Here is a 115,343-nt window from a genome sequence, read left to right on the forward strand (position 1 = left end):
AAGGAGAGACTTGAACTCTCACGCCGTGAAGCACTGGAACCTAAATCCAGCGTGTCTACCAATTCCACCACTCCCGCACAGTCAGAACCTCAAGAGAAGTTGGATAAAAAGAAAAATTGGTGGCTATGGCGAGATTCGAACTTGCGACCCCATCATTATGAGTGATGTGCTCTAACCAACTGAGCTACATAGCCTCCGGCTTTTCTTTTCCCTCTCAGGAAGTGGCGCGTATTATGCGGATATGACTGGCGACCGTCAACCCCTTTTTTACTAACTTTTTCCAAGTGGCTAATATCTGTGCATTCAGGTCTAAAATCTAGTCAAAGTGCAGCGAATTTAATCAAATTTCGCCAATAAATCTTAACTTAATTCCACGGAGTTGATGAAGTTTTAGTCTGGTAGTAACAAACATCTATCGGTCTAGGACTATAAATTTTGTCATGAAAGAAAGAATTATCGAGTGTTCGGCCAGTTTTCATACGTTTTCGGTATTCGGGGTGGGAGGGAAGCTGAATATAATACTGTTTACCCGACGTATCCTTGTTGCCAAGGTAACTATTTTTTATTTGGCTCTTTTCTGAAGGCACTTCAATTACACCGCTATTTTCCATTGGGCCCCTTGGTAATTGCTGTAATACGTCCATTCCTTCAAGTACTCGCCCTATAACAGACATATTTCTATCTAAATGTCTGGGGGCTTGCCCAATCACAATATAAAACTCGGTGCTGGCAGTGTCCTTTTCACTATTGCGGGCAAACGCGACGGTACCAGGGCAGTGAAGCGCCCACATTTCATTACGCGCCTTGTCCATTCCCACAGGAAAGCCATTTAGAAAACCTGTAGCAGGGGCGAACATATCGTTTTCTTCAATTACTACAGCAGAAGCGGAAAGAGGAGCAATAAACTCAGCGTGAAGATTACTGGTTTCTGGCGAGGGCTCATGGCTTTCATTACTTCCGCCTTGTGCCACAAAGCCATCTACCACGCGATAGAAGTACTGCTGTTGATAAAAATCATGTTTTATTAGCTTACGAAAGCGTTTTACATGATGAGGTGCTAAAGCGGGATTAAGCGCGATGACTACATCACCATAGTGTGTTTCTAGAGTAACGATATGCTTAGAGGGCACCGTGTACCATTTATCAGCGAGATCAGCATCAATCGCAATATTGTTACTAGCATGGGTATTTGAATAGCTTTTAGCTTCAACGCTACTAGCTAAAGAAAGTGCTACACAAAGTGAAATTGCAAATGCTGAAGGTGCCAGTGCTGAGAGTGCTGAGAGTGAGTGAACTATGTTTTTCATCATATTATTATATGTCCTATTAAAAGCACTGGTATTGATGTCATCGTAAATGCGCTTAACTAAGCCCGTTTATAGATTTCAGCCATTATAGCTTTTTGCCATTATGTCTATATTGATGTATGCGCTTATAAAACACATTTATCGAACGACGTTGGTCAAAATGTCACGCGAACGACCGAGCACGCTTTTAAAATACCGAGTCATTGCCTGTTAAATCAACAACTAATTTTACAGGCAATAAAAAACCACCCATAAGGGTGGTTCTTTGTACGTTAAAATAAGCGCTAGCCTAGGCTATATTTCTTATTACACGTTAAATCTAAAGTGAATCACATCGCCATCTTTAACAATGTATTCTTTACCTTCTAAGCGCCACTTACCGGCATCTTTCGCGCCTTGTTCACCGTTGAATTCAACAAAGTGATCGTAGCTGACTATTTCGGCACGAATAAAGCCTTTCTCGAAGTCGGTGTGAATCTTACCGGCGGCTTGTGGTGCGGTAGAGCCTTCAGGGAAGGTCCATGCACGTACTTCTTTTACACCTGCCGTGAAGTAGGTTTGAAGCGTAAGCAAGTTGTAGCCAGCACGAATAACACGGTTAAGACCTGGCTCTTCAAGCCCCATGTCTTGCATGAATTCTTCACGCTCGTCGTCTTCAAGTTCAGCAATGTCAGACTCGATAGCCGCACATACGGCAACGACTACGGCATTTTCGCCTTCAGCGATAGCGCGTACTTTGTCTAGGTAAGGGTTATTTTCGAAACCGTCTTCGTCAACGTTTGCAATGTACATGGTTGGCTTAAGGGTAAGCATGTTCATGTAGCTGATTGCAGCGTGCTCTTCTTTAGTCAGTTCTAAAGAACGAAGCAATAAACCTTCATCTAAGTGAGGCTTAATTTTTTCTAATACTTTAAGTTCATACTTAGCATCAGAATCACCACCTTTAGCGCGTTTAGCAACACGGTGTAGGGCTTTCTCTGTAGTTTCTAAGTCTGAAAGCGCAAGCTCGGTATTGATAATATCAATATCGTCTTGTGGGTTAACTTTACCCGCAACGTGAACGATGTTTTCGTTGTCGAAACAGCGAACCACGTGGCCAATGGCATCGGTTTCACGGATGTTAGCTAGGAATTTGTTGCCTAAGCCTTCACCTTTTGAAGCGCCTTCAACCAAACCTGCAATATCAACGAATTCCATAGTTGTTGGAATAACACGTTGAGGGTTTACAATTTCAGCCAGTTTGTCCAAGCGAAGGTCCGGTACAGGTACAACGCCTGTATTGGGCTCTATGGTACAAAAAGGGAAGTTTGCCGCTTCAATACCTGCTTTTGTCAGTGCATTAAAGAGTGTTGATTTACCTACGTTTGGTAGTCCAACAATACCGCATTTAAAACCCATGATAGGGATCCTTGTCTGGAATTAGTGCTAGCTTAGGCTCACGCCTTAAAGGAGTGTAGCCGATTTTGCGCTTGCTTTAGGTCGTTTTTCAGGAGTATTTCAGTACAACGCACAGCTTCGTCAATGACACTTTCTATGGCCATTTTTTCGTCAGCGGGGGGCTTACCTAATACATGTCCGGTAACACGGCTTTTGTGACCCGGATGTCCAATACCAATACGCAAGCGTAAGAAGTCTTTATTGTTACCCAATTTTGCCACAATGTCTCTAATACCATTTTGACTAGAGCTACCGCCTATTTTGTATTTTGCTACACCGGGAGGTAAGTCGAGTTCATCAAAGGCCACTAAAATTTGTTCGGGTTCAATACGGTAGAAATTGGCTAATGCCGCTACTGCTTGACCGCTTTTATTCATAAAAGTGGTGGGGTAGAGCAAACGCACATCTTGACCTGCAATAGTAATGCGGGCAGTTTTACCGAAGAATTTGGATTCTGGTTTTAGCGGGGTATTGAAGGTGTCGGCAAGTTGGTTTAGAAACCATTCACCGGCATTGTGTCGGGTATTATCATATTCGGGGCCTGGATTACCCAGGCCCACGATAAGTCGGATATCAGCCAAGCTGATTATTCCTCAGAAGCTGCTTCTTCGTCGCCTTCTTCTGCTTCAGCTGCTTTAGGAGCAGGCTTAACAGTTACTACTGCAAGGTCGTGAGTCTCGTCGTCTTTTCCAAGCTCAACAGACGTGATACCAGCAGGTAGTGTAAGGTCAGACAAGTGAAGAGTAGAATCCATTTCAACGTTAGCAATATCTACTTCAATGAATTCTGGAAGATCTTTAGGCAGACACGTAATTTCGATTTCGTTTACGTGGTGCTCAGCGATACCGCCAGCTTTGATAGCTGCAGACTTGTCTTCGTTGATGAAGTGAAGAGGTACGTTAGTGTGTAACTCTTGACCTGCGATTACGCGCTGGAAGTCAACGTGAAGAATACGAGGCTTGAAAGCGTGACGTTGCATGTCTTTAACAAGTACTTCAACAGCTTTTCCGTCTACGTTCAAAGTAAGAACGTGAGAGTAGAACGCTTCAAAATCAGCGGCGTTGTTTACTTTGTTGTGCTCAAGAGTAATCGACACTGGTGCTTCTTCACCACCGTAGATGATACCAGGAAGCTTGTCTTCACGACGTAGGCGGCGGCTCGCACCTTTCCCTAGGTCTGTACGTACAGTAGCGTCCAGAGTAAAAATTGCTTTAGACATTATATGTCTCCAATAAAAAATTAAGAATGTAAGTTCTTGCGACCAGAACCTACTGTTATAGGGCGTTGTAGCTACAAATTGTAACTAACAATCACCGCCTCAAATTTTGAGGGCGGCGAATTCTAACACCGAGGCCTATAACATACAAATTTTACTTGGCGGTAGTGCACATATTAGCAAGACTTCATTTATATGAAGACTTTTATATAGCACTAGCCTAAAGCCTATTTTGTTAACACTATACGGTAGTGAGCTTTGCCATCACGAAGCCGTTGTACTGCTTCATTAACTTCATCGAACTTGAAGGTTTCGGTCACTGGTGCAATATCATGCAGCGCAGCAAAATCCAGCATGGTTTTAATAGTAGCAGGGCTACCTACTGGAGAGCCTGAAACAGAACGCTGTCCACCAATAAGGTTAAACGCACCTATGTCTAACGGCTCTAATGTCGCGCCAACAAAATGTAAGCGGCCTTTAGGCGCTAGGGTTGATAGGTACAAATTCCAATCAAGCTTTACGTTCACGGTAGAAATAATAAGGTCGAATTTACCTGAAGCGGCTTTAAGTTCGTCTTTATCACGGCTATTTAAGGTGTCGTGTGCACCAAGCTCTAAGGCTTCTTTCTTCTTCGATTCACTAGAAGTGAAAGCAACAACCTTACACCCCCAAGCACTTAAAAACTGCAATGCTAAGTGACCTAGGCCGCCAATACCTACCACGCCAACCACCGAAGTGGGTTTAATATCAAATTGTACTAGGGGGTTAAATACAGTAATGCCACCACAAAAAAGTGGCCCTGCGCTTTGTGGATCTATTCCATCAGGGATAGGGACTACCGCCGTAGCTTGGGCTCGAACTTTATCGGCAAATCCACCGTGGCGACCGCCAATAGTCATGGTGGCATTAGAACACAAGTTTTGATCGCCAGATTCACAGGTGCCACAGCTATTACAATAGCCAGCATGCCATCCTAGGCCCACTCGTTGACCAACTTTTAACGAGGTAACATGTTCGCCAACCGCATTTATTGTTCCTACCACTTCATGACCGGGTACGAAAGGGTATTCACTTATACCCCATTCATTGTCCAACATGCTTAAGTCACTATGACAAATGCCGCAGCTCTCCACATCTATCTCAACATCATGAGAGGCTAGCTCACCGGGATCATATTCAAACTTTTCCAGTTTTCCGCCTGGCTCTTTTGCTGCATATGCATTAATCATTTAACACTCCTAAATTTAACAATGGAGTTTGTACGGTGTAGTTGACCGTATTCGATCACAGTTTAACTTCACCTTGCGCTGCATTTAACCACAAAATAAGCAACGAAATTTAGTCGTTTAATTTAGTTGGCAAATTTAATACAAGAATGCGAGTTGGCAGCCTAATGCGAAGAACTATTACCAATAACTCTACTTGAGTCGAGTATTTCTATATCTTCAACTTGCATAACCGTGCCGTACTGAGTAGTGGTCATAAGGTCGGGCTTAGGCATTCCTGTTACTTTTACAATTAAGCCATTTCTATGAAATTTTTTGTCGAGCTTTTGTAACGTGTAACGGTCACCATTTTCAGCAATAAAAGCGTAAAAACCGCCTTCCATTTCTTTATGCACAATAGTGCCTGTTAGGGTAACTTTTTCCATGCCTTTAGAAGGGGAAATCTTTTCTTGTTGCGCTGTTTTAGGCTTCACACTGTGCTTAGGTTTATCGTCTGCTTTCTGACTCATAAGGGGCTCTTTTTTCATATCTACAGATTTGTCGTCTTTTTCAGAGCAAGCCGCTAGGGTGAATATTAATGCCGCAGCCGATAGCGTAGATAACGTTCGAATTAGTTTCATAGGTACCTCATTTATCGTTTTTAGTTTGTAAATAACCGTAAACTGAAAATTGTTATAAAGAAAGACCTGATTACCATCGGCTTAGTTCAATGTAGTGGAATAAGGGGCCATGAAATGATTGGGTTTAAAAAATACAAATGCGGGGGGAGGTTTATAGAAACTTATATAGATAAGGTTGGGTAAGCCACTTTATAAATTGAAATAACAAAAATAAAACGAAATAACAAAAAAGGGCCATCAGGCCCTTTTTTAAAAAATGAATCAGCTTGTAGAGTAACTAGTACTCAAACATGGCTGAAATAGACTCTTCATTGCTAATACGACGAATCGTTTCAGCGAGCATTTCAGACAAGGTAAGTTGTTTCACTTTTCCAATCTTCTGCATATCTGCACTAAGCGGAATAGAATCGGTAATGATAATTTCATCAATAACAGATTCTTTTAAGTTCTGTGCTGCGTTACCAGAGAAAATGGCATGGGTAGCGTAAGCATAAACATTACGTGCACCATGGCTCTTCAATGCTTCAGCCGCTTTCGCTAATGTACCGCCAGTATCAATCATGTCATCCACAATAATACAGTCGCGGTCGTTAACGTCACCAATGATATTCATTACCTGAGCAACGTTCGCTTTAGGGCGGCGCTTATCGATAATGGCAAGATCAGCATCGTTAAGTAGCTTAGCAGTAGCACGAGCTCGCACAACACCGCCAATATCTGGCGACACTACAACGGGGTCTGCAAAATCACGCTGAACCATGTCCGCCAATAAAATTGGCGTACCGAACGCGTTATCTACAGGAACGTCGAAGAAACCTTGAATCTGCTCGGCGTGCAAGTCGATAGTAAGTACTCTATCCACACCAACGTTAGACAGAAAGTCTGCGACAACCTTTGCAGTAATTGGCACCCGGGCTGAACGTACGCGACGGTCTTGACGCGCATAACCAAAGTATGGAATTACTGCAGTAATACGACCTGCTGATGCGCGGCGCAAAGCGTCGATCATCACGATCAATTCCATTAGGTTATCATTAGTGGGAGCACAGGTTGATTGGATAATAAAAACGTCCGAACCACGGACGTTTTCATGAATTTCTACGCTAATTTCACCATCACTGAAACGGCCTACTTTGGCGTTTCCGAGTTTGGTGTAAAGGCGATCGGCGACTTTCTGGGCAAGTTCTGGTACGGCATTACCTGCAAAGAGCTTCATATCTGGCACAAGTGGGTTCCTCAGTGCGTTGATAAAAGAGGTTTGGCTGGGGTAGCAGGACTCGAACCTACGAATGGCGGGATCAAAACCCGCTGCCTTACCAACTTGGCTATACCCCAATTTTTTATTTCTTGTCCGATGTGGCGTTCACGTGCTCTGATTTTTTTAATTTTTGTAATAGCGGTGAGCAATTTACACCTTTTGCAACAAAACTTTGCCAAGTATCTGGCAATTGAGCCTGAACTTGTGTGGCTGAAACTTCGTCAGAAAAAGTGGCAAATACGCTGGCACCTGTGCCCGTCATTCGCGACGGTGCGTAGTGTACCAACCACTGTAATAAATTTGCAACTTCGGGATAGCGATTAACGACTAATTGCTGACAATCATTGCGAGTTTTTTCAAATTGGTAGTCTTTCCACTGCATAATTGGGGTATTTCTGGGCAATTGTTCAGCTGTAAATACTTCTGCAGTACTAATATGCACATTGGGGTTTGCCACCAAATACCATTTTTCTTCTTGAGGGGCAGGGGTAATTTCTTCACCCACACCAGAAGCAAATGCGGTTAGCCCACGTACAAAAATAGGTACATCCGCGCCTAATTTAAGCCCTAACTCAGCAAGTTCGTCTTCTGATAGCTCAGTGCCCCACAAATAATTAAGCGCTACGAGTGTGGTGGCAGCGTTTGATGAACCGCCGCCAATACCGCCGCCCATAGGTAAGCATTTCTCTAAACTAATACTAACGCCTTTATTAATGTGGGCATGTTCAGCTAGTAGCTTGGCGGCACGCACAATGAGGTTATCTTCATCTTTTACCCCTTCAAGAGGGGTAACCATGGTAATTAAGCCCGACTCATTAATATCAAAAGCAAGCTTGTCACCGTAATCAAGCATTTGAAATAAGCTTTGTAATTGATGATAGCCATTCGGGTAGCGGCCATTAATATGTAGAAAAAGATTCAGTTTGGCAGGGGATGGCCACCAATCTGGGTTTATCTCTTGTGCGTTCGGTACTTCTGAATGTGTCATGTTTGTTTTTCTACTTCCGAGCTAGTCTCGTTTTAGTTTTATAACTAAAGCAGCGTCCATTGATATATTTTTATTTTTAACGTTGTTGAAGGTGGATTCGGTTGCACCAAATTAATTGAATGGGGTAGCCAAACGCTATCACCGTCAGGGGTAGTCACACTGCCATAGTTAGCATAACTCACTTGCCAGCCTTTACATGCACTACAATTGCTTTCAAGGGTATTAAGTAACCCTTTATCGGTAAGAGTGAATTTATCATCAGCAAGTGGTAGGCCTTTTATCCAAGACAACAGGGGCGCAACAGGAATATCCATACCCGTGGTGTAATAAATTAACGGTTCAGGATCGGCGTCTTCATACACCTCATTTCCCGCTTCTAATATGGCTTTATCGTCATTTACGTTTAAATCTACCATGGTAACGCCAAGTAAATTCGTTAATCGGAAATGAAAATCGGCATCATCGGTTTTCCATAATAAGTTAGCACTGGCCCCTTCTTTTTCCTGCCTAAAAGCTATTTTTCCGCGTAATTGCCACGTATCAACTTGTGCCACTTTTTCAAGCTGTGCACTAAGGTTAACGGCGTCTTCAGGGCCATCGGGTAGGGTGGTACAAGCAACCAAAAGTAGGTTAACGAGTACAAGTAATAAAACGAAGCGATTCATTGGGTATCGTCTTAGGAAAAGTTCATACTTTATGTGAACACAGTTCCACCAACACTTTCAATCATTTTGGGTTTTTCGTACAATGCGCGTCCGACGTTGCCAGCACAGATTTGAATGACTCTACTCGCCCTTGGTATTAATCACAAAACCGCCCCTGTCGCATTGCGTGAAAAAGTGGCTTTTACACCAGATTCTCTGGTGGAAGCACTCGCGTCATTAAAAAAGGTGGACGGGGTTGATGAGTCGGTGATTGTATCAACGTGCAACCGCACAGAGCTTTACGTGAACACCCAGCATGAAAGTGCTACTGCATTATTAGAGTGGTTATCAAACTTTCACCATGTTGAAGTTGATGAGATTGCCAACAACAGTTATGTGCTTGCTGCAGACGATGCGGTTAAACATATTATGCGGGTGGCAAGTGGATTAGATTCACTTATTCTTGGCGAGCCGCAAATATTAGGGCAAGTTAAGCAAGCCTTTGGTGATGCCAAACACTCAGGTATGATTAATACCGAGTTTGATAAGCTGTTTCAGCATACTTTCTCTGTTGCTAAACGTGTACGTAGCGAAACTGAAATTGGCGCAAATGCCGTCAGCGTGGCGTATGCAGCAGTTCAATTAGCCAAGCACATATTTGCTGAGCTACCTAAACGTTCGGTATTGCTGGTTGGGGCGGGTGAAACTATTGAGTTAGTGGCACAGCATTTAAAAGAACAAGGCGTAAGTTGTTTAGCTGTTGCGAACCGGACTATTTCTCGTGCAGAAGCGTTAGCCGAAACGCTGGATGCCAGCGTGTTTACGCTGTCTCAAGTACCGGAACATCTAAAAGATTTCGATATAGTTATCAGCTCTACCGCTAGTCAGCTACCCTTAATAGGCAAGGGCATGGTAGAGAAGGCGTTGAAACAACGCAGAAATATGCCCATGTTCTTGGTCGATTTAGCGGTTCCTCGTGATATTGAAGCCCAAGTGAACGAATTGGGTGATGCCTACTTATATACCGTAGATGATTTACAGCACATCGTTCAAAAGAATTTACAAAATCGTGAGCAAGCAGCCCTTGAAGCTGAAAAGCTAATTGAAAAGCAAGCTGGCGATTACATGAGCTGGAAGCAGTCTCAACAATCTATCGATTTAGTTAGGCAATATCGTCAAAAAGGCATGGAGCAGCGTGACGACGTAGTTGAAAAAGCATTGGCACAGTTAACCGAAGGCAAAGATGCCGAAACGGTTCTTAGTGAAATGGCCTACAAGCTAACCAATACATTGCTACACCCCACAACCCTGGCACTTAGAGAAGCTGCCATGCATGATGACCCGGCGCTGAGTCGGTGGTTGGGGCAAGCATTATCGTTATCTGACACTACGTCAGATATCAAAAAATAAGGTAAACATAAAAATATGAAAGACTCGGTTGTCAGAAAACTCGAAAACTTGGTGGAACGCTTCGAAGAAGTGCAGGCCTTATTAGGCGACCCACAAGTAATCGGCAATCAAGATAAGTTTCGTAATTTGTCAAAAGAGTTTAGCCAGCTAGAGAGCGTAGTTGCAGGCTTTAATGCATACCAACAAGCGCAAGAAAATCTTGATTCAGCGAATGAAATGTTGAAAGAAGATGACGCAGAAATGCGTGAAATGGCGCAAGAAGAATTAAAAATTGCGAAAGCGGATATTGAACGCCTAGAAACTGAGCTTCAGGTTTTATTGTTACCTAAAGATCCTAACGATGACAGCAACTGCTTCTTAGAAGTGCGTGCCGGAGCGGGTGGTGATGAAGCCGCTATATTTGCGGGCGATTTATTCCGCATGTATAGCCGCTACGCTGAAACCAAGGGTTGGCGCGTAGAGCTAGTGAACGCCAACGAAGGTGAGCACGGAGGTTACAAAGAAGTTGTTGCGAATATTAGTGGTGACGGCGTTTACGGTATTTTGAAATTTGAATCTGGCGGTCACCGTGTTCAGCGTGTACCGGATACAGAATCGCAAGGCCGTATTCACACCTCAGCGTGTACGGTTGCGGTATTACCTGAAATTCCAGAATCAGAAGCCATCGATATTAACCCTGCAGACCTTCGCATCGATACCTTTAGAGCATCTGGTGCCGGTGGTCAGCACGTTAACAAAACCGACTCTGCTATTCGAATTACTCACTTACCGTCAGGGTTAGTGGTTGAATGTCAAGATGAGCGTTCGCAACATAAAAACCGGGCCAAAGCCATGTCTGTATTGCAAGCTCGATTGAACAACATCGAAGAAGAAAAGCGTGCGGCAGAAGAAGCGTCTACTCGTAAAAGCTTAGTAGGAAGTGGGGATCGTTCAGAGCGTATCCGTACCTATAACTTCCCGCAAGGCCGTGTCACCGATCACCGCATCAACTTAACGATTTATCGTTTAGATGAAGTGATAGAAGGTGATTTGAAGCAGCTTCTCGACCCTATCATGCAAGAGCATCAAGCTGATCTGTTAGCCTCGTTATCAGACGAATAATACCATGCGTATAGACGCAGCATTAGCGTGGGCGATAGCCGAGTTACATGAAGGCGAATCGCCAGCTATTGATGCAAAAGTGTTGTTAAGCCATGTATTAGATAAACCTCAAGTTTACCTATTTACATGGCCAGACAAAACGTTAAGCGTTGACGCTATTTCTCAATATAAAGCACTGGTAGGCAAACGCGCCCAAGGTATGCCAGTCGCTTACCTAACGGGCACTCGTGATTTTTGGACGCTACGTTTAGCAACCTCGCCTCATACGCTAATTCCTCGCCCGGATACGGAAGTTCTAGTAGAGCAGACCCTCACTTGTATCGCGTCAATGCAGTTTGCCAATGCGCTTGTACACAATAAGCTAGCAAGGAGTGAGCTTGTAAACAGTGAACTAGCCATTTGTGATTTAGGCACAGGCACAGGTGCAATTGCACTGGCACTGGCTTCTGAATTGCCTAGTGCTAGTGTTACAGGTGTAGATTTACTGCCTGAAGCGGTGCAACTGGCCACTAGCAATGCAGCGCTTAATAACATTTCCAATGTACAGTTTAAGCAAAGTAGTTGGTTCGATAATTTAGCGGGCGAGAAATTTCACGTTATTGTTTCCAATCCACCATATATAGAAACATCCAGCCCTTTTCTTCAGCAAGGTGATGTGCGGTTTGAGCCTGCATCAGCGCTTACCTCGGGCGCCGATGGGCTTGATGATATCAAGCATATTATTGCACTGGCACCCACCCATTTATTTGAAGGCGGTTTACTGGCTTTTGAGCATGGTTTTGACCAAGGAAAAGCAGTGAGCGACCTGTTAAAGGCCCAAGGTTTTGTGGACGTTTGTACCGAAAAAGACTATGGCGGGAATGACCGAGTCACTTACGGTTACTTATCTACAACAGGTTAAGAATTTGTCACTTCTATTTTGTTACTCATATTGAGGCTTGCTAAAAATACGTATTGCATTAGTATTTTAAAAGCATTTGGGGAACAGGAAGTTATAGATGAACGACGATTTGCTTTTCATCGACGATGATGAAGAAGATGTTGTAGAAGAACTGGGCACATGGAAAATTCTTATTGTTGATGATGAGCCAGAGGTTCATGCCATCACAAAATTGGCCCTTAATGACTTTTTCTTAAATGGTAAAACCCTCGAGTTTATCAGTGCTTACAGCGGCGATGAAGCAAAGCGATGTTTCAGAGAACATGATGACATAGCAGTAGTATTACTCGATGTTGTTATGGAAAGTGACGACGCAGGTTTACTTGTTGCAGAGTATGTTCGCAATGAACTCGACAATCACTTTACCCGCATTATTCTGCGTACTGGCCAGCCAGGCCAAGCGCCTGAAAAAGATGTCATCATTAATTACGACATTAATGACTATAAATCTAAAACCGAATTAACCGCCCAAAAACTGTTCACCGTCATTATTGCCGCGCTACGTTCTTATCGCGATATTATTGTGATTGAAGAAAGCCGTGCTGGTTTAGAAAAAATTATTGATGCGTCGGTAGACTTATTTTCTTCCAGTTCGCTAGAAAAATTCATGCAAGGCATTATCCAGCAACTTGCTTCCATTTTAGGCTGCTCTAAAGATGCTGCCTATATCACTACGGCGGTTGCGGCTACGCCTGATGCTTCTGCAAACCCAGCAAAGGCACTCGATCTTAATGAACTGTATGTATTTGCCGGTAACGGTGAATATTCAGATAAAGAAGGCGTGCTATTAAAAGACGCGGTGACACCTGAAGAATATGAGCTTTGTAAGCGCGCTATGCGCGACCGTGAAATTGTATACGCAGAAGACCACGTAGTGGCGTATTGCAACAGTAAAACGCAAAATGGCGCTTTGTTGTATTTGTCTGGTTTACCTCGCCGTATTGGCGAAAACGACAAACACTTGGTAAGACGCTTCTCGAACAGTGTTCAACTTGCCTTTGATAATGTGCTTAAAACGATAGAAATAGAAGGCACCCAAAGAGAAATCATTGAGCGCTTAGGCAAAGCCATGGAATACGAAGGGCAGGGCAGCAACCATATCACGCGAATGAGTGCGATGGCCGAAGTGATGGGATGTGGCATTGGCATGAGTGAAAATGATGTTAGAGAATTAAAACTCGCTATTCCACTGCATGATGTAGGCAATTCTCGGGTTCCGGTTACCATACTTCGTAAAACTGAGCCACTAACGGAAGAGGACGTTTTTGCTATTCGTCAACACGCCGAATTTGGCTATCAGATTTTAAAAGACTCTTCTAGGCCCACTATTCAACTAGCTGCCACATTAGCAAGACAACATCACGAGCGCTGGGATGGCAAAGGTTATCCTGAAAGCCTTCAAGGGGAAACCATAATGCTGCAAAGCCGAATTGCTACCTTGTTAGATGTGTTTGATGCATTAGTTAATGCGCGCCCCTATAAAACCGCTTGGCCACTAGAAAAAGTTGAAAAAGTTATCTTGGAAGAGAAAGGACGGCATTTCGACCCTAATTTGGTTGATTACTTGTTAAGCCATATTGAAAAATTCATGGCCATTCAGCATCACTACCCTGATATTCCCGATTATGTTTAACTTAGTCGAACGCTTTTAAATGACGTACAATAACGAATAATCAATTATTTAGATAATCAACGCTCTAGCATGATAGGAATTATTGTATGTATATGATGGCGAAGCATCTTCATTTAACGGCAGTAGGGTTAAGTATATTACTGTTTGTTTTTCGCTTTATCTGGTCACAATTCGACGCCACAATTTTAGCTAAGAAATGGGTTAAAATTGTCCCTCATATTATTGACACTATTTTGCTCGCCAGTGCAATTTGGCTGTGCGTGATCTTGTCTCAATATCCCATAGTCAATGCGTGGCTAACGTTTAAATTAGCAGGTGTTATTGCCTATATCGTGCTTGGTTTATTTGCGCTCAAAAAAGCGAAAACCACCGTGGGCCGCTGGGCATTCTTTATAGCTGCGCTTGTTGTGCTTATGGCCACTGCAACAGTAGCCATTACCAAACAACCCTTATTCTAGAAATTAACGGATAACGAATTAATTATGTCTGAATCTCAACAGATCATTCGTGTTGGCGATGTAGAAGTTGCTAATCACTTACCTTTCGTGCTTTTTGGCGGAATGAATGTATTAGAGTCTCGGGATCTTGCCATGCGCATTGCCGAGCATTATGTTGAAGTTACCCAAAAATTGGGTATTCCTTATGTTTTTAAAGCCTCATTTGATAAAGCGAACCGCTCATCGGTGACGTCTTACCGTGGTCCAGGTATGGAAGAGGGGTTGCGCATATTCGAAGAGATTAAATCTACTTTCAATGTGCCATTAATTACCGATGTTCATGAACCGCATCAAGCTGCTCCTGTTGCTGAAGTGGTAGATGTTATTCAGCTTCCTGCATTTTTAGCCCGCCAAACTGATTTGGTCGTCGCGATGGCTAAAACCGGTAGCGTGATTAACGTGAAGAAACCGCAATTTCTCGCGCCACATGAAATGCGTCATATCATCACCAAATTAGGTGAAGCGGGTAACGATAAAGTTATTTTATGTGAACGTGGTAGTAGCTTTGGTTATAACAACCTTGTGGTTGATATGCTGGGCATGGATGCAATGAAATCTTACGCACCAGTAATCTTTGATGCGACTCACGCGTTGCAAATGCCAGGAGGCAGAGCAACATCAGCGGATGGTCGTCGTGCACAAGCAGCACAGTTAGCCAGAAGTGGCATGGCGTTAGGGCTTGCTGGGTTATTTATTGAAGCACACCCGAATCCGGATGAAGCAAAATGTGATGGTCCATGTGCGTTACCATTGGCAAAACTTGAGCCATATTTGGCGCAGATGAAAGCGTTGGATGAGTTAGTGAAAGGGTTTGAGCCGTTAGATACCAGTAATACCTAGGCTAGTCTGATGGCGAATGCCGGTGCGTTGCACCGGCATGCGTATCAGGTGTGGGCAGGTATTATTCGCTTTCAGCGACTAATACAGTACTTTCTTTATTTTTCTCTTTTGCCATAGCAAGTAAGTTATTGTGAAGCGCAATTTGCGTTTCTTCTGCCAATAAAGCATTTGACTGCTTTTTAACATCAATGTGAGCGTCGTTCGCAGGCAATACGTCTGCCATGTTAACGCTGGTCATTGCGTTAGTGATAAGCGATTGAAGATTGATCTTTTCTGGTTGTACGTTAGCATTTGCTGCAGCGCTGGCAAAAGCCATTACAGAAACACTAGCTAGTAATAATTTTTTCATTTTCACACCTAATAAAAATAATTTAAAAATATGTTTCCACTTGTTAAATTGTTTAACAAGTAGGCTTTGTAAAGAGTTGATATTCGTACCTCTTTTCAAAGTTCGCGCAAATATTACCCAAAATTCGCACAAAAATAAAACGAGTAAAAGTATGGGTTATCATTAGTAAAACTAATGCTTTCCTTGCTACTTTGGTATGATTAGGTCACACAAGGTTTTTTTCTTACATGCATCGACGTCTTCCCCCTCTAAATGCCTTAAAAGCCTTTGAAGCGGCTGCACGGCACCTAAGCTTTACTAAAGCTGCAGATGAGCTTTTTGTTACCCAAGCTGCGGTCAGTCATCAAATTAAAGCGCTTGAAGAATTCTTATCGATGAAGTTATTTATTCGTCGTAACAGAACCTTATTGCTAACCGAGGAAGGGCAGGCTTACTTTCTTGAATTAAAAGATATCTTTAAGAACCTGCAAGAAGCAACTGAAAGACTGCTTGCCCGCGGTAGTAAAGGGGCAATTACCGTGGCTATGCCACCGAGTTTTGCTAGCCAATGGCTAGTGCCTCGAATCAGTCAGTTTAGTTTGGCGCAGCCTGACATAGACGTCAGAATTAAAGCGGTAGACTTCGATGAGGGCTTTTTGGACGACGATGTAGATGTTGCCATTTACTACGGCAAAGGCCGGTGGAGTGGCCTGCAAGCAGACAAACTCCACCGTGAATTCCTTACCCCGCTGTGTTCCCCTATGCTTTTTAATGGTCCTAAGCCGTTATCGAGCTTGGCGGATTTACGTCATCACGTGCTACTTCACGACTTAAGCCGCGCGGCATGGAAGAATTGGCTCAAGCATGTGGGTGTATCAGGGGTAAATGTTAATCATGGACCGGTATTCAGCCACTCTATGTTGGTACTGCAAGCTGCCGCGTTAGGGCAGGGGATTGCGCTAGGTAATACGGTACTGGCCCGCCCAGAGTTAGATGCCGGGCGCTTAATAATGCCTTTCGAAGAAAAAGTAGAAAGCCGTGATGCCTTTTATTTAGTGTGCGAAGAGTCTCAAGCTGAACTAGGTAAGATTGCCGCTTTTAGAGAGTGGATCTTAGCCTTAGTAGAAGAAGAACAAGACGATGTTTGATTTTCAAATTCACAGTACAAACAAAAACGCAGCGCCGCCATTTGCTCGAATTATATTAGGCCACGGTGCTGGCGCGGGTATGCAGCATGAATTTATGCAAACGATGGCCACCATCTTGAATGGTCATGGGGTTGAGGTTGTGTTGTTTAATTTCCCTTATATGCAAACTATCATTGAAACTAAAAAACGTAGGCCGCCAGATAGAGCAGATAAATTACTCGCTCATTTTAATGCTGTTATTCAAGAAATAGGGACCACCCGAGATTCGCTTCCTACCTTTATTGGTGGAAAGTCGATGGGTGGACGTATGGCAACTATGGTGCTTGATGATGCTGACGGAATAGCCGGCGCTGTAGCATTAGGTTATCCATTTCACCCTCCAGGTAAGCCAGAAAAGCTCAGAACCGCCCATTTAGAAACGCTTAATAAACCACTGCTTATAATACAAGGCGAGCGAGATACCTTCGGTACAAAAAGTGAAGTAGAAAACTATAATTTATCGTCGATGATTAGTTTTTCGTTTTTGGAAGATGGCGATCATAGTTTTAAACCTAGAAAGCGAAGTGGCTTTACCTTAGCGACACATATAGAATGCGCGGCTAAACAGGTTGCAGACTTTATGAAAGCCCAAACGACTATGAATGTATGAAAACAGTAGACTCAGATACAAACCTACATTTAGGGCTAAGTGAAATTTGGCTTATTGCAGGTATCTTGTTAGCGGGCAGCGCCGTTATGCTAGGCGCGTTTGGTGCACATGGCTTAAAAGCTATTTTATCACCTTCTGCGTTAGCGACGTTTGAAGTAGGTGTGCGCTATCAAATGTACCATGGACTTGCGATAATCGCGTTAAGTGCGCTTGTGTCTGTGGTTCAGGTTACATGGTTGAACCGCGTGGCGGCTTTGTTTGTTGCAGGTTGCGTGTTATTTAGTGGCAGCGTTTATTTACTTTCAATAACGGGAAGTAAGTTTTTTGGGCCTATCACCCCGCTTGGTGGCCTATTAATGATTATTGGTTGGATAATGTTGTTATTCGCTGTAGTGAAAGGAAAAGAGAATGACTAGCATTTTGGCCTATTGTCGCCCTGGCTATGAAAACGACACCGCTAATGAACTGGCTACACGATATGGCGAAAAAGAATTCTTTGGTTATCCGGTATCAAAATCGAACACAGGCTTTGTACATTATAATTTGTACGACAAAACAAGCTTAGGCAGCGCGCTTTCGTTATTTGCGGTAAGTGAGTCTATCTTTCCTCGCCAGTTAATCGGTGTATTCGCTACGTTAAATAATATAGAAAAAGACGATAGAGTAGGGCAAGTGCTCGAGGCGCTAGAAGATGTGTCGCTAGAGGAACTCACTGGCGCACATGGTGTATTCGGCGCCATCGACGTTGAATACCCAGATACGGAAGACGGCAAAACCCTTGCGAAATTTTGTAGGAAGTTTACCGTTCCTCTTCGTCAGGCATTAAGAAAAAAGGGCTGGTTGTCGCCTAAGGAAAACGATACTAAGCCTAAACTGCATGTTTTCTTTGAGTCTTTTGAAACTTGCTATATAGGCTATAGTTTGGCTGGTTATCGCTCTAATGACCATTTAGGCATTTGCCGATTAAAGTTCCCTTCTGATTCGCCAAGTCGTTCAACCCTTAAGTTGGAAGACGCGTTAGTCAATATGCTAAGTGCCGAAGAACAACGATTGGTGTTAAGAGCCGGTGGCCGGGCAGTAGATTTAGGGGCCTGCCCAGGCGGGTGGACTTATCAATTGGTGAAACGTGAAATGTACGTAGAAGCGATTGATAATGGTGCCATTGCCGAGAGTTTAATGAGCACAGGGCTTGTTGAACATCATGCTGCAGACGGGTTTACATACAGACCACAATTTGGTCGTGTAGATTTACTTGTGTGTGATATGATAGAGCAACCCGATCGGGTAGCAAAGCTGATGGGTGACTGGTTGGTAAAACATTGGGCCACTCATACGGTGTTTAATTTAAAGCTACCCATGAAACGACGATATGAAACCGTTATAGAGGCCATGTCGACGTTAATGACCAGATTGAATGCGTTAGACGATGCATTCACTGTCAAGGTAAGACATCTCTATCATGACAGAGATGAAGTTACAGTAACGATTGTACGCACTTCGTAAAACGAGGTGTGTTTTTGTTATTTTTAATAAAATATTCATATTGCTTATGCTATTGATATTTAAATAAAAAATTAATGGTGGCTCGGTTTTTCACAAACGTTTTCAGAGTTTGTGCTAAATAAAGGTATATCTCTTATACAGAAATCCTTTATAATCCGGCCGTTTTTTTACGCTGAATCAATGAAAGTGAACTAATGTCAGACTTATCCCATTACAGAAACATTGGTATTTTCGCCCACGTAGACGCGGGTAAAACTACCACTACAGAACGTATTTTGAAGCTTACTGGTCAAATCCATAAAACCGGTGAAGTACACGACGGTGAGTCAACTACTGACTTCATGGAACAAGAAGCTGAGCGTGGTATTACTATCCAGTCGGCAGCAGTAAGCTGTTTCTGGAAAGATCACCGCTTCAACGTTATCGATACTCCTGGACACGTTGACTTCACAGTTGAAGTTTACCGTTCATTAAAAGTATTAGACGGCGGTATCGGTGTATTCTGTGGTTCTGGTGGTGTTGAACCGCAATCAGAAACTAACTGGCGTTATGCTAACGAATCAGAAGTTGCACGTATTATCTTCGTAAATAAATTAGACCGTATGGGTGCTGATTTTTACCGTGTAACTGAGCAAGTACGTAAAGTACTTGGTGCTGTACCACTAATTATGACGTTACCAATTGGTATCGAAGATGACTTCGTAGGTGTAGTAGACGTATTGACTAAACAAGCATACGTTTGGGATGACACTGGTCTTCCTGAAAACTACGAAATTAAAGACGTTCCTGCAGACATGGTAGACAAAGTTGATGAATACCATGAAATGCTTATCGAAACTGCTGTAGAGCAAGACGATGACCTAATGGAAGCGTACATGGAAGGTGAAACGCCTTCGGTTGAAGACATCAAGCGTTGTATCCGTAAAGGTACACGTGACCTTGCTTTCTTCCCTACGTTCTGTGGTTCTGCATTCAAAAACAAAGGTGTTCAACTAGTACTTGACGCTGTTGTTGATTACTTACCGTCTCCTACAGAAGTTGATCCTCAGCCTCTTATGGATGAAGAAGGTAACGAAAATGGCGAACATGCAATCGTATCTGCTGATGAAACGTTTAAAGCGTTAGCATTTAAGATCATGGATGACCGTTTCGGTGCACTAACATTCGTACGTATTTACTCTGGTAAATTGAACAAGGGTGACACTATCCTTAACTCGTTTACGGGTAAAACTGAGCGTGTTGGCCGTATGGTTGAGATGCAAGCTGACGAACGTATTGAGTTATCTAGCGCACAAGCGGGTGACATCATTGCTATCGTAGGCATGAAGAACGTACAAACTGGTCACACACTTTGTGATCCGAAAGATCCAGTAACACTAGAGCCAATGGTTTTCCCAACTCCAGTAATCTCGATTGCTGTTCAGCCTAAAGATAAAGGCGGAAATGAGAAAATGGGTATCGCTATCGGTAAAATGATTGCAGAAGATCCTTCTTTCCAAGTTGAAACTGATGAAGATTCAGGCGAAACCATCCTTAAAGGTATGGGTGAGCTTCACTTAGACATCAAAGTAGACATTCTTAAGCGTACTTACGGTGTAGACCTTATTGTTGGTCAACCTCAAGTTGCTTACCGTGAAACTATCACTAAAGAAATTGAAGATAGCTACACGCATAAGAAGCAATCTGGTGGTTCTGGTCAGTTCGGTAAAATCGACTACCGCATCAAGCCTGGCGAAGCGAACTCTGGTTTCACGTTCACTTCATCAGTTGTTGGTGGTAACGTACCAAAAGAATTTTGGCCTGCAGTAGAGAAAGGCTTCAAGTCAATGATGGGCGAAGGTGTTCTAGCTGGCTTCCCAGTACTAGACGTTGAAGTTGAACTTTACGACGGTGGTTTCCACGCAGTAGATTCATCTGCAATCGCGTTCGAAATTGCTGCTAAAGGCGCTTTCCGCCAGTCTATTCCTAAAGCGGGTGCACAACTTCTTGAGCCAATCATGAAAGTTGACGTATTCACGCCAGAAGATCACGTTGGTGACGTAATCGGTGACCTTAACCGTCGTCGTGGTATGCTTAGCGACCAAGAAGCTGGTTTAACTGGCGTTCGCATTAAAGCAGACGTTCCGTTATCAGAAATGTTCGGTTACATCGGTTCACTACGTACAATGACATCTGGTCGTGGTCAGTTCTCTATGGAGTTCTCACACTACGCAGCTTGTCCACAAAACGTAGCTGACAAAGTAATGGAAGAAGCTAAAGCACGTAAAGCAGCGAAGTAATTCGCTACTAACTAGGTAAGCATTCATGCTTACCTTAGTGTTAAGCATAAAAAAGCCCGTCAGATTTATCTGACGGGCTTTTTTGTTTTTTGCTTTAGCACCCTTGGCTAATCAATACATCTTGTACGGTAAGAACTTTCCAGACATCACCACGCTTACGCGGTCGCCTTTAGGATCGTTCTCGCGCTGTAAGTCCATTGAAAAATCGATAGCACTCATAATACCGTCACCAAATTCTTCATGAATAAGTTCTTTTAATGTAGTGCCATACACATTCACCAATTCATACCAGCGATAGATAAGCGGGTCGGTAGGCACTTCGGTAGGCAATGAACCTTTGTAAGGTGCAATTTGCAACCACGCAATCGCTTCATCACTAAGACCAAAGATAGAGCCCACCGTGGTAGCTTGCTCTTTTGTCATGGCCATTTGCCCTAAGCAGGCCGCAGTGCTCCACTCCTTAGATTGTCCAATAGCCTCGGCAACATCACACCACTTTATGCTTTTAGAAACTTTTGCAGACTGAATCATTTCGGTAACTTGCGTTCGACTGTTAATCATAGAATTTCCTTAAATTATGGAGGGGTGAGTAATGTGGTATTAATTGCTTCAGTCACTGCGATAAAACAGCAGGAATGTAGCGATATTGCTTATAGCTAACAATAGTGACAGGCCTTGCCAAAACCGCAGTGGGTAACGCTCAATAAGGGGCGCGGTCACCCGGTTCAAAAATGCGGGGCTTGGCTGTCGTAAGTTAAAAATAAATTCGGATAACGTGGAGTAACGTTTATCGGGGTTAGGTTGTAACGCGCGCTTTAGGGTAGCGTCTATCCATGCAGGGATTTGCTGGCGCTCATCTAATACCGACTGATATTTAAGTTTATGCTGCGCAGCCACCGTGCGTGACTTTGCCACTTGCGTACCATAGGGAAACCGACCGCTTAATAGATAGTAAGTCAGAACGGCTAGCGAATAGAGGTCGGATTGATCACATCCGCTATCCCCAAGAAAATACTCCGGCGCAACATAAGCGGCGGTACCCATAATTTCACATTCATTATGAAAAGACAGTTCACTAATACCCGCAACGCGAGCAGAGCCTAAATCGATAATCTTACAGTTGCCTGATTCTTCAATCATGATGTTTTCGGGGCGAATGTCCTGATGAAGAATGTCTTCACGATGCATCGCCATAAGGCCTTTGGCGACTTGCTCAATAATGTCTCTTACTTTTTCTATGCTGGGTTTCGGATTATCAATAAGCCACTGCGATAAGTTTCTACCTTCAAGATATTCGTTAATACAGTAATTATATTGAGGTGATTGTGCGCGCTTTGGCGCGCGAATAACGTGTTCGGAGTTAATTCTGCGAGCAATCCATTCTTCTAATGCAAAGTGCTCAAGATAGTCATCGTTTAACGCTAATTCGGTAGACGGTACTTTAATGACTACCCGAGCTAGGCTGGCAGTGTCTTTTGCTTGATAAACATGGCTACGGGCAGACTGATAAAGCTGTCGCTCGATAACATAGCCATCTATTTCATCCCCCACGGAAATTCCATCGGGCAGGGGTAACGTTGAATCGGCGTCGGGCGAGAATTTGTTACTGTCTAATTGTTTGATGGTAATGGATTGAAATGTAACGTTGTCATTACTACCATTAGCTAGGGCTAGTTGTACAATTTGTTTGGCGAGTGCTGAGGATCTTGTATCAGAAGTATTTAGTTCGCTCTCAGGTGTGTTTTGTTCGGGCTCAAGGCTGTTTATTCGCTCAGGGCAGTCTATTCGCTCAAGGCTGTTGTCACTTTGCCCAAGGCTGTTCTTCTCAATATGCTCATTAATAGCGGTGGGTGAAACGAATTCATAAACGCCATCTGTCATTAACACCAGCGTATCGTTTTCTTCTAGCGGTAAAGCCAAGTAATCGATATCAACATTGGCTTGTACACCTAAAGCATTGGCCAAGTAAGATTCGTGCTGAGAATATTCCACCCGATGACTTTCGGTGAGTATTTCACAGTGCCCATTGCGAAATAAACATACCCGAGCATCGCCAACATGAAAAATGTGGGCAGTATCACCTTTTATAATTACAGCGGAAAAAGTACATACATAACCTTTATCTGGGGTGTAACAAAACGGACTTTGCTGGGTTTTCGCGTACAGCGTAGCATTAATGCCTTGAATAACGGTTTTTGCGCTTTGTGCCACACTCCACGTTTCAGAGGTGCAATAATATTGCGAAGCAAAGTCGCTAATCGCGAGATCGCTAGCGATTTGGCTTACCGTACTACTGCTTATTCCATCAGCGAGTGCGAAAGCGCACCCTTTTAACGTTAAAGAAGTATCAGAAGGGATATACCCACTACATGCATCTTGATTGACTGGCTTTACACCAGAGTCAGTGAATTCGCTGTAATGAACCGATAGGGTATTAGTTTGCATATAAAAAAATGCCCGACAGGAGAAACCTGTCGGGCGCCTTTTTGTTAAACGGTAGCCGTTTTAGTAGAAGGAGTTTCTGACGTTACAAGTTTACGCTTAGGTGCAGTTTTAACGTGAGTACTATAAATAGTTAAACCCGTAAACGCTAAACCACCAACAAGGTTACCAAGGGCTGTAGGAATTTCGTTCCATACTAGGTAATCCATAATTGAGAAGTCACCACCCATAATAAGACCGAATGGGAACAAGAACATGTTAACGACTGAATGTTCAAAGCCCATAAAGAAGAACAGCATGATAGGCATCCACATAGCCAATACTTTACCGCTTACGTTAGTAGAAATCATAGCGCCAACTACACCTAGCGATACCATCCAGTTACACAGCATGCCGCGGATAAAAATAGTAAACCAGCCAGCAGTACCATATTCGGCGTAACCTAGCGTTCGTGCTTCACCGATACTCGCTACCTTAGTTGCAATAGCACCACCATCAACGTTGTAGCCCATGGTAAATATAAAAGACATCATGAAGGCTACGGTAAGCGCGCCACCAAAGTTACCTACAAATACTAAGCCCCAATTACGTAAAATCTGTTTAGGGGTGACACCAGGGCGCTTAGCTAACCATGCTAAAGGGGTTAATACAAATACACCAGTGAGTAGATCAAACCCCATTAAGTACAGAATACAAAATCCAACAGGGAAGAGTACGGCACCCAATAAGAAGATGCCTGTTTGTACTGCAATGGTAATAGCAAATACAGCCGCTAGCGCTAATATAGCGCCCGCCATAAATGCGCGAATAAGTGTATCGCGAGTAGACATGTAGATTTTAGATTCACCGGCATCTACCATTTTTGTGGCAAACTCGGCGGGAAGTAAATAAGCCATAATTAATCACCCTGATATGTAAACTATTATTAAAAATAACGAGCCATTTAACTGCTTTATCTATAAAACAAACGAACAAAAAAAAACGTCCACACCATTCCCTGTTTCCAAAGAAGGTTGTGGACGTCTTTATCCAATTCAATAGATTGTGTTAGCCAGTAAGCAAACCGACTCGTACTGCTTTAGGTTCTGCGAAATTGATGCCAATAAATTAGTTTTATTTTAAAAGCTTAAAAATCAAGCGGTTGCTTAAGTCTATGGAGCCGAGTTTTATTTGGCGCAGTTGATTTCAAACCACTATGGTGCAAAAAAAATCATGTAGTGCACCGATTTGGTGGTTGTTTATGTTTACTAATAAAAGTTTATAGCGTGTTAGCTACTCAGGTTTAGCTAAACAGCCTTTGTTAAACAGTATTAGCTAAGTTGTTTTAAGTATGCAGGAATTAGGATTTACTGGTTACCGCTCAGTTTCAAGGTTTTACGCAAGCTAGAAAGTGCGTCTTTCATTACACGTTCTTGTTGCTTTAGAACGGTGGTATTAGCCTTCGATGTGGACTTTGTAAAATTAGCTGGCTTGTCAGACGCTGCTGTCGCTTCATGTACTTCAGGGGCTTCTGGTTGATAGCGCGCACGCTCAAATTCTTGGGTAATGGTATTGAATTGGCTTGCCGCAGTGGACGGTAAAAGCGATTCAACAAGATTGAAGTAAGCGGTACTCCCTCTGTGTTCCCGCTGCACCTTGGTGAAATTAGACACCAATTCAACCGCCGTTAAATACAGATGTTGATGTCTGGAAAACTGCGACTTTCTACGCAAAGGAAAAAATAGTACCAGTAAAAATATACTGACTATAACGAGTAAACTTAGCAAGAAGAGCGTCATTTTCTTTGAGGTTAACTCGCCAAGAAGCTGTTTTAACAAATCAGTTTGCGTTTGATTATCAAAGCCTAGTACCAGTCTACTCCACTGGTAATCTATTTGTCGAAACCATCCTCTAATAGATAAAAATAGTTCAGCCGAATTTAAATTCTTAAACATGCCTTCGTTGCGGGTTTCATTGAAATCGGCTAGGGCTTGTTCTAACCCAAAGGAAATACGAGAGGGGGCGACCACACTGGTAGGATCGTACGATACCCACACGCCATCGATTAACGCTTCCACCCAAGCGTGGGCATCGTATTGTCGAACTTGTATTACGTTATCACTTAATAACTCGCCGCCTTGATAGCCTGTTACCATGCGTGCAGGAATACCGGCCACGCGAAGGGCAAATACCATCGCGCTGGCGTAATGGGCACAAAATCCAGCTTTTGCCTCGAACATAAAGGTATCAATAGGCGAGTTGGGCATGGCATTGGGTTGTAGCGTGTAGCTAAACCCGCTTGTTTTGAAGTGCTGTAAAATTCGGTTAGCAACGTCATATTCACTTTGGGTATTGGCAGCAAGCTGCTTCACCCATGCTTGGGTGCTCAAATTACTATCGCTGGGAAACTGCAGGTTTAGCTGGGTATCAAAATCGGCAAGTTCACTAACAAGTGGTACGTTAGGGAAGTAAGTTAAATAGAAGGCCCGCTTTCCTACAATGGGGCGCTCTGCCCGCAGTGCAAAGTTAAACTGTTGCCACATTTTCGGGTTGTCTAACGCGGTGTTTTCGGTTGATATATCGAGAGAATACAACCAACGCTGATTGTTGGGTTCAACAATCAATTGATAGGGCTCCCCAACTCCTCCACCAGACGCACTATCAGAAGCAGCATCAGAAGAACCATTAGCAGAAGAGTAGGCAAGTGAAACCTTTCTACCCATGTTTTTTAGCTGCGATTCCGCTTGCTTTCGTTTTGGGCTAATAGACCAGGTTTTGCCATCGAAGTTTTCCATTGTCATGGCGCGCCAATAGCGTTGTTGAGCTGGCGGTGGAGTTTGCGAGAACGTGGCGCTAAACGCTAAATCAGATGATTTTGCTAACGAAGCGATATCCCCAGGGGTTACCGTGTCTGATAATCCTGTTTCACTCGACTTAGACGTCGGCATTTGCCATAGCGGAGGAAATTGCGGTACCACCACAAACAATAGCGCTGCTAATGGAAACGCTTGAAGTAATACTATGCCTGATTTTCTTAACGAGACTCTTAAACTAAGGGAGGGGGCATATAACAAAGCCAAAGCAGTAAACAAAAGCGCGATGACGGCCAAGTAACCTATCCAAGCCTCTAGCCCCAATGCAAAAATAAACCCGCAGCCCACTAAGAAAAGGCAGCAGCAGAATAGTTGTAAGAAGTCTCTGGTTTGGGAAAGCAGCATAAGCTTAAGCGCACAGGCCAATACCAGCAAATTTATCATGCTATTAAGTAAGCCAATAGACAGGCCAAACCAACCTAGCGCTATTAATGCCAGTACTGCCAATAAGTTTACCGTGCGGCTGCTGGGGTTATTTTCTTGCCAACCGAAATACAACGCGCTTTGCATAATAACCGCGCATATTGCTATTAGCACCACCCAGGTTAACAGGGGCGTAATCAAGCTAAGGGTAAGCACGATAAAGCAGGTGGCTAATAACATGTTGGCTCTGTTATTCATCAGCCAGCTCCTTGTGATGAAACCTGTTCAGCACTTTTGGCAGATGATTGGGTATGAGAGCCTGGCGCCTTTGGGTAATTTGCTAAGGCTGTCAGGCATTGATGCATATGCGTTACAGAGTTATTGGGCGTAAAGGAGGTATTACCTACTTTTAAACCGTACTGAATACCTTGCGATTGCAACGTTAATATTTGCTGGGTTAAGGCACTAAGCCCCTCTTCGATAGGCGTATTTGTCGATAAACTTAAATAAACGTCGTCTTTTTTTTGCTCGCTAAACTGTTTAACAACCCAATTTCCCGTCTTGGCCACTTGCTTCCATGCCACTCTATTTAGTGGTTCACCTTCCACGAAATCGGTAAGCGCAAAAAAGTCTTCGTTACCTAATAGGGTATCTTCTTGGCTACCATTATTTTCATCTGTGCTATGACTTATTTCACTTAGCTGCCCTGATATGGGTTCAGGGTACACCATTATCTTTGTGTCAAAATCTAGATGAGTCCAGCAAGTGTATAAACCAAAGGGGTAAGCGCTTTTTAGCGTAAGACGGGGTAGCTTATGCTCGCCACGAGAGCATAGCGTAAACGGGATAATGAGCTGTTGCTCTTTATTGCCAATATCAAATGTAAAGTTTTTAATCTCCTTGAGCCACTGTACCTGTAACAAGCCTTCAGGCTTAGTTTTATATTGGGTGTGCTTCACTCTATTAAGCGTTAACTGCGAAGAAGTATTGGCGAATACGGTAGCCGGGGGGGTTATTTTAAGCGCAATGGCCGCAAAATTTTGGTAGCTATAAAATAACGTGAGCAACATGGTGCTAGTTAATAAATAACTGAGTAGCAACATAAGGTTGTTTTGATAGTTAGTGCCCAGCAAAAATAAACACAAGCACACCACCATAAAGCCCCAGCCAAACCGACTAGGCAATATAAATACTGAACGCATGTTTAACGCATGGGTGGCATTGGGGGGAATACGTTTGTCTAACCAAGCCAACCAAGGTTTATAAAACCACTTTGCTAACATTAACTATGCCGCCAGCGGATCGATACTGTCTAATAAGTGCTGACTTAGCGATATGCCCTTGTGTTCTGATGAACCCGCGCTAAGTCTGTGTTCAGTAACTGCAACAAAAATGGCTTGTATATCATCAGGAGTAACAAAGCTTCTATCGTGCATGTACGCCCATGCTTTTGACGCTTGTAATAAGGCTCGGCTAGCTCGTGGAGATAAAGCGGTAGGGTAGCGACCTTCTGCTCGGCTTTCTGTCACCAATCGCAAAATATAATTGATAACGTCATCGCTGGCATGCACTTGGGTAACAGCATCTTGCATCGTGATTAAATCGGTTTGTGATAAACAAGACACTATCCGCTGCTGAACGTCGACTGATTGCTGCAACATCGCCTTTTCAGCATCCCAGTTGGGAAAGCCTAATGATATGCGCATAAAAAAGCGGTCGAGCTGAGATTCTGGTAAAGGGTAAGTACCAGATTGATAACCTGGATTCTGCGTACCAATCACGAAAAAGGGAGAAGGCAACGGGTGGGTGGTACCGTCAATGCTAACTTGGCGTTCTTCCATAGCCTCTAAAAGGGCGCTTTGGGTTTTAGGGCTGGCGCGGTTTAGCTCGTCAGCAAGCACCACTTGGCTGAAAATAGGGCCGTGCCTAAATTGAAATTCACCATTGTGACTTTGATAAACATTTACGCCTAGCATGTCAGAAGGCAGTAAATCGGAAGTAAATTGAATACGTGAATATTTAAGGCCAAACACTTGAGATAGTGCGTGAGAAAGTGTGGTTTTACCCATACCCGGTAAATCTTCAATAAGTAAATGACCATGGGCAAGCAAACAGGTGATCGCCAGTTTTAACTGCGCTGATTTGCCAATAATTTTCTGGCTAAGTGCGTCATGTACTAATTGAATCTCTTTTCGCATGGTAGAAGCTTACCTTTTTAAACCTTTATATAAAGATATTAGCAATTTAATCATTGAAATAGCAGTGAGTATGCATACAAAGGTATAAGTGTGGTGATAAGCACCTTTCAAACCGCTAATTTAACGGGAATGAAAAGGAATTTACGCCTAGTTTAAAATAGTGCTGCGCTGGGCGAATGGGTTGTCTATAATGGGGCATCTTGTTAAGGAAGTAGTTATGAAAAGCATTGAAATAGATGATGATTTGTATGCCTTTATCGCCAGCCAAACTAAACATATAGGCGAGAGTGCATCAGAAATTTTACGTAGACTTTTGTTGCCGGAAGATGGCGAAATAGTAGATGTAAGCGAGTCGGCCTTATCTGACGATCCCTCCCAAGCGACAAAAGCTCAAGCAGCTGAGCCTGCTAGCGAATCTGACACTACAACTTCAGCCGCTAAAGCTTTGGCTCAAAAAGCGGATGCTAAGCCTGCTGTAAAAACAGTAGCTAGTAAAACAGCTAGTACAGCAGCTAAAACTACAACAAAGGCCGCGCCAAAAGCTACAAGTGCAAAAACGCCAGTTGCTAAAACTGCAGCAAAAGCACCAATTAAGAAAGACGTTGCTGCGCCAGTCGTGCCTGACACAGAAAGTCACAATAAAGATGATATTGTAGGTCTGGTATCTGCAGATGCGTTATCGACCTTTACCAAACGTGTAGATCAGTTCTTGTTTATTTTAAGTGCAGCGCACAAATTAAATAGTGATAACTTTGACAACGTTAAATCCATTATTGGTAAAAATCGTACCTATTTTGCTACAAGCAAAGAGGCATTGTTGGAAAATGGCAGCAGTACCAATCCGAAAGCCATTCCAGATAGCCCTTTTTGGGTAGTCACTAACAACAATACCGCGAAGAAAGTAAACATGCTGGAACAAGTTTTGCGTACATTAGGGTATAAGCCCGATGTCGTCGAAACGGTAGTAAGTCGATTCGCCCCAGAGGGCAAATAAACGCTTAACTTAAAATAAGGACTTTTCATGGCTTTACATCCGCAGGCTGGTAAGCCAGCTGCACCTGAACAACTGATAAATGTGGCACAACTTGTTAGCCAATATTACAGCTACAAACCAGATGCCACTGCCCCTACTGAAGCAGTAAGTTTTGGTACTTCAGGGCACAGAGGATCGGCGTCGAATTATACTTTTACCGATACCCATATTAGTGCAATCTGCCAAGCACTGGTTGAATATCGTGAAGCTGAAGGTATTACCGGCCCGCTATTTATAGGTAAAGACACCCATGCATTGTCTGAGCCCGCCATGATCACCGCCATTGAAGTGCTAAGCGCAAACGGCGTTGATGTGGTCATTCAGCGAAGCGACAACGAAAGCTTAGGCTATACCCCTACGCCTGTTATTTCTCGTACTATTATTCGCTATAACCGTGAAAACACGGCAGCCCAGTCTGACGGGGTAGTAATAACCCCATCACACAACCCACCTGAAGATGGTGGATTCAAATATAACCCTCCTCATGGCGGTCCTGCTGACAGCGATGTAACGACCAAAATACAAAACCGCGCTAACGAGCTTATTGCCGAGGGCAATAAAGACGTAAAACGTATCGATATTCGTGCGGTACGAGCAAAAGGTTTAGTTCGCGAAGAGGATTTTATGGAACCCTACATTGATGACCTTTCTCAGGTTATCGATATGAAAGCTATCGCTAAAGCGGGCTTGAAACTAGGTACCGATCCTCTTGGTGGCGCAGGTATTGGCTATTGGTCACGAATTGCTGAAAAGTACGGGTTGGACATTACAGTGGTAAACCCTGCTGTCGACCCTCAGTTTGGATTCATGCGTCGCGATAAAGACGGCAAACTACGCATGGACTGTTCAAGTGCTTTCGCCATGGCGGGATTAATTGAATTAAAAGATGACTTCGACCTAGCATGGGGCAATGACCCTGATTTCGATCGCCACGGTATTGTGTGCAAGAGCGCAGGCTTAATGAATCCTAATCATTATCTTGCGGTGGCTATTCAATATTTATATACCCACAGACCGGATTGGCCAGCCTCACTTAAAATCGGTAAAACACTGGTTTCAAGCAGCATGATTGACCGTGTGGCGAATAGCTTAGACAAACCGCTTGCTGAAATGCCAGTTGGCTTCAAATGGTTTGTAGATGGCTTATCAAACAGCGAAATTGGTTTTGCCGGTGAAGAAAGTGCTGGTGGTATTTTCTTACAACGCAATGGCGAAACTTGGGCTACCGATAAAGATGGCTTTATCTTGTGTTTGCTAGCGGCTGAAATTCTTGCAGTGACTAAGAAAGACCCAGGCGAACACTACCAGGCATTAACTGAGCAGTTTTCATCACCGGTTTATAACCGTGTAGATGTGGCGGCAACTCTAGAGCAAAAGCAGAAGCTATCAGCTATGGATGCGTCGGTAGTGACCAGTGATACCCTAGCGGGCGAGCCTATAACGGCAGTGCAAACTCACGCTCCAGGAAACAACGCCGCTATTGGCGGCGTAAAGGTTTCTACTGAAAATGGTTGGTTTGCAGCACGTCCTTCTGGAACTGAGCAAATCTATAAAATTTATGCAGAAAGCTTTAAAGGTGAAACTCACTTACAAGAATTGATAAAAGAAGCTGAAGATTTAGTGGGTAAAATCATCAAATAAGGTTGAATTTCAACCAGTTCAGCCTCCAGGTTGTTGCTAAAAAGTTAAAAGCCGGGTGAATGCATACGTTTTCATCCGGTTTTTTGTTATTTTTACAAAATATTCACAACATAATCGTTTAAGCACTGCTATATTGCACTCATATCGTTGATTTTTTCTGTAATTTAATTACACATTGAGTGTGCCAAGGCACACATCAACCAGAGTGAGACGCAAAATGAACGCAAAAGCCGCCAAAACGCAACCCTCTTCAACGCTAGACAAGGCAGAGTTTAAAGCTGCTATTGTTAAGCACCTTCACTGTACATTAGGTACGGATGAAAATAAGGCTAACAACCACGCATGGTGGAAAGCCACCTGTGCAGCCATTCAGGCTCAGGTATTAGAAGGCCTTCGTAAAACACAAAAAAGCCATTATTTTAATGACACTCGTGCCGTGCATTATTTTTCTGCCGAATTCTTAATGGGCAGATTATTGTCGAACAACCTTCAAAACTTAGGTTTGTTTGATATTGCTAGTGGTGCATTAAAAGAACTTGGTGTTGAAATTACCGACATCATGGAAGAAGAGCCAGATATGGCACTAGGTAACGGTGGGTTAGGGCGCTTAGCAGCGTGCTTTATCGACTCATTGGCTACCATGGAGTTACCGGCTATTGGTTATGGTATTCACTATGAACATGGTCTTTTCCGTCAAGAAATTAAAAGTGGCGCTCAAATAGAACGCCCTGATAGCTGGCGCGATTACGGTAACCCGTGGGAAATCTGCCGCCCAGAATCAATTCAAGAAGTGCCTTTATTTGGTTATGTTGAAACTAAGTACGGCGAAAGCGGGCGCATTCAAAAAGAATGGCACCCTGGCTCTATTGTAAAAGGGATCCCTTGGGATATTCCTGTTGTTGGCTATGAAGGTAAAACCGTAAACGTGTTGCGTTTGTGGCAGTCAGATTCATCTGATTACTTTAACTGGGATGTATTTAACGCGGGTGGTTATGTAGATGCGCAGCGTGAAAACGTGCAAGCAGAAACCATTTCAAAAGTTCTTTACCCGAACGATGAAACTGAAGCAGGTAAAGAGCTTCGTTTAATTCAGCAATACTTCTTCTGCTCATGTTCATTAAAAGACATCATTCGCCGTTACAAACGTGCTCATGGTGATGACTGGAGCCGCTTTGCTGATCAGGTTGTAATTCAATTAAATGATACTCACCCAGCCATCGCTATTCCTGAGCTTATGCGTATTTTGGTAGACCGCGCTGAATTAGATTGGGATCAAGCATGGGGTATCAGCACAAAAGTGTTTGCTTATACCAACCATACATTATTACCTGAAGCCCTAGAAAAATGGCCAGCACGTATGATTGAAAAAATCTTACCGCGCCATTTGGAAATCATCTATGAAATTAACCATAGATTCATGGCTGAAGTCGATAAAAAATGGCCAAGCGACAACCGCGTTAAAGCGAAGCTTTCTATTATTGAAGAAGGCAACGAGAAGATGGTACGCATGGGCCATTTATCGGTAATCGGTTCATTTGCGGTTAACGGCGTAGCTGAAATGCACTCTCGCTTAGTGAAGTCTGACTTGTTCCCAGAGTTCGATGCTTTGTGGCCAGGTAAATTAACTAACGTTACGAATGGTATTACGCCACGTCGTTGGTTGAAGGCCTGTAACCCAGAGCTTGCTAAATTGATTGATAAGAAAATTGGCTCAGATTGGCCAAAAGATTTATACAAACTTGAAGCGCTTGAAAAGTACGCCGACAACAAGACGTTCCAAAAGCAATTCATGCAAGTGAAGCTTAATAACAAGCAACTACTTGCTGATGAAATTCGTGAAACAATGGATATAGAAGTAGACGTAAACGCTATCTTCGATGTACAAATTAAACGTCTTCACGAATATAAACGTCAACACTTGAACTTGCTTCATATTATGGCCTTGTATCGTCGTCTACTTGAAAACCCTGATTACGATATGGTACCTCGCGTATTCATTTTCGGAGCGAAAGCAGCTCCGGGTTACAAGTTAGCGAAAGATATTATCTACGCCATCAACAAAGTGGCTGATAAAATCAATAACGACCCACGTGTAAACAACAAGATTAAAGTGGTGTTCTTGCCGAACTATCGTGTATCGCTTGCTGAGAAAATGATCCCAGCATCAGATGTGTCTGAGCAAATCAGTACTGCAGGTAAAGAAGCGTCAGGAACCGGAAACATGAAGTTGGCACTTAACGGCGCTATTACCGTAGGTACACTTGATGGTGCGAACGTTGAAATTGCCGAAGAAGTGGGCGATGACAACATCTTTATCTTTGGCCTAACCGTTGAAGAAGTTCACGAGCAGCAAGAGAAAGGTTACAAGCCTTACGATTACTACTACCGTGACCCTGAAATTAAAGCGGTACTAGATTGGCTTGAAACCGATTACTTCACGCCGGGTAAACCAGGCGCGCTAGTATCGATTAAGCAAAGCTTGTTAGATCATGGCGACCAATATATGGTATTAGCTGACTTCCGTAGCTATTGCGATGCGCAAATTGCTATTGATGAAGCGTACCGTGATAAAGCACGCTGGGCTAAAATGGCGATTATTAATACTGCGAAGATGGGTAAGTTTACTTCAGACCGTTCAATTAAAGACTATGTAGAACGTATCTGGAAACTTTCACCGTGTAAGATCGAAAACTAGTCTCAACTAGCCTTAAAAACAGCCCGGAAATGCTATGCTTTCCGGGTTTTTTCGTTGCAGCGTATTTAATGGTCAATAGTCAAAAAAACTTAAAAATCAATGTGTAACCTTAATCAAAGTTAAAAGAGCTACCGTTTATAATAGAGTATGGGTTTCTATACTTTACGTAAGTTGCTCTTAGACTAAAGTCGTGTTCAACTAACATCTGCTTTCTTTTAGTACCTAGCCGCCGTTCAGTGCAAGGAAATCTTCATGAGCCAACATCATAAATCGCTGGCTACACTTCCCAATCGATTTGCTTTTATCGACACAGTATCGAAGTGTGGAGCAACGCAATCATCATTATCCTTAATGCTGGTAGATGTAGTGCGTTTTTCCGATGTCACTACCAGTTTAGGCATTACCGTTGGTGATCGCTTCTTGCTGGAAATCGCTAATCGTATGCAAGCATTGTTTGGTGACGACATTCGCCTTGGCAGAATTAGCGGCGATGTGTTTGGTATCGCCTTTCCTAATGTGCGAAGTGCTAAACAAATGCGAGATAGGTTCGAACGATTAGTTGAGCATTTCAAAACACCCATGCATCACGATGGTCACGCATTTATTGCCGACTTCAATGTTGGTGTGGTTACCTGTGAGGGACAGGCGTTTGAAATTACTGCTTTTGTTTCTCGTGGAGAAGCTGCGCTTAAACAGGCAAAAGAGAATAAGTACGAAAACTTCTGTTTGTACAACATGCAAGACAAGACTGATACTGGCCGAAGTCTTGCGCTAAAAGCTGATTTAAAGCGCGCTTTGTCGCAGAACGAATTAGAGCTTTATTATCAACCTAAAGTGAATTTACAAACCTTAGAAGTGATTGGCGCTGAGTGCTTACTTCGATGGAATCATCCGTTGGATGGTGTGCTCTTCCCAGGCCCGCTTATTGAAGCGGCAGAATCATACAATATGATGAACGAACTAGGCTATTGGACGCTAGAGCAAGCATTCAGAAGTTTGGTGGAGTTCGATATTAATCGCTTACCGCTCACCCTATCTGTTAATATTTCGCCAACGCAGTTGTATGATAATCACCTCATTCCTTCACTTAAGTTGCTAAGCGAATCTTACACTATGCCACTGACTCGCATAGAGTTAGAGCTAACCGAAGATGTGGCCTTGTCTAACTCGCTTATGGTGAAAAAGCAGCTTGATGAACTTCGGGCATTAGGGGTCGCCATTTCAGTCGATGATTTTGGCAAAGGCTACTCTAATTTAGCCTACATACGCGACCTTGATTTAAGCGCCCTTAAAATTGATAAAACCTTTGTAATGGAATTAACCGATCATCCTGTTAATCGTGCCATTATTGAAGCCGCTAAAGTGATTGGTAAAGCGAAAAATTGCGATGTAATTGCTGAAGGTGTAGAGACGGTTGCTCAATTACATATTTTACGAGATGTAGGCGTAACCATCGGGCAAGGGTATTTATTTTCTAAAGCTATTCCACTTAACGGTTTTATCGCCCTTGCGCAGCAAGACATTATGGTCGGTAACTCTCCTTTACGGGCATAACCCTATTAGCCCAAATTAGTTTACAAACTTTAAGTCATGAATGCCGAAGGGATTCGCGCATTACGTGCATTCATCTAGCCGAATCGCTAAACTAGAGTCATTCAAGCGACTATTGGTTTATGTATGCAACAACTTATCGAGCAAGGAAACTTTCTTTCTTTGTCTAGAACTCAGCCTGAGTTATTTACCTCTTCAATTCAATTCACGTTAGACAATGGCACTGAAGTATCTATTACCGCGCCCGGCATTATTGCATTTACCCCAAATGCGAAAACAACGGTGAGTAAACACGTTGTGCTATCCAGTGGTGTTCACGGTAATGAAACTGCCCCCATCGAGATTTGCGACGAGTTAGTTCAGAACATTGTTACCGGTAAGTTTATCCTTAGTCATCGCGTACTCTTTTTGTTCGGGAATTTACCGGCCATGGATATTGCTGAAAGATTCGTCGAAGAGAACATGAACCGCCTATTTAATGGCGCACATTCAAAAGGGGAAGGGTGTAATAACAGCGAGCGCAAACGAGCAAAAGCGCTCGAAGATGCCATTACCGATTTCTTCTCGGTGGCGCTTGCTGACGATGAGAAATATCATTACGACTTACATACCGCTATTCGAGAGTCTAAAAATGAAAAGTTTGCGGTATATCCTTTCTTGCACGGCAAAGCACATAGCAAAAGCCAGTTGGGGTTTTTAGCGGCTTGTGGTATTCAAACTATATTGCTATCTGAGTCAGCGACCACAACATTTAGTTACTCCTCTTCTGTGCAGCATCAAGCGCATGCCTTTACAGTTGAATTAGGGAAGGTGCAGCCATTTGGTCAAAATGACATGACGCGGTTTGAAGCTGCGAAACAATCGATTACTGCGCTTATTTGTGAAGATGACTTTAGGCCTAGCGTTGATATCGACTCACTAGATATTTATCGCGTGAATCAAGTCATTAACCGTCTTCAAGAAGATTTCACATTGCATTTTGATGACGATACCCCGAACTTTACGGATTATGCTAAAGGCACAGTATTAGCAACTGAAACTGGCGCTACTTATACCGCACAGCAAGATGGTGAAGCGATTGTGTTCCCTAATGCGAATGTGTCACTAGGGCAGCGCGCGTTGTTAACCGTAGTGCCTACAAAATTGGAGAAGCTTAGTGTTTAAGTTAGATGCAAGGCTAGAAGCAGATACACTTTTAATTCACGATTTACCCTTATGTCGCGTATTACTAATGAATGATAGCCAGTTTCCGTGGCTAATATTAGTGCCTCGGGTAGAAGGCGTTACTGAAATTATTGAGTTGTCAGATGAGCAGCAACAACAGTTTCTAGCTGAATCAGCACAGGTGAGCCGTTTGCTTCAAGCACAATTTACCCCAGATAAGTTAAACGTTGCAGCATTAGGCAATGTAGTTAGCCAGTTGCATATTCACCATGTTGCACGGTATAAAAGTGATATCGCATGGCCTAAACCCATTTGGGGCGCGCAACCTGTTGTCGCTTACTCACAAGATACAGCAGCAGAATTAGTAACAGCCCTTAAAAAAGCATTAGCTGAATAGGGTTATCACTAGCGCTAATTTAACAGCTAGTTTTTAAAAGAGCATTTAGAAAAGCTCAGTATTACAACCATCAAGCAAGGAGCAACCCATGATTATTTCGACTACGCCTACACTGGAAGGCCACAAAATTGAAGCTTACTACGGCATTGTCGTTGGCGAAGCCGTAATGGGCGCTAACATAGTGAAAGATTTATTTGCCTCAATTCGTGACATTGTAGGCGGGCGTTCTGGTTCGTACGAAGAAGAGTTAACCCGTGCCCGCAAGCTAGCCTTTACTGAGATAGAACATGAAGCAAGAAGTATGGGCGCAAATGCGGTAGTGGGGATTGATTTAGATTACCAAGTAATTGGCGATAAAGGCAGTATGTTGATGGTAAGTATTAGTGGTACCGCGGTCAAAACCTCACCGCTTTAAAACCTAGGTAAAAGTAGAACGACTATAATTACAAATAAGGCGACTGAATTACCAGTCGTCTTCTTCATCTTCAAAACCATTTTTCTTTTGGTTATCGTCTTTCTTTTTAAGTGGCGTTGGGAATTTAAACTTAGCGCTGTATTTTAATAGCGTAATATTGCCAACAACGACGCCCAACACAATAACGATAATTATCACAACCCAAAGCGTATTCATCCCTGTCTCCATTACTACCGTTTGTAATTCACACCGCGATTTAAAATGTAGCGATAGTAAATCTCATCAATATGGCTAAGCACAACAGCTTTACCTTCAATGTTACTGTTTCCAATGGCCGATATCAGCGACGCTAGCGAACGAGCCTGCTCAAATTCAGCAGCCACAACCTTATGACTCAGGTGCCATCGCTCGCAAGCCACTCCACCTTTATCTTCCCTAAAAGGGCGGAAGAAACCAAAGGTGCTCATATTCACTTCAAGCCACTGCGCTAGTGCAAAACAAGGGCCGCCTTCACAGTATTCACTGTCTACCAATGAAAACTTGCCGCTCCATTGTTCAACTGCGTGCTTATCGTATACATCAAAATCACTGCCCCAATGATGACGACTACCGCCAGGCAGTGCCGACCACATTAATATGGAATGTAGTTTTTCTACGTCTGATAAGCGCTTAGGGTTTAATGGGGTACCATTGTTATCTAGTAGCGCAGCTTCGCCGCGCCATTTTCTATTCCAAATAGCGCACTGTTTTTCAAAATGCCGAAAGCTACTAACTAAACATAAATCTATGCCGTCGCCGCGAGCGGCCTGTTGCATTTTATTAAACGCGGACAATACCTCGGGATGCAAGAAATGACCATTTCCTGCATCCACAAGGTAAGTATTATCTTGCCCTAGCCAGTTTGCTGCGCTCATAGGTGCTTTATGCAAGTAGATTTACCAGTATGCCGTAGTACATGTCGCTCAAAGACTCTAAGTCGCTCATTTTTACACATTCATCTATCTTGTGAATGGTGGCATTTACAGGACCTAGCTCAATAACTTGTGCTCCAGTCGGCGCGATAAAACGACCATCAGATGTTCCGCCAGCGGTAGACAATATTGTGGGTTTACCACGTACGTCGGCAATCGCTTTTTCCGTGGCAGTCAGTAATGGGCCTGAATCGGTTAGAAATGGTTGGCCGTTAAAGGTCCATTTAATATCGTACTCAAGTTCGTGTTTATCCAAAATAGTCGTAACACGCTTGATCAGTTCTTGATCTGTTACTTCAGTTGAAAACCGGAAGTTAAAACACACCTGAAGCTCGCCGGGAATTACATTACCCGCACCCGTACCACCATTAATGTTCGAAATTTGAAAGCTTGTAGGCGGGAAAAATTCGTTGCCATTGTCCCAATGCGATTGCGCTAACTCAGTTAATGCAGGCGTGGCACAATGAACCGGATTTTTGGCTAAATGTGGGTAGGCAACGTGGCCTTGAATACCTTTAACCGTTAGGTCGCCAGTAAGCGAACCACGGCGGCCATTTTTAACTATATCGCCCACTTCATCGGTAGAAGATGGTTCGCCAACCAAACACCAAGTGATTTTTTCATCACGGGCTTCAAGAGTATCAATGACACGGGTAGTGCCATTAATGAACGGGCCTTCTTCATCACTGGTAATAAGATACGCAATACTACCTTTATGATTAGGATAATCTGCGACAAACTGGCGCGTTGCCACTAACATGGCGGCCAAGCTACCTTTCATGTCGGCTGCACCGCGGCCATGTAAATAGCCATCTACTTCGGTAGCCGTAAACGGTGGTGTTTTCCAAGCACTTTCTGGCCCGCTTGGAACCACATCTGTGTGGCCTGCAAAACAAAAAACGGGACCATCGGTACCACGGCGAGACCAAAGGTTGGTAGTATCGTCAAACACCATGGTTTCGTTGTTAAAACCAAGGCTACCCAAAAAGTCTTTCATCGCTTCTTGGCAACCTTCATCTTCAGGCGTTACCGAACGCCTATTCATTAAATTCTTAGCTATCTCAATAACGTTGTCGTTTAACAAAATATTTCCTCGTACTGCGCAGGTTTAAAGCCAATGTGGAACGTACCGTTATGATTCAATATAGGGCGCTTCACCATCGCAGGGTGTTCAAGTAGCAAGGCTAGTGCTTTCTCGCAGGTGATATCTGCTTTATCGCTGTCGTCCAATTGACGAAAGGTGGTACCACGCTTGTTTAGCATGATTTCATAACCTAAAGCCGCTTCTGCTTTGGCAAGAAAATCAGCATCTATCCCATCTTTTCTGTAATCGTGAAAAGTAAATTCGATATTGTGCTCGGTAAGCCATTTTTTGGCTTTTTTAATCGTGTCGCAATTTGCGATGCCATACATTGTTGTACTCAAAAGGATACTCCCTTACAGCGTGAAGTTTGTGTGTATAACAAGCGGGTTATTATACATTTTCAAAAAAGGTTAGGTGCTGCCTAAATATAGAGGGTTAAAAATGTGTCGTTACCCGCATCAACAAATTTTTGGTGTGTGGGCAATACCCCTAATAAAGCTTTGGCATTTAATAACGTCATTATACAAATATTTTCCACGCCTTGTTGTTTTAGCCACGCAGAATTTACACTAAATAACATTGCACCTGCTTTTATTTGATCGCCTTGCTTTAACGGCGTTAAAAACTGAGCGCCGTGAAGGCCATCGGTCTGTAAGCCATATTTGATTCGGCATTTAAGGCCAAAAGAAGATTTAATATCCATTGCATAGTCGAGAGGATCTATTTTTAATATCGTAGCGTCAAACGGTGAAATAAGCTTACTTGAAGATGTAGTAAGCGCCAAACCCGGCCCCCACGCGCCAACCTTTATTAAATCGTCATTAACCTGATACAGCGACACGCATTGGCCTGAAGCAGGCGCCTTAATGGGAATGGCTTTTTTGAATTGTTCCGGTGGCGCAGTGAGTTGTTTTTCTATTACCACTACTAGGCCTCGTTAACGGTATAGCCTGCATTAACCAATGCTTTTTTAGCATCAGCGAGTTTGTTGTCTTTCACTAAGAAAAAGTCGGTTTCGAAGGTCGACACTACAAATATGGACACTTTTACTGCAGCGAGTACAGCGCCAATTTGCGCCATAATACCCACCATAGACAAATGCAGTGGGCCAAGTAATTCTAGTGCTCGCCACCCGTTGTCAGAATCGAGGGAGTCTACATCGACAGTCGATGGGATAACGATAGAAAGTTCATCTTCTGTTTTGCCCAAGAAAAAAAGCGGGCTTTGAAGTACATTTGCAGGAATTGCACTGTCGCCGTCTAAACTGTGGATCGTAAATTGTTGAGGAAGTACTGCGAGTGTTTGTTTAGGCATGAATAACCGAGAAAAAAGGGTTCAATCAAAGTATCCACATTAAAACACTATCTGTGATTAAGTGCTACGTGTTATCCACTTAATCTGTGGATAAGTTTGTTGAGTAGTTTGGGGCTTTTGTTTAACCTTATGAATTTAAACAATAAAATAAACTGTACAAACAATGGTCAGTGGATAACATTTGCCTATTCACAAGCATTTTCCACAGCCTCTGTCTATACATATTTAAAAAATGTTCTGATTATTTTGCAATTTCTTATCTTGACACTGGCACCTTTTATCCGACGCAATAAACCCGATCGCTACATGGTTTTTTATCAACGCCTGTGCAATTATTTGCTAGTAGGTGGCTAGAATAGTTCGCTTAGTCAATTAAAAAGCCAAACCTGAAAAGGGGAATGAAATGAGTGATAGTTTATGGTTAGACATTACCACCGATGACGCTGAAGCGTTGGCCGATTTTTACGTAGAAGTAATGGGGTGGAAAAAAGAAGCTTTCGACATGGGCGGTTACAACGATTATGTGATGATGAAAGACGATGGTAGCCCTGCTGGTGGAATCTGTCACAAACGAGGCAGTAATAGCAATATTCCTGGCGGTTGGGTACCGTACTTTACGGTAGCCGATTTAGACTTAGCATTAAGCGCTTCAAAAAACGGCGGTGGAGAGCAAATTGGTGACATTCGCCATCATGGCAAGTCTCGCTTTTGTATTATAAAGGACCCATCTGGGGCGTGTTGTGCCCTTTATGAACAAGGCGAAGAGTAAAACGATGCACGGTGTGGTGCCTGCCTAGAACTAATAAGCCGACACCACAATGTGTATATTTTAACCTAATTATTAACGCTTCTTGGTTAACCCAGTTCGAAAGCTTTTTGTTTTAGTTTATTTGTTTAGTACACCACGGTTTACTTGATCGCGCTCAATCGATTCAAATAACGCTTTAAAATTACCTTCACCGAACCCGTCGTCTTCTTTGCGCTGTATAAACTCAAAGAATACTGGCCCAAATACGGTTTCAGAGAATATCTGAAGCAGTAAACGAGGCGATTCGCCTTCCGTAGTGCCATCTAATAAAATACCCCGTTGTTGGAATTCACCAACCGGTTCACCATGGCCGGGCAAGCGCTCTTCTAACATATCGTAGTAAGTATCTGGTGGCGGTGTCATAAACTTCATGCCTTTCGCTTTAAGCTTATCTAAGCAGCTTACAAGATCGTCACAGGCAAATGCGATATGCTGAATGCCTTCACCATTGTATTGCATTAAAAATTCTTCAATTTGGCCGCCACCGCCAACCGCTTCTTCATTTAATGGTATCCGAATTTTACCATCAGGTGCTGTCATGGCTTTAGACAGTAGCCCAGTGTACTCACCTTTAATGTCGAAGTAGCGAATTTCGCGGAAATTAAATAACGATTCATAGAATTTTGCCCAATGGTTCATTCGCCCGCGATACACATTGTGGGTAAGGTGATCTAATGTATGAAACCCGCAACCTTCAGGGTGTCTGTCTACCCCTTCAATCCAGGTAAAATCAATATCATATATTGTGTTTTCACCCTGGTAACGGTCTATTAGATAAAGCATGGCACCGCCAATACCTCTGATAGCAGGCAGTTTCAGTTCCATAGGACCTGTGTGGGTGTCCATAGGCTGTGCGCCGCGCTTTAGTACTTCAGAATACGCGTGCTGAGAGTCCTTAACGCGAAAAGCCATACCGCACGCTGAAGGGCCGTGTTCTTCTGCATAATAGGAAGCATGACAATTTTTCTCATAGTTACTTAGAAGGTTAATATCACCTTGGCGCCATAACTCCACGTCTTTGGACTTGTGCCTTGCTACAAGGGTGAAACCCATGGCTTCAAACATAGGCTCCAATAAGCCTTTTTTAGGCGCAGTAAATTCTAAAAACTCAAAGCCATCTAACCCAATTGGGTTTTCAAATACGTCTGCCATTTTCTTGCTCGCTTACTGAAGTCAGTGCCTCTGCGTTGGTCGAATAGTTTTTGTTATTGAACCTATACAAAGACGGATATAAATAGGAAGCTTGATTGTAAGGGCGAGGTAAATATTAGGGCAATAGACTGTTAAAATAATGCAGGGGCTGGTGTTAACTGTAAAGTGTAACGTTTAGTTTTCAAGTGGTTTTAGACGTTTCCTGAATGCGATTTTTTCGATTTAACTCATTGTAAAATATCGTTTTGTTTTTATTCTAAAGGGCGTGCTTGTTGTCCATATATACGTACATTAAAGATTAGCGCCCACTGAATCTGAAGTTATATATCGCCATCGAAATGCTTGGTTAACCCTTTCCAGCAATCTACATAATCGTTTTGGCGAAGTGGAGTATCAAGCGCGAACGCCGTTGGGGCAATGGGAAAACGAGATTCAAACATAAATGCCAGTGTGTCTTTATATTTTTGAGGTATTAATTCGGCATTCGATGCTGCCTCGAATACGGAGGCTTCGGGGCCGTGTGGGGTAAAGCAATTATGTAAGCTCATGCCGCCAGGCACGAACCCTTTTTCTTTAGCATCATAACTGCCCTTGATTAAACCCATAAATTCACTCATCACATTTCTATGGAAATAGGGCGGACGGAAGGTGTTTTCAGCCACCATCCAACGTGGAGGGAATATCACAAAATCAACATTGGCCGTACCTTCAAGCTCAGAAGGCGAGGTTAGTACGGTAAAAATAGAAGGGTCAGGATGGTCAAAACTGACCGTATTAATCACATTAAAGTTTGCGAGTTTGTATTTGTAAGGCGCTGAATTGCCAACCCAAGCCACCACATCAAAAGGAGAATGTGAAAGTGGCGCTTGGTATAAAAGGCCACAAAACTTATTGATGATGACATGAGGCGTGTCCAAGTCCTCAAACCACGCGGTTGGGTACAAAAAGTCTCGTTGATTGGCAAATCCGTTCGCCCCCACAGGGCCTCGTTCTGGCAAGGTAAATGGTTGCCCATAGTTTTCGCAAATATAGCCTCGTATGGCCCCGCCCAGTGGTATTACGTTAAAACGCACGCCACGAGGGATCACCATAATTTCCCCCGCAGATAAATGTAACTTTCCGAACTCGGTTTTTATTTCCATTTCACCGTGTTGAGGTACAAATAACAATTCCCCATCAGATGAGTAAAACACCTTGTTACCCATAGGCGAATTAGCGCTGTAATAATGGATGCCCATTCCGGTTTGTTGCCTAGCGTCCCCACTGGTACCAATGGTGACTAAGCCTTCAACAAAATCTACGTAACTAATATCTGCAGGCAAAGGCAGTGGGTCCCACCGCATAACATTCGGTGGGCAAGGCTGTTGGGCTTGGGGCGCGGTTTTAATTTGGGTGTTTTCATAAGGGATAAAATCCCCCATGGTAACAGAGGGCCGTATTCTGTAAGTCCAACTGCGTCTGTTTTCAGCCCTGGGTGCAGTAAACGCGGTGCTACTGAATTGTTCGGCGTAGAGTTTGTAATTGATTTTCTGTGGGCAAAATTGCCCCTTTGGCAGTGCATTGGGTAAGGCTTCAGATTCATGCTCGTTATTAAAGCCCGATAAATAAGTTAGTTGATTCACCATACCCACCTTTTAAATACTGCTAATCTACAATGACACTCTTTATGTAGCGTAAATATTAATAAAAGGTAAATCAATTGTGTGCTGGTGATAGGGTTCATATAAAAAAATAATGTGTGATGATTTGTTTACGCTGGTGGAAACATCGGCGTCAAATGCACGGCTTATAGTAGTGGTTTCATAATGATGATGGCAGTCCCATTGATTTTACGGCTTTTACTGATAAATTAGGCTCAAACTATAAACATAGAGACAACACGTGGCACCGCTAGAAATTTATGCCGGCAATGGGGCAATGAATACCATTAAGCAACAAGGCTTTCACCCTGAAATATTTAGTTATTTTCTCGGCGCTTCAGGCGGACCCAAATGGTTTTCTCTTGCTGGGTTAGACAGGGTGCTTTTCCCTGAATGGTTCAAAAATGTCGATCATCAAATACATGTTATAGGGTCGTCTGCTGGTGCTTTTCGCGCAATTTGTGCGGTACAAGACGATCCGCTCGCCGCTATCAATCGACTCGCCACTTCTTATTCAACCACTACGTATAGTGATAAGCCTACGCCTGCAGAAATTACTAGAAAGGCAGTCGCGTTGGTACAAGAGATGGTGGATACCCAAGGCAAAAAAGAAGTACTGGCAAACGAGCGATTCAAAGCACATATTTTTGTGGCGAAGTGTTTAGGCGCTACCCGTCGCGAGCATAAGTTTTCGCAGTTATCGGGCCTTGCCATGAGTGCTGCGGCTAACGCGGTTACACGGAAAAACTTAGGTAGGTACTACACCCGCTGTATTTTTTCTTCCCCTAATACGAAGTTTTCAGTAAAAGATCCTTACCAACTTCCCACTGAACAATACGAATTAAATAACGAGAATATTCATAATGCACTGCTAGCTTCCGGCGCAATTCCCGTGGTACTTGAAGGTATTCGCGATATTGCTGGTGCGCCTCAGGCCATGTACCGGGATGGCGGAATTGTGGATTACCATTTCGACTTGGAATTTGGACCAGATAAAGGGTTGGTGCTTTATCCGCACTTTTACCCTAAGCCGATACCCGGTTGGTTCGACAAAGGCTTAAAACGCCGAGTAGCGCACAAAAATAGTTACGACAATGTAGTTATGCTGGTTCCCTCGGCAGAATTCGTAGCAAGCCTGCCGTATGGTAAAATTCCAGATCGCAAAGACTTTGAGCAACTCGATGCTGCCACTCGTATAAAGTATTGGCAAACGGTACTGCAAGAAACCGATAGGTTAGGGGAGTATTTTATGAAGATAGCGAGTGATGGCAGTATTGTAGATAAAATAAAGCCTTTGCCATTTGCACAGCGCGAGAACGTGTAATTCGGTGTGAAAATGCTCGTTTTTTTAATAAATGGTGGCAAATCAATCAAACACACATCTTAAACACAAAATATGCTTGCAGGACGCACTGCGCATCGCTATTATGCTCGCCGTCCTTCAGGCAGTTCTGCCGAAGCATTTTTTGCGACTATAGCTCAGTTGGTTAGAGCGCTACCTTGACATGGTAGAGGTCCCCTGTTCGAATCAGGGTAGTCGCACCATTTATTCTTCTCTTTGTTCTACAAACTCAATCAATCTCAAACTCAATCAATAACAACCTGATTTCTACCATTTTCTTTTGCTTGGTAGAGCACGTTATCAGCTTGCTTAATTAATGTATCTAATGATTGATTTGACTTGTTGCCTAGCGTTACTCCTACGCTAAACGTCATGTTGGTATTTTTCGAGAGGGCTTCAATGTCGTTGCAGTATTTTTGATAGGTCGCTGCTAGCTGTTTAAACGTATTTCGAATCGCGGTTTCATCCGCTGAATTTAAAACGAATAACCATTCCTCGCCGCCGTAACGACCAAAATCATCGTTTTTAGATAGTGTCTCTTTTGCAGCATTGGCAAAAGCAATAAGCACTAAGTCGCCAATGTCGTGGCCATATTCATCGTTAATTTTTTTAAAGTAATCTAAATCAACAATGGCAACGGTGATATTTTGCTGCGTTAGCTTAGTATTGGCGGCATTCAGTATTCCCCGACGATTAAGGCAGTTTGCGAGGTGATCTGTTGATGCCATACGGTGGTATTTTTTACGTTGTAGTGCTTGTCTGTAAAATAGTAGCAAGGCCACGAGAACCAAAATAAAAGCTATAGCGGCACTAAGGCGCCATATGATTTTTTGTTGGTTCTCTTCTTTAGCTTGTAATTCACTAATATTTTTTTGGTATTCTAATTTGCGAATTTGGTCTTCTTTTTCCTTTACCTCGAACTTTACCTGCAGAGCTTTAATATTACTTTCGCTAGTGGCATCATAGTGTTTGTTGGTGTAAAAAAGCTCTTTCTCGATAGCATCAAATGCGTCTTCAGTGCGATTTAGCTTTCGCTTTAACTCGTACCTTTCACTGAAAAACTTGGCTTTATAAACGCTGCGACTAAATTTATCTATGATGAGAAAAACGTCATCATTTATTTGTTCAGCTTTCGCTAAAGCACCTTGTTTTATATAGATATTGCTCAACAAAATCATAGAAGCGAGTTGCATATCATTAATGTCCGCAGACCTAGCCAGTTCTATATTTTCCTGTGCTAGTGTTAAGGCTGTTTCGTAATTTTCTTGAAGGTATTGAATGTTTGCAATTGAATACTGCGCAAAAGCCAGCCCCTTTTTCATATCCACTTTTTTAAAGTAGGCTAAAGCCTTATTTAAATAAATTAGGGCATTTGAGGTATCGTCATTTTCAAGAAGTATATTGCCTAAACTCCAATACGCTTTCGAAGTAAAAAGCCCATCGTTGGTTTTTTCGAAGGTGCTTACGGCCTTCTTCGCATAATATATCGCTTTTTCTTTGTCGTTAAGATAGCTATATGCATCAGCTATTTTACGATAAAAGTAGCCTTGGGATGCCACATCATCATTTTGTATAGCTAATTCAAGACCATCTAGCGCTGCTTTCAGCGTTTTTCTCAACGCGTCGTCAGCCGTATAGTAGTAGGCCAACGCGCGAAAAATAGTGATTTTTTCATTTATTGATTGTTGAGAAAGTTGATCTTCTAGTTTTTTAGCCAGCGCTTGCGCTGGGGCAGGATCGTCTATTCTTGTCAGAGACTTTAACTGCGACTCTAAAAACAACAAGTAAATATCGTTATGATTTATTAGCGCTTCATAATCTAAATAGTGTTGAAGGTGCGAGGTTAAAGCGGCGTATTTTTCCTGCCTAAAAAGCAGTTCTGCATACAGGGCAGCAGCTTGCAAATGAAGGGTTTCCCAATGTTGGTTTTTGCTAGAATTAAAGGCTCTGGTTAATTCATCTTCACTTTGCAAGTAATCGAGTTTACTTTGTCTTATGTTGTTAATTAACTGTTGTGTTACTTCACGATCCGGTACGTCTAAAAACGGGTTGCTTGCACTTTCTGAAGCGGCACTAGGAAGGCTGATAAAAAAGAGTAACGTCAGTGCTAAAGCGCTGAGCCAAACCTGCTTTGTTAACTCTCTTAATATTGTACTGTTATGAATAATTATCACTTTTTAACCAGTTGATATAGCTACGCTAATAGATACGCTAATAACTATAGCACTTCTTGAAAATAGTAAGACAATGCTTGTTACCCATACTCACTTAGTTGATATCATTTAAAAACATGACGTTTACATCAACGTTGTCATTTTCCATACGTTTAATAGTTTTTATTTTCTCCTCTCAATTCCCGCTGATTCCGATCTGGCCCTGAACTCCAGGTTGCGTAAAGAAAGCTTCAATTTTATGTAAATAATGTGTCACCTCGTAGTCATAAAACTCCCTCAGTATATTCGCCGCTAAGACCAGTTTAAGAGATGAAGGATGTTATTCCGTCTCGACCTAACGATTATAAAAAGGATAGTTAATGAAAATTCAAAGTTTACGTGGTTTAAAATATTCAGCGCTAGCTTTAGCGGTCGCGTTTGGTATTTCAGCTTGTTCATTAGAAGGCGATGACGGCAAAGATGGTGTAGCAGGAGCAGTCGGTGAACAAGGTGAACAAGGAGAGCAGGGCGAAGCAGGCGATTCAGCGGGCACACTAACCCGTATTGCTACTGTCCCACTAGGCGCTGAAGTTACCGGTATTTTCTTAACGGATGAAGGCGACCTTTTCTTCAACGTACAGCATCCTTCAGGTACAAACTCAGTGACCTCTGATGTTAACGCGATGCCAATCAACACAGGTACGGTAGGAGTTTTAGCTGGCGCTAACTTCAATAACTTGCCGGTTACACTTCCTAACTCGCCTGTACCTGCGTCTGATGAAGAAAAAGAAGTGGTAGTTTCTGCCATTGGACAATATCAAGTACTTGGCCAAACGGGTGATACTTTCGGCACTGAATTACCAGAAGGCCTAGGCCATATCTATACGTTAGATGGCGAAGAATTAGTGCTAGAAAACGATATGCCAGATTTTAATGGCTTTATTTCTACGGCGTCTGGCGAAGGTTATTTATTCTCGAACTGGGAAGAGCTACCAGGTGGCATGAGCCGCATGAAAGTAGAGCGTGACGATTATGGTATGTGGCAAGTGACCGAAGCCATGATGCTTGATTTCTCGCCCGTGTGGGGCACAGCAGCAAACTGCTTTGGTTCTATGTCACCTTGGAATACACCATTAACTTCGGAAGAATGGGTGGTTGATTCGGAAGTGGATTCTACAACGCTTCCTAGCTGGAATAACCCCGAGGCAGTAGCAACCGATGCGCGCCTTGGCCGCATGTGGCAGATGACCGCACCAGACGCATCAAACCCTTATAACTATGGTTATATTGCCGAAGTGACTGAGCCGCTTGCTGATGAACCTATCATTGTTAAGCACTTAGCTATGGGCCGCTACGAGCATGAAAACTCGACGGTAATGCCAGATGGAAAAACCGTTTATCTTTCACAAGATGATACCGGCGGTGTGTTGTTTAAATTTGTGGCTGACACCGCAGAAGACCTCTCAGCCGGTACACTATACGGTGCTAAGTTAACCCAAGATATTGGACAGAACGACCCTGCTACTACAGGTTTCGATGTTGAGTGGGTTGAACTTGCTAGTGGCGACAATATGACGATTCGCGCATGGGTAGATGAATACAACGGTATTGGCACAGACGATTATGTAGAAGGCCAAAGCTCTTACATTACCATGGCCGATGTAGAAGCGTGGGCGAATGGCGATGCTACTTACCCTAGCGTTGAAGATGGCGGAAGTAGCCAAACTGCAGGTGAACCAATGGACGATCGTGTGGCGTTTTTAGAATCACGTGCTGCTGCTCGTGCTAAAGGTGCTACCGCTGAATGGCGCAAGCTTGAAGGTATTTCAATTAACCTTAAACGGGCTGAAGAAGCAGTGGAAGGCACCGACACTATCGACGGTGAAGTGGTTGAAAATGCATATCTTTATATTGGTATTGCTGATTTAGACAACACTATGATTGATGATGAAGGTGACATGCAGCTTTCAGCTCGCGTTAAAGATTGTGGCGGTATTTACCGTGCCCGTTTAGAAACAGGGTATGACATCACGCGCATCGAGCCTGTAGTAATGGGCGGGACTTATCGTTCTAGCTTAACAGGTGCAGAGCGTTGTGACGTAGATCAGCTTTCTCAGCCTGATAACGTAGTTGTAATGAACGATGGTCGTATTTTAATTGGTGAAGACGGCTTCCAGGAAAACAATACGCTGTGGATGTACGAGCCAGCGGATAAGTAAGTTTTTCCTTTTAATTCATCCGGGCACATTTGTGCCCGGATTTTGTCGTTGTGACTATTATGAAAATACAATCTAAAATACTACTTTTACTCGCCGCTTCTTTGCTGCCTTTTCTGTTTGCTTGTTCTCCTGCCGAGCAAGTAGAAAACGTTCTCGTTAATAAAGAGCTAGCCGACGAAGCGTCGAACAATAATGTTAGCGAATACCCATACCGCGAAGGCGATGCAATCCCCGCATTAGCTTACATTGACCACAATGAAGTTTATAACCCAGAATCGGTTATTCCTCCTCAGTGTTACACCAAAACCCAAGGCCAAAATAACCCGTGTTACGCGTGTCATCAAAGTTATGATCGCAGCGAAAAACGTCCCAATCAAATGGGCGACGGTACACTTCAAGGGAATTATGAATTCTCAGATGTTGGGCTAACTAACAGCTGGAAAAACTTGTTTATAGATAGACGGGAATTAATTGCGGGCATAAAAGACGATGCTATTTTGGAATATATTACCCAAGATAACTACTCCGCTGCCATTGAGGGCGATAGCACTATTCCAAGCTATATGCATATCGAAAATTTAAGTGCTGGCGCGGCTGCGTTTGATGAAGACGGGCTCGCGAAAGACAATAGCGGCTGGGTATCGTATAACTATAAACCTTTCCCAAGTACCTTCTGGCCCACTAATGGTTCAACGGGCGACGCTATGATTCGACTGCCACAAGCCTTTCAGCAGCATAAAGGGCAATATAGCCGAGATATTTACTTAGCGAATTTAACCTTGGTTGAAATGGCGCTAAAAGAAGTGGATACCTTACCGGTACCAGGCATAAATGAGAAAGTACTGGGCACTGATATAAACGGCGATAATGCATTAAGTGAACAGGTCACAACCATGGTGCGCCAGCCTAGTTATATTGGCGATGCTGCTGATATTGAATTGGCGCATATGTTGTATCCTGAAGGCACCGAATTTTTGCACACCGTGCGCTATATCGGGGTTGATGAGAAGGGTGAAATTTACAACGCTGAACGCATGAAAGAAGTGCGCTATATGCAAAAACACCGCTTTAGAAGCCGCGAGAGTTTAGCATCAGCTTATTACGCAGAAGCGAAAGATAAGCACTTTGAAAACCTACCGCAAACCCGCTACTTAGGTGACCAAGGTATAGAAAACGGGTTTGGCTGGACCATTAATGGTTTCATTGAAAATGAGCAAGGTGAACTACGTGCACAGCATGATCAAGAACTCGCATTTTGTAATGGGTGCCACAAAACCGTAGGCTCTACGTTCGATCAAACCTTCTCTTTTGCTCGCAAGGTGCCAGGCAGCAATGGATGGGGTTATATTAACCTACACGCTATGGAAGATGTGCCCAATATAAACGAAGAGCAGGGTGAGTTTCTTACTTACATGCAACGGGTAGGTGGGGGCGATGAGTTTCGTCAAAACGGTGAAATGCTAGCCAAGTGGTTTACTGATAACGGCATGGTGAATGCTGAAAAAGTGAGTAAAGCAACCTCTGTTTATGAACTGATAACGCCAAGCCCTGACCGCGCATTAGCGCTAAACAAAGCTTACTTAACCATTGTACAAGAGCAGAGCTACTTGTTTGGCCGCGATGCGACACTCACAGAGGCCACCAACGTATTAAGTCAAATTGATGCTGCACAACCTCCGTTAAAGCCAGAACACCGTTTTAAATGGGACATGCGCTTAAATTGGAATGCGAAAGATACGGAAGAAGTGGCAGGGCAATAGGGCTTCTGATCTAGTACATGTCAGTGAGTTAATTAGCTAGCTGCAAAAGGCTCCGTTTACGATTCCTTTCTTAAGCTCACGGCGCTAAAAGCTATAGAAATAACAAAAGCTCACTACAGTATTGCAGTGAGCTTTTCCAATGGGTTTGGCAACACCATGGGGTATTTTGCCAACCAAAGACTACATTAGGGGCGCATGCCACCAAGGCCGATATGCTTCGTGAGTTGTTTCTGATTTATCATCTGCTGCACTTATTTCGCTATCAGCGTTAGTACTAACATTAGTAAAACCGCTATTACTAGCGTTCGACTCATTTATATCTGCTTGGATTGGGTTAGTGGTTTTTGATGCCGCTAGCTGTTGTAAATTAACGACTTCACCAAATTTTGGTGTTGAAACTTTCACCTGCTTTTGCTCTGCCAATGCAGTGATTTTTTCTAAAGGCTCAAACCAATTGTGCAATGCTAAATCAAACGTACTGTTATGAATAGGCATCATGACTTCGGCCTTCACATCAATATGCGCTCGCAAGCTTTGCTCTGGTAACATGTGAATTTCTGACCACATGTGGTTGTAAGCGCCGGTCTCAATTAGGCTTAAATCGAAAGGATAAATTCACCGTCAATTTTAAGCAGCAAACTGGAATGACCTAAGCGAATAATAGCATCGTGATCTAAGCTCAACAGAGTATCACGGGTAACTGGAATGACCGGAATAGGGAAGTCAGGTACTGCCGATTCGCGATCGTCGGTAAGGTAGGCTTTGGTGATTTTCCAAAGCGATGACAATTCAGTTTTATACACTATTTCAGTATTTTAAAATTTGCCGTCTGATACATTTGCTTGTAAACCGTTAGACAAAGCACTGCTGTTAAACATTAAACTAAACTGCGCGGTGTAGTTTATGGTGGTTTTTTGTAAAGTAAATTATTAATTGAATACTCTTGCTTTATTCGTCGGATAATCATCGAGTGAGACTATGACCTATGAGGAAATTATACTATTGAGCAGCATAGTATTTAACATGTATTAAATGGACGTAGTATCAATAAAAGAGACTGCATGGGCGAAAAAAGAGGGTATACCAAATTGATACTGAAGTGCTTAATTTTTTAGCGGAGTTAAAAAAGCTGACTTTATAGTCAGCTTCTTATTATTTAGGCTTTCACCGATTTAGCATTTTATTTTTTTTCTAGTTGCTAAAAATACAAGTGAAAATAGCGAAATAAGTAATGTTCCTGGCGAACTTGCACTGATCACTTGCTGTGCTTCTTGTCCAATACCAGTGGTAAAGTTATCCCACGTTGTAATGCCACCCGGATCTGTGCCGCCTACTCGTAACTGAGTGATTAAAGTCGTAGGAGAAAACACAATACCAAAAAATTCATCTACATTAGAACCTGGTGTTGAAAATAAATCGAATTGGGTTTCAGTACCGTCACTTTCAGTCAACCACATTGTCATACCACCGCCGTCATTGTCGTTAACGTCAAAGCCGATTGCATTTACTGCAGATGGAAATACTACATCAAAGGCGATGAGTGATGCGCTACCACGGCTACCGTATAAGCTACTTCCGCTAACTGAAATGCTACTTCCGTTGCCAGTAGAGGTAAATATATTGCCAAAAGCAGAAGTCAATCCACCATTGTTATTATTTGCTAGTCCAGTTAAATCATCGTTGTCAAATGAGAAAAGTTCAGCTTCCCAAGCTGCTCGGGCCTCGGCAACCGTCATTGTTACTGTTGAAGTAGGTGACGATGAACCTTGAAAAATAAGAGCAGCATTGGTGTTTAGAGCAAAAACTAGCGTAGCTAGCGTAAGTGTTATTTTTTTTATCATGTTATGAAACTTCCATTTAAATTAATCTACATAAGCGTAGAAAAATTTAGATGCAGCTTAAATCATGCCAACGTTTCAAGTTGCTGATATATATCAAATTTATATTGTTTTTCACTTTAACTGTAAAGTTAATTGACACTTGTGTGTTTAATTATTAAACAGTTTATGGTTGTTTTTATCTAATTTAAATCATTCTGTTAATTATCTAAAACTAGTGAAATTTTAACGACTGTGGCACGCATTCGTAAAATATTGACTACACTAAACGTTTAGCTTCAAAAAAGTAGATCAGAAGGTAGTGAATGGATAGTGCGGGTCCGATGAAGAAAAAGGATATTTTCGAGAAAACATTTGAACATTGTGGTGTGGGTTTAGCCCATGTCAGCCCGCACGGAGAACTTATCCGTGTGAACAGTATACTTAGTAGTTTTTTAGGTTATAGCAAGCAAACGTTAGTGAAAACGCCGTTTCAATCTATTACCGACCCAGCCCACCTTCAAGAAGATTTATACTTGCTTCACCAAGTGCTACGGGGTGAAATTGACACCTACAGCATTGAGAAAAAATATCTTCACGCTAAAGGACACTCTGTTTGGGCTAAGCTCACAGTTACCTTAGTTCGAGACGAAAAAGGAGAGCCTGACTATTTTATTTCTGTTGTTGAAGACATTGATGATAAGAAGCGAATTGAGTTTGAGCTATTTAAAGCAGAAGCACTTTTCAGCAAAATCGTAGCTGCGTTCTCTTCCCACACCTTTGTATGGGTGGCCGATCCTGATTTAACTCGGCTTCATTATATCAATGAAGGTTATCGCAATATTTATGGGCGTAACGAGTATGAACTACATGCCAAGCCAGATGGTTTTTTAGCTTATGTACATGATGATGATCGCTTGGTTGTTGAACAGGCGTATCAGGCAAAACCATTAAAAACATGGGATATACAGTACCGTATTAAAAATAGTAGGGGTGAAATAAGATACATTCACGATAGAGGAATGCCGTTATTTGATGAAAGCGAAGAGCAGATATTAGTAGTTGGTACAGCCGATGATGTCTCTCATGAAAAAGAACAACAGCAAGCTTTATTAGAGGCAATTTCTAAACTCGAATACCTTTCAAAAATTGACCCGCTTACCGGTATATCAAACCGCAGAGAAATGTTTATTCAGCTAGATCGTGAAATACAGCGAATGAACCGAGGCCAACACCCTTCTACTCTGGTATTTGTCGACCTTGATAATTTCAAGGGCATTAATGATACCTTTGGACACAAGGCGGGAGATAAAGCCTTGGTCGAATTCTCTAACATCATGAAAAGTACCCTTCGTGAAACCGACCGTTTTGCACGGTTAGGGGGCGATGAGTTTGTCTTATTGTTGTTTGGTTCGTCTGATGCGGAGACTGAGATATTCTTCAAGCGGTTAGACAGCGTGTCGTTCGAGATTAAATTTGATGAGGAGATGAGCCTTTCTACTGAGATATCAAAAAGCTCAGAAGCTCCAGAATCAAAAGAAGCCGATGAAACGAACACCAGCACCAGCAACAATACCAGCAACAGCAGTACAGCCTTGTCGTTCAGCTTAGGTTGGCAAACATGGCATCCAGAAATCGTCACGGCTCAGAATTGGGTAGATGCTGCGGATGAAGCTATGTACAAACAAAAACGCCAGCATCATGAAAATGCTGGCGCTCAAAAAGCAGGCTAAAAAGCGGATTAAAAAGTGGGCTAAAAGTGCGTTAAAAAATGCGCAATTTTGAAAATTCCCCTTACATTTGTTTAGTCGGCTTTTTTACTATGCGTAGTGGCAAACCACGCCGCTATTTCAGCTCGTTCTTCTTCCGTCATGCCGGTTTTATTTAAAAACGGCATGTCTTTGGTCACGGTAGTGCGTCTTACTAACTGAGGCGCATACCGGGTGATATCTTCCCAACTATCTAGCACCACACCAAGCGGGGCAACTTTGAATATATCATCAGTAGGGGTACGCGAATGACAGCCCACACAATGGGTATTCACAAGCTCTGTGACGCGTTCATCCGTTACCACAGCCATACTTTTATTATCAGATTCGCTCTCAGAGCCAGCTACCTCAACATGCGCTGGCGTTTGCGGCCATGAAACCCAAAGGGCAATGGCGAGCATGGCAATAGCACCTGTGACTAATATTGATGGTTTAGTTTTACCTACATGACGTAGATTAAAGAAGTGTCTTATCCACGCTGCAGCCGCCATTAACGCAATAAGTACCAACCAATTTTGTTCATGCTGATAGGTCATAGGGTAATGATTTGAAATCATGATGAACAATAACGGCAAGGTGAAGTAGTTATTGTGCATCGAACGTAATTTAGCGCCTGCACCCCATTGTGGGTCGATACTTTCTTTCGCTTGTACTGCAGCTACCATTTTACGTTGGTTTGGCATAATGTTGAAAAACACATTCCCAACCATAATGGTACCAATTAACGCACCTACATGAATGTAAGCACCGCGACCACTAAACCATTGTGTTGACAGGTAGGTCACTACGCAAATAAGGGTTACTAAACATAAAGCAAAAACGATAGGGTATTTAGCCAGCGGGCTTCTGCAGGCAAATTCGTAGATAGCAATGCCACCAAAAATAAGCCCAAGACCTAAGGATATCGCCATCGTAGGCGACATATCGTTAACTTGCGGGTCAATCAAGTACGCTGAAGCGCCAAAGTAATACACAATAATTAGAAGTGCAAAGCCCGAAAGCCAAGTGGTATAAGCTTCCCATTTAAACCAGTGCAAAGTTTCTGGCATTTTCTCTGGGCCATAAGCATACTTAGCAACTTCGTAGAAGCCGCCGCCATGTATAGCCCATAAATCGCCTTTAATGCCTTTATCTTCTTTCCACTTAGGCGGGGTGCGCAAATTATTGTCTAACCAGACAAAATAAAACGACGCACCAATCCACGCCACACCGGCAATAACGTGAAACCAGCGTACAAATAAGCTTATCCAATCAAGCCATGGCATAGTGTGTTTCCTTCTTATTATAACAGCATTGACCGCTTATCCAGGTTTCTGCAATAGCGCGATCATCACCCAAAATACTAAGTGCAAAAAAGACATCGTCAAATTCTGCATTGGGCTTAATTCGTAATTCCATCAGTTCATCGTAACGTGGCGTTACAATAATAAAATCGGCAACCGTATTAGGGTTTAGGTTGCCAATTTCGTCATCTAGTTTATGTGCTACTGCAGCGCCTTGGGTCATCAAATAAAACCCTTCAATAGGGCAAATAGGTGCGTGGCGCAACTGGCTAACCTTATAGGCATCACCATAGGTTTTTAACATACTAAAACTAGTACCTGCGCCTACGTCAGTAGCCAATGCAACATGCACATTGTTTTCTTTCGCGGTTTGCAAATCAAACAGACCGCTACCTAAAAACAGGTTCGATGTGGGGCAAAACGCCAAAGTCGCCTCTGCTTCGCCTAAGCGCTGCCATTCCTCGCTAGAAAGATGAATACCATGGCCAAAAACAGCGCGGGGGCGTACCAAGTTGTATTTGTCGTACACATCTAAATAACCAGATGCCTTCGGGAACAAGGTTTTAACCCATGCAATTTCATCTACATTTTCAGACAAGTGGGTTTGCACAAAAACATCTTTGTATTGGGTTGCTAGTTCGCCCAACGCCGCTAATTGCGCTTCAGAGCTAGTGGGCGCAAACCTAGGCGTGATCGCATAGCGATTTCGGCCTGTGTTGTGCCACTTTTCAATTAATACGGCACTGTCCTTTTGCGCAGTGTCTGGGCAATCTTGCAAGTCTGCTGGGCAATTTCTGTCCATACACACTTTACCTGCCACTATCGCCATGTCTATTTCGCTGGCGGCACTAAACAAAGCGTTACAACACCCTTGGTGTACCGATGAAAAAACGAAGCCAGTCGTCGTGCCGTTCTTTAATAACTGTTGCAAGAAAACCTTGGCAATCTTCTGCGCATGTTCCACGCTAGCAAACTGCTTTTCAGTAGGAAACGTATAGTTTTCTAACCAACTTAATAGCTGTTCGCCATAGCTGGCAATACTCTCAGTTTGCGGGTAGTGCAAGTGGCTGTCTATTAGCCCAGGTAAAATCCAGCTGTCTTTATGATTGTGCAGCACGGCATTAGGGTATTGCTCACGCATGCTTTTAAACGAGCCGGTCGCGATAATTTTCTTGCCATCTATCACCAATCCACCATCGTGAATAACGGCAATATCTTCAGCAAAAGAAGATGACGCAGTACTAGGCGTTGGGAAATGTGCAATATTCGCACGAAAAAGCTGCATTATAATTAGCTGCCTCTGTAACTGCTGAAGCCAAAAGGAGAGATAAGCAAAGGCACATGGTAATGACCGCCGTTACTTTCAAGTTCAAACGCAATATCAATATGCGGGTAAAAGCTCTTTCCATGGGTGGCAATTAAGTAGTCATGACTATGAAAACGCAGTGTATACACACCCGCTTCGAATTTCTGACCCCATTGATTGAAACGTCCATCGTTATCGGTTTTACCGGTAAGTACGTCGCCATTAGGCAAGGTAAGCGTAAGTGCAATGCCTTCAACAGGTTTGCCCGATGTAGTGTCTAATACATGACTAGATAAGGTATTCATTAATGTTCGTCCTTGGCAGTTAACGCTTTGTCTATGCGTAACAGGGTAATCTTAATTTGTTCTTGGGCGGCGTTACGAATTTCTTCATCAGTGCTGTTCGGTAATCGTTCTTGCAAGGCACTAAGCATTGCGTCAGCCGACAGCCCAGTGGCACAAATGATGAAAATAAAACCATGCTTATCAAGATATGCTTGATTGGCTTCTTTCAACGTAAGCAGTGTAGCTTCTGATGCACTGGCTGTGCCTGATTGCTCACCGCTGGCAATGGCTTTCGTGTTGGCAAACTTTTTACGTAACGAATCTACATCGCCAATCATAGGATGGGCGGTGAAAGCTTCTAAAAAATCTTCGTTGCCACATTTTGACCATGCCACTTTTGCATATTCTTTCACATCGTTAACGGTGGAAAAAGGGCGTCCGTTAACCATGCTATAAATCCATGACTGTGCTGCGCAGGTTTGTTGAAACCAATCGGTAGCAGCGCTGGCCGATAGGGTATTAAGTTCGTTTAAGGTCATGCATTATGTTCCTTACTTTCAAATGTCGCGGCTTTAGTAACAGCAGCATCTTGATTATTGTCTTCACTGGCGTGCAAACGCTGAATAATTTGTGAAGCAATAGACACCGCCACCTCAATAGGGCGCTTGCCAGGTATTGAAGTATCGCCAATAGGGGTTGCTAAGCGCGCTAGATCACTTTCATTAAAACCACGGTGTTCTAATTTAGTAATGAAACGCTTGGCTTTAGTTTCTGAACCAATAAGCCCCACAAAGGGCAATGCAGGGTATTTTAAGGCTTGCTCGGTAATGCGGTAATCGAGTTGATGGTCGTGCGTTAAGATTACCAACCACGTGTTTTCTTCAAGCCCACGCACTTCCGTTTCTGGTGCTTCTTCTACCACTTTTTTGACGTTTGCTGGTAGCGGGTGGCTGAACAAATCTTCACGGCTATCAATCCACGAAATGCGAAATGGAAGCTGAGCCAAAATAGGAACCAGTGCTTTTGCCACATGCCCTGCGCCAAAAATAGCGATGTGCTGCGCATGGCGATTGCACACTTCAAACAACACTTTAACAGCACCGCCACAGCATTGCCCAAGCTTACTGCTAAGGGGGTATGAACGTATTTCGGTGCTAGCATTTTCTTTACCACGGCTTCCGCCGCTTAGCATCTCACGAGCTGTTTTAATGGCGTCGAACTCTAGATGCCCGCCGCCAATGGTATCAATACTTTGTGCATCGGTAACCACCATTTTGCTACCGGCTTCACGGGGAGTAGAGCCAGCAATGCTAATAACCGTCACGATAACGTAGGGCGCACCATCTTGCTGACACTGGGCTACCGCCTCATACCAGGTACTCGCTTTCATTGCTGTGCCTGTTGTGTATTCTGGTCCGATTTAAAATGCGCTGGGTGTTGCAGCTGCGCTGTTTTTTGCATTTGTATTACGGCATTAAGTACCCGCTCTGGCGTGGCGGGTGTATCTAATTGTGGATCTTGGGTGTAACCAGAAATACTTGAAATGGCATCTTTCAAAGCACACCACACTGAAATTGCTAACATGAACGGCGGCTCACCTACGGCCTTTGAGTGGTAAATACTGTCTTCCGCGTTTTCTCTGCCAAAAAGTTTCACATCGAAATGCTTAGGAGTATCGCCAATAGCAGGAATTTTATACGTAGCCATGTTTTCACTGGTTAATCGGCCATCGCTATTCCACACCAGTTCTTCTGTGGTTAGCCAGCCCATGCCTTGAATGAAAGCACCTTCTATTTGGCCAATATCAATGGCGGGGTTTAAGCTATTACCCACATCGTGAAGCACGTCTACTTTATCAACGCAATATTCACCACTTAATGTATCGACAGATACTTCACTTACCGACACGCCGTAAGAGAAGTAGAAAAACGGGCGGCCATCGCCGGTTTCGCGATTGTAATGCAGTTTAGGGGTTTTATAGAATCCATTAGCCGATAAAGACACGCGGTCAAAATACGCCACCTGTACTAAATCGCTAAACGCTTTTTGATGTTCGCCTAATACTAGGTTACCGGCAGTAAACTGTACCTTTTCGGCTTGATCTGGCATACCTAGCTCGGTAGCAAAGCATAGCGCTAAGCGTTCCTTTAAGGTAATACAAGCATTTTGAACCGCTTTACCATTTAGGTCGGTGCCGCTCGACGCCGCGGTTGGTGAAGTGTTCGGTACTTTGTCGGTACGGGTGGCAGTCACTTCAATCATATCCATCGATACACCAAATTCATTCGCTGCAATCTGAGCAATTTTGGTGTGTAAGCCTTGGCCCATTTCTGTGCCGCCGTGATTCACTTGAATGCTACCGTCGGTATAAATGTGTACCAGCGCGCCGGCTTGGTTCAAATGCTTTGCGGTAAAGGAAATACCAAACTTAACCGGCGTTAGCGCAAGGCCTTTTTTAATAACAGGGCTGTTGCGGTTGAATTCGGTAATAGTGTCTCTGCGTGCCCAATAATCAGCGTCTTTTTCAAGTTTCGCTATCATTTCAGGCAATAAGTTGTGTTCTACTTCCATCCCATAAGGGGTAGTAGTGCCGGTTTCTGGCCCGTATAAGTTTTGTTTACGTACGGTCAGCGGATCTACTTCTAGTTTGCGTGCCATGGCGTCCATCATGGCTTCTGCCATAATCATCCCTTGCGGGCCGCCAAAACCACGGTAAGCGGTATGCGATACCATGTTAGTTTGCAGGCGATGACCTACAATGTTGCTTGCACCTAAAAAGTAACCGTTATCGGCATGAAACATGGCTCTGTCCACAATAGCGTCAGACAAGTCAGGCGAATGCCCACAATTACCATTAATATCTACTTTTGTGGCAACAATTTTACCGTTTTCGTTAAAGCCTACTTCGAAGCTGTTATCGAAAGGATGGCGTTTACCGGTTACATGCATATCAGTACTGCGAGGTAAGCGACACTTCACTGCGCATTGATTGCGCGAAGCTAACAGTGAAGCTAAACAAGCCCACTGAGCCGCTTGGGTTTCTTTACCACCAAACCCGCCACCCATGCGGCGCATGTCTACCATCACATGATGCAGCTTAATATCGAGCACTTCAGCCACTAGCTTTTGCACTTCACTAGGGTGTTGGCTTGAGGTATACACCTTCATGCGACCATCTTCGTCTGGAATAGCCAGCGACACTTGCCCTTCAAGATACATATGCTCTTGGCCGCCAATAGAAAGGTGGCCTTTACAGCTTAAAGGCGCAGTGGCAAGTTGTGTATCAGCATCGCCTTGACCGAACCTATGAGTAGGACGCACAAAACGTTCATGTTTGTGTGCTTCTTCGGTGGTGAATACTGCTGCTGTAGGGATGACCTTAATGGTACCTTTTAATGCCGCTTTACGGGCTAAATGTACCGAGGTAGCAAGTACGGCAAAATAAGGCTGACCGTAAAATTTAACTTCGCCATTAGCAAGAAGCGGATCGCCTTCGAAAACCGGCCCAATATCTTTATGACCAGGTACATCGTCGATGGTGATAACATCTACCACACCTTCACTTGCGCGTACGGCAGCTAAATCCATAGATTCAATAATGCCTGCCGCGCACTGGCTGGTGCCTACTGCGGCGTAAAGGGTGCCTTGTGGCTCAACTAAGTCATCAATGTATTTGGCACTACCTTGAACCTGTCTTGCAGCACTTTCATGCTTTACCGACGTATGAACAACCTGAGTTGAGGCTGAATCTTTCGCGCTATCGATAAGTTTACGCATGTTGCACCACCCGAGTTTCAATCTTGTTTCTTGCATGACTGCTTGTAGCACTGCCAGATTGGCTAGCGCTTTGATGCTCCAACCAGAATCGATGCCATAAATTAGCCAATACAGTTTTACGATATTCTGCGCTAGCTCTTACATCATCAATAGGAGAGAAGGCTTCGCCTAAAATTTGTTTACCAATACTCAAGCATTCGCTACTTGCCCATTGTTTGCCTTTTAGTGCGCTATTCAGTGCTTCACAACTAGCAGGGGTTGCGGCAACACCGCCAAATCCAGTGCTAACATCTTCCACTTTGCCGTCATTCAAGGTTACCTTGAACACAGCACACACGGCAGAAATATCATCCTCCATGCGTTTTGAAATTTTGTACGCGGCCACTAATTCATTGGCCGTTAGGTAAGGAATTTCAATGGCAGATAGCCATTCACCTTTTTCTAGCGCGGTTTGGCGATAGCCAGTAAAAAACGAATTCACAGGTACAGCGCGAGTGTCTGTTCCGTTATCGATATGCAGCACAGCGTTCAAGGCAAGCAGTACCGGCGGCATATCACCAATAGGTGACGCGTTCGCTACGTTACCGCCTAACGTTGCTTGGTTACGAATAGGTAATGAGGCAAAGCGGGTGATTAATTCTGCTAATTGTGGAAAGTGCCCTAACAAAGGTTGAGTCAAATCACTAAGCGGTGTGGCTGCACCAAAGGTGATCGAATGTTCATTTGCAGTGCATCCATTTAGTGATTTCACGCCACTTAAACTAATTAGCGTGCTCACGTCTTTAAGTTGTTGAGTGAACATCAAACTTAAATCGGTACTGCCTGCCACTAAGAGCGCATCAGGATGTTGTGCAATGGCATTAGCTAATGCGGCCCGAGAATCTGGAACAAGCAAATTATTGGTGCCAAGTACTGGTGTACCGATTAGTTGCTTTAACGAACTTAGGGTAGATGATTCGTTACGCGCGAATGTGTCATCAGGCGTGTTTCCACACACGGATAATGCCGCATCAATAATAGGGCGGTAGCCGGTACAACGGCATAAATTACCCGAGAGCGCATGCAACACATCATCGCGATTTGGCGTGCCATCTTGATGATACAAAGCAAACATAGACATAATAAACCCAGGCGTACAGAAACCGCACTGCGAGCCATGAAAGTCGATAAGTGCTTGTTGTACGGGGTGTAGCTTAGTGTCTTGGGTAAGATGTTCTACTGCAATAAGTTGTTTGCCGTGAACCGCCGACATTAACGTAAGACAACTATTTACCGTACGGTAATGCAAAGCATCAAATTTATCGTTAGGTTCTGCAATTACCACGGTACATGCGCCACAATCACCTGCTGCACAACCTTCTTTAGTACCGTTAAGTTTTCTGTGCTCGCGTAAGAATTGAAGTAACGTCAGGTCAGCCCGGGTATCGTCCAATTCAACGAGTTGTTGATTAATAAGAAAGCGAATCATACCCGCACCTCATCACTATTTTCATTGATATATCCATTAATATAGCGGTATTCTTGATAGAAAAGTAGACCATTTGGTCAAAAAATTGCTTTAAAAAAAAGGCTTCCTTAAGATTAGCCCCTAATTCGGTAAGCAAAACTGCATACTTGTTGATGTAATACAGGCAAGAATCGTGCAAGGTCTAACATAAAAATAAGTAGAGCTAGCGGCATTGTATTTACGCTTACTGTTTTAATCTAAAACCGTGATAACGTATTACAAATGGATGCCAGACGTGTAGCAAAGGACAATATATCAACGATGAACAAATTAAGAGACACGGACGCAGGTGTAGGCGCCACAAACAAGCGAAACATTCTGCAAGCTGCTGAAAAATGTTTCGCTCAGTTCGGATTTAAAGGTACTGCGGTACAAAAAATTGCGGACGAAGCAAACCTACCAAAAACCAATGTGCTTTATTATTTTAAAACGAAGCAAGAGTTGTATGTAGCAGTGTTAGAAGAAACATTGTCTCTATGGAACTCGCATTTTGATAGAGCCACCGTAGATGATGATCCCGCCGAAGTGTTAGCTGCATACATCACCGAAAAAATGGAAGTATCCCGAACTCATCCCCAAGCATCTAAAATTTTCGCCATGGAAATTATTAATGGTGCGCAAAACTTAACGGGATATTTTGATGAAGATCATGCCAGGTGGATGGAAGGGCGATTAGCGCTTATCGATGAGTGGATTAAAGCGGGAAAACTTCCTCAACTTGATGGTGAATACTTGCTTTACACTATTTGGGCCAGTACCCAGCACTATGCCGACTTTTCTTCCCAAATCACGCGATTGCGCGGTCGTAAAATGATCAAAGCTGACTTTGAGACCGCTACTCGTCAGTTAATCCAATTAGTTTTAGGCGGTTGCAATCTGCCTGTCCCAAGTCGTTATATTGAGAACACCGATGTCGAATAATTCCAACGCTTACCCTCGCGACCTTATTGGTTACGGTGCTGATGTGCCTAAAGCCAACTGGCCCAACGGTGCTAAAATTGCCCTTCAATTTGTTCTAAATTATGAAGAAGGCGGTGAAAACTGTGTGCTTCATGGTGATGAACATTCAGAAACTTTTCTGTCTGAAATTATTGGAGCACAGGCATTCAAAGATAGACACCTTAGTATGGAATCTATGTACGAGTATGGCAGCAGAGCGGGCTTTTGGCGCCTTCATCGTTTACTCACAAGCTACAATATTCCGGTAACGGTTTTTGGTGTCACTATGGCCATGCAGCGTCATCCAGACGCGGTACAGGCCATGCTCGATGCCGAGTGGGAAATTGCCAGTCACGCCATGCGTTGGGTCCACTATCAAGATATGGATGAAGACACAGAGCGTAAACAGATAGACGATGCTATTATTTTACATGAGCAAATAACCGGCAAGAAACCTGTAGGTTGGTATACAGGGCGTACCAGCCCGAATACGTTGAAACTTATCGCTGAACGCGATGACATACTCTACTGTGCCGATTCTTATGCTGACGATTTACCGTATTTTGATTGCCATTACAGTAAGCCACTTTTAATGGTGCCTTACACTTTAGATACTAATGATATGCGCTTTGCTGCGCCACAGGGCTTTAACAGTGGCGAGCAGTTCTTCCAATACTTAAAAGATGCGTTCGATGTATTGTATGATGAGGGCAGTGAAGCACCTAAAATGTTATCAATAGGCATGCATTGTCGTATATTGGGTCGCCCTGCGCGCATGGCGGCATTAAAGCGATTTATTGAATACGTAAAATCTCACGACAAAGTGTGGTTGGCTACCCGAGAAGACGTCGCGCGGCACTGGTTAGCTGAACATCCTTTAGCTTAAGCGCTAATATAGGTGCTGTTATGACTGAGCTAAAATGCCAAAAATGCCATAACCGAGCTCAAATGACAGAGCTAATATGTCAGAGCTAATATGACAAAGCTAATATGACAAAGCTATGGCAGCCAAGCTACAGGACACAAACTGGAGATAGAATATGAAAGTAAAAATTGCCTTATGTTTACTGACTGCACTTGCGTTGACTGGGTGCTCAAAATTAAACAAAGAAAACTACGACAAGCTTGAAATGGGCATGTCACAAAATGAAGTGTCATCGGTAATAGGTGCAGCAGATAATTGCGCTAAAACCTTGGGCACTACCTCGTGTATTTGGGGTAACGAAGATGCCAAGCATGTGAAAATCGTCTTTATGGGCGACAAAGCCGTTACATTCAGTTACGACGGTTTACAGTAGCCACAAACGATTACACTTAGTGGCGCAGCTTTTTAAAGCTGAAAAAAAACGGTGAAGATTATCTTCACCGTTTTTTTATATGCTTAGCATAGGGGCAGCGTTTACTATTTTAAGTCAAATATATAGCGCAGTATAAACACACCCGCCAATGCATAAGTTAACCCGCTCACTTCTTTGAATTTACCGGTTCCCATCTTAATACCAACATAAGTAATAAACCCAAGTGCAATACCTTCACTAATACTAAATGTGAGGGGCATAGCTATTAGCGCAACTGTTGCGGTAGCAAGGGCACCTAAATCGTCGAAATCTATCTGACGTATGGCTTCCATCATTAATATGCCCACCATAATGAGCGCGGGAGTAGTAGCCATTAAAGGAATGACCTTCATTAAAGGCGTAAGAAATAAAGCTAAAACAAAACACAGTGCAACCACCACAGCGGTTAACCCTGTTCTACCACCCGCTGATGCGCCAGTAGCTGACTCGACATAACTGGTCACCGGTGATGTACCAATAAATGCACCTACCACACTGGCAGAGGCATCTGCAGTCATAGCGGGGCCAATTTTAGGTAGTTTTCCGTTTTTATCTAGTAGGTTCGCGCGGCGAGAAACCCCAATCAAAGTGCCAATGGTATCGAACATATTCACGAACATAAGGGCAAAGATTAAGTCCCAAGTTTCAGCGATATGATCTATAGGGTACCAAAAATCCATGGCCATAAAGGTGTTTGAAATAGGTTCTGGCAAACCAATAATGGCTTCAGGTGTGGCGGTTAGCATGCCATTCTCAGTAGGCACAAAGGCACCAATTACGGTAAGCAATACGATAGAAATAAGAATACCGCCAGTGACCTTTTTTACTACCATTACGATGGTAAAAATGATGCCTAGTAAAGCCAGCATGACCGCGGGGTTAGATAAATCACCAAGGCTCACGAAAGTCGCTGGATTATCTACAATGAGCCCCGCATTTTTCAGGCCGATAAAGGCAATGAATAATCCTATCCCGCATTGCACACCAATTTTCAGGGCGGGGGGAATAGATTCAGCTACTTTTGTCCTAACCCCAGTGAGGGAAAGTAGCAAAAATAGAATACCGTTCCAAAACACAATTCCCAAGGCTGCTTCCCAAGGAATTTCTCTCGACAAACAGATAGTAAAAGCAAAGAAAGCGTTTAGTCCCATCCCCGGCGCTAGCGCAATAGGGTAGTTAGTCATAAACGCCATTAACAAGGTGCCTAAACAGGCTGCCAGCGCGGTAACCGTGATTAACCCTTCGATAGGCATGCCACTTAAACCAAGAATTCCTGGATTTACCACCAAAATATAAGACATTGCGGCAAAGGTCGTCAGCCCTGCTACCACCTCTGTTTTTATTGTGGTTCCATGTGCTTGAAGCTTGAATAGGCGCTCTAATACGTTATTGGACATGTAGATTTCTCTATGCGTTGAGTCATTTATCGTTATTTAATATTGCATGAAGCAAAAACTTGACCACTTAGTCAGTTTGTTGGTGCGTTTTGTGCTACGGTAAATAAAAGCAAAATGCTGAAGTCAGTGGCATACCAATGAAATCAACTAGAATTCGTTTTAATCACGAGGTTTTCAATCTCGAAAACCTTAAAGAAGTCTCTGACGCAATCAGTTCTAAAAAATAACCATCGCACCAAATTAATTCAAAATGCTTTAACTTGGTGCAGATATAACGGTGAGAAGCCATGACGCTAACAACTATAATCGAAAAACTTCCTAAGGCTGAACTCCATTTGCACATTGAAGGCAGTTTAACGCCGGAACTTATGTGGCAATTAGCCAGTAAACACAATATCACGCTGCCTTACAAGAGCGTTGAAGAAATAGCGGCGGCATATCAATTTACCGATCTACAAAGTTTTCTCGATATTTATTATGCAGGAGCAGGCGTGCTCATTGATGAAGATGATTTTTATGCACTAATGTGGGCTTATCTCCTGCGCTGTAATGAAGATAATATAGTGCACACCGAAATTATGTTCGACCCGCAAACCCATACCGCAAGAGGCATAGGATTCGATACATTTATGCCGGGTTTTTTACGCGCAATGAAAGATGCAGAAAAGCAGTTTGGTATTTCTAGCTACTTAATTATGTCTTTCCTTCGACATCTTCCAGAAAGTGATGCATTTGCCACCCTTGAAGCGGCTAAGCCTTATTTAAGTGTTATTGATGCGGTAGGGCTAGATAGCTCTGAATTGGGCCATCCACCGTCAAAGTTCGAGCGAGTGTTTCGCGAAGCCCGCGCTTTGGGGTTGAAAATTGTTGCCCATGCTGGTGAAGAAGGGCCGGCAGAATACATATGGGAAGCACTTAATTTACTTAACGTTGATAGAATTGACCATGGTGTTAGGTGTCAAGAAGACGAGAAGTTGATGGCATACCTTATTGCCAATCAAATTCCCCTTACTGTGTGCCCCTTAAGCAACCTAAAGTTGTGCGTGGTAGATGACTTGGCGAAACACAATATCTTATCGCTACTAGATAAAGGCCTGATGGTGACAGTTAATTCTGATGATCCTACCTATTTTGGTGGTTTTTTGAATGACAATTATCGTGAGCTATGTAAAGCACTACCAGTAACAGCAGACCATTTAAAGCAGCTTGCAATTAACAGCTTTACCGCTAGCTTTTTGCCCGAAGATATAAAGCAGCTTCACATCGACCACATCCATTCTTTAACGGCATAAATGGCCATGAGTAATGCCAAATATTCATCGATGAATGTATTTGCAATATAAAATGAGTGAAAGGTTTAATATAAGAAAATGCTGGTAACTGAAATAATGCTGAGACTATAAAGTGGAATCAAGAGCAATTAGCAGGACAGTCTGTCATCTCTGACTTTGTGGCATTGATAACGGATGCCATAGAGGTGATTTCTTCTTCAATTTTAGCCCAATTATCAGTTGCGGATAAGAGTTCAAGTAATGACGCGTAATGACGTAACCTATCAGCACCAACATCGCCTGATACACCTTTAATAGCATGGCTAGTAAAGCGAATTTTTTCCTGGTTTTTTTCTATAAGTGCTTGGGTTAGCGTTACGTATTTTTCATCTATTTGGTTAATGAACATTTCTACTACTCGGTTAAGCAGCGCGTGATTTCCTGCTAACCGTTGTAGGGCATTTTCTTTCTGCCAAAGTGGAAAGCTGTCATTGGTCATGAGATACGTGGTTCCTAAAATTTATTGAAGTAGTGAAAAGAAGCGTTACTGAAGATGCACTCGTAAAGTGAAAAGTGAACTATGTACAGACTAACAATTGATACATTATATGAAAAAAAACAAATTGTGAATTCACCTAAAGGTTTATTTTATTTCTTAGATTACATACATAATAAGTTTCCTGTAGCGAAAGATTAACCCTCAAGAATGCAACATATAATGCCAAATGAATATATACTAAAGGCTAATAACGAAAAGCATGAGGTAGTCGATACTTGATGTAGTAAAGAGTAATAGAGATGTGTAGAAATTTTGAATATGCGTAGTCAAAAAGTGCTTATCGTAGATGACGAGCCCGTTAATATCGTCATTTTGGAAGCGGCGGTAAGTAGCTTAGCGCATGTGATTAGCACGAGTAACAGTTTAGAAGCACTTCAACTTATAAGGCATCACAAACCGGATTTACTTATTCTAGATATTAATATGCCTAAATGCTCGGGCTTCGATATCTGTGAGGCTGTTAAGGCAGATATAAACTTGCGTGAAATCCCAGTCCTCTTTGTTACCTCATTTACCGATGTCAAAAACGAGCATAAAGCGTTGGCATTAGGTGCTATCGACTTCATCAGTAAGCCCATAGATATAGAGCTATGCAGAATGCGGGTGAAGAATCACCTGTTAATACAAAAGCAAAAATCTCAGCTTACTGTGTACTCCGAAAGAATTTTCGAGGAAAAAGAACAGCTCAATATTACGCTAAACGCAATTGCTGATGGCGTTATTGCGACCGACGCTGATGGGCTCGTTACCTTTATTAATCCTGTCGCCCAGCGATTAACCGGCTTTAACGAATTTGAAGCCTGTGGCCGGTTAGTGACTGACATTATGGAATTGAGAGACGCTAGCACCAACGCCACTATGATTAACCCTGTACTCCATACCATGGAGGTTAAACGACCTGTGGCTATGGCATTGAACGTAAAGCTAGTCAGTAAGCAGGGCAATGAGTGTCGTGTGGAAGATACTGCTTCACCCATTATAGACGCTTATGGAAATGTGAAGGGCGCAGTTATTGTATTTCAGGATCTATCTGAGTCAGTAGCGATGGCGGTTCAAATGACGCATTTGACCAATCATGACCACCTTACCGGCTTGCCTAATCGCGTACTGTTGCACGATAGGGTAGAGCAGTCTATAAATCAAACCGACAAACTCCACCAAAGCGTGGCGCTATTGCTTATCGATATAGATAATTTTAAATATTTAAATGATGCATTGGGCCATAAAGTGGGTGACTCAATTATTTTGTCAGTTTCTGAGCGATTGAAACATGTGTGCGGAGAGTCGGTTACATTGGCTCGCGTAGGTGGTGACGAGTTTGCGTGTTTGTTGACCGATACTGGCGCAGGAGCCAGTGCCGATAGTGTTGCTATGAGTTGTCTACAAAGTGCAAGAGAGCCCATCTATATCGATGGTAGACAGCATCAACTTAGTTTAAGTATTGGCATTAGTTTGTATCCTCAAGATGCAACAAATGCAGAAGAATTAATGCGTCACTCAGATACCGCAATGTATCGTGCTAAGGCTACTGGCAAAAACAAATTTTGCTTCTTTTCAAACGACCTGCAGCTGGCGGTACGAAAGCGCGTAGAAATGGAAGTGAAACTCAGAAAAGCACTCGACGACAATAGCCTAACCCTATTCTTTCAACCTAAATACGATTTAAACTTAAATAAAATTGTGGGGGCAGAGAGTTTAGTAAGATTAGTTGATGAAGATGGAAGTATTATAGCTCCTGATGAATTTATTCCTTTATCTGAAGAAACGGGCTTAATCCATCGCTTAGGCAAGCAAGTATTAGAAAAAAGCTGTCAGTTTATTGCCCAGTGCGCTGATGCTAATAAACCGCTTAAAATAGCTGTTAATGTTTCTGCTCAACAAATTGCAAATCCCACGTTCGCTAAAGAAGTAGAGCAGGTCATTACAGCTTCGGGCATCGACCCTAGATTGCTGGAACTGGAAGTGACAGAGTCGGCACTGATGGCTGATTTTGAACAAACTCGTAATATGCTGTTAGCCCTGTCTTCGTTAGGGATTTCTTTAGCGCTAGATGATTTTGGTACTGGATATTCTAGTTTATCTTACTTACGTCAATTTCCTTTGAACGTACTTAAGATCGACCGTTCATTTGTAAAGGACATGGATGATGAGCCTCAAGCCCTAGATATTGTTACTGCTATTGCTAGGCTGGCGAAGTGTCTCGATATGGTGTTAGTAGCAGAAGGCCTAGAAACCGAGCTGCAATTTCACTTACTTCGACAGCTAGGCTGCGATTATGGCCAGGGCTTTTATATGTGTAAGCCTATTCCCGACGTCGAATTCACTGATCGGTTTATCAAACAAACCAGTTTATCGATATAAATATGTTCATTTAAGCAACCTGAAAACGTAGCGATTTTTATACTTAAATATTAGTATTTTATAGTCGATGGTGTAGTATACAAATGTCCGCACTCGTATCCACATTTTAAAAACACTTTTTAATAAAGTGTCTTAAAAAGCATTTTAGAGAAACTATGCAATTAGAACTAAAACCATACTCGGCATGTGAGGTTCTCGTCGTAGATGACGAGCCTATCAGCCGGATGCTGCTAACCTCTATACTCGAGCCTTTCGTGAAATGTGCCGCAGCCTCTAATGGTGAACAAGCAATTGCCTATTGTGTGAAACATGAGCCTGATTTAGTGCTATTAGACATGAACATGCCTGATGTCGATGGGTTAACAGTGTGCAGTACCTTAAAGCAGAATGAGCCGACTGCTCATATTCCGGTTGTTTTTGTTACTTCCACTATAGATGTAGAAACCGAAAACATGTGCTGGGAAGTGGGCGCATCCGACTTTGTATTAAAGCCTGTAACGGCCTCTACCCTTGTTCACAGAATAAAAAACCACCTTCAAGGAAAGCTTCGCACTGAGTTGTTGCAGAGACTGACGTTTCATGACCAATTAACGGGCTTGTATAACAGACTATACCTAAGTAATGAAATTCCCTTATTAGTAAAACAAGTAGCGCGTGATGATGGCATGGTTGGAATAATCATGATGGATATCGATTTTTTCAAGCTGTACAACGATAACTATGGGCACCTTCAAGGCGATATATGTTTGCAACAAGTGGCCTCAGTTATTGGTGAAAATGCTAAACGTCCGAAAGATGCCGCCATTCGATTTGGTGGTGAAGAGTTCATGATGGTACTGCCTTACACTGACTTAAATGGCGTTAAAACCGTTGCTGAAAATATTGTCTCTGCAATTAGAGATGAAAATATAGTGCATTACGCTGGTAAGGGCGGAAAGCTTAGCATCAGTGCTGGCTATGCGGTTAGAGCAGCCAGTGAGCTTAATAGTACAGGGGTCTCTTCCCTTATTGAATCTGCTGATATATTTTTGTTTGAAGCAAAAGAAGCTGGGCGTAATCGCGCGGTAGGTTAACGTCTTTTTCTCATCCACAACTAGCCTATTGTTTAATATTCTTTACCCGTAATTACTATTATCCTTGCCCTATAGGAGAGTGCTAAAAGCTATTAGCTTCTCCGTCCACTTAAGGGCAGTTTGATATTAATGGCGGTTCGCTATGACTGAACAAATCGATAAAAATGAAAAATACCCTATCTCTATACCTCCCATGGTGCTTAGTTTTGAGAAAGTACTCAAGGCAGGGTGTGAAATATTATCGATGCAGCAAGGCGTGCTGTTACATGTTACCAGCGAACATATCGACGTTATTGCCAAGTCTAATACCGCTTTGCCTCCGCAAACAGTACTTCTTGCGCCAATCCCCGCTGATTTAGCATTACTTCCCCACACGCATTCAAGTTGTTGCCTAGACGTTAAGCGCTGGGCCAAAGATAACTTAGGCGCCGACGAATTTATCATTGGAAGAGTACACAAAGTGGGGACTTACCATGTTGTACTTATACTCATAAATAGCCTAGTTAAAAATGAGTTCCGCTTCGACGGCGGAAAACTCTTCTTGTTAGACAACTGGTTGGAAAGCGTTTTGCAAAAGGAGCGAGGGGCTGACGACAACTCGCTAAAGCATGCTGAGCTTTTTGGAAAATTGCAAACCGTAGCAAATATCGGGGTTTGGGAAGTTGATATGGTGGATGATGAGCTTTTTTGGTCATCACAAACCCGTGTTATTCACGAAGTGTCGCAAAATTACGTACCTACTCTTGCATCAGCCATTGAATTTTATAAAGAAGGCTCTGACCGAGAAGAAATTGCTCGATTAGTCAATCATGCGATAGAAACCGGTGAGCCTTGGACAGCTACGCTGCAACTCGTTACTGCGAAGGGAAACGCTGTTTGGGTAGAAAACCATGGCATGGTTGAAATGTTCAATGGCCATTGCGTGCGTTTATTTGGCACATTCCAAGATGTAGATAAGTCGGTAAAACTGCGTTTAGAACTTGAGGCACGGCGTAAAGAGGCAGAAGCTGCTTATAAAGAAAGAAGCCATTTGCTTTCACGTATAAGCCATGAACTAAGAACGCCGCTAAATGGTATTACGGGTATGTTGCAGGCTATTAAGTCTGAACAGCGGGTTAATATACGAGAACGGAAAACAGACTTAGCATTAAAAAGCGCCGATCGCCTATTACTACTGATTGATGACGTTTTAGATTACACCGAAATTTCCAGCGGCGAACTAGAATTGAAGCATAAACCCTTTTGCGTTCGCGCAATGGCTGAAGCGTTAATTGACCTATTCAAACCACTGTGTAAAGAGAAGGGAATTCGTTTATACAGCGTACTGTCATTCCCAGACAATACTTACATTAACGGCGATGCTAAAAGAATTGAACAGATAATCGCAAAGTTACTTAACAACGCCGTTAAATTTACCTCCAAGGGATTCATCTCTATTCAAGTCACCCTTCGCGAGGCGTACAATGTACCGAACCTACTTATTTCCATTGAAGATACAGGTGAGGGTATTGATGAAGTCACTAAGAGTGGATTGTTTAAGCCTTTTGTCCAAGGGCAAACCCAAACCCAAACGCTAAATAAAGAAAGTGGTACTGGCCTAGGCTTGTCTATTGTTAAGCAGTTAGTGGACAAGATGGGGGGGGAAGTAGATATTCGTTCTCAAGTTAACGTAGGTACCACCTTTGATATTGTCCTTCCTGTAACTATAACCGATGGTAAAAAAGATTTACTTGAACACGAAGATGCACTGCCTTCAAAGTTATTGAGTATTCCATTGTCAATTTTGGTCGTAGACGACAACGAGATTAATCGATTAGTGCTTACGTCAATGTTAGAAAAATATAACCTCGTAGCTGATGAAGCTGAAGACGGTCAAGTCGCCATCGAAAAAGCCAGAGAAAAGGATTACGATCTTATTTTTATGGATTGTGCCATGCCGGTACTTGATGGCGTTTCGGCGACTAAAGCTATTTTAAAAGAAGGGTTGTTAACCAACCAAGGTAGCATTGTTGCTGTAACAGCGAATACCTCTGAAGAAGATAGAAAGGCATGTATAGAAGCGGGTATGGCAGCGTTCTTATGCAAACCGTTAGATCAACGCCATATAACTGCAGAATTGAAGAAAGCCTTGATGTGTAAGTTCATGGAGTTACAAGAGTGACGGGCACGGGTGATAGGCTCGGGTGACAAGCACGGGAGAAGAGCTTGAGTGGTAAACTCGAGTGACAGCGATATGCCGCTGTCACTGCTTAGCTTAAGTTTTATTTGCTGTAATTTTCCAATTTACTCAAACAGATTATTTTGCAGGAATATCAGTTTTTACCTTATCCCAGTTTGTTGTCAATTCCTCAATTACCACTGAACCTACAGCATAAGCGGCTTCTACTGCCGACTGGAGTGCTGCGTAGCCTTCCCCTGAGCTTTCTAACTCTAAGTTTTTAGCTGCCGTTAACCCTGCTGGTTGCATAGTAAAGTTACTTGCAGTACGCAGAATAAGTACGCGATCTTTATCAACCAATTTAGCGTTATCTAAATAAGTAAGTGCTTGAAGTGTTGCTGAGTCTTCCATACCCGAGGTTACAAAGTTACCTTTGCTTTGTGTCCAGTAGCCCACCCAGTCATTTGCCCAATCATTTAGCAATGCGCCATGCCAAAACGTTGATGCCGATAGATGTGAGCCCGTCATAATTGTAGGTGCCGCAAGGGCATTAGGATATCCCTTATAGGTGGCACGCAATTTATCCATAGCTGGCGTATTTGGTAGTTTTGTGTCTTTCGTTAAATCAAATGCCCAAGACCTTAAGCTTGCGTTTAGAATATAAACTTCACCGTTAGGGGCTTGTTCTGGGTTTACCGACTCAGCATTGGCGTAAGGTGAGTGAGTGAAAAGCGGGAAGTACCCAGTTTTCCAGTCGCTTGGAATTTCACGTGCGTCAATCTGATGGGCTAGATCGCCGTCAACCACATAGTCAGTCCATACAGCAGAGCCAATAGTGCCATCGGCAGGATCCATACCTGCAATACCGGCTACAAGCCAGTAAGCATGAGTTAAATCGAATCTTGGGTCTAACCCAAGCGCCATTATAGCGGCAGAGGCACGAGCGATACCCATACCCGTTACAATGCCCAATACACCGGTTTCTTCATTCACAAAAATATCATGGTGAGCATGGGGCAGTGCGTAGCGGGTTGAAAGTTTTTGGCCTTTCTTCCAAAGCTGGAATTCACCAGATTTGTCGCCTTCGTCTTCGCCAATTTCAAACATGGCAACCACAACGGCTTTAATCTCAATAGGGGGAGTATCGGTTGTTTCAGCGCAGTGCCCAGCAGAAGCGAAAAAAGAAAGGGCGAGAATAGCATTAGCAAAATAGCGCATTAAAAATTGTCCTCTTAGGTATAAAAAAAGGTAAATCTACGAAGGTAGATTTACCTTTACAACATTATGTATTAAACAATATATATTACAGCAGCTTAGAACTTATACGCGAACTTCGCGCTCCAATGACGTGGTAATTCAGGCAACACAACTTGGCTACCGAATAAGTCAGGGAAGTTGGCGCGGAAATAACGCTCATCCGTTAAGTTTTTAACGGTTAAGTTAACAGACCAGTCATCAGCTTGGTAAGAAACACCGGCATTAACTAGCGTGTATGCTGGAAGCATTACCGAAGCAGAGAAACCAGACGCTACTTCTTCTACATCAACTACACTCACGTTAGCCGCATAACCGTTTTGGAAGTCGTAAGTTGCCGTTACTGTGTACACATTTTCAGGAATACCTGCTTTACGAGCATCGGTGTTTGCGAAGCCGTCACCAATTAGGTTCAAGCCAATCACGTTACCACCAAAGATTAATGATGGATCTGAAAGGTTAGATAAATCTTCAGCACCTAGGAAACCAAACTGGTTTCCATTTTCAAGCGCAGTAAGGTTAATAACCTTAATGTTGGTGTAACCCGCAGACATAACTAAGTTTTCGTTCACAACCCAACGAAGTTCGAACTCAGTACCTTTGTTGTTTGTGGTGTTGTTAGTTACTGTGTTTTGGCTGCTAAAGTCCGTTCTTTCCATCTCGAACGATGAAAGAGCGAAATAAAGGGTGTCGTCAAGTAATGAACCTTTAACACCAAATTCGAAAAGTTCTGAGGTATCGAACGCGCCGTCTTCTAGTTGACCAACACCAATCTCAGCACCTTGACCGGCAACTATTGTGGCTTGCTCAGCAGCTGTGATGTAAGGAATTAAACCGAATGGCAATTCGTAAGAAATACTAGCATTCCAAGACCATCCACCCACTGTATCTTCAGCTGAAACTGGAATTTCATCACCCGTTGCGCCAAGCAGCAAGTCAGTACGTGAAGTCGTTTCAATATCAATAGTGTCATAACGAACACCAAGAACAAGGTTTAAGCCCCAATCCCAAGTAAGGTCAGTCATGGCACCAATACCTAAATCAAGGTAGTTACCTTCATCATAGTTATCGTAGTTTATGCCTGAGCGAGTAGAAAGAACCCGTCTGTCTAATGCTGAAGAAGCCATAGTTAAGTCGCGACGGTTGAAGTACTCGTAGGTAAAGTCATCGCCGTGCAAGAAGTCGGTATAACGAATTGACGGAGAAATCTGGAATTGTGCTAACAAACTATCGTTTTCATATTCGGTAGCGAAAACAATTTTGTCTTCAACAACCCAGCTATCATGAAACTGAGAGAAACCATACGCATTTTCATTGATGTTATCGTATGAATCGTAGAAGAACTGGTTACGAATTTCCCAGTTGTCTGCGTAGTAAATAGTATCGAAGTAGAACGTAATAGCTTCGTTACCCAGTTGGTCATCGGGTGCAACCAATACTTGGCTTCCACTTAATGTAGTTGTACCTACATTTTCTAATGCCATTAATGCTGTGGCTTCATCATCAGTGAATGAAGAGCCTGGAACATAGAAGAAGCTGTTCCCAGCAATGTTTACTGCGCCGTATTCTTCATGGCTAATCGCGCCGTCGCCATCTGTATCTAGAGGCTGGGCAGTACCAGTAATATAAGTGCCGTCGTCGATAAGTTCTTGTGTTAAACGGTTCCAACCAGCAACTTGGTTGCCATCGTAATCGTGATACATACCACCAAATTCAACACGTAGATTATCAGTGATATCAATGTTGAAAGCGGCTTGTAGAATAGTTTGGTCGGTTTGTGTGTTTTCGTAGTAGCTATCTGAATTTTCTACTTCACCGTACAGGTAGTAACCTACGGTTTTGTCGCCAACTTGTGCTGGACCACCAACCTCTGCAGTTAGTACGCTCTTATCCCACGAACCCGTAGTATAAGAAATTTGGCCTTCAGGCTTTTCTAAATATTGACCAGAAGAAGCACGAGCAGATTTAGGGTTGAAGTTTAAGTAACCACCAATTTTAGACGGGCCATAAATAGGAGAAGCTGGGCCACGTACAATATCAATTCGGCTAGAAGCACCAATTGGGGTAGGGTAGTTACCAGGGTTGTCTAGGCGTTTAACACCACGGAAATAAGTTTCACCTGGCGTACCACGTACATCTAGTGAGCCCGCAACACCAAAGAATGACTGGGTAAATGTACCAGGTGCAAATGCCACTAGCTCATCAATATCTGAAACGTTAAAACGTTCCATTTGTTCTTGAGAGATAGTTGATGCAGAGCGTGGTGTTTCAAGAATGGATTTTCCAAAACCAAATACGGATTCAACATCTTGACCAGGCAAACTGCCCAGAGAGCCTGTTACTTCAATTTTTTCAACGTCAGCGTCTTTCGGCGCAGATTCAGCGTCTTGTGCTAGTGCAATTGAAGGTACTGATAAAGTCAGACCAAATGCTAGCGCACGGGCTAATGGGTTTAGTTTGAATGTAGTGTTAATCATGGTTTCCTCTATTTTTAATAACCTTTTAAAAGGCCTTTTATACTTTTTTATTTTTCTGTTTCAGTAAAAGCACAATGAGTGCCAGTTTCTTGTCCACTTGGTCAGGAAATTAAATAAAATTAAACTTATGATTTTATTAAATTTTTTTAAAGTTTTGTAAAGAGGTGATGTTATTTTATTGTGAAGTGCCACAATGCTGGTGATTCTCTGCACCAGCATTGTGATATTTAATGCGAACATTGCACCAAATTCGCCCTTTACACTTCACCCTGTGTCTTTGATGTCGGTTCTGAATTCTTGTTCGATGTTTTTTGCGGTGCTGTTTGCGGTGCTTGGGGAAGAGTGAGATCTAAAATGATTGCGGTAAGGCCCGCAGAGGTCACTGGTGATAGTAAAACGTTTTCCAACCAAGTAGGAAGCTGTGACAACGCAGTAGGCACCATCATTACACCAATGCTCATACCCAGAGCGCACGCGGTTATTAAGCTGCTTCTTCTATCTAACGCGTAGCTGGCAAGTAGTTTCAGACCTCCCACGGCCACCATGGCAAACATCACCAATGTTGCTCCACCTAACACCGGTTTAGGGATAGCTTGTAGCACACCCCCTACCACAGGGAATAGGCCAACAAACACAAACATGCCCGCCACAAAGAAACCCACTTTTCTACTGGCAATACCGGTAAGCTGAATAACCCCATTGTTTTGGCCAAAGGTGGTGTTGGGAAACGTATTAAAGGCGCCAGCAATCATAGAATTAAGTCCGTCACCTAAAATGCCGCCTTTAATGCGGGATAAGTAAAGTGGTCCAGACACGGGTTCTTTGCAAAACAGGCTATTCGCGGTTAAATCGCCCGCGGTTTCAATGGCAGTGAATAAGTAAATAAGCGCTATGGGTAAGAAGAGGGTGATATCAAAGCTGATGCCAAAGGCAAAGGGCTGTGGAATAGCAATGGCGGGTAGTGCATCTAAATGCGATAAATCTAATCCGTCAGTAAACCACACATACGCCGTACCTAGTGCCATACCTACAAAAATGGCCGATAGCCTTACCCAATGATTGTTCGAGGCATTTAAAAATACAATAACCAGTAAAACGCTTACCCCTAAACCTAAATTACCTAAACTTGCGAAGGATTCAGCATTAAAGCCGCCGGCTAAATCGGTCATTCCTACATTAATAAGCGATAAACCAATAGCGGTAATAACAATGCCTGTTGTGAGTGGCGTAATAATGCGCTTAAGGTGGTTCACGAATAAACTAAAAACCACCTCTACAGCAGCTCCCGCAAGAGTAAGGCCAAATAGCAGTGCCAATATTTCTTCACTACTCCCGCCCTCATTTTTAACTTTCATGCCCGCTAACAGCAACGCGCTGATAAACGCAAAGCTTGTACCTTGAATAGCCACTAACCCGCTGCCTACAGGGCCAAATTTTTTGGTCTGTATAAAGGTACCTATGCCACTAACAAAAAGCGCCATGCAAATTAAGTAGGCTGTGTGCTCAGCCAACCCCAAGGTTGCTGAAATTATTAAGGTAGGCGTGATAATACCAATAAAGCTAGCCAGCATATGTTGAAATGCGGCAGTTAAACATGCAGCAGCATTGGGTTTGTCGTGCAGGCTATAAAGTAAATCGTGATGTTGTTCTTGCATGGTTATTTCTCACCCTCACTACAAATTTCACTTTCGAAGTTACAAATAAACGCATGGAACGCTAGGGTAGGAGCAGGTACAGAATTAGAAGCCACCTGACTTTCAAACTCAGCAATGCGCCGCTGAAATAAATTAACCTGCTGGACTTTTACATCGCTTTGCAAAAAGCTGTAGTGCAAACTGTTATTTCCTAAGCCTACTAGTTCATCCCAACTCAAATTGAACTGGGTTACCGCCACGTAAAATTCGTCAGTTAAGGTTGAATCGAACATGCCTCTGTCATCGGTTGATAGTGCAGTAGGAATGCCGGTACGCAAATATTCTGGAAACGGGTGGGTGTCGAAGCTTGGAACGTAATCTAGTAGTAAATTTGAAATAAGATTAATTTCGATAAGGTAATGGCTGTTTCTCAATAGTAATAAGGTGTCGGGGTCAAAAATAGTATTTAGACCGTGGCCAATACGTTCAGAACCCAATAAAAGTGTATCCCGTACGTTCGAGTCTGCGGTTTCAGATTCGCCCGCATGAAACGCTAATTGAATTTTGGGGTACTTAGCACGCAACTTACGAAGTGTTGATGCAAAGCGCTTAGGTTGGCCATTTTTATCATCTTCTCGGCCAACCAAGTTAATGCCTACATAAATATCTCTGTGGCTATCAACAAAGTTATAAATCCACTCTAACTGAGCTTCAGCGTCGGGTAAGAAACGGACTAAGGCGTATTGAAACCGCACCGTTACGCCGGTGGCTTTGGCTTCTTCGCTAGCGAGTAAGTCGGTGTAAATTGCTAGGGCTTCATCTGGGGTATACAAACTACCGTCAGGTTTTTTTGCATAGCGCATATTCACTTGGGTTTCTAAATACTGCAGATTTTCTTTTTGATATGCCTGCATGTTAAGCAGTAAAATTTTTGAAACCAAAGTTGGGTTAGCGGTTAACTCATTTAACCGTTGCCAATGCTTTGAAAAAAACTCTTCTCGCCCTTCCGATGCATCATGTAAGCGAATGCTGTCCATAAATGCCTGTTTTTGATTTTTGCTTAGTAAGGCCAGTTCGGTGTAATTTTCTTGCACACATTCAGGAAGCAATGCCCGGGTTGTTTTACTGATGGTATGGAAACGTAAAGCAACATAGTATTGTGAATTACAGTTCTCGTTTCCTACTTGCGTGTAATAGGTATAACCGCCATTTTTTGTTGGGTCGGCAGCCAGTTCGTACCACCACTCACTGAAGCCCGCGCCGGATAAATGGTGGTGTAGTTCACCGCCTTTAGGCATGGTTTGCAAAAATGTGTACATTTGAAGTGGGGATGCCGATTTCTTAAAATCTTCAAACCAGGCAGGCATAGAGAAAGATGAAGCCGATTTATTAGATAAAGTGCCACTGGTTACACTATCGCTAACTATAGCGCTTCCAGTCAAAGAGCTATCAGTTAACGAGCTAGTCGTTAAAGCGCTGTTGGCTAAAGTACTGGTTGTTGCAAAGCTTGGAATAGTAAAGCTGGCTAAGGTGAGGAATAAAAAAGGCACTAAGGTAAATCGCAAACGCATGAGAACTACAGCATTGTTAAAATTATAATGCCGTGGAATTGCAAGAAGCTGACCAGTTAGTCAATGGTGATTGTAGACTGTAACTTGATGATAAACAGTTGTTTTTGGATTGGCGGAGTACGGAAACAAAGCGTGGTTAGTAAATTGGTGCACCAAATTGGTGCTTCAAAATAAAAAGCGCGCCAATATGACGCGCTTAATTAAACTACAAGGCTATGAAAGTGATTAGAATTCAACACCTTCACCCAATGTAACAAAAATAGAATGACGAACTTCGTTGTACATCGCTTTAGAGCAATGACCTTCGCCTTCAGTATCTTCTAGCAATATTACATCGCCTGATCCAAAAACATGACGCTCACCGTTTGATACCGTGAATTCTGCGCGACCTTTTAAGATAAAAAGAAGCTGGCGCGCAGGGGCAGGGTGCCATTTAAAGTCGTAGTCTGCAGGGGTTTCTCTGAAGATGATTTTATCGGCCCCAAACTTTTCGGACAACAACCCAATAGGGCCGCCGTCCTTCAGTGGAATATCTACTTCACCAAAGTGGCTTTTGCCTTCATCGTCATTATATATCCGTGCTATTTTCATCTTACTAATACCTGTTTCTTATCATTTAACGAATAATGCTTAAAGGTCTACAAAGCTTGTCTATTATCTAACACGACGGATGCAACCTAGCCTAGATGTAAACTTGTATCTAGGCTGGGGGGGTTAATTCCAGCGTCTTCAATCTAAACGCTTTTAAATCAGTGCTTACAACGGCGCCTACAGCCTCCGTGTCAGCGTACTCAGCGCGTTAGAATATCGTGCTCTAATACTTTAACTTACGAAGACTGTGGTGCATAACCGCTAAGCTTGCCGCTACATCTTCAGTGGTAATAGACTCACCAGGGTGATGGCTAATACCGCCTTTACAGCGCGTGAACAGCATAGCAACGGGGCATATCTCTGCCATTGCCATTGCATCATGCCCTGCACCAGAGGCCAGTACTCTAGGTACTATTCCAGCTTCAGTTACACCTTTAAGCAATGTGTTTTGTAGCGCGCTATCACAATGAACCGCTGGTGCACTGTGCGTTTGCTCAATCTTTAATTCAACATTGCGCAATACAGCAATGTCGTTGATTTTTTGCAAAATCTCTGCCAATGCGGCATCTCTCAATGGGTCTTCTTCACTTCGAATATCTAAAGAGAACTGACATCGACCAGAAATTACATTCACACCATTGGGTGCGTTTTCAATTTTACCTACGGTAGCCACAACCCCAGGGCGTTGCTGACTAATAGACTCTACCGCTAAAATCATTTCGGCGCTGGCGCACAAGGCATCGTGGCGCATCGACATGGGCACAGTGCCCGCATGACCTGCCATACCTGTTACGTTTATAGAAAAACGTTTCGCACCGGCAATTGCGTTAACCACACCTACAGGTAAATTCTCTTGCTCTAGCACTGGGCCTTGCTCAATATGCAGTTCTAAATAACCAAGCAAGTCAGTTTGAGCAATGGTAGCGCTGTTAATGGCATCGAAATCCAGCCCAAAGTTTTTCATCGCATCTTCTAGCGAAATGCCGTCTTCATCTTTTAGCCTGCGCCATTCGTCTTGCCACTTGCCCGTTAACGCACGGCTGCCAAGTAGGGTGGTGCCAAAGCGCGTGCCTTCTTCATCACAAAAGCCAACAATATCGATATGAAAAGGGAATTGTCGACCTTCGCCGCTGAACATGGCCATTAGCGTAACAGGTGCCACTACACCTAGCATGCCGTCGTATTTTCCGCCATTTGGCACGGTGTCTAAATGACTGCCAATGATCAAGCGAGGCGCGTTGGGTACCGCTGATGTATAGCGACCCCATATATTACCGACACTGTCTTGCCATGTGGTCATGCCGGCTTCTATCATCCAGCCAGACGTTAGCTGATTGGCCAGTTTGTGTTGTTCGGTCAAATAGCGTCTGTCTAAACAGCTAGGGTTTTGGCTTAGTGAACCTAGTGCTTCACAGCGCGCCATGACTAGCGCGGCAGCATCAGAAAATTCAGACATTCATGGCTCCCGAGTACGCAGCAAGTGCGGCGTCTACGCCAGCGCCAGCCGGTAACGACATACCTTGCTTGCGTAATACGGTTTCTAGCGACTGAAGGGTATGCAATACGGCGTCTTGGCGCGCGTTGTAACCCATAGTGCCTATTCGCCAAATTTTACCTTTAAGGGGGCCAAAGCTGGTGCCAATTTCAATATTGAAACGTAGCAGTAAATCTTCACGCACTTGCTCGCCGTGCACGCCATCAGGAATGACTACGCCTACTACATTGCTCATTTTATTAGCAAGGTCGCCAAAAGGCGTAAGCCCTAACGCTTGCACGCCAGCTAGCATCGCATCGCCAGCCGCTTTATGGCGAGCAATCACGTTTTGTTGGCCTTCTTCAAGATGCAAAATGGCACATTCACGGGCGCAATACAGCATGGTTGCGGCTTCGGTGTGGTGGTTCAAGCGTTCATCACCCCAGTAATCCATGATCATACCCAGGTCGAAATAGTTAGAACGAATTTTCGGGCCACGAGCACTTTCATGATGAGCATCGCGAATACCAGCTTCTACATGATGACGAGTTCGCACTACATCAACAAACTTTTGGCTCATGGTAATGGGGGCACTGCCTGAAGGGCCGCCTAAACATTTCTGCAAACCTACTGAAACTGCATCTAGCTTCCATTTGTCGACTTCTAACGGGTTGCCACCTACCGATGCGGTTGCATCGCAATAGAACAACACGTCATTAGCTTCACAAATGGCACCAATGTCTTCAAGAGGTTGAAACATGGTGGTAGACGTATCGCCTTGCACTATGGCTAATAGCTTAGGCTGAACTTTCTTAATGGCCGCCTCTATTTGCTCGGGCTTAAATACTTCACCCCAAGGCACTTCAATAGTGTGCACATCAGCGTCAGCGCGCTCTGCAATTTCAGCCAATAAATGACCAAAGCGACCGAAGATAGGTACGAGTACCTTATCGCCAGGCTCGATAGCCGACACTAAAACCGCTTCAATACCCGCGCGCGACGTACCATCAATTAACATGGTTTGTTGGTTGTCGGTGTTAAATAACGTGCGGTACAGCGCCATGGTTTCGTTCATGTAGCCAGTCATTACTGGGTCGTATTGGCCAACCAGTTGTGTAGACATTGCAGACAATACACGTGGATAGCAGTTAATAGGGCCGGGGCCCATTAAAAGGCGTGGTGGAGGTGTTAATGGTGCAAAACCAGTCATAATAGGCTCCTAGATAAACACCTGCGCAAGCATGCGCAGGCCAGTAATGATGAGAACAACAGCGAAAATTTTCTTAAGTAGGCCCGCGTCTAACTTATTGGCAATACCTGCACCAATGGGCGCAAAAATGACCGTTAGTGGAACAATACACGCGAAACCAAGTAGGTTAACGTAACCGTAGGTAGCAAATGGCGCATCAACAGGTGTAGTGCCTACAAATAAAAGCGTAATAGCAGCAGGCAGCGATATAATGAGGCCAACAGCGGCTGCTGTACCTACTGCTCTGTGTGCAGGGTAATTACAAAACGTAAGAGTAGGGACGGTAAGCGTGCCGCCACCAATACCAACCATTGAACTGAAAAAGCCGATGCACGCCGCCATAATAGACTGTCCAACCCGCCCTGGTAGGCCGTTAAACAATGCATCTTTTTTGCCAACTAACATGTTGATAGCAGACAAGGTGGCAATAACACCAAACATCAAGGTTAGGAAATTAGCGTCTAGTACCGTTACTAAGTAACTTCCGGCTAAAACACCAACCAAGATAAACACTGCCCATGCTTTTAGTAGGGCAAAATCTACATTGCCCTTACTGTTGTGGGCGCGAATAGAGCTAATAGATGTAGGCACAATAGTGGCAAGTGATGTTGCAGTTGCAATCACCATGGCACTTTCAGCCGATACACCTAGCGCTTGAAATAAGAAAAACAGCACAGGCACTATAACAATACCGCCGCCTACACCTAAAAGGCCAGCCAGTAATCCGGCGAACACGCCTGTACCAATTAACGATAAAATTACCGTCATGTTATCGAGTAAAAACTGCATAAATAAAGAGTCTCGTATATGAATTAAATCTTGTGATTATGAACAAGGTTTTTGTATACCAATTTGTGTATATAAATTTGTGTCTATAAATACTTTGGCCACAATTAAATTATGGTGGGTTGCTCTGGCTTACCTTAAAGGGGTGGACGTCCTTTAAAAATAAGCCAAAAGCAACTCACCGATAAAACGGCTTGGGTAGTTGGTTAAACCCGTTAAAGGGTTAACTATTATCGATAGATGTAGAACCTATCGATTAAGCTGCGCAGTTAAACCTTATCAGTAAAGGCTTTACCGTCGCTGCGAGGATCGCTTGCTGCGCTTACTGCGCCAGTTGGCGTGCGAATAACCGCGCCCGCATGGCCCATCAGTTCGTTACAAGGATCGACAGTCACCATCTCGTGGCCACGAGCAATAAGGCTTTCGCCTACATACTCGGCTAAATCACGCTCGGCTTTTAAGTTGTTACTTTCATCACCCCAAGTACGGCCTAATAACCAACGGCCAAGGGCAATGGCTTTATCAATAGGCTGGTTGTGATAAATATGGCGAGCAAATAGGGCAGCTTGTGTTTGTGGCTGACCTTCACCGCCCATGGTGCCGTAACTCATTCTGCGCCCATCTGCTAAATCGGCAAACGCAGGGTTAAGCGTATGGAACGGCTTTAATCCTGGTTTTAAGTATTGGTTGCTTTTTGGATCTAACGAGAACGAGGTACCTCGGTTATTCCAAACAATGCCTGTTTGTGGGCTAACAATACCTGAACCAAATTCCCAATACAGCGATTGAATGTAACTCACCATGCGGCCTTCGCTATCGCAGGCACCCATCCAAATGGTATCGCCGGGTTTCGCTACATGCGGCCACGGTTGCGCTTTATCTAGCGAAATGTGTTTTACCATTTCATCTAACGATTCATCAGTTAATAAGCTAGATAAATCAACCGGCGTACGTGAAGGGTCGGTAACGTTCGCATTTCGTGCAATAAACGCTTGTTTGGTGCATTCAATTAATAAGTGCACCATGTCGGCATCGGTAGAGCCTAAGTGCTGCACTTTGTCGTACAGCGCTAAAATGATTAACGAGGCCACACCTTGGGTAGGCGCAGGCAAGTTATACAAGGTGCCTTTGCTGGTAGTAACCGAAAGCGGCTCTACAATTTGCGCTTTGTATTGATTAAAGTCTTCAATACGAATAGGTGAGCCCGCAGCTTCCAAATCGGTAGCCAGTTTGCTAGCTAATTCGCCATGATAAAAGTCATCAAGCCCTGCTTTCGCTAAGTGGCTAAGTGTTTTAGACAGCGCCGTCAGTTTCAGGATTTTGCCTTTTTTAAGGGCTTTGCCTTTAATTAAGAACTGATCAAAATTTGGGTCGCCGGCTAAATCGTCGAAGGTTTTATTACTGGCGTCTACTAGGCTTTGCGTAACTTCAATCCCCCAGTTCGCCTGACTAATTGCAGTATCAAAAAGCGTATTAAGCGATAACCCATCTTGCCACTGGTGACTTATTTTTAATGCTTCATTCCAACCTGCAACAGCACCGGCCATAGTAAGGGCTGATTTTCCGCCTCGGCTAGGAATAGCGCTTTCGTCTTTGTAAAATTCAGGGGTAGCACCTAATGCCGCAACGCCTGAAGCATCAATGCCAATAGGGGCTTTGCCAGGCTCGCTAATGAGCCAAAAACCATCGCCACCCATACCATTCATGTGAGGGTATTCAACGGCAATAGACGCGGCTGCGGCCACCATGGCTTCAATCGCGGTGCCGCCTTTTTCTAAAATATTCAATCCCACTTGCGATGCCGCAAAGTGAGGGGCAGTGAAGCCTACGTTATGTTTTTCACTCATTGTCTTTTTTTATCCATTTGTTATTTGGCAAGTGCGACCTTGTTTTCATGTTAAGCCGGCTAAGCCTCCAGGACTATGTCATTTCAAATAAGTAGCGCTACGTCATTTTAAATCTATAGCGACTACGTCATTTTTAAATCAGAAATGACTACGTCAGTTTAGCCCTGTGAAAATAAGTTCATTAGGCTGTCAGTATTTTTGCTAGCTTAATGAGTGCAAGATCGCTGCCTTTTTTGCCTACCAATGATAAACCACATGGGGCATTTTGTAGGGTAAATAGCGGCATATGAATTTGTGGAAGCTCTGCTAAACCTGCAATTGAGGTAAGCGCAAGCAGGGCGTTCCTATCGTTCGCTAGTGTTTCTTCGTCAGCATCGCACCGTGGTGCAACGCCGGGAGTTGTGGGTATCAACAATACGTCTACAGTTTCAAATAAACTGTTTATGTATTGTTGAAACGCCACTTGCTGCTTCTTGGCATCTTCAATTTCTTGTTCTGAAATTGTTTTACACCAATTAAATCGAAGCATAATATCGTGGGCAATGTCAGGGGATGTATCTGTTATCCACTGGCCGTGTTGTTGCCAAATTTCAGCGCCTTGTAACACGCGAAACGTCGCGGCAGTATTAAGCGCAGTTAAATCTAATTCGTGTTCGGTAATAGGGCTAATAGTAAAACCCGAATCGCCGCTATCCGCTTTTTCGTTAAGTGCTTCAAGCCATTTCGTAGCTAAAACACCGTGTTTAGCACTTTGTAGCAAGTGTTGAGCGGCACCAATTCGGACTACGCTTGTATCTGCGTCGCTTTCCGCTGCAACCAATTCTTCTTGCGCAGCATCAGCTAAACAAACTTGGCTAACTTTTTCTAATGTATCTAAATCACGGGTCATCCAACCTATGGTGTCGAAAGACGGTGCAAGTGCCACCATGTTGTCACACGGTATTGCGTTGTGGGTAGTACGCAGCCCCCACAAACCCTGATAACTAGAAGGCACACGAATAGAACCACCAGTGTCAGTTCCCAAACCAATATCAGCTAAATGTGCCGATACAGCAACGGCCGAGCCCGAAGAGGAACCGCCGGGTATATGCGCCGGCGCCGACGGGTTAACCAACTGCGAGTAATGTTTATTCTGGCCGTGTAGGCTATAGGCCAATTCATCGGTAATGGTTTTACCCTTGAATGTAGCGCCTGCGCTAAATAATTTACTCACTGTGCTGTTAGTGACGGTAGGTATCGAATGCGTAGCCAACCAATCTGGGTTGCCTGCGGCGGTAGGAAGGCCTTCTATATGAAATAAATCTTTTACTGCTAAGCCTAAGCCAGCCAGTTTTGCATCTAATTGAGAAGCATCGCCAGAGTCAGTACCAGAGCTAGTATCTGAAGCGTTTTGAGCAATTGAATTATTTTCAGCGGAAATACTTACAAAAGGAGAAGACACAGGCACATTCGCAATAGTCACAAGATACGCCTATGAAACAATCGTTTCTCTTTGTTGTCAAGTGAAACGTTTGTTACTAAAACATGTCAGGTGTATTCAAATCTACTTAACAGTCGCGCTAAAGAAAGTTAATCAGACTAAAACCGGCTGCCTTCTTGGGTAAGAAATGCTTCTTCTTCTGCCGTACTGGTTCTACCTAAAATTAGGTTGCGGTGAGGGTAGCGGCCGAAACGTTCAATTATTTTAAGGTGCTTTAGTTCTTCTTCATATTCTTGCTCTAAACCGGGAACCCCAAAAAGTTGCTGGGCAATATCGTGAATAACTAACGATTCGCTGTGCATAAAAGGCATATATAGAAATACACTTTGTTGGGCAGTTAATACTTTATCGGCTTCTACGCTTACCGCTTCTTGCGCAAGTACTAATGCCATTGGGTCTTGCGAAAAAGCGTGAGGCGTGCCCCTATAAATATTTCTAGAGAACTGGTCGAGTAAAATAATCTCTGCTAATCGGCCAGAAGGGGTGGCGCGCCAAGGCCATAGTTCACCTTGAGATGCCGCGCGGTGAAGAGTTAAAAATTCTGATGCGATGGTGCGATCTAACGCTGCATCTTTCATAAACCACTGAGAAGATGACAGGGTATTAAACCAAAAGTCTAAAACTCTGCTAGACTCTTCTATAACAAGGTGAGATTTGTCCATTTCAACTCCAACTCAACTTCAACAACATGTACTAAGGTGCCTTTTTACACGGGCATTATGGGGCTTTGGATGAGTAGCCAAGCTCGCCCGAGCGGCAACACGCGTTTTTATCGTATTTTCATAACGTGAACGTTATACGTGTTTATTTAATGATTCGATCGTTACGTTTAGTCGTTTCCATCATTCGTTACATTCAGTACGAGCAGTACAAACGATTCTTTCTTCTTGCTTAAACGACCTATACGATTGTTTTAACGATCCTACATTCTTATTTAAACGACCTTACATTCTTGCTTAAAAATTAATCAATTAACAGCAGTTAGTTTTATTTTCGCTCTGAAGGCTCGAGTTCATCGAGGTCGCCATACAGGCTAGTAATGGCTTCAACTCGTTTAGAGGCGCTGTCGCCCAATGCAGAATAGGTAAAGTTACATAAGGTAGAAACCAAGCTCATTGGGGCGGCATAGCTGTCGAATGGGGCGAAGTTATCTAACGGCGCACTAACATGGTTTCCTAAATGACAAACCAATAAATGCTTCACGTTATCTCGGTACACCTGCCCAGTAGGATCGGTTATAAGAATGGTTTGGCAGTGCGAAAGGCTATGTAGAATATGTTTAAACTGACGGGTGCGCCGGCGAAAGCCAAATAACACCACAACGTCATCTGCACTCAAATCGACTAAATCTTCCCCTAAGGTTTGTCCTGGTTGGGGTAAAAGCCTAACAGAAGTACGAATTTGTTTAAGTTGCTGGCGAAAATGCAAGGCTAAGGGATAGGCGTTTCTAAACCCAATTAAGGTAATTTGTTTCGCGTGGGCCAACTTTTCTGCAATAGCATTCAGGGTATCAATATCTAAATTGTCGAAGGTTTGCGAAATGTTATTAAGTTCTTGCTCGTGTTGCAGAACCGCTGTGGTACTGGGGCTAACCGGCACACCTTGTTCGCGCAATGTCAGCAAGGTATTTTTTGCTTCTTGATGCGACTCAAACCCTAGTTGACGGAAAAAACGGCTTACCGTGGCTTTCGAAGTTTTAGTTTGTTCTGCTATGTGAGCGGTAGACTGAGTAACAATGGCAATAGGGTTGCGCTGTAAATACTGGGCTATGGTCTGGCCTGAAGGAGACAAAGATGCATAGTGCTTCTCTATTTGCTTAATGACATCATTCGAATTTTTGGCCATAAGGAGTAATCTTTAACTGCTCTGTAATTTACTTAATAGGATAATGAATGAATATGCGTTTCGCTGTGCCTTAAATCAAGACCCTCTGCGCAATGGTTTCGTTCAGAATGATTTTCGAATAGTCACTGAAAAGCCGATCAAAAGGCAAGGAAAAGCCATCGGGAAGTCATCGATAATTAAAAAACACTCTCTGCAAATCTTTCCATTCTTTCACCCTTCATGCACATATATTACACACCGAAAAACCCTTTAGTTGCAATCAATAGGTATAAACAAGGTGCAGGGCACATTACCACACTCTTTTATTTTCCCTTTCTTTTTACTTTTCACTTTCTTTTATACATACCTTCTACTGCGTAAAAATTAAAAAACCTATTGGTCTTGGTGACTTAGTTATTTTGATAAAAATTTAAGCCTAATGTCTAAGGTTGCAAGGTGCCATTTTTACGCGTATTGGCACTAATATTGGACTATAATTTCACCTTCTTTTTTAATTCATATTTACGTCATCATTTTGCAATGAAGTAGGAGTTATTCGTGGTAAAGCTATGGTCTGAACTGATCTTGTTGTTCCTTGCATTGCCCATTGCCGTACTTTACTGGATTAACCACGTCGCTGATTGGCTGATGCCGATATTGGGCATAGTGTGTTTATTTTGTTTAGGTGTGTTGCTAGCCGATAAACAATTCCAACGAATCCGCTTATGGCATTGGGAAGATTGCGGGCCGCATTTAAAAAGTACGCTGAAACTGTTTCTGCCTTGGGCAAGTTTGCTTGCGTTGTGTGTGTATTTAGTTAAACCCGAACTGTTTTTACACTGGCCTATCAACCAGCCTTGGATGTGGGTGGTCACCTTATTGGTGTACCCTATTGTGTCGGTTATTCCTCAAGAAATTATTTTCAGAACCTTTTTTTTCCATCGCTATAAACGTATTTTACCCTCTCGATATGCGCGGTGGATTTTAAGTACGTTTGTATTCGGTTTGGCACATTTAATTTACGGTAATTGGGTGGCTGTGGTTATGTCTTGGTGTGGCGGTGCTATATTTGGTTACCGTTATATGCAAACCAATTCAACACCTATAGTGGTAATAGAACATGCGATTTGGGGAAGTTTTTTATTCACCATAGGGCTAGGCTCTTATTTGGTTGTGTCTGGCGTATAAGGTATTTATTAGCTTTTTCTTTAACCAATCGACTGAACTATTCTCCAAAACTAATACACTAACTTAAATGTACCAAACCCAAGTGAAACCCCTCGGTCGCCGTTTAGTTATACTTTTTTGGTTTATAGTTTAAAGAGAGCGGTTTATCGAGAATGGTTTAAGGCGTATGGTTTTTAGGATCGGCCATTTAGTGTATGGTTTTTGGTGTATTAGTTTTAACAAATAATGACTGAGGTATTGATGCGCAGCGTGTGCTGCTAGCCGTATGTGTAAATACAACCTCATTTCAAGGAGCGAAGATGAGCATTATCGATTCATTGACTGCGTTTTCAGCATTGTCAGCATTACCTGTAGATTTATTTGCTGCTGATGGAGTAACTGAATCTGGTGTAGAGAATTTTACCGAAGCACAATCGGTGTTGTTAGATTTGTGGCATGGCTTTTTGTATCGCTTGCCGGGCCTAGGCGTGGGCTTATTAATCATGGCTCTGTTTATTGTAGCGGCGGGGCCTTTATCGCGATTATTACTTAAACCTTTCTCGTTTTCTTCCTTAACACCATTAATAAAATCGGTAGCCCAGCGCTCTATTAGCTTGGTCATTATATTGCTCGGTATATACCTGTTTTTATTCATGGCAGGGTTAACTGGCTTCGCGGTAGCTGTTATCAGTGGTACTGGGGTAGTAGGGTTAATTCTTGGTTTCGCGTTTCGTGATATTGCTGAAAATTTCATATCTAGCTTACTGCTTACTATTCAGCGTCCATTTAGAATTGGCGATATTGTCGAGATAAACGAGTTCACTGGCATTATTCAAAAGGTAACTTCAAGGGCCACCACTATGGTGGACTTCGACGGTAACCATATTCAAATTCCCAACGCGACTATCTATAAAGGCGTGATTAAAAACTTAACTGCCAACCCACTTATGCGTGGCCATTTTGTGCTGGGCGTAGGGTACGATGCTGATATTCGCAATGCACAACAACTTGCCGTCGAAATTATATCTAGCCATGCAAAAGTGCTGAAAGATCCAGAACCACAGGTATTAATAGATAATTTAGGCGCATCAACCTACAACTTAAAAATGTATTTTTGGGTGAATGTTGAAGACACCAGCGTACTTAAAATGTCGTCGTTGCTGATGCGCCAAATCGTTGGCCGCTTCACTGAGGAAAATATTAGTATGCCGGATGATGCAAGAGAGCGTATTTTCCCTGACGGCTTAGCGCTAACTTCAAATAAGGCTTCTAAAAGCAGCAATGTTATTGATGATAACAGCACGGGTTTCACATCGCTGAATAAACCGTATTCCCTTAACGAAGATAAAAATTTCGGCATAACAAGAAGCAGTGTATCGCCTATTGAAGAGGCCACAGAAGAGGCTAGAAATGAGGCCAAAAACGAGGCGGATACATTTACGGAAAATAGCGCATCAGACGAGAAATTCAATTCCGGCTCCAGTGCAAATTTAGACCACGAAACTGATGATGTAAGCAGTGAAGCCGAAGATATTCGAGAGCAAGCCAAAAAAGCGCGCGACCCCGAAAGCGGTGAGAATATTCTTTAGTTAGCGCCCGATGCGGTTGGCGATAAGTTACAGCGCCCCAGAAAGTCTTGCCATAAGCTTACGTGGGCGTGCATTACAGCAGAGTACTCAGCGAAGTTATCAATGCCATGAGTGCGAATATGAGCTTTAAATGGCTCGCTTAATACTTCACTGTCGCTCCACTGCTGCCATAGTGGTTGAAGCTGGTAGTGGTAGCTATTTAGCGTGCTAGCGATAGGTTGAATTTGTTCAATAAAGAATAAATAAAAGACGTTACGTAATATCTCGGCTTTATCGCTATTCATGCCGTTGCTGCAATCTATTTCACTTAGAGCGCCTGGAAGAGTTTCATTAAGCATCAATAAGCGATTGTGTAATACAGCCTGAGTTTGCCATAGCTTTGCTGGAAGCCGAGAAGAGGCAACAATCTGCAACTGCTCTTCTAGTTCTTCGCTATCTTTTATAACACCACCTTCGCTGGTGGCGTCAAACCTAGTAATATCAGATAAACTGTTCACAAAATTAAGCGCATTCACAGATGCTTTGGCATCTTTATTACCACTTGCTAATAGCGGTGATGCCGCCATGCTAAGCCCTAGCTTTATTTCAGAACTAGTTTGCACCACGTTCGCCCATACACTTTCATACTGACTTTGCTTTTGTTTACGCCACTCACCCACTGTAGTAGCAATGGGGTCTTCAGCCGCCTTCAATCTCGCTTCGCAATTTGCTAGGGCGTTTAGCACTCTATGTTCGTATTGCAAGCGTTGCGAAGGCAGTTGGGTTTTACCCAATGCCGTGTTTCGTTCGGCCACTATACGGCCAAGTTCGCAATCTTGTATGGCATAAAACTCCCTAATATTAATATTCAAGGTAGTTACGTTATTGCCGACGTCTGAAAGTGAAGGGTAGGTTTGGGAAGGTATTAGTAGCAAGGCATGTGTTTGCGATCCAATTTTATTCAAAGCGCTATTTTTTAATAAAGCACTATTTTCTAATTTATGGATATCTTCCGTTAAAGAGCCATCTAACACTCTGGAAAGGCGATTGGTGTATTCATCCATGGTGTCGTCAATACTGGGCGGGCCAAAGCACCCCTGTAATAATACTAAACTTAACAATAAGGCTAACACCACAGGTAACACCGTAGCTATTGCCGCGATAAAATGCTTAAGCTGGTGCATTGGTGTGTAGGCTTCGGCCGCCATCTACATAAATAATTTGCCCAGTAATGTATTTAGCTGAAATTAAAAATGTAGCGGTGTTGGCGATATCTTCAGGCGAGCCTAATCCACCAAGTGGAATGCTATCTAACAACTGTGCTTTTTGCTTCGCTTCTAATTCCCTTTCTGGCCACAGTATAGCGCCTGGCGCAATGCCGTTTACCCGTACTTCTGGGGCCATTTCAACGGCCAGTGAACGGGTAATAGAAGCTAGTGCAGTTTTAGCAAGGCCGTACACCGTATGGTGGGGCAGTGGGCGGTCTATGTGCATATCAACCATGTTGATAATACAGCCATTGCTTGCTTTTAATGCCGGCCACAACGCTTGCGACAAAAACAAGGGCCCTTGTACGTTGCTACCTACTAAGCTGTTCCAGTCGTTTTCAGCAATGTCGCCAAGGGGGGTAGGATAAAAGCTAGAGGCATTATTAATTAATACATCTATGCCATGTACACTCTCTGCACTGGCTATACTTTCTGCAGCGATTTCTTCTGCGCTCTCAGTACTCTCTGCTGCATTTTGTTGAGTTTGACCAAACACATTCGGCGCAGTGACTTGCTGTGCTAAACGAGCAATGTCATCTAAGTTACACAAATCGGCTTGTAAACAAACAGCACTGTTAGGCCTTATAGCATTCAACGAACTAACTAATGCGTTAGCCTCTACGGCTGAATGGCCGTAATGCACAATAACGCGGTAGCCTGCGCTGTGAAGTGTTTTTGCCATGGTGGCACCAATGCGTTTGGCGGCACCGGTAATAAGGGCAACGGGGGCGTGAGTTTGTTCGTGATGTTTATTCATTGTGTATGGTAACTAGTGCTTTTTGCATAAGTTTGACAGCATTTCCAACAATTTAAAGATAAGAATACGTAAGAATCGGTTGAAAAACAGGGTAACAACACAAACTATTGGTAGTAAGAAAGAGAAAATGTGGGCGCTAAGGCACGGAAAATACCCTTACCCATTGCAAGTGCATTTTCAGCCGTTATAATCGCCCATCGATAATCGTTTATACGGCCGACCCAAGTATGGAAGTCGGCAAAGAGTAAACGGTTCTCACGTTATTTATTACGTTTTCAGGTTATATAGCCAATGAAGCTAATCTAGCTTATTGCAATGAATATAACGACATCGCTTTAACACCAAAATGGTGTTTTAAAATTAAAATGCAAGTGGCGCAGAGTAGGCGTCACCACTGTAAAGGACATATCATGCCAGTAATTACCCTTCCTGATGGAAGCCAGCGCGCTTTCGACCAATCAGTTTCTGTATTAGATGTTGCCAACGATATTGGCCCAGGTTTAGCGAAAGCGACTATTGCCGGTAAAGTAAATGGCGAATTGGTAGACGCAGTAGACCTTATTGAGTCAGACGCTCAACTACAAATTATTACCGCAAAAGACGAAGCTGGTTTAGAAATTCTTCGCCACAGCTGCGCGCATTTGTTAGGTCATGCTATTAAGCAACTTTGGCCAAACACCAAAATGGCAATTGGGCCTACTATCGACAACGGTTTTTACTACGATGTTGATATGGAACAAAGCCTAACCCAGGAAGATATTCAAAAGCTTGAAAAGCGTATGCTTCAACTAGCTAAAACTAACTATAACGTTGTTAAAAACAAAGTTAGCTGGCAAGAAGCCCGCGATGCATTCGAAGCACGCGGTGAAACCTATAAAATGGAAATTCTAGATGAGAACATCAGTCATGATGATCGTCCAGGGTTGTACCACCATGAAGAATACGTAGACATGTGCCGAGGCCCTCACGTGCCTAACATGAAATTCTGCCAAAACTTCAAGCTTATGAAAGTAGCCGGCGCTTACTGGCGTGGCGACAGCGACAATAAAATGTTGCAGCGTATTTACGGCACCGCATGGGCTGATAAAAAGCAACTTAAAGCCTACTTACAGCGCTTAGAAGAAGCTGAAAAACGCGATCACCGTAAAATTGGTAAAACCCTAGACTTGTTCCACTTCCAAGACGAAGCGCCGGGTATGGTGTTTTGGCACAACGACGGCTGGTCTATTTACACCGAATTAGAAAAGTTTATCCGCGGTAAATTGCGTGAGTACGACTACGGCGAAGTAAAAGGCCCATTAATGATGGACCGTTCGTTGTGGGAAAAATCGGGTCACTGGGACAAATTTGGCGATGCCATGTTTACCACTGAATCTGAAAAACGTGAATACGCGATTAAACCAATGAACTGCCCAGGTCACGTTCAAATATTTAACCAAGGCTTAAAATCTTACCGCGACCTTCCGTTGCGTATGGCTGAGTTTGGTTGTTGTCATCGTAATGAACCATCAGGTGGCTTACACGGTCTAATGCGCGTACGTGGGTTTACCCAAGACGATGCACACGTGTTTTGTACCGAAGAACAGATACTCGATGAAGTGGGTAGCTGTATCGACATGGTTTACGATGCGTACAATACCTTTGGTTTTGAAAAAATCGTGGTAAAACTTTCTACTCGTCCTGAAAGCCGAGTAGGCAGTGATGAAATTTGGGATAAATCTGAAGCTGCATTGGCAGAAGCACTTAATAAGAAAAATATTGAGTTTAGTTATTTGCCAGGCGAAGGTGCGTTCTACGGGCCTAAAATTGAATTTACTCTTCATGATTGCTTAGACAGAGCATGGCAGTGTGGAACGGTTCAGCTAGATTTCTCTATGCCGGGGCGTTTAGGGTCTACTTACGTAGCTGAAGACGGCGAACGTAAAGTGCCTGTTATGATCCACAGAGCTATTTTAGGTTCACTAGAAAGATTTATCGGTATTCTTACCGAAGAATTCGCCGGACTTTTCCCGCTTTGGTTAGCCCCTCAGCAGGTGGTAATTCTAAATATTACCGACAGTCAGGGTGAATATGCACAAGAATGTGCAAAAAAACTGCAAAAAAGTGGATTTAGAGCAAAGTCGGACTTGAGAAATGAGAAGATTGGCTTTAAAATCCGCGAGCACACTCTCAAGCGTGTTCCTTATATGTTAGTAGTAGGCGATAAAGAAATGGAAGCTGGCGAAGTAGCAGTACGCTCACGACGCGGCGACGACCTAGGTAAAATGAGCCTGGAAGCTTTTATTGCCATGGCAAATCAGGAAGTGGCAGAAAAGACCATTAAATAGTTTGAGGGTTTTCGTGTATACTACACGACGGTGTTTGCTTATCAGTACTGAATTAAAGACAGATGGTAAGCAAACAGAAGAATTAAATGTTTGGAGGAATGCACATTAAAGGCGCTAATAACAAGGCTCAGGGCGACAAAGCCCGCATAAACGATGAAATCAAAGCCAAAGAAGTTCGCTTAATTGGCAAAGACGGTGAGCAAGCCGGCATTGTAACGTTAGCAGAAGCGACGAAACTTGCTGAAGAAGCCAGTCTTGATCTAGTAGAAATCAGTCCGAATGCTGAGCCGCCAGTCTGTAAAGTTATGGACTATGGCAAATTCCTCTTTGAAAAAAGTAAAGCTCAGAAAGAGCAGAAGAAAAAACAGAAGCAAATTCAGGTCAAGGAGATTAAGTTCCGCCCTGGCACTGATGAAGGCGATTACCAGGTAAAACTGCGCAACCTGCGTCGCTTTCTTGAAGGTGGTGATAAAGCCAAAGTTACGATCCGTTTCCGCGGACGTGAAATGGCGCACCAAGAGATCGGTATTGAACTTCTTAACCGTGTTAAAGCGGATTTGGAAGAGATTGCTGTGTGCGAGTCTTTCCCACGTCGTGTGGAAGGCCGCCAAATGATCATGGTGCTAGCCCCAACTAAGAAGTCGTAGTGGTCTAAAAGTTTTTGAGGTACTGCAATCTCAAAACACCCTGCGGCTAAACATTAACCGACAACCGGTAACTGCATACCCAGCGTCGATACTAACAATGCGGAGTTTTAGCAATGCCTAAAATGAAAACTGTAAGCGGTGCCGCCAAACGTTTTAAGAAAACGGGTTCTGGCCGCTTTAAAAGCAAACAGTCTCACTTACGTCACATTTTGACTAAGAAGAGCTCTAAGCGTAAACGTCACCTTCGTGGCAAGAAACTGGTTCATGATTCTGATACCAAATTGGTTCAGCGCATGTTGCCGTACGTATAGACTTAGGAGACTGATTAATGGCTAGAGTAAAACGCGGCACGGTAGCACGTGCACGTCACAAAAAAGTCCTCAAGCAGGCAAAAGGTTATTACGGTGCTCGTTCACGTGTTTATCGCGTAGCGGTACAAGCCGTAACTAAAGCTGGTCAATATGCTTACCGTGACCGTCGTCAGCGTAAGCGTCAATTCCGTCAATTGTGGATTGCACGTATTAATGCTGCTGCACGTCAAAATGGTATGTCATACAGCCGTTTCATTAACGGTTTGAAAAAAGCGTCTGTTGAAATCGATCGTAAGATCCTTGCCGACATCGCTGTACATGACAAAGCGGCTTTCAGCGCACTAGTCGATGCGGCTAAAGGCGCATTAGCTTAATTATTAACTAATTAAGTTTAAGTTCTTTCGGAAAAAGGCGAGCAGGATGCTCGCCTTTTTTCGTTTCTGGCGTTTAAAAATTTCTGTCAATCGAGCTCTTCGATAACACCGTTCAAAAAACGATAAACGAGACCCAAGCTAAACTGTTTTAAAGAGCGAATAGTTCACAGCTAATAAATGCATTTAATAAGGCGTAGACAAATTCACACCCTCACTCATATAAATGTCATCATAAGCTAAACCGCCATTACCGTATGGTTTATCAATTGGCCCAGTATTGCTATTAGCCAAAAAATAAATCAGGGGTAATTCCCGCTTCATTCTAAAATTAGCATTTTCATACGCTAAAGTTTGCTGGCTAAATTCGCCGCCTTTTACATAAACACTATATTTTTGCCCGCCATTTTCAACTGTGGCGTTATTAACCACATACCAAATTTCATACCATTCGCCCACCGTAAGGGGCTCTGATGCTTTGTTGTCAGCATTTTTTACACTGGCGTATTGGCGGTACTTGTCTGTGCTGTCTATTTTCACCATTAAGCTGCCGTCATTCTTATACCCATTCGACTCATACTTGTCAGTTACCCTTAACGTGGGCTCAAAAGCATTGTAGCCCTGCGCTAGTATCTCATTAGGGGGCAAATTACTAATGCCAAATGCATGGTTGTTAGGAAAGCGCTCAACGCGAATTCTGGTATAGAAGGTATAGGTGTCGCCTATTTTTACAGGTACAGGCAGTGCTTTAAAGCTTAGGGCTTTCCTATTGCCCACAATACCGTCTGGGGCGGGCTTTTTGATTAAATAACCGTTGTTGACCATTGGCAAAGTAGGGGAGGTGGTCGTATTTATATTCGCGTTTGTGTCGTGTAGCCGAATTTCAGTAACTTGCGCTTTTTCAACGAATGGGTTGGTATCGTTTTGGGTATCAGCTAAATGCCAATCATCGAGTTTTCCCGTTTCGAAGTTATCAATAACTAACCACGGTGAAGCGTTTTGTGTAGAAGAAAAGCTATCTGAGGGCGATGCGCTTTCCGCAAGCAATATGCTGTCTGTACGTGAAAAGCTACACGCAGTGAGTAAAAATGACGCACTTATCAGTAATATGTACTTCATGGGGCACCTTGGAGTGCAAAGAGTATTGCTCATTTATACACTCAACATATCGAAAACTACAATTAAAATCGCTACTTATACTGTCTTGAAAATTACATATATTCTTTGTGCTGCAAATTTAAATATAGCTTTAAAAGAAACAAAAAAGCCCCAACACATGATGTTGAGGCTTCACTGTTTTACTTAGGAATTATGAAGTGAAACTTTAGTTCTTAAAAACCTTAGTAAGCGTTTTTATTTGCTAAACCACCAAACACTGTCATAAATACAATTTTAATATCGAACCATACCGACCAACGGTGAATATAATCTAAATCGTACTCTACACGTTGCACCATTTTGTTCACTGTTTCTGTTTCACCCCGTAGGCCATTCACTTGTGCCCAACCGGTAATGCCAGGCTTCACCTTATGACGAAGCATGTAACCAGTAATAAGTTTACGGTATTCTTCGTTATGCGCTACAGCGTGAGGGCGGGGGCCTACAATCGACATCCTGCCTTGAAGTACGTTAATAAACTGCGGTAGTTCGTCAATAGACGAGCGACGTAAGAAGCCGCCAATCTTCGTTAAACGGGCATCGTTCTTCGTAGCCTGTTTCACTACGGCGCCGTTATCTTGCGTAGTCATAGAGCGAAATTTATAAACCGTAATCTGTTTACCATCTAGGCCGTAACGCTTTTGTTTGAATATTACAGGGCCTTTAGAAGTAAACTTAACCGCCGCCGCAATACCTAGCATAGGAATAGCCAACATCATCAAAATAAGTATGCTTAGTACAATATCTTCAAAGCGTTTTAAAATATCACTAGCACCCTGAAATGGCGTATCGTAAACACTTAGCGCTTGTACCGAACCAATAGACTGCCAGCGGGCATTTAATAGGTTGTACATAAAGAAGTTAGGAATAATATAAACGTTAGCTGTGGTATCACTACACTTTTCAAGAATATTACGAATGCGGTTCTCTGCACTCATTGGTAGGGCAATGTATATGTAATCCACTTCATTGCGCTTAGCCATTTCAATAGCCGATTCAATATTACCTAATACCTGGTTTCTGAATTCATGAGGTAATCTGTCTTCACTTCTATCATCGAACATGCCTAAAAAGCGAATACCTAAATGTTCATTTGAAACGATTTGATTAGCCATATTGTAACCGACTTGGCTGGCACCAATCACAATAGACTTTCTGGAGTTCAAGCCACTGCGGCGAAGGCGAAAAAGAAATTTTCGCATTACGTAGCGCCAAGCAAGTACCACCACAAATGAAGATGAAGCCCATAATAAAACGCCTGGAGGCGTTATTCTTAAATCGCCAAAGAAAAAGAACCCAAAAGCAGTGGTAGATAACATACTTAGCGCCCACGCTATAGCGGCTGCACGTAGCATTTCATTCGTTCTGTGACCACGCCAAGAACGGTAAAGCTCTACAAATTCACCGGATAACTGGAAACTAATAACAAAAACAAAAAGAAAAAGAAGGCTACCAGCGGTAACCGGGCTACCGTAATAAAACGCTGACGCGTAATAAAGTAAGGTCACTAGGCATAAATCAATAAGCCTATATATGGTCGAGAAACCACTCTGGTTCCTAACAACTAGCCCACCAGAGGAATTCGGTTCAACCTCGTGAGATTTAAGGACTTGGTTAGGTGCTACTTTATTATCCATGTAAGTATCTCTAAGAAATAAAAGTTCACGCCGACTTCAATTGTCAATGAAGCAAAAGACTACCGCGCTTATTATAAGCTTTTGCTAAAGTTTTCACTTTAGCATGTTCAAGTTAAGGCCCATTTAGAACTTAACTAAAGTTTAATAAAGCAAAATATGTACCGGAATACGAATAAATAACACGAAGAGAAATTTACGCCGTGCAAGCTAAGTGTTAGTTATTACTGCTCAGCTAAACTATAGTATAAGCACGTTGTAATTTTATTACAAAACTATTGAAAGCAATTAGCCAACTGATATTGTAATATAGCTATCAAGTACTATTTTAATGCTTTATTTTTGCGCTATTTTCGATAACAAAAGTAGTGACGCAGGTTTTGCATAACAAAAAAATGCCAGTGAATTAGACACACTGCTGCAACATTTTATAGCTATTCTAGGTAAGGTTTAGGCTTAGTAATTTCTGCATGGGCCCTTATTTAGAGGCATAACTAGAGGCATAACTAGAGGCATAACTACGATGTTTAGGTATGCACAATAAACAAAGTGAAAGATAGACTGGACTTGTTAAAGTCAAAAATAGACTGCTTAGCATGGCACAGTATTAGCATACCACTAGGCCAATAACTGAAAGATAATAAATTTCACACTCATAACGGTTACAAGAAGAAGTCGGTGGTGCTTTTTTGAGCATGCGGGCAGATGTTGCACTGTTTTATTCCAACATCTGTTTATTAAAGCCGATGAAGCCGAAAAATTTTAGGAGCGAGTATGTTTAAAAGGACAACAAGCCTTGTTGCACTGTCTGTAATTAGCGCCATTACACACGCACAAGAGGCTGGCCGTATTGAAGCTGGCCAATTCGACATTATCCCAACTTTCACCACTTCAATGAGTTATGTAGACAACGTAGCTTATGCTCGTGATGGTGAACCTAAAATTTATAGCTGGCGTGCAACGTTATCTCCTGAAATTATTGCTGCAACTGAAATTGACGGAAACCCTGTTCAATTCGGTTATCGTTTAGAGCGAGGCGTATATTTTTCAAGTAGCGCAGATGACTATACCGACCACTTTTTTGAAGCAAGTGGTGACTATGACCTAAACAGTCGCCATCGCTTATCGGGAACTGCTCAGTTTGAAGATGGACATGAAGACCGTGGTACTGGCTTTTCATTAGGCTCCGGAAGCGACATTAATAGCCCTGATACGTACAAAAGTACGTATGTTGGTGCTGAGTACGAGTACGGAGCTTTAACTTCTAACGGTATGCTCACCTTTAAAGCAAACCGTGAAACATTAGATTACGACAGAGATGAACAAGCATATTTACTTCGCGATCGAGCTAAGAACAAAATAGGTGCAGAGTTTGCCTATAAAATTGCACCATCCACAGCCTTAGTGTTAGATGTTACTAACACTTACACTCGTTATGATCTCCAGTTATCACCTGCAACCAGTTTAGACAGTGACACGTTACGTGTTCTGGGTGGACTAACATGGGAAAGCACTGCGGCAACCACTGGCTTTGCCAAAATCGGTTATACCGAAAAAGATTTTGAGTCTGCAACGCGTAGCACATTCTATGGTATAGATTGGGAAGCCGGCGTTGAATGGCAACCTGTTACTTACTCAACATTTCGTTTTTCTACCAGTGCTGATACCCGTGAAACAAACGGTGAAGGTAACTTCATTCGTGGCAGAGATTATGTGGCTTCGTGGGAACACGAGTGGCTACAGCGCTTAAGTACAACAGCCGGTATTAGCAAACTTACCGACGAATACGTGTTAGATGAAGACGGTATAGCAAATCGGGAAGATGATCTTATGCGTTATACTGCAGCGCTGAACTATCAGGCGCGTCGTTATTTAAGCTTTTCTTTATATTACACGTTAAATGACAGAGACAGTAACCGAGATACTATTGGCTACGACAGAAGTGTAATTGGTTTATCTGCTGAGGTTAGCCTGTGAAGCAAAGTGTTAGTTATATTTTTGCGTTATTTTTTATAGTAGTTATGTCGTTTAACGCCTTTGCGCAAGAAGGCAATTTGAGCATGAGCCGCTATCAATTGGGCTCTGGTGACAGAATTAGCATTAATGTATTTGGGCAAGATGATTTGTCGATGGAAGTTCGCTTACCCGACGTTGGCACTATCAATTACCCTTTCATGGGGGAAATGAAATTAGTAGGGTTAACGCTAGGTGAAGTCGAGCAGCTTATCTATGAGGGTTTGAAAGGGGATTATTTAGTAAACCCTTCGGTATCAGTGACTATTATTGATTATCGCCCTTTCTTTATTGATGGTGAAGTAAAGCGACCCGGTGGTTATCCTTACCAGCCAGGTTTATCGGTGAATAAAGCAGCAGCGCTTGCTGGCGGCTACACTGAACGAGCGGCTAGAGATAAAATAACGATAGTTCGAGAGAAAGATGGCACAACACGTAGTTTTACCGTAACAGTAAGCGACATGATTCAGCCTGGTGACATCATCAACGTCAAGCAACGCTTTTTCTAAATATAAGAATTTCAGGATACAAAAATAAGATGGCAGTAAATCATAGGGACGATGTTAATCATGGTGTTCTAGATAGTGAGACTATAGATATAGCGCACTATCTTGGAATACTTAAACGTTATGCATTCCGTATTGTTTCGTTAGCAATAGCGTTCACTATATTAGTAGCGTTACTAGTAATGCGGATGACGCCACTGTATACGTCGTCTACCACTATATTAGTTGATTCAGAAAACGCTAATGTTGTTTCTATTGAAGAAGTTTATGGTTTAGATACTAAGCGTAAAGACTATATGCAGACCCAATACGAAATTCTACGTTCGCGTCAAATTGCCGAGCGTACTGTCGAAGGTATGAATTTGCACTTGAACGACAGGTTTATGCCACCAGAGGAAGGTCCTGGCGTCGTCGACTCTATTATTGATAGTGCTAAAGGCATGCTGCCATTTTTACCTCAAGAAGAGGTGGTGGAACGTACTGAAGAAGAAATTGTTGCAGCCAAAAAACGCTCAGCGGTATCTAAACTGATGCGTGCAGTTGAAATAACCATGGTAGACAATACCCAGGTTATGAAGATTTCAGTAACCACTGAGTCGCCTCAGTTGTCAGCGGAAATTGCTGATACCATTGCCGATGTATACATTGAAAATTACCTTCAAGCAAAACTTGATATGACCGCCAAAGCTACATCTTTTCTTACTGAAAGCTTAGAAGGTTTGAAAGACAAGCTAGATATTGCTGAAAAGAACTTATCGTTATTTTACGAACGCAATCAAGTAGTTAATATAGACGGTGTTGTAGGCTTAGCGGCAGACGAGTTGGAACGTTTAAGTACGCAACTTCTAGATGCTCAAACTGCTTTGAAGTTAAACGCGGTTATCTACAGACAAACACGTAACAACGTAACCCTTGAAGATATAGCAAGGTTACCGGAAGTGTTAAATCACCCTACCATTCAGGGCGTTCGCCGCGACGAATCAAAAGCGATGACCCGCGTATCTGAACTAAGCAAAGTTTTTGGCCCTAAACACCCAAAAATGATAGCAGCTAACGCGGAGCTTTCTTCTATTCGCGAAACCTTAAACACTCAAACTCGCGATCTTATTTCTAGTATTACTACGCAATATCAAGTTTCAGAACAGCGCGTAGCACAGTTGAAACAAGAAGTAGAGGTAGCAAAAGCGGAATTCCGAGGCCTTTCTGCATTAGATAACCAACGTAAAGCGCTGCAGCGTGATGTAGATATTAATCAGCAGTTATATAACTCGTTCTTTACTCGTTTAAAAGAAACTGATGAGTTAGGTGGTTTTGAATCAGCTAATGCGCGAATACTAGATAATGCTGTTGTATCGTATATACCTTCAGAACCCAATAAAAAGCTATTAATTGGTGCAGCGTTTGTATTCAGTCTTGGCTTTGGTGTGTTCTTAGCAATTACCATGGAAACACTGAATAGCGGTATTCGTTCGGTAGAAGATGTAGAACGTAAGCTAGGGCAGCGTATGCTGGGCTTAATTCCATGGCTTGCGCATAAGAAGAAAACTAAGCTGCCCATTCGCACTTACTTCGATGGTAAGAAACATCAGTTTGCAGAGTCTGTAAGAACCTTACGTACTAGTTTGTCTTTATTGAACCTAGATAAAGATAACCAAGCAATTATGGTTACTTCGAGCGTGCCGAAAGAAGGTAAAACGACAGTATCAATAAACTTAGCCTTTGCGCTAGGGCAGTTAGATAAAACTATATTGGTTGATGCAGATTTACGTAGGCCCACAGTAGGCAGGCAGTTTAATATTCCTAACTACCAACCGGGTGTTGCTAACCTTATTCTTAAAACACACAGTTTTGATGAGTGCTTGGTACGCGATGAAGAAGGTAATATTGATATTCTTTCAGCGGGCACCATACCTTCGAACCCTCAAGAACTACTTGCCGACAAGGGCTTCGATGAGCTAATTCAGCAACTGAAAACTCAATATAAGTACGTTGTGGTAGATACTGCGCCTACTCAAGCGGTAAGTGACTCTATGGTTATTGCTAACTCGTGCGACTCTATTATTTATGTGGTTCGTGCCGATAGTACCAGCGAAAAAGTTATTAACACTGGTCTTTCTCGCTTCTTACAAGTGGGGCATCGTCTTGATGGGGTAGTGTTAAATCAAGTAGACTTACGAAAGTCGGATGTAGCACAGAGGTACGGCGGGTTTTATGATCAGTATGATTATACTAGTCATAAAAACAGCTAATAAATTATTTGATAGACCTTCACAGTCATATATTACCTGGTATTGATGATGGTGCCAGAACCATGGCCATGTCTATTGACATGGCCATTCAAACACTTGAATGCGGTGTTACCCATTTAGTTTGTACCCCACATATGCACCCAGGCTTTTTTGATAATACCCCAGCCATTATTGAAACTAGTTTTAACGAGCTCGTATTAGAGCTTCGCCGCCAAAATATTCCCCTTAGTTTAAGTTATGCCGCAGAATTACGGGTATCTGAACATATTCCTATTTGGATAAAGCAAAATGCCGTTCCGTTTTTAGGTGAAGTAAATGGAAAAAAGGTGATGTTGCTTGAAATGCCACATAGCCATGTACCGTCTGGCTTAGAACCGTTAATTAAATGGTTATTAAGAAACAATGTTCAGCCACTTATTGCCCACCCAGAGAGAAACCGTGAACTGTTGCGAGAACAGCATAAATTTGATTGGTTGCACAGGTTGGGCTGCTGGTTTCAAGTTACCGCTGGGGCGCTTACAGGGCGGTTCGGCGAACCTGTACAAGAATTTGCACTAACGATGTTAGCAAGCCAACGTTTTCACGTAGTGGCATCTGATACGCACGATACTGTTCGTAGACCTAACGACATGGGAGAAGCATTTGCAGTAGTAGCGGCATTAGATGAAGCCTATGCACAACAAACCTTTGTTACTATGCCTAGTAGCATAATAGGGGTTAATTAGTGGTTATGTCAGCGTTATACCAAAATAACCAACTGCTTGTTAAGCGCGCCATTCGTGTAGCATTTTTCGCTACGGCCGTTTGGGGGCTAGTGTGGAGCGCGCAATTTTTTGTAGCAAGTAATTATTATTATCGCGTAAATAATCAACTAGAATCGTGGCAAGCTAACGCTAACTTGGTAAATGCATCAAAAGTGAATGAAGCCATTACAAAGCTTGATTCCGCTATATCAATGTTTCCCGATAATGCACTGTATTATCAGATGCTAGGGCAACTTTATGAATGGAATGCTTATATATCCGCTAATGAAGAGACCTTATTGAAAGGCGCTTTTATTAATTACCAACGAAGCTTGGCGATTCGACCTTTATGGCCTGCAAGCTGGGTAGGGTTGGCATCGGTTAAGTGGAAACTCAATCAAGTAGATAGCACGTTTTATCAATTTCTTAATCAAGCGATAGAAGTTGGCCCGCAAGATGCGGTGGTACACAAGTTTGTTGTTGAGTTTGGATTAGCAAATTTCGCTGCGCGGTCACCTGAATACATAAAAATGATTAAACTGCTAAAGCACCATATGGAGTTAGGGCTACTTAACCCACACAGTAGGAATGAGATTGTTCAAAGTATTGTGAAATATGAAGTTGAAGAGCCTGCTTGTAGATGGATGCAAACGGCGTCTTATCCAGTCAGAAAGCGAATACCTAATTGCATTACCTACGATTAAGTATATTGCTTTAATCTTAGAGGCGTTTTGATTACTTAGCTGTTTACTAACTAGCTGTTTACTAACTAGCTTTTAACTACTCAGCTTTTAACTATCTAGCTATTAACTATGCAGCACTCGATTACAATATACTTTTCAGCCAGTCCCATAATCCTAACGAAAAATCCTCAAACAAATTTATACCCAGCCAAGATTTCAATATATAAAGCAACACCATACCTACGGCAAGCGAGAAGATAATAAAAAAAGTAAAGCCTGCAGCCAAAGTTAGTTGCCCGATTTTACTTTCAATACGTGAAGGGTCGCGCTTATCTTTGCCTCCTAAAAGTACGAAGTAAAAACGGCTGCGGCCAATACCTAGGGTGCCTCTTAAATCTAATTTATGCTTGCCCCAGCGTCTTCCTGCCAATGCTTTATTAATATGGGTAAGTTGCTCTTCGCTAAACGAGTTAACCACATGCTTAGGCATTCTTTCTAGCATGTGCTTTATGTTTGGTTCTTCTTGAATAGGGTGATTAACTTTTAAAACCACGTGGCTTGCTCCATAAATAAATCCATAACTAGCCCATAACTAGAGCTTCATTACATGGTTTTAACTGTGTATTGCTGGTTTTCTAACCCGAATACGGTTACTCATTACACCTAATGCTAATAGTGTAATAAATATAGCCGTGTTCGCAGGCGCTTGCAGGGGAAAGTCTACGCTAATGTGCATAGCCATACCGATAATTGCCATGAAGCACGCAAAAGCTGCGCCTCGGGGTAGGGGGTGACGGCGTTCTTTAAACGCTTTAAAAGCATTAATACCACATAACAATACAAATATGCCCATGAACAATGAACCTACCAGGCCAAACTCAATACTAAATTGCAAATATTCATTATGAGCATGGTCATAAAAATGCTGGATGCTGTCGCTTTGAAATTGGGGGTAAACGGTGTAAAACGTACCGCCGCCTGTTCCAATTAAGGGGTGATCGGCTAACAATGGCAGGGCGTCGGTAATTACTTCATCGCGGCTCTCTTGCGCTAAATCAGTTTGTTCTAAGCGCTGCTTTACTTCATTAAGTCCAAATACACTACTTACTATCATAATGTCGATAACTAGCATGCTCACGAATAGCGCTATATAGCTTTTCTGCCGGGGTTTAAAATACCATAAGCCCAATGCTGCAGTTACCGTCATACTAACAAAAAAGGCCGTGTTTCCCATTCTGGAGCGCGACATTACTAATGCAATAACCATTATTATAATGCCAATTCGAAATAACACCTTATTACCTAACCAAAACTTTAACCATCGTCGCATTCTTTCCCTTTTAGACATGCCATCGTCTTCGCCTAAACTGGCAATTAAATAACCGAGTGCAGCGCTTAAGGTAAGTAGTAAGTAGTTTGCAAAATGGTTCTTGTATATAAAGCTGCCGGTAGCAATGTGAGTAACAGGCTGTTGAAATACCAAGCTGTACTCCATGCCCGATAATACTTCAAGCGAGCCGTAAATGGCTTGAAAAATACCACTAGCGCTTATAGCAATTAGCACCAGCTTTAATCGTGAGGTAGAGCGAACCATAGCCAATACACTAAAAAATAGTAGGCAATAGCAAAGCGACTTCATAAATACTATTTGGCTTTGGCCTACATCAAAACTAAGGGCCAGCCACTTAGGCGACGCTATTCTACTAATGCCATTAGGTAAGGAAACAAACTCAGGGAGTAATTTTTCTGGTCGAAGTGTACCAATTAGTGAAGCGGGCAGGGGGACTAAGTTTAGTAACTGCCATGCAAGAAATAAAAACCATAAAAGTAGAAAATAACGATATTGTCGTACAGCTAGAGTAACACTGCGAAAATGGAAAACGACTAATAGTGCACTAATAGCAAAAACAGAGACTTGCATCAGCGCCCACGCCCACGGGCGGTTTGCCCCTAAAGGAATAGGTAGCCAAAAAAGGGTAAATAAAAGAAAACCGAAAAGAAACTTTTCGGTTTTTCTATTGTTAACACTCAGCATTTACTATCGACTCACTAACGATCGTTGTCACGAACGATCACCAAAACTAACGAGCTCTACCATTAATAATCATCAACACAGAGTTTTACTTTATATAATTAACGACTAGTTAGCTGATACCGTAGTATCGCCGCCGCCAGCACCCGCTGCACCAGTGCCCACACCTAAAGGCGAAACGTTGTTACCTGTTGCACCAGCCGCAGTAGCGGTAAGGGTAGAAGTATCGATACCAGCATTAATTGCCGCTAGTAGTGCATCTTCAGCACTAATTACACCAGTCTGAAGGGCAATATTGTAAATTTCATTAGCATCTTCAGGAAATAAAATCATGGCAATAGTTACTACATCTGAAGGTTGTTCAGGTAAAGCACCAAAACCAGCAATGGCTAGTTCAAAGCCAGTGGCATTGTTAACAAGCAACCCCACCATGCTTTCAAAAGCTGGTTGATTGGTCTGTAAATAAGGGAGGCTTGCCGCTGGAACAGCAACGCTGCCTTCTGCAAGTACTTCGTTACTCACTGTTACTGTTGCTTCATCGGCAGGTGTCCCGTTATCGATAGCAGTTAACAATTGGCTTCTAATCTGTAAACCAGGAACGCTATTCGCTCCTTCTTGCGCAATAGTCACAGGTGACACAGCAATAAGCACGCTCATTACTAAAGAAAAAATAAATCTATTACGCATAATAGTTCCTACATCAAAAAAGTTCTGTTTGCATACATTTGCCATTGTATATCAAATGTACGCCTCATGTCTTAGCTTTTTAGTTGCCCAAACGTCTAGTTATCCAAACGTTTACTTACCCAAGCGCCATGCCGTTGGCTTGGCAAAATGGTAACCCTGCTGATAAACAACTTGTATCTTTGAAAGTGCATTGCTTTCAAGCTCACTTTCAACTAGCTCAGCGATAACCTTAATTTGTAGACCGTTCGCTATGCTTACTAGGCTGCTAACAAATAGTTGATTGTCTTTGTCTTCGTGAATATTTTTCGTCAACTTGCCGGAAATTTTTACAAAATCTGGCTGAATTGCCCGTAATCCACTTAATGATGCAAGATTGTCGCCAAAATGTTCAATAGTAATAATGCATCCTGCGCTTTTTACCATTTCACAGAATTTAAGGGTAGCTTCCCGGTAATAAATAATAGCCGAGTCTTCAATTTCAAACGCTAACCTACTGCATAACGATTTATTTTCTTTTAAATATTCGCCCAACCATTCGCAGAATTCAGCATTGGCAATAGAAGCTGATGCAATGTTAGCGGCTACCGTATGTGAGGAAGCCATTAACTTACTTACAATTAACGATGTAACCAATCTATCTACCTGCGGCACCAAGTGTAACCTTTCAGATGCTGGAATTAACTGCGACATTGGTATATCTGTATTGGTCGCTTTGTCTTTAAAGCGTGCAAAGCCCTCGTAATAACAAGGAGCTTTATTTTCTGTACTAAAAATGGGTTGAATTAAAATGTCGGCATACTGTTGCAATAAAATGTTGTTCAGTCTTTCGCGCCATTCGGTATTGCTATGAATATGGGTTAGTTCAGAGGCAAACTGCCAACCTCTGTCTAGTTTAGTAGCCGCTAATAACGCGCTGTCAGCTTTTTCCAAAACTTCAGCAAAGCTATTATTACTTGAATATTTAGCTGCTCCTAGCCAAGCTGTTTTATCACCATCTTTAAGAAAATCTATTTTATTAATGCGGGCTGCAAGGCTTTTTAGGCGATTTTCGCACTCTTCTTGCGATACAGCCTCCATCAGTAACGCAAAGTCAGAGCCCGACACTCTAAACAGCGTTACTTTGTCAGGGAACTCTCTTACCGCACTTTTTAAAACTTTAGCAGCGGTAGTGACATAATCGTCACCTTCGGCCCCACCAAACAAATTATTAATTCGTGCAAGTTGAGTTAACCTAATTAAAACCACATAACCCTGTTCTACCGACGCTGTGCCACTTAACAGTGCATTCATGTGTCTATTGAATGCGTTTCTGTTTGAAAGCCCGGTTAGGGTGTCTCCATACGCGATGGCCTTAAATTGCTCGGCCCTAGCAGTAAGTTCCTTAAACATACTTTCTACAGCTCTAGATAGCTTATTAACGGCTAAAGTAATAAACGAAAATTCCTTGGTAAAAGGCTGGTAGTCAATTTCGGAGAATTTTTGATTTTGAATATCACTGATTTTTTCAGTCACTATTCTTAAAGGTTTGGTAATTTGGTGAATAATAATAAGTAGCACTAGGTAGGCTACAACAAAGGCAATAGCAAACATGATTGCGCTTTGCGTAATACTCTCCCACAGCTTTTCGTTAGCAAGGCCTGGGTGACTTTGCACAGAAAGGCGGCCTGCAATAGTCCACCCGTCGTTCAATTCCGTGTCTTTAATAGGTGGTGTAACGTGAACGGCTTCGGTAAACCAATTTGGTACAGTGTTTAATCTGTTAGGGTTTTGCCTAATTATTAACGTTTCGCCGTTACTATCTTTTAAAGATATGGTTTGATAGTAGCCTCTATCAAAAATAGCATTCACCATAGTTTCGGCAACGGCTTGACCATTTTCTTGAGATAAAAAAGGCGCCATCGCTAAACCTAGCGAAGTAGCGGTGTCTTGAGCGTGGGTGGCAAGTTGTTCGTTTACGTACTCTTTAGTCATTTTAACGTTAATAAAAAACGAGCCGGCAAATACGGCCAGTAAAAAAATTAGCAAACTAACGCTTAGTTGGGTAGATAATTTCATTGTTCTTATGTATCTCCGAGCATTACGCTATTTAAACGGTCTATCATGTCGTCCCACATTTTCATGGGGCCGCTGCCTCTTAGCTTTCTGCCTGTTCCCATTGACTTTGCTGCCCATAAGCCTTCACCATTAAAGCTATACACAGGCGCAAGATCTCGTCGCTGGCTTGCCGGTAATATACGGCGATTTATATTATCGAGCACTAAAGGAACAGATGTAGGAGTTGGATAGTACGCTAACACCATATGTGCCTGATTCAATTCTAATGCAGTTACATACATAAGCCGCAGTTGCGATTCAGGTATTCCCAATTCTAATAATGAAAAGTATTTGGCAATTGAATAGTCTTCACAGTCGCCAGCACCTGTACTAATAAACTCGATAGGAGTGGCCCAGTAATCGGGTTGTCGCCAATGTTTTAAGTCATCTACAAAATCAAATTGGTTAAAAAAGCGATTTACCTGATATAACTTTTCGTCAATATCGTCATTTTCGATTTCGCTAACTAATTGTCTCCACTTTGCTACATCGGTAGACGCCTGCTTACCAAATAAGCTTTCAATTCTATTGTAAACCTGTGAAGTGAATATGTTTTCTTGCTGAGCTGCAACAAATGAAACGATGCCAATTAACAACCCAGTTAGCGCATAAGTACAGGTTCGGCGGTAATTTTTACACGCGTAGCGAGTTGTCATGCCTGTTAGACCCTAATGCTTCATACTAAAACAGTTTGTACAGTGTAGTAGCTGTCAAAAATATTTAATCACTTCTTAGTACTATGGAAAATGTGATAGTACATTGATAATGGCAAAGTTATACGAAAGTTTAAAGCGGTTTTTCATGCAAAACCGTATATTTATTAGCCATTGGCGATATTTGGCATGTTTCATGTATGGCAAAAACCGAAAAATAAATAAATTATCGCTATTTATTTATCACTACAAAGCCTATTAAGAAGTTGCCGCTGCAACTCGAAATGAAAGTGGCTAACTAGGGGCTATACATAGTAGCTATATTATAAGCAGCCAGATAAGTGTTGTAAATTTACCACAAAATCAAATTTAAGCTGTGCTAAGCTTATACTTAGCATTTAGTCTAATGACAAGGAATAGAGCGTTTCATGCTGAGAAGTAATAGTCCAGTAGTGTTTATAATAAATTCCCTAGAAGGCGGTGGGGCTGAAAGGGTTATGGCTAAGTTGCTAACCATTATGGAAGATTACTTTTCCCAGCTTAATATTCCAGTGCACCTTGTATTGCTAGATACATTAGAAGAAAGCCAAACCTGCCCGCAATATGTAACTAAAACCGTATTAACCAGCAACGGTAGTTTGAAGACAGGTTATCAGCAATTAAAGCCCCTATTAAAATCACTAAACCCACAAGTGTGTTTCAGCTTTTTAACCCGAAGTAATTTCTTAAATATCGCGATAGCGAAGTCTTTAGGTTACCGCGCAATTATTAGCGAACGGGTTAATACTACAAGCCATTTGTCTGGCGGTTTGAAAGATGGCGTCAGTCGTTTTTTAGTTAAGCTGCTTTATAAACGAGCCAATAACGTTGTTGCTGTTTCCGAAGGCGTAAAAGCCGATTTAATTCAGAACTACGCTGTGCCCAAACTAAAAATCTCGCTTCTATACAACCCTTACGATATTACCCAATTAAAAGAACTGGCAAGCCAGGCGGTAACAGATATACCTAAGGCGCCTTACATTATTGGGGTAGGGCGGTTAGTTAAAAATAAGAACTTCTCATTATTATTAAATGCATACGCGAAAGCCAATATAGTCGAAGACTTGGTTATTTTAGGCGTGGGCGATGAAGAGGTAATGCTTAAAGAACTAGCTTCCACACTAGGTATTGCTGACAAAGTACACTTTTTAGGGTTTAAGCCAAACCCATACCCGTATGTGGCAAATGCAGAG

The 115,343-nt window shown here is 42.9% G+C and carries 100 protein-coding genes and 3 tRNA genes (1 of these 103 running past the window's edge); 43 read left to right on the plus strand and 60 right to left on the minus strand.

What is annotated here, in order from left to right; genetic code table 11:
• Nucleotides 1-117: 117 nt before the first annotated feature.
• From Q4561_RS10025 to lolB, 11 genes are all read right to left on the minus strand, one after another.
• Nucleotides 118-194, minus strand: a tRNA-Met gene (locus tag Q4561_RS10025).
• 171 nt (nucleotides 195-365) lie between these two features.
• Entirely contained in the window at nucleotides 366-1,310 is a 945-nt protein-coding gene (locus Q4561_RS10030) for a peptidylprolyl isomerase (RefSeq protein WP_303459845.1), read from the minus strand.
• A gap of 303 nt (nucleotides 1,311-1,613) precedes the next feature.
• The gene (gene ychF, locus Q4561_RS10035; RefSeq protein ID WP_057792703.1) at nucleotides 1,614-2,705 is read right to left on the minus strand and encodes a redox-regulated ATPase YchF; all 1,092 of its coding nucleotides are present in this window, start codon (nucleotides 2,703-2,705) and stop codon (nucleotides 1,614-1,616) included.
• Nucleotides 2,706-2,743: 38 nt separating this feature from the next.
• Nucleotides 2,744-3,325: an aminoacyl-tRNA hydrolase gene (pth, locus tag Q4561_RS10040; RefSeq protein ID WP_211069434.1), complete on the minus strand. Its 582-nt coding sequence runs from the start codon at nucleotides 3,323-3,325 to the stop codon at nucleotides 2,744-2,746.
• Between the two features lie 5 nt (nucleotides 3,326-3,330).
• Nucleotides 3,331-3,963, minus strand: a complete 633-nt coding sequence (locus tag Q4561_RS10045; RefSeq protein WP_057792698.1) for a 50S ribosomal protein L25/general stress protein Ctc — start codon at nucleotides 3,961-3,963, stop codon at nucleotides 3,331-3,333.
• Between the two features lie 224 nt (nucleotides 3,964-4,187).
• Nucleotides 4,188-5,189 carry an NAD(P)-dependent alcohol dehydrogenase gene (locus tag Q4561_RS10050; protein WP_303459852.1) on the minus strand — a complete coding sequence of 334 codons (1,002 nt, stop codon included), beginning with the start codon at nucleotides 5,187-5,189 and terminating at the stop codon, nucleotides 4,188-4,190.
• Nucleotides 5,190-5,350: 161 nt separating this feature from the next.
• The gene (locus Q4561_RS10055; protein WP_303459855.1) at nucleotides 5,351-5,806 is read right to left on the minus strand and encodes a ribose-phosphate pyrophosphokinase; all 456 of its coding nucleotides are present in this window, start codon (nucleotides 5,804-5,806) and stop codon (nucleotides 5,351-5,353) included.
• A gap of 277 nt (nucleotides 5,807-6,083) precedes the next feature.
• Nucleotides 6,084-7,022 (minus strand): ribose-phosphate pyrophosphokinase, encoded by a 939-nt coding sequence (locus tag Q4561_RS10060; protein WP_208806010.1) that lies wholly within the window; start codon nucleotides 7,020-7,022, stop codon nucleotides 6,084-6,086.
• A 43-nt stretch (nucleotides 7,023-7,065) separates the two neighbouring features.
• Nucleotides 7,066-7,141: transfer RNA gene (locus Q4561_RS10065), tRNA-Gln, on the minus strand.
• 5 nt (nucleotides 7,142-7,146) lie between these two features.
• Nucleotides 7,147-8,052 (minus strand): 4-(cytidine 5'-diphospho)-2-C-methyl-D-erythritol kinase, encoded by a 906-nt coding sequence (ispE, locus tag Q4561_RS10070; protein WP_303459857.1) that lies wholly within the window; start codon nucleotides 8,050-8,052, stop codon nucleotides 7,147-7,149.
• A 44-nt stretch (nucleotides 8,053-8,096) separates the two neighbouring features.
• Entirely contained in the window at nucleotides 8,097-8,717 is a 621-nt protein-coding gene (gene lolB, locus Q4561_RS10075) for a lipoprotein insertase outer membrane protein LolB (RefSeq protein ID WP_303459860.1), read from the minus strand.
• A gap of 114 nt (nucleotides 8,718-8,831) precedes the next feature.
• Here lolB and hemA point away from each other — a divergent pair, with 114 nt between their 5' ends.
• The 6 genes from hemA (at nucleotide 8,832) to kdsA (ending at nucleotide 15,117) form a co-directional block, all read left to right on the plus strand.
• Entirely contained in the window at nucleotides 8,832-10,106 is a 1,275-nt protein-coding gene (gene hemA, locus Q4561_RS10080) for a glutamyl-tRNA reductase (RefSeq protein ID WP_303459862.1), read from the plus strand.
• A 15-nt stretch (nucleotides 10,107-10,121) separates the two neighbouring features.
• Nucleotides 10,122-11,207: a peptide chain release factor 1 gene (gene prfA, locus Q4561_RS10085; protein WP_211069426.1), complete on the plus strand. Its 1,086-nt coding sequence runs from the start codon at nucleotides 10,122-10,124 to the stop codon at nucleotides 11,205-11,207.
• Between the two features lie 4 nt (nucleotides 11,208-11,211).
• Complete coding sequence (gene prmC, locus Q4561_RS10090; protein WP_303459866.1) at nucleotides 11,212-12,108, plus strand: peptide chain release factor N(5)-glutamine methyltransferase; 897 nt, start codon at nucleotides 11,212-11,214, stop codon at nucleotides 12,106-12,108.
• Between the two features lie 97 nt (nucleotides 12,109-12,205).
• On the plus strand, nucleotides 12,206-13,780 hold the full coding sequence (locus Q4561_RS10095) for a DUF3369 domain-containing protein (protein ID WP_303459868.1): 1,575 nt from the start codon (nucleotides 12,206-12,208) through the stop codon (nucleotides 13,778-13,780).
• An 86-nt stretch (nucleotides 13,781-13,866) separates the two neighbouring features.
• Nucleotides 13,867-14,238, plus strand: coding sequence for a SirB2 family protein (locus Q4561_RS10100; RefSeq protein ID WP_303459871.1), 372 nt, complete (start codon nucleotides 13,867-13,869; stop codon nucleotides 14,236-14,238).
• A gap of 24 nt (nucleotides 14,239-14,262) precedes the next feature.
• Entirely contained in the window at nucleotides 14,263-15,117 is an 855-nt protein-coding gene (gene kdsA, locus Q4561_RS10105) for a 3-deoxy-8-phosphooctulonate synthase (RefSeq protein ID WP_013784682.1), read from the plus strand.
• A 61-nt stretch (nucleotides 15,118-15,178) separates the two neighbouring features.
• On the opposite strand, the gene Q4561_RS10110 is transcribed toward kdsA, so the two are convergent.
• A complete protein-coding gene (locus Q4561_RS10110) occupies nucleotides 15,179-15,466 on the minus strand; it encodes a hypothetical protein (protein ID WP_303459873.1) in 288 nt (95 codons plus the stop codon).
• A gap of 227 nt (nucleotides 15,467-15,693) precedes the next feature.
• On the opposite strand from Q4561_RS10110, the gene Q4561_RS10115 reads away from it, so the two are divergent.
• The 5 genes from Q4561_RS10115 to fusA all read left to right on the plus strand — a co-directional run bounded on the left by Q4561_RS10115 (nucleotide 15,694) and on the right by fusA (nucleotide 21,024).
• On the plus strand, nucleotides 15,694-16,593 hold the full coding sequence (locus tag Q4561_RS10115; protein WP_303459876.1) for a transcriptional regulator GcvA: 900 nt from the start codon (nucleotides 15,694-15,696) through the stop codon (nucleotides 16,591-16,593).
• Complete coding sequence (locus Q4561_RS10120; protein WP_303459878.1) at nucleotides 16,586-17,242, plus strand: alpha/beta family hydrolase; 657 nt, start codon at nucleotides 16,586-16,588, stop codon at nucleotides 17,240-17,242. Before Q4561_RS10115 ends, Q4561_RS10120 begins: the two co-directional genes overlap by 8 nt.
• A complete protein-coding gene (locus tag Q4561_RS10125) occupies nucleotides 17,239-17,658 on the plus strand; it encodes a DUF423 domain-containing protein (RefSeq protein ID WP_303459881.1) in 420 nt (139 codons plus the stop codon). The genes Q4561_RS10120 and Q4561_RS10125 overlap by 4 nt, the downstream gene beginning before the upstream one ends.
• Nucleotides 17,651-18,745, plus strand: a complete 1,095-nt coding sequence (gene rlmM / locus Q4561_RS10130) for a 23S rRNA (cytidine(2498)-2'-O)-methyltransferase RlmM (protein ID WP_303459884.1) — start codon at nucleotides 17,651-17,653, stop codon at nucleotides 18,743-18,745. Before Q4561_RS10125 ends, rlmM begins: the two co-directional genes overlap by 8 nt.
• A 194-nt stretch (nucleotides 18,746-18,939) precedes the next feature.
• On the plus strand, nucleotides 18,940-21,024 hold the full coding sequence (fusA, locus tag Q4561_RS10135) for an elongation factor G (protein WP_303459886.1): 2,085 nt from the start codon (nucleotides 18,940-18,942) through the stop codon (nucleotides 21,022-21,024).
• 111 nt (nucleotides 21,025-21,135) lie between these two features.
• Here the strand turns inward: fusA and cynS are convergent, their stop codons facing one another.
• From cynS to Q4561_RS10165, 6 genes are all read right to left on the minus strand, one after another.
• Nucleotides 21,136-21,585 (minus strand): cyanase, encoded by a 450-nt coding sequence (gene cynS, locus Q4561_RS10140; protein ID WP_303459889.1) that lies wholly within the window; start codon nucleotides 21,583-21,585, stop codon nucleotides 21,136-21,138.
• A gap of 48 nt (nucleotides 21,586-21,633) precedes the next feature.
• A complete protein-coding gene (locus tag Q4561_RS10145; protein ID WP_303459892.1) occupies nucleotides 21,634-23,469 on the minus strand; it encodes a bifunctional protein-serine/threonine kinase/phosphatase in 1,836 nt (611 codons plus the stop codon).
• A 44-nt stretch (nucleotides 23,470-23,513) separates the two neighbouring features.
• A complete protein-coding gene (locus Q4561_RS10150; RefSeq protein WP_303459895.1) occupies nucleotides 23,514-24,362 on the minus strand; it encodes a formate/nitrite transporter family protein in 849 nt (282 codons plus the stop codon).
• 450 nt (nucleotides 24,363-24,812) lie between these two features.
• Entirely contained in the window at nucleotides 24,813-26,939 is a 2,127-nt protein-coding gene (locus Q4561_RS10155; protein WP_303459898.1) for a DUF3488 and transglutaminase-like domain-containing protein, read from the minus strand.
• Nucleotides 26,939-27,964 (minus strand): DUF58 domain-containing protein, encoded by a 1,026-nt coding sequence (locus tag Q4561_RS10160; protein ID WP_303459901.1) that lies wholly within the window; start codon nucleotides 27,962-27,964, stop codon nucleotides 26,939-26,941. The genes Q4561_RS10155 and Q4561_RS10160 overlap by 1 nt, the downstream gene beginning before the upstream one ends.
• 3 nt (nucleotides 27,965-27,967) lie before the next feature.
• Nucleotides 27,968-28,879: a MoxR family ATPase gene (locus Q4561_RS10165; RefSeq protein WP_303459904.1), complete on the minus strand. Its 912-nt coding sequence runs from the start codon at nucleotides 28,877-28,879 to the stop codon at nucleotides 27,968-27,970.
• Nucleotides 28,880-29,096: 217 nt separating this feature from the next.
• On the opposite strand from Q4561_RS10165, the gene seqA reads away from it, so the two are divergent.
• The 7 genes from seqA (at nucleotide 29,097) to Q4561_RS10200 (ending at nucleotide 37,775) form a co-directional block, all read left to right on the plus strand.
• Nucleotides 29,097-29,873: a replication initiation negative regulator SeqA gene (gene seqA, locus Q4561_RS10170; RefSeq protein ID WP_303459905.1), complete on the plus strand. Its 777-nt coding sequence runs from the start codon at nucleotides 29,097-29,099 to the stop codon at nucleotides 29,871-29,873.
• 27 nt (nucleotides 29,874-29,900) lie between these two features.
• The gene (pgm, locus tag Q4561_RS10175; protein WP_303459908.1) at nucleotides 29,901-31,553 is read left to right on the plus strand and encodes a phosphoglucomutase (alpha-D-glucose-1,6-bisphosphate-dependent); all 1,653 of its coding nucleotides are present in this window, start codon (nucleotides 29,901-29,903) and stop codon (nucleotides 31,551-31,553) included.
• Between the two features lie 217 nt (nucleotides 31,554-31,770).
• Nucleotides 31,771-34,248: a glycogen/starch/alpha-glucan phosphorylase gene (locus tag Q4561_RS10180; RefSeq protein ID WP_303459910.1), complete on the plus strand. Its 2,478-nt coding sequence runs from the start codon at nucleotides 31,771-31,773 to the stop codon at nucleotides 34,246-34,248.
• A gap of 252 nt (nucleotides 34,249-34,500) precedes the next feature.
• Nucleotides 34,501-35,802, plus strand: coding sequence for a bifunctional diguanylate cyclase/phosphodiesterase (locus Q4561_RS10185; RefSeq protein WP_303459912.1), 1,302 nt, complete (start codon nucleotides 34,501-34,503; stop codon nucleotides 35,800-35,802).
• 123 nt (nucleotides 35,803-35,925) lie between these two features.
• Nucleotides 35,926-36,963: a succinylglutamate desuccinylase gene (gene astE, locus Q4561_RS10190; protein ID WP_303459914.1), complete on the plus strand. Its 1,038-nt coding sequence runs from the start codon at nucleotides 35,926-35,928 to the stop codon at nucleotides 36,961-36,963.
• A complete protein-coding gene (locus Q4561_RS10195; RefSeq protein ID WP_303459916.1) occupies nucleotides 36,956-37,360 on the plus strand; it encodes an HIT domain-containing protein in 405 nt (134 codons plus the stop codon). Before astE ends, Q4561_RS10195 begins: the two co-directional genes overlap by 8 nt.
• Nucleotides 37,361-37,448: 88 nt before the next feature.
• Nucleotides 37,449-37,775 (plus strand): heavy metal-binding domain-containing protein, encoded by a 327-nt coding sequence (locus tag Q4561_RS10200; protein WP_303459919.1) that lies wholly within the window; start codon nucleotides 37,449-37,451, stop codon nucleotides 37,773-37,775.
• Between the two features lie 48 nt (nucleotides 37,776-37,823).
• Here Q4561_RS10200 and Q4561_RS10205 read toward each other — a convergent pair whose 3' ends face one another.
• From Q4561_RS10205 to Q4561_RS10230, 6 genes are all read right to left on the minus strand, one after another.
• Nucleotides 37,824-37,991, minus strand: coding sequence for a DUF2897 family protein (locus Q4561_RS10205; RefSeq protein WP_303459921.1), 168 nt, complete (start codon nucleotides 37,989-37,991; stop codon nucleotides 37,824-37,826).
• Nucleotides 37,992-38,005: 14 nt separating this feature from the next.
• Nucleotides 38,006-38,704, minus strand: coding sequence for a M15 family metallopeptidase (locus Q4561_RS10210; protein WP_303459923.1), 699 nt, complete (start codon nucleotides 38,702-38,704; stop codon nucleotides 38,006-38,008).
• Nucleotides 38,697-39,830 (minus strand): succinyl-diaminopimelate desuccinylase, encoded by a 1,134-nt coding sequence (gene dapE / locus Q4561_RS10215; RefSeq protein WP_303459925.1) that lies wholly within the window; start codon nucleotides 39,828-39,830, stop codon nucleotides 38,697-38,699. Before dapE ends, Q4561_RS10210 begins: the two co-directional genes overlap by 8 nt.
• Nucleotides 39,824-40,171, minus strand: a complete 348-nt coding sequence (locus tag Q4561_RS10220; RefSeq protein WP_303459926.1) for an ArsC family reductase — start codon at nucleotides 40,169-40,171, stop codon at nucleotides 39,824-39,826. Before Q4561_RS10220 ends, dapE begins: the two co-directional genes overlap by 7 nt.
• A gap of 80 nt (nucleotides 40,172-40,251) precedes the next feature.
• A complete protein-coding gene (locus tag Q4561_RS10225) occupies nucleotides 40,252-40,755 on the minus strand; it encodes a PTS glucose transporter subunit IIA (RefSeq protein WP_303459928.1) in 504 nt (167 codons plus the stop codon).
• A gap of 2 nt (nucleotides 40,756-40,757) precedes the next feature.
• Nucleotides 40,758-41,144 carry an ACT domain-containing protein gene (locus Q4561_RS10230; protein WP_303459929.1) on the minus strand — a complete coding sequence of 129 codons (387 nt, stop codon included), beginning with the start codon at nucleotides 41,142-41,144 and terminating at the stop codon, nucleotides 40,758-40,760.
• Nucleotides 41,145-41,547: 403 nt separating this feature from the next.
• Between Q4561_RS10230 and Q4561_RS10235 the strand changes: the two genes are divergently transcribed.
• A complete protein-coding gene (locus Q4561_RS10235; RefSeq protein WP_303459930.1) occupies nucleotides 41,548-41,913 on the plus strand; it encodes a VOC family protein in 366 nt (121 codons plus the stop codon).
• Between the two features lie 117 nt (nucleotides 41,914-42,030).
• On the opposite strand, the gene hppD is transcribed toward Q4561_RS10235, so the two are convergent.
• Together hppD and hmgA are read right to left on the minus strand one after the other, a co-directional pair.
• Entirely contained in the window at nucleotides 42,031-43,104 is a 1,074-nt protein-coding gene (gene hppD, locus Q4561_RS10240; RefSeq protein WP_303459933.1) for a 4-hydroxyphenylpyruvate dioxygenase, read from the minus strand.
• Nucleotides 43,105-43,424: 320 nt separating this feature from the next.
• Complete coding sequence (gene hmgA, locus Q4561_RS10245; protein ID WP_303459935.1) at nucleotides 43,425-44,729, minus strand: homogentisate 1,2-dioxygenase; 1,305 nt, start codon at nucleotides 44,727-44,729, stop codon at nucleotides 43,425-43,427.
• Nucleotides 44,730-44,985: 256 nt separating this feature from the next.
• On the opposite strand from hmgA, the gene Q4561_RS10250 reads away from it, so the two are divergent.
• Nucleotides 44,986-46,068 carry a patatin-like phospholipase family protein gene (locus tag Q4561_RS10250; RefSeq protein WP_303459938.1) on the plus strand — a complete coding sequence of 361 codons (1,083 nt, stop codon included), beginning with the start codon at nucleotides 44,986-44,988 and terminating at the stop codon, nucleotides 46,066-46,068.
• A gap of 144 nt (nucleotides 46,069-46,212) precedes the next feature.
• Nucleotides 46,213-46,289, plus strand: a tRNA-Val gene (locus Q4561_RS10255).
• 42 nt (nucleotides 46,290-46,331) lie between these two features.
• Here the strand turns inward: Q4561_RS10255 and Q4561_RS10260 are convergent.
• Complete coding sequence (locus tag Q4561_RS10260) at nucleotides 46,332-48,260, minus strand: diguanylate cyclase (protein WP_303459941.1); 1,929 nt, start codon at nucleotides 48,258-48,260, stop codon at nucleotides 46,332-46,334.
• Nucleotides 48,261-48,619: 359 nt separating this feature from the next.
• Between Q4561_RS10260 and Q4561_RS10265 the strand changes: the two genes are divergently transcribed.
• The gene (locus Q4561_RS10265) at nucleotides 48,620-50,458 is read left to right on the plus strand and encodes an alkaline phosphatase PhoX (RefSeq protein WP_303459944.1); all 1,839 of its coding nucleotides are present in this window, start codon (nucleotides 48,620-48,622) and stop codon (nucleotides 50,456-50,458) included.
• A 59-nt stretch (nucleotides 50,459-50,517) separates the two neighbouring features.
• Entirely contained in the window at nucleotides 50,518-52,218 is a 1,701-nt protein-coding gene (locus Q4561_RS10270) for a hypothetical protein (protein WP_303459945.1), read from the plus strand.
• A 180-nt stretch (nucleotides 52,219-52,398) separates the two neighbouring features.
• Here Q4561_RS10270 and Q4561_RS10275 read toward each other — a convergent pair whose 3' ends face one another.
• The 3 genes from Q4561_RS10275 to Q4561_RS10285 all read right to left on the minus strand — a co-directional run bounded on the left by Q4561_RS10275 (nucleotide 52,399) and on the right by Q4561_RS10285 (nucleotide 54,059).
• Nucleotides 52,399-52,785 (minus strand): MBL fold metallo-hydrolase, encoded by a 387-nt coding sequence (locus tag Q4561_RS10275; RefSeq protein ID WP_303459948.1) that lies wholly within the window; start codon nucleotides 52,783-52,785, stop codon nucleotides 52,399-52,401.
• A gap of 29 nt (nucleotides 52,786-52,814) precedes the next feature.
• Nucleotides 52,815-53,021 carry a hypothetical protein gene (locus Q4561_RS10280; protein ID WP_303459951.1) on the minus strand — a complete coding sequence of 69 codons (207 nt, stop codon included), beginning with the start codon at nucleotides 53,019-53,021 and terminating at the stop codon, nucleotides 52,815-52,817.
• A 369-nt stretch (nucleotides 53,022-53,390) separates the two neighbouring features.
• The gene (locus Q4561_RS10285) at nucleotides 53,391-54,059 is read right to left on the minus strand and encodes a hypothetical protein (protein WP_303459954.1); all 669 of its coding nucleotides are present in this window, start codon (nucleotides 54,057-54,059) and stop codon (nucleotides 53,391-53,393) included.
• Between the two features lie 302 nt (nucleotides 54,060-54,361).
• Here Q4561_RS10285 and Q4561_RS10290 point away from each other — a divergent pair, with 302 nt between their 5' ends.
• Entirely contained in the window at nucleotides 54,362-55,768 is a 1,407-nt protein-coding gene (locus Q4561_RS10290; protein WP_303459956.1) for a sensor domain-containing diguanylate cyclase, read from the plus strand.
• Between the two features lie 71 nt (nucleotides 55,769-55,839).
• On the opposite strand, the gene Q4561_RS10295 is transcribed toward Q4561_RS10290, so the two are convergent.
• Genes Q4561_RS10295 through xdhA form a run of 7 tightly spaced genes read right to left on the minus strand, consistent with a single transcriptional unit; the run spans nucleotide 55,840 to nucleotide 63,922 of the window.
• Nucleotides 55,840-57,069: a urate hydroxylase PuuD gene (locus tag Q4561_RS10295; protein ID WP_303459958.1), complete on the minus strand. Its 1,230-nt coding sequence runs from the start codon at nucleotides 57,067-57,069 to the stop codon at nucleotides 55,840-55,842.
• Nucleotides 57,056-58,372: a guanine deaminase gene (guaD, locus tag Q4561_RS10300; RefSeq protein ID WP_303459961.1), complete on the minus strand. Its 1,317-nt coding sequence runs from the start codon at nucleotides 58,370-58,372 to the stop codon at nucleotides 57,056-57,058. The genes Q4561_RS10295 and guaD overlap by 14 nt, the downstream gene beginning before the upstream one ends.
• 5 nt (nucleotides 58,373-58,377) lie before the next feature.
• Nucleotides 58,378-58,698, minus strand: a complete 321-nt coding sequence (gene uraH / locus Q4561_RS10305; RefSeq protein WP_057792616.1) for a hydroxyisourate hydrolase — start codon at nucleotides 58,696-58,698, stop codon at nucleotides 58,378-58,380.
• Nucleotides 58,698-59,216 carry a 2-oxo-4-hydroxy-4-carboxy-5-ureidoimidazoline decarboxylase gene (gene uraD / locus Q4561_RS10310; RefSeq protein WP_303459965.1) on the minus strand — a complete coding sequence of 173 codons (519 nt, stop codon included), beginning with the start codon at nucleotides 59,214-59,216 and terminating at the stop codon, nucleotides 58,698-58,700. Before uraD ends, uraH begins: the two co-directional genes overlap by 1 nt.
• The gene (gene xdhC, locus Q4561_RS10315; protein ID WP_303459968.1) at nucleotides 59,213-60,067 is read right to left on the minus strand and encodes a xanthine dehydrogenase accessory protein XdhC; all 855 of its coding nucleotides are present in this window, start codon (nucleotides 60,065-60,067) and stop codon (nucleotides 59,213-59,215) included. Before xdhC ends, uraD begins: the two co-directional genes overlap by 4 nt.
• Entirely contained in the window at nucleotides 60,064-62,454 is a 2,391-nt protein-coding gene (xdhB, locus tag Q4561_RS10320) for a xanthine dehydrogenase molybdopterin binding subunit (RefSeq protein ID WP_303459971.1), read from the minus strand. Before xdhB ends, xdhC begins: the two co-directional genes overlap by 4 nt.
• Nucleotides 62,447-63,922, minus strand: coding sequence for a xanthine dehydrogenase small subunit (gene xdhA, locus Q4561_RS10325; protein WP_303459973.1), 1,476 nt, complete (start codon nucleotides 63,920-63,922; stop codon nucleotides 62,447-62,449). The genes xdhB and xdhA overlap by 8 nt, the downstream gene beginning before the upstream one ends.
• A 300-nt stretch (nucleotides 63,923-64,222) precedes the next feature.
• Here xdhA and Q4561_RS10330 point away from each other — a divergent pair, with 300 nt between their 5' ends.
• The 3 genes from Q4561_RS10330 to Q4561_RS10340 all read left to right on the plus strand — a co-directional run bounded on the left by Q4561_RS10330 (nucleotide 64,223) and on the right by Q4561_RS10340 (nucleotide 66,198).
• Nucleotides 64,223-64,882: a TetR family transcriptional regulator C-terminal domain-containing protein gene (locus Q4561_RS10330; RefSeq protein ID WP_303459976.1), complete on the plus strand. Its 660-nt coding sequence runs from the start codon at nucleotides 64,223-64,225 to the stop codon at nucleotides 64,880-64,882.
• A complete protein-coding gene (puuE, locus tag Q4561_RS10335) occupies nucleotides 64,872-65,786 on the plus strand; it encodes an allantoinase PuuE (protein WP_303459978.1) in 915 nt (304 codons plus the stop codon). The genes Q4561_RS10330 and puuE overlap by 11 nt, the downstream gene beginning before the upstream one ends.
• A 154-nt stretch (nucleotides 65,787-65,940) precedes the next feature.
• Nucleotides 65,941-66,198: a DUF3862 domain-containing protein gene (locus Q4561_RS10340; RefSeq protein WP_303459981.1), complete on the plus strand. Its 258-nt coding sequence runs from the start codon at nucleotides 65,941-65,943 to the stop codon at nucleotides 66,196-66,198.
• A 104-nt stretch (nucleotides 66,199-66,302) separates the two neighbouring features.
• Here the strand turns inward: Q4561_RS10340 and Q4561_RS10345 are convergent, their stop codons facing one another.
• Nucleotides 66,303-67,634 (minus strand): NCS2 family permease, encoded by a 1,332-nt coding sequence (locus Q4561_RS10345; RefSeq protein WP_057792601.1) that lies wholly within the window; start codon nucleotides 67,632-67,634, stop codon nucleotides 66,303-66,305.
• Nucleotides 67,635-67,921: 287 nt separating this feature from the next.
• Here Q4561_RS10345 and Q4561_RS10350 point away from each other — a divergent pair, with 287 nt between their 5' ends.
• Nucleotides 67,922-68,926, plus strand: a complete 1,005-nt coding sequence (locus Q4561_RS10350; protein ID WP_303459983.1) for an adenosine deaminase — start codon at nucleotides 67,922-67,924, stop codon at nucleotides 68,924-68,926.
• 118 nt (nucleotides 68,927-69,044) lie between these two features.
• Here Q4561_RS10350 and Q4561_RS10355 read toward each other — a convergent pair whose 3' ends face one another.
• A complete protein-coding gene (locus Q4561_RS10355; RefSeq protein WP_303459984.1) occupies nucleotides 69,045-69,404 on the minus strand; it encodes an Hpt domain-containing protein in 360 nt (119 codons plus the stop codon).
• Nucleotides 69,405-69,722: 318 nt separating this feature from the next.
• On the opposite strand from Q4561_RS10355, the gene Q4561_RS10360 reads away from it, so the two are divergent.
• The 3 genes from Q4561_RS10360 to Q4561_RS10370 all read left to right on the plus strand — a co-directional run bounded on the left by Q4561_RS10360 (nucleotide 69,723) and on the right by Q4561_RS10370 (nucleotide 75,059).
• A complete protein-coding gene (locus Q4561_RS10360; RefSeq protein WP_303459987.1) occupies nucleotides 69,723-71,825 on the plus strand; it encodes an EAL domain-containing protein in 2,103 nt (700 codons plus the stop codon).
• A 155-nt stretch (nucleotides 71,826-71,980) separates the two neighbouring features.
• A complete protein-coding gene (locus Q4561_RS10365) occupies nucleotides 71,981-72,898 on the plus strand; it encodes a diguanylate cyclase (RefSeq protein WP_303459990.1) in 918 nt (305 codons plus the stop codon).
• A 142-nt stretch (nucleotides 72,899-73,040) separates the two neighbouring features.
• Entirely contained in the window at nucleotides 73,041-75,059 is a 2,019-nt protein-coding gene (locus Q4561_RS10370) for a response regulator (protein ID WP_303459992.1), read from the plus strand.
• 135 nt (nucleotides 75,060-75,194) lie between these two features.
• Here Q4561_RS10370 and Q4561_RS10375 read toward each other — a convergent pair whose 3' ends face one another.
• The 12 genes from Q4561_RS10375 to Q4561_RS10430 all read right to left on the minus strand — a co-directional run bounded on the left by Q4561_RS10375 (nucleotide 75,195) and on the right by Q4561_RS10430 (nucleotide 91,264).
• Nucleotides 75,195-76,274: a purine nucleoside permease gene (locus Q4561_RS10375; RefSeq protein WP_303459994.1), complete on the minus strand. Its 1,080-nt coding sequence runs from the start codon at nucleotides 76,272-76,274 to the stop codon at nucleotides 75,195-75,197.
• Nucleotides 76,275-76,369: 95 nt separating this feature from the next.
• Nucleotides 76,370-78,787, minus strand: a complete 2,418-nt coding sequence (locus Q4561_RS10380) for a TonB-dependent siderophore receptor (RefSeq protein ID WP_303459997.1) — start codon at nucleotides 78,785-78,787, stop codon at nucleotides 76,370-76,372.
• 257 nt (nucleotides 78,788-79,044) lie between these two features.
• Nucleotides 79,045-80,442 (minus strand): uracil-xanthine permease family protein, encoded by a 1,398-nt coding sequence (locus tag Q4561_RS10385; RefSeq protein WP_303459999.1) that lies wholly within the window; start codon nucleotides 80,440-80,442, stop codon nucleotides 79,045-79,047.
• A gap of 2 nt (nucleotides 80,443-80,444) precedes the next feature.
• On the minus strand, nucleotides 80,445-81,992 hold the full coding sequence (locus Q4561_RS10390) for an adenosine deaminase (protein WP_303460001.1): 1,548 nt from the start codon (nucleotides 81,990-81,992) through the stop codon (nucleotides 80,445-80,447).
• Between the two features lie 225 nt (nucleotides 81,993-82,217).
• On the minus strand, nucleotides 82,218-82,583 hold the full coding sequence (locus tag Q4561_RS10395; RefSeq protein ID WP_303460002.1) for an AraC family ligand binding domain-containing protein: 366 nt from the start codon (nucleotides 82,581-82,583) through the stop codon (nucleotides 82,218-82,220).
• A 223-nt stretch (nucleotides 82,584-82,806) separates the two neighbouring features.
• Nucleotides 82,807-84,039: an allantoate amidohydrolase gene (locus Q4561_RS10400; protein WP_303460004.1), complete on the minus strand. Its 1,233-nt coding sequence runs from the start codon at nucleotides 84,037-84,039 to the stop codon at nucleotides 82,807-82,809.
• Nucleotides 84,032-85,267 (minus strand): alanine--glyoxylate aminotransferase family protein, encoded by a 1,236-nt coding sequence (locus Q4561_RS10405; protein ID WP_303460005.1) that lies wholly within the window; start codon nucleotides 85,265-85,267, stop codon nucleotides 84,032-84,034. The genes Q4561_RS10400 and Q4561_RS10405 overlap by 8 nt, the downstream gene beginning before the upstream one ends.
• A gap of 9 nt (nucleotides 85,268-85,276) precedes the next feature.
• On the minus strand, nucleotides 85,277-86,095 hold the full coding sequence (locus Q4561_RS10410) for a sulfite exporter TauE/SafE family protein (protein ID WP_303460007.1): 819 nt from the start codon (nucleotides 86,093-86,095) through the stop codon (nucleotides 85,277-85,279).
• 266 nt (nucleotides 86,096-86,361) lie between these two features.
• Complete coding sequence (locus Q4561_RS10415; protein ID WP_303460009.1) at nucleotides 86,362-87,939, minus strand: gamma-glutamyltransferase family protein; 1,578 nt, start codon at nucleotides 87,937-87,939, stop codon at nucleotides 86,362-86,364.
• A 181-nt stretch (nucleotides 87,940-88,120) separates the two neighbouring features.
• A complete protein-coding gene (locus Q4561_RS10420) occupies nucleotides 88,121-89,401 on the minus strand; it encodes an amidase (protein WP_303460010.1) in 1,281 nt (426 codons plus the stop codon).
• A 116-nt stretch (nucleotides 89,402-89,517) separates the two neighbouring features.
• Nucleotides 89,518-90,081 carry a DUF924 family protein gene (locus Q4561_RS10425; RefSeq protein ID WP_303460012.1) on the minus strand — a complete coding sequence of 188 codons (564 nt, stop codon included), beginning with the start codon at nucleotides 90,079-90,081 and terminating at the stop codon, nucleotides 89,518-89,520.
• A gap of 325 nt (nucleotides 90,082-90,406) precedes the next feature.
• Nucleotides 90,407-91,264 carry a MurR/RpiR family transcriptional regulator gene (locus Q4561_RS10430; RefSeq protein WP_303460015.1) on the minus strand — a complete coding sequence of 286 codons (858 nt, stop codon included), beginning with the start codon at nucleotides 91,262-91,264 and terminating at the stop codon, nucleotides 90,407-90,409.
• Nucleotides 91,265-91,801: 537 nt separating this feature from the next.
• On the opposite strand from Q4561_RS10430, the gene Q4561_RS10435 reads away from it, so the two are divergent.
• A complete protein-coding gene (locus Q4561_RS10435; protein ID WP_303460020.1) occupies nucleotides 91,802-92,431 on the plus strand; it encodes a CPBP family intramembrane glutamic endopeptidase in 630 nt (209 codons plus the stop codon).
• 299 nt (nucleotides 92,432-92,730) lie between these two features.
• Nucleotides 92,731-93,999, plus strand: a complete 1,269-nt coding sequence (locus tag Q4561_RS10440) for a mechanosensitive ion channel domain-containing protein (RefSeq protein ID WP_303460023.1) — start codon at nucleotides 92,731-92,733, stop codon at nucleotides 93,997-93,999.
• Here Q4561_RS10440 and Q4561_RS10445 read toward each other — a convergent pair.
• Nucleotides 93,996-95,162, minus strand: a complete 1,167-nt coding sequence (locus Q4561_RS10445) for a DUF3080 family protein (RefSeq protein WP_303460025.1) — start codon at nucleotides 95,160-95,162, stop codon at nucleotides 93,996-93,998. The two genes, Q4561_RS10440 and Q4561_RS10445, sit on opposite strands and share 4 nt — an antisense overlap.
• A complete protein-coding gene (locus Q4561_RS10450; RefSeq protein WP_303460026.1) occupies nucleotides 95,149-96,003 on the minus strand; it encodes an SDR family oxidoreductase in 855 nt (284 codons plus the stop codon). The genes Q4561_RS10445 and Q4561_RS10450 overlap by 14 nt, the downstream gene beginning before the upstream one ends.
• 410 nt (nucleotides 96,004-96,413) lie before the next feature.
• Between Q4561_RS10450 and thrS the strand changes: the two genes are divergently transcribed.
• The 4 genes from thrS (at nucleotide 96,414) to rplT (ending at nucleotide 99,662) form a co-directional block, all read left to right on the plus strand.
• Entirely contained in the window at nucleotides 96,414-98,330 is a 1,917-nt protein-coding gene (gene thrS, locus Q4561_RS10455) for a threonine--tRNA ligase (protein ID WP_303460027.1), read from the plus strand.
• Nucleotides 98,331-98,428: 98 nt separating this feature from the next.
• Entirely contained in the window at nucleotides 98,429-98,977 is a 549-nt protein-coding gene (gene infC / locus Q4561_RS10460; RefSeq protein WP_126873690.1) for a translation initiation factor IF-3, read from the plus strand.
• 113 nt (nucleotides 98,978-99,090) lie between these two features.
• A complete protein-coding gene (rpmI, locus tag Q4561_RS10465) occupies nucleotides 99,091-99,288 on the plus strand; it encodes a 50S ribosomal protein L35 (protein WP_012518091.1) in 198 nt (65 codons plus the stop codon).
• Nucleotides 99,289-99,305: 17 nt separating this feature from the next.
• The gene (gene rplT, locus Q4561_RS10470; RefSeq protein ID WP_013784592.1) at nucleotides 99,306-99,662 is read left to right on the plus strand and encodes a 50S ribosomal protein L20; all 357 of its coding nucleotides are present in this window, start codon (nucleotides 99,306-99,308) and stop codon (nucleotides 99,660-99,662) included.
• Nucleotides 99,663-99,845: 183 nt separating this feature from the next.
• Here the strand turns inward: rplT and Q4561_RS10475 are convergent, their stop codons facing one another.
• Together Q4561_RS10475 and Q4561_RS10480 are read right to left on the minus strand one after the other, a co-directional pair.
• Entirely contained in the window at nucleotides 99,846-100,778 is a 933-nt protein-coding gene (locus Q4561_RS10475; RefSeq protein ID WP_303460028.1) for a hypothetical protein, read from the minus strand.
• 221 nt (nucleotides 100,779-100,999) lie between these two features.
• Nucleotides 101,000-102,454 carry an undecaprenyl-phosphate glucose phosphotransferase gene (locus tag Q4561_RS10480; RefSeq protein ID WP_303460029.1) on the minus strand — a complete coding sequence of 485 codons (1,455 nt, stop codon included), beginning with the start codon at nucleotides 102,452-102,454 and terminating at the stop codon, nucleotides 101,000-101,002.
• A gap of 771 nt (nucleotides 102,455-103,225) precedes the next feature.
• On the opposite strand from Q4561_RS10480, the gene Q4561_RS10485 reads away from it, so the two are divergent.
• The 5 genes from Q4561_RS10485 to Q4561_RS10505 are packed head-to-tail and all read left to right on the plus strand — an operon-like array spanning nucleotide 103,226 to nucleotide 108,666.
• Nucleotides 103,226-104,428, plus strand: coding sequence for an outer membrane beta-barrel protein (locus tag Q4561_RS10485; protein WP_303460031.1), 1,203 nt, complete (start codon nucleotides 103,226-103,228; stop codon nucleotides 104,426-104,428).
• A complete protein-coding gene (locus Q4561_RS10490) occupies nucleotides 104,425-104,973 on the plus strand; it encodes a polysaccharide biosynthesis/export family protein (protein ID WP_303460034.1) in 549 nt (182 codons plus the stop codon). Before Q4561_RS10485 ends, Q4561_RS10490 begins: the two co-directional genes overlap by 4 nt.
• A gap of 29 nt (nucleotides 104,974-105,002) precedes the next feature.
• Entirely contained in the window at nucleotides 105,003-107,219 is a 2,217-nt protein-coding gene (locus Q4561_RS10495; RefSeq protein WP_303460036.1) for a polysaccharide biosynthesis tyrosine autokinase, read from the plus strand.
• 8 nt (nucleotides 107,220-107,227) lie between these two features.
• Entirely contained in the window at nucleotides 107,228-107,944 is a 717-nt protein-coding gene (locus tag Q4561_RS10500) for a tyrosine-protein phosphatase (protein WP_303460039.1), read from the plus strand.
• 5 nt (nucleotides 107,945-107,949) lie between these two features.
• The gene (locus Q4561_RS10505) at nucleotides 107,950-108,666 is read left to right on the plus strand and encodes a VpsP family polysaccharide biosynthesis protein (protein WP_303460042.1); all 717 of its coding nucleotides are present in this window, start codon (nucleotides 107,950-107,952) and stop codon (nucleotides 108,664-108,666) included.
• A 121-nt stretch (nucleotides 108,667-108,787) separates the two neighbouring features.
• Here the strand turns inward: Q4561_RS10505 and Q4561_RS10510 are convergent, their stop codons facing one another.
• The 5 genes from Q4561_RS10510 to Q4561_RS10530 form a co-directional block, all read right to left on the minus strand.
• Nucleotides 108,788-109,198, minus strand: coding sequence for a 3-phosphoshikimate 1-carboxyvinyltransferase (locus Q4561_RS10510; RefSeq protein WP_303460045.1), 411 nt, complete (start codon nucleotides 109,196-109,198; stop codon nucleotides 108,788-108,790).
• Between the two features lie 60 nt (nucleotides 109,199-109,258).
• Nucleotides 109,259-110,680 (minus strand): O-antigen ligase, encoded by a 1,422-nt coding sequence (locus Q4561_RS10515; RefSeq protein WP_303460047.1) that lies wholly within the window; start codon nucleotides 110,678-110,680, stop codon nucleotides 109,259-109,261.
• Between the two features lie 105 nt (nucleotides 110,681-110,785).
• Nucleotides 110,786-111,364 (minus strand): hypothetical protein, encoded by a 579-nt coding sequence (locus Q4561_RS10520; protein ID WP_303460050.1) that lies wholly within the window; start codon nucleotides 111,362-111,364, stop codon nucleotides 110,786-110,788.
• A 111-nt stretch (nucleotides 111,365-111,475) separates the two neighbouring features.
• Nucleotides 111,476-113,419, minus strand: a complete 1,944-nt coding sequence (locus Q4561_RS10525) for an EAL domain-containing protein (protein WP_303460052.1) — start codon at nucleotides 113,417-113,419, stop codon at nucleotides 111,476-111,478.
• A 5-nt stretch (nucleotides 113,420-113,424) separates the two neighbouring features.
• Nucleotides 113,425-114,114, minus strand: a complete 690-nt coding sequence (locus tag Q4561_RS10530) for a transglutaminase-like cysteine peptidase (protein WP_303460055.1) — start codon at nucleotides 114,112-114,114, stop codon at nucleotides 113,425-113,427.
• A gap of 425 nt (nucleotides 114,115-114,539) precedes the next feature.
• Between Q4561_RS10530 and Q4561_RS10535 the strand changes: the two genes are divergently transcribed.
• On the plus strand, nucleotides 114,540-115,343 hold the 5' portion of the coding sequence (locus tag Q4561_RS10535) for a glycosyltransferase (RefSeq protein ID WP_303460058.1). 333 nt of this gene lie beyond the right edge of the window; the window shows 804 of its 1,137 coding nt (coding positions 1-804); the start codon lies at nucleotides 114,540-114,542; its stop codon lies beyond the right edge, outside the window.

Origin of the sequence: Alteromonas sp. 1_MG-2023, from assembly GCF_030547075.1 — a bacterium.
Classification (GTDB): domain Bacteria; phylum Pseudomonadota; class Gammaproteobacteria; order Enterobacterales; family Alteromonadaceae; genus Alteromonas.

What these genes read in the sequence shown, in the direction of transcription:
- Q4561_RS10285 (WP_303459954.1), bottom strand. Translation starts at nt 54,059, where the DNA reads ATGATAAAAAAAATAACACTTACGCTAGCTACGCTAGTTTTTGCTCTA.
- Q4561_RS10145 (WP_303459892.1), bottom strand. Translation starts at nt 23,469, where the DNA reads ATGCAAACTAATACCCTATCGGTTCATTACAGCGAATTCACTGACTCT.
- Q4561_RS10295 (WP_303459958.1), bottom strand. Translation starts at nt 57,069, where the DNA reads ATGCCATGGCTTGATTGGATAAGCTTATTTGTACGCTGGTTTCACGTT.
- hemA (WP_303459862.1), top strand. Translation starts at nt 8,832, where the DNA reads ATGACTCTACTCGCCCTTGGTATTAATCACAAAACCGCCCCTGTCGCA.
- prfA (WP_211069426.1), top strand. Translation starts at nt 10,122, where the DNA reads ATGAAAGACTCGGTTGTCAGAAAACTCGAAAACTTGGTGGAACGCTTC.
- Q4561_RS10115 (WP_303459876.1), top strand. Translation starts at nt 15,694, where the DNA reads ATGCATCGACGTCTTCCCCCTCTAAATGCCTTAAAAGCCTTTGAAGCG.
- Q4561_RS10265 (WP_303459944.1), top strand. Translation starts at nt 48,620, where the DNA reads ATGAAAATTCAAAGTTTACGTGGTTTAAAATATTCAGCGCTAGCTTTA.
- Q4561_RS10055 (WP_303459855.1), bottom strand. Translation starts at nt 5,806, where the DNA reads ATGAAACTAATTCGAACGTTATCTACGCTATCGGCTGCGGCATTAATA.
- Q4561_RS10165 (WP_303459904.1), bottom strand. Translation starts at nt 28,879, where the DNA reads ATGCGAAAAGAGATTCAATTAGTACATGACGCACTTAGCCAGAAAATT.
- Q4561_RS10275 (WP_303459948.1), bottom strand. Translation starts at nt 52,785, where the DNA reads ATGTGGTCAGAAATTCACATGTTACCAGAGCAAAGCTTGCGAGCGCAT.
- rlmM (WP_303459884.1), top strand. Translation starts at nt 17,651, where the DNA reads ATGACTAGCATTTTGGCCTATTGTCGCCCTGGCTATGAAAACGACACC.
- Q4561_RS10350 (WP_303459983.1), top strand. Translation starts at nt 67,922, where the DNA reads ATGACGCTAACAACTATAATCGAAAAACTTCCTAAGGCTGAACTCCAT.
- Q4561_RS10485 (WP_303460031.1), top strand. Translation starts at nt 103,226, where the DNA reads ATGTTTAAAAGGACAACAAGCCTTGTTGCACTGTCTGTAATTAGCGCC.
- Q4561_RS10410 (WP_303460007.1), bottom strand. Translation starts at nt 86,095, where the DNA reads ATGCAGTTTTTACTCGATAACATGACGGTAATTTTATCGTTAATTGGT.
- Q4561_RS10495 (WP_303460036.1), top strand. Translation starts at nt 105,003, where the DNA reads ATGGCAGTAAATCATAGGGACGATGTTAATCATGGTGTTCTAGATAGT.
- uraH (WP_057792616.1), bottom strand. Translation starts at nt 58,698, where the DNA reads ATGAATACCTTATCTAGTCATGTATTAGACACTACATCGGGCAAACCT.
- Q4561_RS10180 (WP_303459910.1), top strand. Translation starts at nt 31,771, where the DNA reads ATGAACGCAAAAGCCGCCAAAACGCAACCCTCTTCAACGCTAGACAAG.
- rpmI (WP_012518091.1), top strand. Translation starts at nt 99,091, where the DNA reads ATGCCTAAAATGAAAACTGTAAGCGGTGCCGCCAAACGTTTTAAGAAA.
- Q4561_RS10425 (WP_303460012.1), bottom strand. Translation starts at nt 90,081, where the DNA reads ATGGACAAATCTCACCTTGTTATAGAAGAGTCTAGCAGAGTTTTAGAC.
- Q4561_RS10185 (WP_303459912.1), top strand. Translation starts at nt 34,501, where the DNA reads ATGAGCCAACATCATAAATCGCTGGCTACACTTCCCAATCGATTTGCT.
- thrS (WP_303460027.1), top strand. Translation starts at nt 96,414, where the DNA reads ATGCCAGTAATTACCCTTCCTGATGGAAGCCAGCGCGCTTTCGACCAA.
- Q4561_RS10380 (WP_303459997.1), bottom strand. Translation starts at nt 78,787, where the DNA reads ATGATTAACACTACATTCAAACTAAACCCATTAGCCCGTGCGCTAGCA.
- Q4561_RS10045 (WP_057792698.1), bottom strand. Translation starts at nt 3,963, where the DNA reads ATGTCTAAAGCAATTTTTACTCTGGACGCTACTGTACGTACAGACCTA.
- Q4561_RS10355 (WP_303459984.1), bottom strand. Translation starts at nt 69,404, where the DNA reads ATGACCAATGACAGCTTTCCACTTTGGCAGAAAGAAAATGCCCTACAA.
- Q4561_RS10340 (WP_303459981.1), top strand. Translation starts at nt 65,941, where the DNA reads ATGAAAGTAAAAATTGCCTTATGTTTACTGACTGCACTTGCGTTGACT.
- Q4561_RS10430 (WP_303460015.1), bottom strand. Translation starts at nt 91,264, where the DNA reads ATGGCCAAAAATTCGAATGATGTCATTAAGCAAATAGAGAAGCACTAT.
- Q4561_RS10270 (WP_303459945.1), top strand. Translation starts at nt 50,518, where the DNA reads ATGAAAATACAATCTAAAATACTACTTTTACTCGCCGCTTCTTTGCTG.
- infC (WP_126873690.1), top strand. Translation starts at nt 98,429, where the DNA reads ATGCACATTAAAGGCGCTAATAACAAGGCTCAGGGCGACAAAGCCCGC.
- Q4561_RS10375 (WP_303459994.1), bottom strand. Translation starts at nt 76,274, where the DNA reads ATGCGCTATTTTGCTAATGCTATTCTCGCCCTTTCTTTTTTCGCTTCT.
- Q4561_RS10415 (WP_303460009.1), bottom strand. Translation starts at nt 87,939, where the DNA reads ATGAGTGAAAAACATAACGTAGGCTTCACTGCCCCTCACTTTGCGGCA.
- Q4561_RS10360 (WP_303459987.1), top strand. Translation starts at nt 69,723, where the DNA reads ATGCGTAGTCAAAAAGTGCTTATCGTAGATGACGAGCCCGTTAATATC.
- Q4561_RS10050 (WP_303459852.1), bottom strand. Translation starts at nt 5,189, where the DNA reads ATGATTAATGCATATGCAGCAAAAGAGCCAGGCGGAAAACTGGAAAAG.
- cynS (WP_303459889.1), bottom strand. Translation starts at nt 21,585, where the DNA reads ATGATTAACAGTCGAACGCAAGTTACCGAAATGATTCAGTCTGCAAAA.
- Q4561_RS10530 (WP_303460055.1), bottom strand. Translation starts at nt 114,114, where the DNA reads ATGACAACTCGCTACGCGTGTAAAAATTACCGCCGAACCTGTACTTAT.
- Q4561_RS10125 (WP_303459881.1), top strand. Translation starts at nt 17,239, where the DNA reads ATGAAAACAGTAGACTCAGATACAAACCTACATTTAGGGCTAAGTGAA.
- hppD (WP_303459933.1), bottom strand. Translation starts at nt 43,104, where the DNA reads ATGGCAGACGTATTTGAAAACCCAATTGGGTTAGATGGCTTTGAGTTT.
- lolB (WP_303459860.1), bottom strand. Translation starts at nt 8,717, where the DNA reads ATGAATCGCTTCGTTTTATTACTTGTACTCGTTAACCTACTTTTGGTT.
- Q4561_RS10385 (WP_303459999.1), bottom strand. Translation starts at nt 80,442, where the DNA reads ATGCAAGAACAACATCACGATTTACTTTATAGCCTGCACGACAAACCC.
- Q4561_RS10370 (WP_303459992.1), top strand. Translation starts at nt 73,041, where the DNA reads ATGACTGAACAAATCGATAAAAATGAAAAATACCCTATCTCTATACCT.
- prmC (WP_303459866.1), top strand. Translation starts at nt 11,212, where the DNA reads ATGCGTATAGACGCAGCATTAGCGTGGGCGATAGCCGAGTTACATGAA.
- rplT (WP_013784592.1), top strand. Translation starts at nt 99,306, where the DNA reads ATGGCTAGAGTAAAACGCGGCACGGTAGCACGTGCACGTCACAAAAAA.
- guaD (WP_303459961.1), bottom strand. Translation starts at nt 58,372, where the DNA reads ATGCAGCTTTTTCGTGCGAATATTGCACATTTCCCAACGCCTAGTACT.
- Q4561_RS10290 (WP_303459956.1), top strand. Translation starts at nt 54,362, where the DNA reads ATGGATAGTGCGGGTCCGATGAAGAAAAAGGATATTTTCGAGAAAACA.
- Q4561_RS10100 (WP_303459871.1), top strand. Translation starts at nt 13,867, where the DNA reads ATGTATATGATGGCGAAGCATCTTCATTTAACGGCAGTAGGGTTAAGT.
- Q4561_RS10150 (WP_303459895.1), bottom strand. Translation starts at nt 24,362, where the DNA reads ATGGCTTATTTACTTCCCGCCGAGTTTGCCACAAAAATGGTAGATGCC.
- Q4561_RS10475 (WP_303460028.1), bottom strand. Translation starts at nt 100,778, where the DNA reads ATGAAGTACATATTACTGATAAGTGCGTCATTTTTACTCACTGCGTGT.
- Q4561_RS10120 (WP_303459878.1), top strand. Translation starts at nt 16,586, where the DNA reads ATGTTTGATTTTCAAATTCACAGTACAAACAAAAACGCAGCGCCGCCA.
- Q4561_RS10480 (WP_303460029.1), bottom strand. Translation starts at nt 102,454, where the DNA reads ATGGATAATAAAGTAGCACCTAACCAAGTCCTTAAATCTCACGAGGTT.
- xdhB (WP_303459971.1), bottom strand. Translation starts at nt 62,454, where the DNA reads ATGCGTAAACTTATCGATAGCGCGAAAGATTCAGCCTCAACTCAGGTT.
- Q4561_RS10365 (WP_303459990.1), top strand. Translation starts at nt 71,981, where the DNA reads ATGCAATTAGAACTAAAACCATACTCGGCATGTGAGGTTCTCGTCGTA.
- uraD (WP_303459965.1), bottom strand. Translation starts at nt 59,216, where the DNA reads ATGACCTTAAACGAACTTAATACCCTATCGGCCAGCGCTGCTACCGAT.
- Q4561_RS10405 (WP_303460005.1), bottom strand. Translation starts at nt 85,267, where the DNA reads ATGACTGGTTTTGCACCATTAACACCTCCACCACGCCTTTTAATGGGC.
- Q4561_RS10400 (WP_303460004.1), bottom strand. Translation starts at nt 84,039, where the DNA reads ATGTCTGAATTTTCTGATGCTGCCGCGCTAGTCATGGCGCGCTGTGAA.
- astE (WP_303459914.1), top strand. Translation starts at nt 35,926, where the DNA reads ATGCAACAACTTATCGAGCAAGGAAACTTTCTTTCTTTGTCTAGAACT.
- fusA (WP_303459886.1), top strand. Translation starts at nt 18,940, where the DNA reads ATGTCAGACTTATCCCATTACAGAAACATTGGTATTTTCGCCCACGTA.
- Q4561_RS10095 (WP_303459868.1), top strand. Translation starts at nt 12,206, where the DNA reads ATGAACGACGATTTGCTTTTCATCGACGATGATGAAGAAGATGTTGTA.
- xdhC (WP_303459968.1), bottom strand. Translation starts at nt 60,067, where the DNA reads ATGAAAGCGAGTACCTGGTATGAGGCGGTAGCCCAGTGTCAGCAAGAT.
- Q4561_RS10200 (WP_303459919.1), top strand. Translation starts at nt 37,449, where the DNA reads ATGATTATTTCGACTACGCCTACACTGGAAGGCCACAAAATTGAAGCT.
- Q4561_RS10450 (WP_303460026.1), bottom strand. Translation starts at nt 96,003, where the DNA reads ATGAATAAACATCACGAACAAACTCACGCCCCCGTTGCCCTTATTACC.
- Q4561_RS10235 (WP_303459930.1), top strand. Translation starts at nt 41,548, where the DNA reads ATGAGTGATAGTTTATGGTTAGACATTACCACCGATGACGCTGAAGCG.
- Q4561_RS10515 (WP_303460047.1), bottom strand. Translation starts at nt 110,680, where the DNA reads ATGCTGAGTGTTAACAATAGAAAAACCGAAAAGTTTCTTTTCGGTTTT.
- pgm (WP_303459908.1), top strand. Translation starts at nt 29,901, where the DNA reads ATGGCTTTACATCCGCAGGCTGGTAAGCCAGCTGCACCTGAACAACTG.
- Q4561_RS10060 (WP_208806010.1), bottom strand. Translation starts at nt 7,022, where the DNA reads ATGAAGCTCTTTGCAGGTAATGCCGTACCAGAACTTGCCCAGAAAGTC.
- xdhA (WP_303459973.1), bottom strand. Translation starts at nt 63,922, where the DNA reads ATGATTCGCTTTCTTATTAATCAACAACTCGTTGAATTGGACGATACC.
- kdsA (WP_013784682.1), top strand. Translation starts at nt 14,263, where the DNA reads ATGTCTGAATCTCAACAGATCATTCGTGTTGGCGATGTAGAAGTTGCT.
- Q4561_RS10330 (WP_303459976.1), top strand. Translation starts at nt 64,223, where the DNA reads ATGAACAAATTAAGAGACACGGACGCAGGTGTAGGCGCCACAAACAAG.
- Q4561_RS10230 (WP_303459929.1), bottom strand. Translation starts at nt 41,144, where the DNA reads ATGCCTAAACAAACACTCGCAGTACTTCCTCAACAATTTACGATCCAC.
- ychF (WP_057792703.1), bottom strand. Translation starts at nt 2,705, where the DNA reads ATGGGTTTTAAATGCGGTATTGTTGGACTACCAAACGTAGGTAAATCA.
- Q4561_RS10205 (WP_303459921.1), bottom strand. Translation starts at nt 37,991, where the DNA reads ATGAATACGCTTTGGGTTGTGATAATTATCGTTATTGTGTTGGGCGTC.
- Q4561_RS10395 (WP_303460002.1), bottom strand. Translation starts at nt 82,583, where the DNA reads ATGAAAATAGCACGGATATATAATGACGATGAAGGCAAAAGCCACTTT.
- Q4561_RS10520 (WP_303460050.1), bottom strand. Translation starts at nt 111,364, where the DNA reads ATGCGTAATAGATTTATTTTTTCTTTAGTAATGAGCGTGCTTATTGCT.
- Q4561_RS10440 (WP_303460023.1), top strand. Translation starts at nt 92,731, where the DNA reads ATGAGCATTATCGATTCATTGACTGCGTTTTCAGCATTGTCAGCATTA.
- Q4561_RS10160 (WP_303459901.1), bottom strand. Translation starts at nt 27,964, where the DNA reads ATGTTAGCAAAGTGGTTTTATAAACCTTGGTTGGCTTGGTTAGACAAA.
- ispE (WP_303459857.1), bottom strand. Translation starts at nt 8,052, where the DNA reads ATGACACATTCAGAAGTACCGAACGCACAAGAGATAAACCCAGATTGG.
- Q4561_RS10030 (WP_303459845.1), bottom strand. Translation starts at nt 1,310, where the DNA reads ATGATGAAAAACATAGTTCACTCACTCTCAGCACTCTCAGCACTGGCA.
- Q4561_RS10525 (WP_303460052.1), bottom strand. Translation starts at nt 113,419, where the DNA reads ATGAAATTATCTACCCAACTAAGCGTTAGTTTGCTAATTTTTTTACTG.
- puuE (WP_303459978.1), top strand. Translation starts at nt 64,872, where the DNA reads ATGTCGAATAATTCCAACGCTTACCCTCGCGACCTTATTGGTTACGGT.
- Q4561_RS10110 (WP_303459873.1), bottom strand. Translation starts at nt 15,466, where the DNA reads ATGAAAAAATTATTACTAGCTAGTGTTTCTGTAATGGCTTTTGCCAGC.
- Q4561_RS10445 (WP_303460025.1), bottom strand. Translation starts at nt 95,162, where the DNA reads ATGCACCAGCTTAAGCATTTTATCGCGGCAATAGCTACGGTGTTACCT.
- seqA (WP_303459905.1), top strand. Translation starts at nt 29,097, where the DNA reads ATGAAAAGCATTGAAATAGATGATGATTTGTATGCCTTTATCGCCAGC.
- Q4561_RS10345 (WP_057792601.1), bottom strand. Translation starts at nt 67,634, where the DNA reads ATGTCCAATAACGTATTAGAGCGCCTATTCAAGCTTCAAGCACATGGA.
- Q4561_RS10505 (WP_303460042.1), top strand. Translation starts at nt 107,950, where the DNA reads ATGTCAGCGTTATACCAAAATAACCAACTGCTTGTTAAGCGCGCCATT.
- hmgA (WP_303459935.1), bottom strand. Translation starts at nt 44,729, where the DNA reads ATGGTGAATCAACTAACTTATTTATCGGGCTTTAATAACGAGCATGAA.
- Q4561_RS10390 (WP_303460001.1), bottom strand. Translation starts at nt 81,992, where the DNA reads ATGCGTTTGCGATTTACCTTAGTGCCTTTTTTATTCCTCACCTTAGCC.
- Q4561_RS10155 (WP_303459898.1), bottom strand. Translation starts at nt 26,939, where the DNA reads ATGAATAACAGAGCCAACATGTTATTAGCCACCTGCTTTATCGTGCTT.